The 84,424-nt window shown below is 53.9% G+C and carries 76 protein-coding genes, 1 tRNA gene, 1 other RNA gene and 2 pseudogenes; 50 read left to right on the top strand and 30 right to left on the bottom strand.

Annotated features, from left to right (window positions below):
• The first annotated feature begins 436 nt into the window (after window positions 1-436).
• The 6 genes from epd to ABLU78_RS15235 all read left to right on the top strand — a co-directional run bounded on the left by epd (window position 437) and on the right by ABLU78_RS15235 (window position 6,558).
• Window positions 437-1,456 carry an erythrose-4-phosphate dehydrogenase gene (gene epd / locus ABLU78_RS15260; protein WP_047057429.1) on the top strand — a complete coding sequence of 340 codons (1,020 nt, stop codon included), beginning with the start codon at window positions 437-439 and terminating at the stop codon, window positions 1,454-1,456.
• A 51-nt stretch (window positions 1,457-1,507) separates the two neighbouring features.
• Window positions 1,508-2,671 (top strand): phosphoglycerate kinase, encoded by a 1,164-nt coding sequence (pgk, locus tag ABLU78_RS15255; protein WP_015369762.1) that lies wholly within the window; start codon window positions 1,508-1,510, stop codon window positions 2,669-2,671.
• A gap of 110 nt (window positions 2,672-2,781) precedes the next feature.
• Entirely contained in the window at window positions 2,782-3,861 is a 1,080-nt protein-coding gene (fbaA, locus tag ABLU78_RS15250) for a class II fructose-bisphosphate aldolase (protein ID WP_004144748.1), read from the top strand.
• A gap of 190 nt (window positions 3,862-4,051) precedes the next feature.
• Window positions 4,052-4,909: a small-conductance mechanosensitive channel MscS gene (locus ABLU78_RS15245; protein WP_015369769.1), complete on the top strand. Its 858-nt coding sequence runs from the start codon at window positions 4,052-4,054 to the stop codon at window positions 4,907-4,909.
• Between the two features lie 154 nt (window positions 4,910-5,063).
• A complete protein-coding gene (gene argO / locus ABLU78_RS15240; RefSeq protein ID WP_015703435.1) occupies window positions 5,064-5,705 on the top strand; it encodes an arginine exporter ArgO in 642 nt (213 codons plus the stop codon).
• A gap of 85 nt (window positions 5,706-5,790) precedes the next feature.
• Window positions 5,791-6,558 (top strand): oxidative stress defense protein, encoded by a 768-nt coding sequence (locus tag ABLU78_RS15235; RefSeq protein WP_015369771.1) that lies wholly within the window; start codon window positions 5,791-5,793, stop codon window positions 6,556-6,558.
• 54 nt (window positions 6,559-6,612) lie between these two features.
• Here ABLU78_RS15235 and argP read toward each other — a convergent pair whose 3' ends face one another.
• On the bottom strand, window positions 6,613-7,506 hold the full coding sequence (gene argP, locus ABLU78_RS15230) for a DNA-binding transcriptional regulator ArgP (RefSeq protein ID WP_008806448.1): 894 nt from the start codon (window positions 7,504-7,506) through the stop codon (window positions 6,613-6,615).
• 167 nt (window positions 7,507-7,673) lie between these two features.
• On the opposite strand from argP, the gene rpiA reads away from it, so the two are divergent.
• Together rpiA and serA are read left to right on the top strand one after the other, a co-directional pair.
• Window positions 7,674-8,336: a ribose-5-phosphate isomerase RpiA gene (gene rpiA, locus ABLU78_RS15225; RefSeq protein WP_015369772.1), complete on the top strand. Its 663-nt coding sequence runs from the start codon at window positions 7,674-7,676 to the stop codon at window positions 8,334-8,336.
• Between the two features lie 268 nt (window positions 8,337-8,604).
• Entirely contained in the window at window positions 8,605-9,837 is a 1,233-nt protein-coding gene (gene serA, locus ABLU78_RS15220; protein ID WP_015703434.1) for a phosphoglycerate dehydrogenase, read from the top strand.
• An 87-nt stretch (window positions 9,838-9,924) separates the two neighbouring features.
• On the opposite strand, the gene ABLU78_RS15215 is transcribed toward serA, so the two are convergent.
• From ABLU78_RS15215 to zapA, 3 genes are all read right to left on the bottom strand, one after another.
• Entirely contained in the window at window positions 9,925-10,521 is a 597-nt protein-coding gene (locus tag ABLU78_RS15215) for a 5-formyltetrahydrofolate cyclo-ligase (protein ID WP_020077968.1), read from the bottom strand.
• A gap of 99 nt (window positions 10,522-10,620) precedes the next feature.
• Window positions 10,621-10,804: non-coding RNA, 6S RNA (gene ssrS, locus ABLU78_RS15210), on the bottom strand.
• Between the two features lie 41 nt (window positions 10,805-10,845).
• The gene (gene zapA, locus ABLU78_RS15205; RefSeq protein WP_004205298.1) at window positions 10,846-11,175 is read right to left on the bottom strand and encodes a cell division protein ZapA; all 330 of its coding nucleotides are present in this window, start codon (window positions 11,173-11,175) and stop codon (window positions 10,846-10,848) included.
• A 166-nt stretch (window positions 11,176-11,341) separates the two neighbouring features.
• Here zapA and ABLU78_RS15200 point away from each other — a divergent pair, with 166 nt between their 5' ends.
• From ABLU78_RS15200 to ABLU78_RS15165, 8 genes are all read left to right on the top strand, one after another.
• Entirely contained in the window at window positions 11,342-11,920 is a 579-nt protein-coding gene (locus ABLU78_RS15200) for a YecA family protein (RefSeq protein ID WP_015703432.1), read from the top strand.
• A 25-nt stretch (window positions 11,921-11,945) separates the two neighbouring features.
• Window positions 11,946-13,262, top strand: coding sequence for a Xaa-Pro aminopeptidase (gene pepP / locus ABLU78_RS15195; RefSeq protein ID WP_020077969.1), 1,317 nt, complete (start codon window positions 11,946-11,948; stop codon window positions 13,260-13,262).
• On the top strand, window positions 13,259-14,437 hold the full coding sequence (gene ubiH, locus ABLU78_RS15190) for a 2-octaprenyl-6-methoxyphenyl hydroxylase (RefSeq protein WP_015703430.1): 1,179 nt from the start codon (window positions 13,259-13,261) through the stop codon (window positions 14,435-14,437). The genes pepP and ubiH overlap by 4 nt, the downstream gene beginning before the upstream one ends.
• 10 nt (window positions 14,438-14,447) lie before the next feature.
• Window positions 14,448-15,650 carry an FAD-dependent 2-octaprenylphenol hydroxylase gene (gene ubiI / locus ABLU78_RS15185; RefSeq protein ID WP_046883084.1) on the top strand — a complete coding sequence of 401 codons (1,203 nt, stop codon included), beginning with the start codon at window positions 14,448-14,450 and terminating at the stop codon, window positions 15,648-15,650.
• Between the two features lie 422 nt (window positions 15,651-16,072).
• The gene (gene gcvT, locus ABLU78_RS15180; RefSeq protein WP_002916480.1) at window positions 16,073-17,167 is read left to right on the top strand and encodes a glycine cleavage system aminomethyltransferase GcvT; all 1,095 of its coding nucleotides are present in this window, start codon (window positions 16,073-16,075) and stop codon (window positions 17,165-17,167) included.
• A 24-nt stretch (window positions 17,168-17,191) separates the two neighbouring features.
• Window positions 17,192-17,581, top strand: coding sequence for a glycine cleavage system protein GcvH (gene gcvH / locus ABLU78_RS15175; protein ID WP_020077973.1), 390 nt, complete (start codon window positions 17,192-17,194; stop codon window positions 17,579-17,581).
• 130 nt (window positions 17,582-17,711) lie between these two features.
• On the top strand, window positions 17,712-20,585 hold the full coding sequence (gene gcvP / locus ABLU78_RS15170; RefSeq protein WP_048229449.1) for an aminomethyl-transferring glycine dehydrogenase: 2,874 nt from the start codon (window positions 17,712-17,714) through the stop codon (window positions 20,583-20,585).
• A gap of 61 nt (window positions 20,586-20,646) precedes the next feature.
• Complete coding sequence (locus ABLU78_RS15165) at window positions 20,647-21,390, top strand: SDR family oxidoreductase (protein WP_045359413.1); 744 nt, start codon at window positions 20,647-20,649, stop codon at window positions 21,388-21,390.
• A gap of 119 nt (window positions 21,391-21,509) precedes the next feature.
• On the opposite strand, the gene ABLU78_RS15160 is transcribed toward ABLU78_RS15165, so the two are convergent.
• The 6 genes from ABLU78_RS15160 to ABLU78_RS15135 form a co-directional block, all read right to left on the bottom strand.
• Window positions 21,510-22,013 (bottom strand): protein disulfide oxidoreductase, encoded by a 504-nt coding sequence (locus ABLU78_RS15160; RefSeq protein ID WP_020077976.1) that lies wholly within the window; start codon window positions 22,011-22,013, stop codon window positions 21,510-21,512.
• The gene (locus tag ABLU78_RS15155) at window positions 22,003-22,614 is read right to left on the bottom strand and encodes a DsbA family protein (protein ID WP_048229447.1); all 612 of its coding nucleotides are present in this window, start codon (window positions 22,612-22,614) and stop codon (window positions 22,003-22,005) included. Before ABLU78_RS15155 ends, ABLU78_RS15160 begins: the two co-directional genes overlap by 11 nt.
• Before the next feature lies 1 nt (window position 22,615).
• Window positions 22,616-24,625 (bottom strand): protein-disulfide reductase DsbD domain-containing protein, encoded by a 2,010-nt coding sequence (locus tag ABLU78_RS15150; protein WP_015369785.1) that lies wholly within the window; start codon window positions 24,623-24,625, stop codon window positions 22,616-22,618.
• A 49-nt stretch (window positions 24,626-24,674) separates the two neighbouring features.
• Window positions 24,675-25,034 (bottom strand): copper resistance protein, encoded by a 360-nt coding sequence (locus ABLU78_RS15145; protein WP_015369786.1) that lies wholly within the window; start codon window positions 25,032-25,034, stop codon window positions 24,675-24,677.
• 124 nt (window positions 25,035-25,158) lie between these two features.
• Window positions 25,159-26,592 (bottom strand): 6-phospho-beta-glucosidase BglA, encoded by a 1,434-nt coding sequence (gene bglA, locus ABLU78_RS15140; protein ID WP_032712496.1) that lies wholly within the window; start codon window positions 26,590-26,592, stop codon window positions 25,159-25,161.
• Window positions 26,593-26,711: 119 nt separating this feature from the next.
• Window positions 26,712-27,440: a MurR/RpiR family transcriptional regulator gene (locus ABLU78_RS15135; RefSeq protein ID WP_046883082.1), complete on the bottom strand. Its 729-nt coding sequence runs from the start codon at window positions 27,438-27,440 to the stop codon at window positions 26,712-26,714.
• A 50-nt stretch (window positions 27,441-27,490) separates the two neighbouring features.
• On the opposite strand from ABLU78_RS15135, the gene yqfB reads away from it, so the two are divergent.
• Both yqfB and ABLU78_RS15125 read left to right on the top strand, forming a co-directional pair.
• Window positions 27,491-27,802, top strand: a complete 312-nt coding sequence (gene yqfB, locus ABLU78_RS15130) for a N(4)-acetylcytidine aminohydrolase (RefSeq protein ID WP_015369789.1) — start codon at window positions 27,491-27,493, stop codon at window positions 27,800-27,802.
• A gap of 164 nt (window positions 27,803-27,966) precedes the next feature.
• A complete protein-coding gene (locus ABLU78_RS15125) occupies window positions 27,967-28,626 on the top strand; it encodes a hemolysin III family protein (protein ID WP_008806429.1) in 660 nt (219 codons plus the stop codon).
• 150 nt (window positions 28,627-28,776) lie between these two features.
• On the opposite strand, the gene ygfZ is transcribed toward ABLU78_RS15125, so the two are convergent.
• Window positions 28,777-29,760 (bottom strand): tRNA-modifying protein YgfZ, encoded by a 984-nt coding sequence (ygfZ, locus tag ABLU78_RS15120; protein WP_015369790.1) that lies wholly within the window; start codon window positions 29,758-29,760, stop codon window positions 28,777-28,779.
• Between the two features lie 223 nt (window positions 29,761-29,983).
• On the opposite strand from ygfZ, the gene sdhE reads away from it, so the two are divergent.
• Both sdhE and ABLU78_RS15110 read left to right on the top strand, forming a co-directional pair.
• Window positions 29,984-30,250, top strand: a complete 267-nt coding sequence (gene sdhE, locus ABLU78_RS15115; protein ID WP_015369791.1) for an FAD assembly factor SdhE — start codon at window positions 29,984-29,986, stop codon at window positions 30,248-30,250.
• Window positions 30,231-30,641, top strand: a complete 411-nt coding sequence (locus tag ABLU78_RS15110; protein ID WP_015369792.1) for a protein YgfX — start codon at window positions 30,231-30,233, stop codon at window positions 30,639-30,641. The genes sdhE and ABLU78_RS15110 overlap by 20 nt, the downstream gene beginning before the upstream one ends.
• 7 nt (window positions 30,642-30,648) lie before the next feature.
• Here ABLU78_RS15110 and fldB read toward each other — a convergent pair whose 3' ends face one another.
• A complete protein-coding gene (fldB, locus tag ABLU78_RS15105; RefSeq protein ID WP_015369793.1) occupies window positions 30,649-31,170 on the bottom strand; it encodes a flavodoxin FldB in 522 nt (173 codons plus the stop codon).
• Window positions 31,171-31,270: 100 nt separating this feature from the next.
• Here fldB and xerD point away from each other — a divergent pair, with 100 nt between their 5' ends.
• From xerD to lysS, 5 genes are all read left to right on the top strand, one after another.
• A complete protein-coding gene (gene xerD, locus ABLU78_RS15100; protein ID WP_015703420.1) occupies window positions 31,271-32,167 on the top strand; it encodes a site-specific tyrosine recombinase XerD in 897 nt (298 codons plus the stop codon).
• Window positions 32,168-32,189: 22 nt separating this feature from the next.
• A complete protein-coding gene (dsbC, locus tag ABLU78_RS15095; protein ID WP_015369795.1) occupies window positions 32,190-32,903 on the top strand; it encodes a bifunctional protein-disulfide isomerase/oxidoreductase DsbC in 714 nt (237 codons plus the stop codon).
• 5 nt (window positions 32,904-32,908) lie between these two features.
• Window positions 32,909-34,642, top strand: coding sequence for a single-stranded-DNA-specific exonuclease RecJ (gene recJ, locus ABLU78_RS15090; protein WP_015369796.1), 1,734 nt, complete (start codon window positions 32,909-32,911; stop codon window positions 34,640-34,642).
• A gap of 85 nt (window positions 34,643-34,727) precedes the next feature.
• Window positions 34,728-35,826, top strand: a protein-coding gene (gene prfB / locus ABLU78_RS15085; protein WP_096335406.1) for a peptide chain release factor 2 whose coding sequence is annotated in 2 segments (ribosomal slippage) — window positions 34,728-34,802 and window positions 34,804-35,826 — 1,098 coding nt in all. Because the reading frame shifts where the segments join, the coding sequence is not laid out codon by codon here.
• Between the two features lie 9 nt (window positions 35,827-35,835).
• Complete coding sequence (gene lysS / locus ABLU78_RS15080) at window positions 35,836-37,353, top strand: lysine--tRNA ligase (protein WP_015369798.1); 1,518 nt, start codon at window positions 35,836-35,838, stop codon at window positions 37,351-37,353.
• Between the two features lie 106 nt (window positions 37,354-37,459).
• Here lysS and idi read toward each other — a convergent pair whose 3' ends face one another.
• The 4 genes from idi to ABLU78_RS15060 are packed head-to-tail and all read right to left on the bottom strand — an operon-like array spanning window position 37,460 to window position 40,880.
• Entirely contained in the window at window positions 37,460-38,014 is a 555-nt protein-coding gene (idi, locus tag ABLU78_RS15075) for an isopentenyl-diphosphate Delta-isomerase (protein ID WP_047077638.1), read from the bottom strand.
• Window positions 38,015-38,067: 53 nt separating this feature from the next.
• Window positions 38,068-38,784, bottom strand: coding sequence for a DUF554 domain-containing protein (locus ABLU78_RS15070; protein ID WP_004144724.1), 717 nt, complete (start codon window positions 38,782-38,784; stop codon window positions 38,068-38,070).
• Window positions 38,785-38,796: 12 nt separating this feature from the next.
• A complete protein-coding gene (locus tag ABLU78_RS15065) occupies window positions 38,797-39,375 on the bottom strand; it encodes a UbiX family flavin prenyltransferase (protein ID WP_032709106.1) in 579 nt (192 codons plus the stop codon).
• 11 nt (window positions 39,376-39,386) lie between these two features.
• Window positions 39,387-40,880, bottom strand: coding sequence for a UbiD family decarboxylase (locus ABLU78_RS15060; protein WP_015369801.1), 1,494 nt, complete (start codon window positions 40,878-40,880; stop codon window positions 39,387-39,389).
• Window positions 40,881-41,091: 211 nt separating this feature from the next.
• Between ABLU78_RS15060 and ABLU78_RS15055 the strand changes: the two genes are divergently transcribed.
• The 8 genes and pseudogenes from ABLU78_RS15055 to ABLU78_RS15020 form a co-directional block, all read left to right on the top strand.
• The gene (locus tag ABLU78_RS15055) at window positions 41,092-42,006 is read left to right on the top strand and encodes a LysR family transcriptional regulator (protein ID WP_015369802.1); all 915 of its coding nucleotides are present in this window, start codon (window positions 41,092-41,094) and stop codon (window positions 42,004-42,006) included.
• 87 nt (window positions 42,007-42,093) lie between these two features.
• Window positions 42,094-42,813: an amidase activator ActS gene (actS, locus tag ABLU78_RS15050; protein ID WP_015369803.1), complete on the top strand. Its 720-nt coding sequence runs from the start codon at window positions 42,094-42,096 to the stop codon at window positions 42,811-42,813.
• Window positions 42,814-42,893: 80 nt separating this feature from the next.
• Window positions 42,894-42,967 (top strand) — tRNA-Gly (locus tag ABLU78_RS15045).
• Window positions 42,968-43,489: 522 nt separating this feature from the next.
• Complete coding sequence (locus tag ABLU78_RS15040; RefSeq protein WP_045359433.1) at window positions 43,490-44,026, top strand: DUF2778 domain-containing protein; 537 nt, start codon at window positions 43,490-43,492, stop codon at window positions 44,024-44,026.
• Between the two features lie 705 nt (window positions 44,027-44,731).
• Entirely contained in the window at window positions 44,732-45,910 is a 1,179-nt protein-coding gene (locus tag ABLU78_RS15035) for a nucleoside transporter C-terminal domain-containing protein (protein ID WP_032706453.1), read from the top strand.
• 110 nt (window positions 45,911-46,020) lie between these two features.
• The gene (locus ABLU78_RS15030) at window positions 46,021-47,367 is read left to right on the top strand and encodes an OprD family outer membrane porin (protein WP_225624808.1); all 1,347 of its coding nucleotides are present in this window, start codon (window positions 46,021-46,023) and stop codon (window positions 47,365-47,367) included.
• Window positions 47,368-47,410: 43 nt separating this feature from the next.
• Window positions 47,411-48,112, top strand: coding sequence for an acid phosphatase AphA (gene aphA, locus ABLU78_RS15025; protein ID WP_162866820.1), 702 nt, complete (start codon window positions 47,411-47,413; stop codon window positions 48,110-48,112).
• A gap of 124 nt (window positions 48,113-48,236) precedes the next feature.
• Window positions 48,237-48,506: pseudogene (locus ABLU78_RS15020) on the top strand (hypothetical protein); the annotation flags it as partial.
• 33 nt (window positions 48,507-48,539) lie between these two features.
• On the opposite strand, the gene ABLU78_RS15015 reads toward ABLU78_RS15020, so the two are convergent.
• Window positions 48,540-49,058, bottom strand: a complete 519-nt coding sequence (locus ABLU78_RS15015; protein WP_015703385.1) for a hypothetical protein — start codon at window positions 49,056-49,058, stop codon at window positions 48,540-48,542.
• A gap of 1 nt (window position 49,059) precedes the next feature.
• Complete coding sequence (locus tag ABLU78_RS15010) at window positions 49,060-49,848, bottom strand: winged helix-turn-helix domain-containing protein (protein WP_015369826.1); 789 nt, start codon at window positions 49,846-49,848, stop codon at window positions 49,060-49,062.
• 643 nt (window positions 49,849-50,491) lie between these two features.
• Between ABLU78_RS15010 and ABLU78_RS15005 the strand changes: the two genes are divergently transcribed.
• The 8 genes from ABLU78_RS15005 to ABLU78_RS14970 all read left to right on the top strand — a co-directional run bounded on the left by ABLU78_RS15005 (window position 50,492) and on the right by ABLU78_RS14970 (window position 58,869).
• The gene (locus tag ABLU78_RS15005) at window positions 50,492-51,040 is read left to right on the top strand and encodes a fimbrial protein (RefSeq protein ID WP_015369827.1); all 549 of its coding nucleotides are present in this window, start codon (window positions 50,492-50,494) and stop codon (window positions 51,038-51,040) included.
• Between the two features lie 69 nt (window positions 51,041-51,109).
• Window positions 51,110-51,658, top strand: coding sequence for a fimbrial protein (locus ABLU78_RS15000; protein WP_015703384.1), 549 nt, complete (start codon window positions 51,110-51,112; stop codon window positions 51,656-51,658).
• 40 nt (window positions 51,659-51,698) lie between these two features.
• Window positions 51,699-54,170: a fimbria/pilus outer membrane usher protein gene (locus ABLU78_RS14995; protein WP_048229441.1), complete on the top strand. Its 2,472-nt coding sequence runs from the start codon at window positions 51,699-51,701 to the stop codon at window positions 54,168-54,170.
• 26 nt (window positions 54,171-54,196) lie between these two features.
• Complete coding sequence (locus ABLU78_RS14990) at window positions 54,197-54,973, top strand: molecular chaperone (protein ID WP_032715778.1); 777 nt, start codon at window positions 54,197-54,199, stop codon at window positions 54,971-54,973.
• Between the two features lie 11 nt (window positions 54,974-54,984).
• The gene (locus ABLU78_RS14985) at window positions 54,985-55,590 is read left to right on the top strand and encodes a fimbrial protein (protein ID WP_015703381.1); all 606 of its coding nucleotides are present in this window, start codon (window positions 54,985-54,987) and stop codon (window positions 55,588-55,590) included.
• A complete protein-coding gene (locus ABLU78_RS14980; protein WP_046883065.1) occupies window positions 55,587-56,651 on the top strand; it encodes a fimbrial protein in 1,065 nt (354 codons plus the stop codon). Before ABLU78_RS14985 ends, ABLU78_RS14980 begins: the two co-directional genes overlap by 4 nt.
• 9 nt (window positions 56,652-56,660) lie before the next feature.
• Entirely contained in the window at window positions 56,661-57,200 is a 540-nt protein-coding gene (locus tag ABLU78_RS14975) for a fimbrial protein (protein ID WP_015369835.1), read from the top strand.
• Between the two features lies 1 nt (window position 57,201).
• Window positions 57,202-58,869, top strand: coding sequence for a Wzy polymerase domain-containing protein (locus tag ABLU78_RS14970; protein ID WP_348820605.1), 1,668 nt, complete (start codon window positions 57,202-57,204; stop codon window positions 58,867-58,869).
• Between the two features lie 32 nt (window positions 58,870-58,901).
• On the opposite strand, the gene ABLU78_RS14965 is transcribed toward ABLU78_RS14970, so the two are convergent.
• The 6 genes from ABLU78_RS14965 to ABLU78_RS14940 form a co-directional block, all read right to left on the bottom strand.
• The gene (locus ABLU78_RS14965; protein ID WP_226420096.1) at window positions 58,902-60,692 is read right to left on the bottom strand and encodes an ATP phosphoribosyltransferase regulatory subunit; all 1,791 of its coding nucleotides are present in this window, start codon (window positions 60,690-60,692) and stop codon (window positions 58,902-58,904) included.
• Window positions 60,693-60,837: 145 nt separating this feature from the next.
• A complete protein-coding gene (gene hisS / locus ABLU78_RS14960) occupies window positions 60,838-62,106 on the bottom strand; it encodes a histidine--tRNA ligase (protein WP_032715775.1) in 1,269 nt (422 codons plus the stop codon).
• A 116-nt stretch (window positions 62,107-62,222) separates the two neighbouring features.
• Window positions 62,223-63,359: a histidine decarboxylase gene (locus ABLU78_RS14955; RefSeq protein ID WP_046883062.1), complete on the bottom strand. Its 1,137-nt coding sequence runs from the start codon at window positions 63,357-63,359 to the stop codon at window positions 62,223-62,225.
• 34 nt (window positions 63,360-63,393) lie between these two features.
• Window positions 63,394-64,740: a histidine-histamine antiporter gene (gene hdcC, locus ABLU78_RS14950; protein WP_015703377.1), complete on the bottom strand. Its 1,347-nt coding sequence runs from the start codon at window positions 64,738-64,740 to the stop codon at window positions 63,394-63,396.
• 332 nt (window positions 64,741-65,072) lie between these two features.
• Window positions 65,073-65,657, bottom strand: coding sequence for a cytochrome b/b6 domain-containing protein (locus ABLU78_RS14945; RefSeq protein WP_032715772.1), 585 nt, complete (start codon window positions 65,655-65,657; stop codon window positions 65,073-65,075).
• Complete coding sequence (locus tag ABLU78_RS14940) at window positions 65,654-66,727, bottom strand: catalase family peroxidase (RefSeq protein WP_048229436.1); 1,074 nt, start codon at window positions 66,725-66,727, stop codon at window positions 65,654-65,656. Before ABLU78_RS14940 ends, ABLU78_RS14945 begins: the two co-directional genes overlap by 4 nt.
• Before the next feature lie 465 nt (window positions 66,728-67,192).
• Between ABLU78_RS14940 and ABLU78_RS14935 the strand changes: the two are divergent.
• A pseudogene (locus ABLU78_RS14935) lies at window positions 67,193-67,432 on the top strand (integrase core domain-containing protein); the annotation flags it as partial.
• Between the two features lie 23 nt (window positions 67,433-67,455).
• Here the strand turns inward: ABLU78_RS14935 and ABLU78_RS14930 are convergent.
• Window positions 67,456-68,373, bottom strand: coding sequence for a hypothetical protein (locus ABLU78_RS14930; RefSeq protein WP_048229434.1), 918 nt, complete (start codon window positions 68,371-68,373; stop codon window positions 67,456-67,458).
• A gap of 385 nt (window positions 68,374-68,758) precedes the next feature.
• Here ABLU78_RS14930 and ABLU78_RS14925 point away from each other — a divergent pair, with 385 nt between their 5' ends.
• From ABLU78_RS14925 to ABLU78_RS14900, 6 genes are all read left to right on the top strand, one after another.
• Window positions 68,759-69,715, top strand: coding sequence for a LacI family DNA-binding transcriptional regulator (locus tag ABLU78_RS14925; protein ID WP_162184320.1), 957 nt, complete (start codon window positions 68,759-68,761; stop codon window positions 69,713-69,715).
• A gap of 116 nt (window positions 69,716-69,831) precedes the next feature.
• Window positions 69,832-70,641, top strand: coding sequence for an inositol monophosphatase (locus tag ABLU78_RS14920; protein WP_045414393.1), 810 nt, complete (start codon window positions 69,832-69,834; stop codon window positions 70,639-70,641).
• 111 nt (window positions 70,642-70,752) lie between these two features.
• The gene (locus ABLU78_RS14915) at window positions 70,753-72,111 is read left to right on the top strand and encodes an MFS transporter (RefSeq protein ID WP_048229432.1); all 1,359 of its coding nucleotides are present in this window, start codon (window positions 70,753-70,755) and stop codon (window positions 72,109-72,111) included.
• Window positions 72,112-72,136: 25 nt separating this feature from the next.
• The gene (locus ABLU78_RS14910; protein ID WP_048229430.1) at window positions 72,137-73,402 is read left to right on the top strand and encodes a histidine-type phosphatase; all 1,266 of its coding nucleotides are present in this window, start codon (window positions 72,137-72,139) and stop codon (window positions 73,400-73,402) included.
• A gap of 465 nt (window positions 73,403-73,867) precedes the next feature.
• Window positions 73,868-74,836 (top strand): hypothetical protein, encoded by a 969-nt coding sequence (locus ABLU78_RS14905; RefSeq protein ID WP_072060206.1) that lies wholly within the window; start codon window positions 73,868-73,870, stop codon window positions 74,834-74,836.
• 15 nt (window positions 74,837-74,851) lie between these two features.
• Complete coding sequence (locus ABLU78_RS14900) at window positions 74,852-75,460, top strand: hypothetical protein (protein WP_020078000.1); 609 nt, start codon at window positions 74,852-74,854, stop codon at window positions 75,458-75,460.
• A 475-nt stretch (window positions 75,461-75,935) separates the two neighbouring features.
• Here ABLU78_RS14900 and ABLU78_RS14895 read toward each other — a convergent pair whose 3' ends face one another.
• On the bottom strand, window positions 75,936-76,592 hold the full coding sequence (locus tag ABLU78_RS14895; RefSeq protein ID WP_048229427.1) for an epoxyqueuosine reductase QueH: 657 nt from the start codon (window positions 76,590-76,592) through the stop codon (window positions 75,936-75,938).
• A 116-nt stretch (window positions 76,593-76,708) separates the two neighbouring features.
• Window positions 76,709-77,815 (bottom strand): nickel/cobalt efflux protein RcnA, encoded by a 1,107-nt coding sequence (locus ABLU78_RS14890; protein ID WP_348820604.1) that lies wholly within the window; start codon window positions 77,813-77,815, stop codon window positions 76,709-76,711.
• A gap of 118 nt (window positions 77,816-77,933) precedes the next feature.
• On the opposite strand from ABLU78_RS14890, the gene rcnR reads away from it, so the two are divergent.
• Complete coding sequence (rcnR, locus tag ABLU78_RS14885) at window positions 77,934-78,206, top strand: Ni(II)/Co(II)-binding transcriptional repressor RcnR (protein ID WP_015369853.1); 273 nt, start codon at window positions 77,934-77,936, stop codon at window positions 78,204-78,206.
• Window positions 78,207-78,254: 48 nt separating this feature from the next.
• On the opposite strand, the gene potE is transcribed toward rcnR, so the two are convergent.
• From potE to speFL, 3 genes are all read right to left on the bottom strand, one after another.
• The gene (gene potE / locus ABLU78_RS14880) at window positions 78,255-79,571 is read right to left on the bottom strand and encodes a putrescine-ornithine antiporter (protein ID WP_015369854.1); all 1,317 of its coding nucleotides are present in this window, start codon (window positions 79,569-79,571) and stop codon (window positions 78,255-78,257) included.
• On the bottom strand, window positions 79,568-81,766 hold the full coding sequence (speF, locus tag ABLU78_RS14875; RefSeq protein ID WP_015369855.1) for an ornithine decarboxylase SpeF: 2,199 nt from the start codon (window positions 81,764-81,766) through the stop codon (window positions 79,568-79,570). The genes potE and speF overlap by 4 nt, the downstream gene beginning before the upstream one ends.
• 263 nt (window positions 81,767-82,029) lie before the next feature.
• Window positions 82,030-82,134 carry a leader peptide SpeFL gene (speFL, locus tag ABLU78_RS14870; protein WP_006819052.1) on the bottom strand — a complete coding sequence of 35 codons (105 nt, stop codon included), beginning with the start codon at window positions 82,132-82,134 and terminating at the stop codon, window positions 82,030-82,032.
• Between the two features lie 549 nt (window positions 82,135-82,683).
• Between speFL and ABLU78_RS14865 the strand changes: the two genes are divergently transcribed.
• Window positions 82,684-84,234 (top strand): peptide MFS transporter, encoded by a 1,551-nt coding sequence (locus ABLU78_RS14865; protein ID WP_015369856.1) that lies wholly within the window; start codon window positions 82,684-82,686, stop codon window positions 84,232-84,234.
• Window positions 84,235-84,424 lie beyond the last annotated feature (190 nt).

The raw sequence follows: 84,424 nt of genomic DNA, 5'->3' as shown, positions 1-84,424 counted from the left end.
GTTCGGCTTCACCGTTGACAACGTTGTCGCCAAAGCGAAAGCACTGCTGTAATCGCTGGTACGGCGCGGGCTGATGCCCGCACCTCAACCCTCTCCTGTGGGAGAGGGTGCGAACACCAAAAACGGTAACCCCTGGGTTACCGTTTTGCTTTTATCTCGCCACCTGGCTTTTTGTAGGCGCTATTCCTCGAACATGTAACTATCCTGTAAATTATTCCAAAGAAAATGTGACGCAAGTCATATAGCTGGTTTATTGCTCTGGACAAACATTCCTTTTATTCCGACTTTGGCTTATTCTAGCTGAAGCGTTTCAGTCGTATAAATGTTCGACAATTAATCAATCAGTCGCAGTTTGCGACAGGTAAGGTTCCCCTAAAGGCGTTGCTGGATTACTCTGTCAGCCACCTCAAATCAGGGATAACCTTGCAGGAGACCTATGACCATACGCATCGCGATTAATGGCTTCGGTCGCATAGGACGCAACGTGGTTCGCGCTTTGTATGAATCCGGGCGTCGTGCGGAAATCACCGTGGTGTCGATCAATGAACTGGCGGATGCCGCAGGCATCGCGCATTTATTGAAGTACGACACCAGCCATGGCCGTTTTTCCTGGGATGTTCGCCAGGAGCGGGAACAGCTGTATGTCGGCGATGACGTCATTCGTCTACTGCATGAGCCTTCTATCGCCGCGCTGCCCTGGCAGGAGCTGGCGGTGGATGTGGTGCTGGACTGTACCGGCGTATACGGTAGCCGTGAACATGGCGAAGCCCATCTTCAGGCTGGCGCGAAGAAAGTGCTCTTTTCACATCCTGGCGGCAACGATCTCGACGCAACGGTAGTCTTCGGCGTCAACCATGATGAACTGCGCGCGGAGCACCGCATTGTCTCCAACGCCTCCTGCACTACCAACTGCATTATTCCGGTCATTAAACTGCTAGATGATGCCTACGGCATTGAGTCAGGAACGGTCACGACAATCCACTCCGCGATGCACGACCAGCAGGTGATCGATGCCTATCATCCGGATCTGCGGCGAACCCGTGCGGCCAGCCAGTCAATTATTCCGGTTGATACTAAACTTGCGGCGGGGATCACCCGTATTTTCCCGCAGTTTAACGACCGTTTTGAGGCGATCGCGGTACGTGTACCGACGATTAACGTCACCGCAATTGACCTGAGCGTGACGGTGAAAAAACCGGTAAAGGCCTGTGAAGTCAACCAGTTGCTGCAAAAAGCAGCACAGGGAGCATTTCATGGTATAGTTGACTATACGGAATTACCGTTGGTCTCGACAGATTTTAACCACGACCCGCACAGCGCCATCGTCGATGGCACGCAAACCAGGGTCAGTGGCGCGCATCTGATCAAAACGTTGGTCTGGTGCGATAACGAATGGGGCTTTGCTAACCGAATGCTCGACACGACGTTAGCGATGGCCGCGCAAGGTTTCAGGTAAGGCGCTGCGGCGCTTGCAAAACTTTATCAAGAATCAACGAGAGGATTCACCATGTCTGTAATTAAGATGACCGATTTGGATCTGGCTGGTAAACGCGTTTTCATCCGTGCTGATCTGAACGTACCGGTTAAAGATGGCAAAGTGACCAGCGACGCGCGTATCCGCGCCTCCCTGCCGACCATCGAACTGGCGCTGAAACAGGGTGCTAAAGTAATGGTTACTTCTCACCTGGGTCGTCCGACCGAAGGCGAGTACAACGAAGAATTCTCTCTGTTGCCGGTTGTTAATTACCTGAAAGACAAACTGTCTAACCCGGTTCGTCTGGTTAAAGATTACCTGGATGGCGTTGACGTTGCTGCCGGTGAACTGGTGGTTCTGGAAAACGTTCGCTTCAACAAAGGCGAGAAAAAAGACGACGAAGAACTGTCTAAGAAATACGCTGCGCTGTGTGACGTATTCGTCATGGACGCTTTCGGTACCGCGCACCGCGCGCAGGCTTCCACCCACGGTATCGGTAAATTCGCCGATGTCGCTTGTGCAGGCCCGCTGCTGGCCGCTGAACTCGACGCGCTGGGTAAAGCGCTGAAAGAGCCGGCTCGTCCGATGGTTGCTATCGTTGGCGGTTCTAAAGTTTCCACCAAACTGACCGTTCTCGACTCTCTGTCCAAAATCGCTGACCAGCTGATCGTAGGCGGCGGTATCGCTAACACCTTCGTTGCCGCTCAAGGCCACAACGTCGGTAAATCCCTGTACGAAGCGGACCTGGTTGACGAAGCTAAGCGCCTGCTGAGCACCTGCGATATCCCGGTTCCGACTGACGTTCGCGTCGCTACCGAGTTCTCTGAAACCGCCACTGCGACCCTGAAATCCGTTAACGACATCAAAGATGACGAGCAGATTCTGGACCTCGGCGACGTTTCCGCACAGAAACTGGCTGAAATCCTGAAAAACGCCAAAACCATTCTGTGGAATGGCCCGGTTGGCGTATTCGAATTCCCGAACTTCCGTAAAGGTACTGAAATCGTCGCTAATGCTATCGCAGACAGCGAAGGTTTCTCTATCGCAGGCGGCGGTGACACCCTGGCGGCGATCGACCTGTTCGGCATCGCTGACAAAATCTCCTACATCTCCACTGGCGGCGGCGCATTCCTCGAATTCGTGGAAGGCAAAGTTCTGCCGGCAGTAGCAATGCTCGAAGAGCGCGCTAAGCAGTAATTTAGTTCAGGCGGGGAAACCCGCCTGTTTTTCAGCGCGCTAACGTACAATTTTGTACAGCTCGCGAACCTTCTTCAACGGTCGAAGATACAGATACAGGACTAAGTAACATGTCTAAAATTTTTGATTTCGTAAAACCGGGCGTCATCACTGGCGACGACGTTCAGAAAGTGTTCCAGGTAGCTAAAGAAAACAACTTTGCTCTGCCAGCGGTAAACTGCGTGGGTACTGATTCCATCAACGCCGTTCTGGAAGCTGCTGCGAAAGTTCGTTCTCCAGTTATCGTACAGTTCTCTAACGGCGGCGCTGCGTTCATCGCGGGCAAAGGCGTGAAAACTGACGTTCCGCAGGGCGCTGCTATCCTCGGCGCTATCTCTGGCGCGCATCACGTTCACCAGATGGCTGAACACTACGGCGTGCCGGTTATCCTGCACACTGACCACTGCGCGAAGAAACTGCTGCCGTGGATCGACGGTCTGCTGGACGCGGGTGAAAAACACTTCGCTGCCACTGGCAAACCGCTGTTCTCTTCCCACATGATCGACCTGTCCGAAGAATCCCTGCACGAAAACATCGAGATCTGCTCTAAGTACCTGGCTCGCATGGCCAAAATGGGCATGACTCTGGAAATCGAACTGGGCTGCACCGGCGGTGAAGAAGACGGCGTGGACAACAGCCACATGGACGCTTCCGCACTGTACACCCAGCCGGAAGACGTTGATTACGCGTACACCGAGCTGAGCAAAATCAGCCCGCGCTTCACCATCGCCGCTTCCTTCGGTAACGTACACGGCGTTTACAAGCCGGGTAACGTGGTTCTGACCCCGACTATCCTGCGCGACTCTCAGGAATATGTTTCTAAGAAACACAACCTGCCGCACAACAGCCTGAACTTCGTCTTCCACGGCGGTTCCGGTTCTTCCGCTCAGGAAATCAAAGACTCCGTCAGCTACGGCGTTGTGAAAATGAACATCGATACCGACACCCAATGGGCGACCTGGGACGGTATCCTGCAGTACTACAAAGCGAACGAAGCTTACCTGCAGGGCCAGCTGGGCAACCCGAAAGGCGAAGACCAGCCGAACAAGAAATACTACGATCCGCGCGTATGGCTGCGTGCCGCTCAGACCTCTATGGTGACCCGTCTGGAGCAGGCATTCAAAGAGCTGAACGCGATCGACGTTCTGTAAGAAAATTCTCTTTCTTACCTGAAAGCCCGCATAATGCGGGCTTTTTTATTTATCTTCCCAGACTAAATCTCGTCAACAAACTGTGATCGGTTTGGCAAAATCCGCACTTATTGTTTACCCTATAACCTGATTGTCATTTTTCTGGTTTGGTTTTTTTATTACCCGTATGGGGATTCATAAGGAATGTTAAATGGAAGATTTGAACGTTGTCGATAGCATCAACCATGCCGGGACCTGGCTGGCGCGCAACCAGGAGTTGCTGCTGAGCTATGCCGTCAACATCGTTGCCGCTATCGTTATCCTGATCATCGGGATGATCGTGGCGCGCATCGTTTCTAACACCGTCAACCGCCTGATGCTGGCGCGTAAGATCGACGCGACTGTCGCCGATTTTCTCTCCGCGCTGGTGCGCTATGCGATTATCGCCTTTACGCTGATTGCTGCCCTGGGCCGCGTTGGCGTACAGACCGCCTCAGTGATCGCCGTGTTGGGCGCCGCCGGCTTGGCCGTGGGTCTGGCGCTGCAGGGGTCGTTGTCGAACCTTGCCGCAGGCGTGCTGCTGGTGATGTTCCGCCCGTTCCGCGCCGGTGAATATGTCGATCTCGGCGGTATCGCGGGCACCGTGCAGAACGTGCAGATTTTCTCCACTACTCTGCGTACCGTCGATGGCAAAATCGTGGTGGTGCCGAACGGCAAAATCATCGCTGGCAATATCATTAACTTCTCCCGTGAGCCGGCGCGCCGTAATGAGTTTATTATCGGCGTCTCCTACGATGCCGATATCGATAAGGTGAAACAACTGCTGACCGCGATTATTGAATCCGATGACCGCATTCTGCGCGATCGCGAAATGACCGTTCGCCTTAACGAACTGGGCGCCTCTTCGGTGAACTTCGTGGTTCGCGTATGGAGCAAAAGCAGCGACCTGCAAAACGTCTACTGGGACGTGCTGGAGCGCATTAAGCGTGATTTCGACGCCAACGGCATCAGCTTCCCGTATCCGCAGATGGACGTACACATGGTGAATCAGCAGGAAAAAGCGCAGTAATTTCTACCTGCAATGACACAAGACCGGCACCGCCGGTCTTTTTTTGTCTGTGGGTATTAGCTTTGCTTATTAATGATTAAAATTATCAATTTCCGCTAATGTTGGCGGCGCGCTATATTCTCCGGCATTAACGATGAAACCGGAAAATTAAACGATGCTATCTTATTACTTTCAAGGACTTGCGCTGGGAGCGGCGATGATCCTGCCGCTCGGGCCGCAAAACGCTTTCGTGATGAATCAGGGGATCCGCCGCCAGTATCATTTAATGATTGCGCTGTTGTGCGCGCTTAGCGATCTGGCGTTGATCTGCGCCGGTATTTTCGGCGGTAGCGCGCTGCTGATGCAGTCGCCGTGGCTGCTGGCGCTGGTCACCTGGGGCGGCGTCGCCTTCTTGTTATGGTACGGCTTCGGCGCGCTGAAGACGGCGATGAGCAATAATCTCGAGCTGGCCAGCGCCGAGGTGATGAAACAGGGACGCTGGAAAATCATCGTCACCATGCTGGCGGTGACCTGGCTTAACCCTCATGTGTATCTCGATACTTTCGTGGTGCTGGGCAGTCTTGGCGGCCAGCTGGCGGTCGAGCCCAAACGCTGGTTCGCACTGGGGACGATTAGCGCGTCATTCTTATGGTTCTTCGGCCTGGCGCTGCTGGCCGCGTGGCTGGCGCCGCGTTTACGTACCGCGCGGGCGCAGCGAATCATCAACGTGCTTGTCGGGCTGGTGATGTGGTTTATCGCCCTGCAGTTGGCAAAAGATGGCCTGCAACATATACAGATGCTCATCAACCAGGCTTAGTCCGATGGACTTTCCGCGCGTAAGCGCTAAGCTAGCTGGCATGCGTCCTTAAAATGGGCGACCTAAGCAAGATGGAGAAGCGACAGTGAAGTTAAAAGTCTTAGCCCTGGCGGCAGCACTCGGATTCAGCACTATGGCGGCGCAGGCAAGTGAATTGCCGGATGGCCCGCACATTGTGACTTCAGGCACAGCAAGCGTTGCAGCGGTTCCGGATATCGCCACTCTGGCGATTGAAGTTAACGTCGCGGCAAAAGATGCGGCATCGGCAAAAAAACAGGCTGACGATCGCGTTGCGCAATATCTCTCTTTCCTCGAAAAGAGCGGCATTGCCAAAAAGGATATCAGCTCGGCGAACCTGCGTACCCAACCTGATTACGACTATCAGAACGGCAAAAGCATCCTCAAGGGCTATCGCGCGGTGCGTACCGTCGAAGTTACCCTGCGTCAGCTCGATAAGCTGAATGGCCTGCTGGACGGCGCGCTGAAAGCGGGGCTGAACGAAATTCGTTCCGTATCGCTGGGCGTTGCGCAACCTGATGCCTATAAAGATAAAGCGCGTAAAGCGGCTATCGATGATGCGGTACATCAGGCGCAGGAACTGGCTGCTGGCTTCCACAGCAAGCTGGGTCCGGTCTATAGCGTGCGTTACCATGTTTCCAACTATCAGCCGAGCCCGATGGTTCGCATGATGAAGGCAGCTGACGCCGCGCCGGTCTCCGCGCAGGAAACCTACGAGCAGGCGACCATCCAGTTTGATGATCAGGTTGACGTGGTCTTTGAACTGCAGCCAGCACAGGCCGCCGCGCCTGCCGCGCCGGCGAAACCAGCTGAAGCGCCGAAACCGGCTCAGTAAGCCGCAGCGACAAAAAAGCCACTTCAGTGAAGTGGCTTTTTTTATGCCCGCCGTTTAATCCTGGCGCAACACCTTGTGGCCGTAATCAATAAGCGCATCGGTCACCCTGCGCATCATGCGGCTTTCTGGCGCAAAACGGTGCCAGTAAAGCATCCGGCGCTGGAACAGCCCCGGCGTCAGGTCGATAAGCTCGCCGCTCTTCAGCTCTTTCTCGATCTGTAGATGCGGGATCATACAGCAGGTGGTGCCCTGGCGCGCCAGCTGCACGAAGGCCTCCGACGAGTTGACGATATGGCAGGGCACGCTGCCCGGCGGCAGGTCGAAGTTTTGCTGCAGGAACGCCTGGTGCATATCGTCGAGATGATCGAAGGCGACCACCGGCGCTTTCAGCAGCGCAGAACGCGTTACCCCGTTAGGGAAATAGCGTTGCGCAAATTCCTTCGAGGCGACGAACAGGTAATCGAGCGCGCCGAGTTGATCGACCAGGCAGCTTGGCAGCGCCTGCGGCTGAATACTCACCGCGCCGACCACTTCCCCACGGCGCAAGCGCTCCTGGGTGCGGGTTTCATCTTCAACCTGCAGATTGAGGCGGATAGGGGAGTCGGATAACACGTTGGCCAGCGCCGGCAGCAGCCAGGTCGCCAGACTGTCGGCGTTGACCGCCAACGACAGCAGCAGCGGCGTGGAGCCGGTCTGCTCATCGCCAAGCCACTCTTCTTCCAGCAGCTCAACCTGGCGCAGCAGAGCCAACAGTTTTTGCCCCTGCTCGGTCGGGCGCGGCGGTACGGTACGCACCAGCAGCGGTTGGCCAAACATGTTTTCCAGCTGTTTGATACGCTGTGAGACGGCGGACTGTGTAATGCATAGCTTCTGCGCGGCGCGCTCAAACCCACGTTCCCTAATCACCGCATCCAGCGCTTGTAATGTTCTGTAGTCCGGTCGTTTCATTATTCTGGCGTACCCCCATAACTTTTCGTTAACCCGCACTATGACATAAATTTGTTTTTGATAAAGACGAAAATGGTCTGCTCAGATGTGTGATCGCCATCGCAGGGACATTTCATCCGCCGATGTTCTATAATGCGCGGTAAGTATTCACATCTCGGACGATAATCATGACGCAGGATGAACTGAAAAAAGCAGTCGGCTGGGCAGCGCTGCAATATGTACAACCGGGCACCATTGTCGGTGTCGGCACCGGCTCCACGGCGGCGCATTTTATTGATGCGCTGGGGACCATGAAAGGGCAGATCGAAGGCGCGGTCTCCAGCTCCGACGCCTCCACCGAGAAGCTGAAAAGCCTCGGTATCCCGGTATTCGACCTTAACTCCGTTGACCGCCTCGGCATCTACGTTGACGGCGCGGATGAAATTAACGGCCACATGCAGATGATCAAAGGCGGCGGCGCGGCGCTGACCCGCGAAAAGATCATCGCCTCGGTTGCCGATAAGTTTATCTGTATCGCCGACGCCTCTAAGCAGGTTGATATCCTCGGCAACTTCCCGCTGCCGGTGGAAGTGATCCCGATGGCGCGCAGCGCCGTCGCGCGTCAGCTGGTGAAGCTGGGCGGCCGCCCGGAATATCGTCAGGGCGTGGTGACGGATAACGGCAACGTGATCCTCGATGTACATGGCCTGGAAATCCTGGACGCTATCGCGCTGGAAAACGCCATTAACGGTATCCCGGGCGTGGTGACCGTCGGCTTGTTCGCCAACCGCGGTGCCGACGTGGCGCTGATCGGTACCGCCGACGGCGTGAAGACCATCGTCAACAAATAAGACGATCGGGGGGAAGTTTCGCGCTTCCCCCTAAATTTTTTTCTATGGCCTTAATTTGGTGACTTGTGTCACATTTACGTAACCTTTCTGAGTAACAATCTGCCATCTATTCTCTTTCTGGTGTTTTGTCCTGTCTTTTGCTTCAACGTGATATTTCTTCAGGTCGGCGAGGCAAACGTTCATATTGCCGCGATAGTTTTTTTTGATATGTTGCTGGAAGAGTTTTTGTTCAGCACGACATCAGTACCAATAAAAACAGGACGGGGAAATGGCTAAGGTATCACTGGAAAAAGACAAGATTAAATTTCTGCTCGTTGAAGGCGTGCATCAGAAAGCAATCGATAACCTTCGTGCGGCAGGTTACACCAACATCGAATTTCACAAAGGCGCGCTCGATACTGAAGAGCTGAAAGCGTCGATCCGTGATGCCCATTTTATCGGCCTGCGTTCCCGTACTCATCTGACTGAAGAGATCTTCGCCGCGGCGGAAAAACTGGTGGCGGTGGGCTGCTTCTGTATCGGCACCAATCAGGTCGATCTGGAGGCCGCCGCGAAGCGCGGTATCCCGGTATTTAACGCCCCGTTCTCGAACACCCGTTCGGTGGCTGAGCTGGTCATCGGCGAGCTGCTGCTGATGCTGCGCGGCGTGCCGGAAGCTAACGCCAAGGCGCATCGCGGCGTGTGGAATAAGCAGGCGGTAGGCAGCTTTGAAGCGCGCGGCAAAAAACTGGGGATTATCGGTTACGGCCATATCGGCACCCAGCTCGGCATTCTGGCGGAATCGCTGGGGATGCACGTCTATTTTTATGATATCGAAAACAAACTGCCGCTGGGCAACGCCACGCAGGTTCAGCATCTCTCCGACCTGCTGAACATGAGCGATGTCGTTAGTCTGCACGTGCCGGAAAACGCCTCCACCAAAAACATGATGGGGCCGGAAGAGCTGGCGCTGATGAAACCGGGCGCGCTGCTGATCAACGCCTCTCGCGGCACGGTGGTCGATATCCCGGCGCTGTGCGATGCGCTGTCGCGTAAACACCTGGCCGGCGCGGCCATCGACGTCTTCCCGACGGAGCCGGCGACCAACAGCGATCCGTTTAACTCTCCGCTATGTGAATTCGATAACGTGATTCTGACGCCGCATATCGGCGGTTCAACTCAGGAAGCGCAGGAAAACATTGGTCTGGAAGTGGCAGGCAAGCTGGCGAAGTATTCCGATAACGGTTCTACGCTGTCGGCGGTGAACTTCCCGGAGGTTTCTCTGCCGCTGCACGGCGGTCGCCGTCTGCTGCATATTCATGAAAACCGCCCGGGCATCCTGACGGCGCTTAACCAGATTTTCGCCGCGCAGAACATCAACATCGCCGCCCAGTATCTGCAAACGACTCCGCAGATGGGCTATGTGGTAATTGATATCGAAGCCGATGGCGACGTCGCGCAGCAGGCGCTGCTGGCGATGAAAGCGATCCCGGGCACCATCCGCGCCCGTCTGCTGTACTAATTTGTTGTTGCCTCACGGGCAGGTCGCATACCTGCCCGTATTTTTTTTAACGCCTTCCGGGCGCAATTCTCGAATCCGCATCACTTTCTACCAGCGCCAGGTTTTACCTGGCGTAATCACCGCCGGCAGCGGTATATCCCACTGTTCGCTCGGCAGCGTATCCACCTGCTGGCAGTCGTGAGCGTAGCCTACCGGCTGCAGGCGATACTGCCGCCAGTTCTGTAAAGTACGATCGTAGAAACCACCGCCCATCCCCAGGCGTTGACCGCTGGCATCGAAGGCGACCAGCGGGGTAATCAGCACATCGAGTTCGGCCAGCGGCAGGACATCGCGCACGTCGAGCCTGGGTTCGTAAATCTTCAGGCGATTAAAAATCAGCTGGCTTTGCGGATGGTAATGTAAAAACAGCAGATTGCCGGGGCTAAACGGATGCAGTACCGGCAGATAAACCCGCTTGCCCGCCCGCCACAATTGCTCGATCAGCGGTTGGGTATCCAGCTCGCCGTCGAAGGAGAGGAACAGCGCCACGGTATGAGCGAGAACGACGGGCGGATACGCCATCATTCGCTCAGCGGCCTGCAGGGCGAAGCGCTGCTGCTGTTCGGCGCTAAGCGCGCGTCTACGCTCGCGGATCTGCTGGCGAATTTGCTGTCTGGAGAGCGGGATATCGGGCTGTATAGTCATGCTGGTCTCATTACGAGCAGGCGAAACGATACGGGAAAGTGTAATAAAGGGCGGCACAGGCCGAAAACAACGTTGAGGGGAAAATGCGAACTTAAGAAGGGAATCTCCGAGATGCCGCCGCAGGCTGTAACCCTTGAACCCTTGGTTCAAGGTGAATGCGTCGTCACAGTTTTAAGGCTTCTCGGGCGAACCGAGCATGCTCACCAACCGTGGAGCGCCACATTCTTGTGGTATGAAATATCGGCTCAGGGGACTGGCCCGCTTGCAAACATCTCAGAGAAATTTTGTTCTTGCGATTACTCTAACACAGTTAACGACAAAGTGTTATTCAAACTTCGACCCCGGTCTTTCGCTTATGCGACCTTGCTCAAGCAATGCCTGTTCGATGGTCTGCTGAAGCATGCGAATGCGCTGTTCCATACTGGAGGCGTAGTCGCGGGTCTTCGCTTTTTCCTGAGTCAACTCATAGCTGATGTTCAACGCGGCGATGAAGACCAGCTGCTCAGTATTTGTGACTCTAGTGCGTTCTTTTAAATCTTGCAACCGCTGATTAAGGTCTTCAGCTGCCTGATTCAGGGCATCCCTTTGTTCAGGCGGGCAATTCACTCGCAGTGAACGGCCAAAAATTTGGAGATCTACGGGTTGTGCAGACATGCCACCTTCCTGCTGATTGACTGCGCTGCCTTCACGTCCGAGCCCGGCTCTGCGAAGGGGCGACACTATAGCTACCCTGGTGTGGGGATACAAGCCCTTTTCTGGTTCACCAGGGTCCAAAGTGGTAGCATATCATGAATATTCCTCCCAACGATGACGAATGCGCATGTCTATACAGAACGAAATGCCTGGTTACAACGATGTAGACCAGTTACTGAACCAACAAGGGGTGGGATTAACCCCGGCCGAAATGCACGGTTTGATAAGCGGCATCCTTTGCGGCGGCAACACCGACAGCAGCTGGCAGCCGCTGGTGCATGACCTGACCAACGAAGGCCTTGCCTTTGGTCATGAACTGGCCCAGGCGCTGCGTAGCATGCATTCCGCCACCAGCGATTCGCTGGAAGATGATGGTTTCCTGTTCCAGCTGTATATGCCGGAAGGCGACAACGTCAGCGTTTTCGACCGCGCCGACGCGCTGGCGGGTTGGGTAAACCATTTCCTGCTCGGCCTTGGCGTGACCCAGCCGAAGCTGGATAAAGTTAAGGATGAGACCGGCGAAGCCATCGATGATCTGCGTAACATTGCGCAACTCGGCTACGACGAAGATGAAGACCAGGAAGAGCTGGAAATGTCTCTCGAAGAGATTATTGAGTACGTACGCGTCGCCGCGTTACTGTGCCACGATACCTTCGCGCGCCAGCAGCCAACCGCACCGGAAGTACGCAAGCCAACGTTACACTAAATAAAAACGACATTCAGGGGGCGTCATGACACAGCAGGAGTTTCTTTCTCGTCGCCAGGCATTATTGGCGCAGATGCAGCCGGGCAGCGCGGCGCTGATTTTTGCCGCGCCGGAAGCGGTACGCAGCGCAGATTCGGAATATCCCTACCGGCAGAACAGCGATTTTTGGTACTTCACCGGCTTCAACGAACCGGAAGCGCTGCTGGTGCTGATCAAAAGCGATGAAACGCACAATCATAGCGTGCTGTTTAACCGCGTTCGCGATCTGACGGCGGAAATCTGGTTTGGCCGCCGTCTGGGCCAGGATGCCGCGCCGGGTAAACTCGGCGTCGATCGCGCGCTGGCGTTTAGCGAAATCAACCAGCAGCTGTATCAACTGCTCAACGGCCTGGACGCTATCTATTTTGCCCAGGGCGAATATGCCTATGCCGATGAAATTGTGTTTAACGCCCTCGAAAAACTGCGTAAAGGTTCACGTCAGAACCTGCAGGCGCCGAACTCCGTCATCGACTGGCGGCCTGTGGTGCATGAAATGCGCCTGTTCAAATCCGCGGAAGAGCTGGAAGTGATGCGCCGCGCCGGTGAAATTTCCGCCCTTGCCCATACCCGGGCGATGGAAAAATGCCGCCCGGGCATGTTCGAATATCAGCTGGAAGGCGAAATTCTCCACGAATTCAACCGCCACGGCGCGCGTTTCCCGTCTTATAACACCATCGTTGGCGGCGGCGAAAACGCCTGCATCCTGCACTACACCGAAAACGAATCCGAACTGCGTGATGGCGATTTAGTGCTGATTGACGCCGGCTGTGAATACCGCGGCTATGCGGGCGATATCACCCGCACCTTCCCGGTTAACGGTAAATTCACTAAACCGCAGCGTGAAATCTACGACATCGTGCTGGAATCGCTGGAAACCGCGCTGGAGCTGTATCGTCCGGGTACCTCCATTTATGAGGTTAATCAGGAAGTGGTGCGCATTATGATTACCGGCCTGGTGCGGCTGGGGATCCTGAAAGGCGAGATTGACGAGCTTATCGCCAACAACGCCCACCGTCCTTACTTCATGCATGGCCTGAGCCACTGGTTGGGTCTGGATGTGCACGATGTCGGCAATTACGATACCGACCGTTCGCGCGTGCTGGAACCGGGAATGGTGTTGACCGTCGAGCCGGGGCTGTATATCGCCACCGACGCCGACGTACCGGCCCAATATCGCGGCATCGGCATTCGTATTGAAGATGACATCGTGATTACCGAAGATGGCAACGAAAATCTCACCGCCAGCGTGGTGAAGAAGGCGGATGAGATCGAGGCGCTGATGGCGGCGGCGCGCCAGTCATGAGCGTGCTGATTGTCGGCGGCGGGATGACCGGCGCGACGCTCGCGCTGGCCATCTCCCGTTTGACCGGCGGTGCGCTGCCGGTTCATCTGATTGAAGCGCAGGATCCGGCGTCGTCACGCCACCCAGGTTTTGACGATCGGGCGATCGCCCTGGCTGCGGGCACCTGCCAGCAGCTGGCGCGCATCGGTATCTGGCAGAACCTTGCTAAACGAGCGACGCCTATCCAGCGGGTACACGTCAGCGACCGCGGCCATGCCGGGTTTGTAAACCTGGCGGCGGCCGATTACGGCCTGTCGGCGCTGGGGCAGGTGGTTGAACTCCACGATGTCGGCCAGCGGCTGTTTAGCCTGCTGCGCGAGGCGCCGGGCGTCACCCTGCACTGTCCGGCGAAAGTGGAAGCGGTCAACCGCAGCCAGGATAGCGTCAGCCTCACCCTTGATAGCGGCGAAACGATCAACGGTAAGCTGCTGGTGGCGGCAGATGGTTCGCGTTCGTCGCTGGGCGCCCGCTGCGGCATTAGCTGGCAGCAGCAGCCCTATGAGCAACTGGCGATTATCGCCAACGTTAGCACCGCGTTGCCGCACGAAGGCCGCGCCTTCGAGCGCTTTACCGAGCACGGTCCGCTGGCGATGCTGCCGATGTCGCAAGGGCGCTGTTCGCTGGTGTGGTGCCATCCGCAGTCGCGGCGCGACGAGGTGCTGAGCTGGTCTGACGAACGTTTTTGCCAACAATTACAGCAGGCGTTCGGCTGGCGGCTTGGGCGCATTACCCATGCCGGTAAGCGTAGTGTTTATCCGCTGGCGTTAACCACCGCTATCCGTTCGGTGTCGCACCGTCTGGCGCTGGTCGGCAACGCGGCGCAGACATTACACCCGATCGCCGGGCAGGGCTTTAATCTCGGTCTGCGCGACGTGATGAGCCTGGCTGAAATGCTTGCCGACGCCCATGCGCTCGGCGAGGATGTGGGCAATTATTCTCTGCTGTGCCGCTACCAGGCGCGGCGAGCGGATGATAAAGCCGCCACCATCGGCGTGACCGATGGGCTGGTGCATCTCTTTGCCAACCGTTGGGCGCCGCTGGTGGCGGGGCGCAACGTCGGTCTGATGGCGATGGAATTATTTACCCCGGCGCGCGATGCGCTGGCGCAGCGTACCCTCGGTTGGGTTCCCCGTTAAGGAGTAGAACGTGCAAAGTGTTGATGTTGCCATTGTTGGCGGCGGAATGGTGGGACTGGCGGTAGCCTGTGGTTTACAGGGCAGCGGCCTGCGCGTCGCGGTGCTGGAACAAGCGGCGCCGCAGCCTCTTGACGCCGATGCGCCGCCGGCGCTGCGCGTTTCGGCTATTAATGCCGCCAGCGAAAAGTTACTGGATAAGCTGGGCGTCTGGAGCGAAATCATCGCCCAGCGCGCCAGCTGCTATCACGGCATGGAAGTGTGGGACAAAGATAGCTTTGGCCGCATTAGCTTCGATGACCAGAGCATGGGCTTTAGCCATCTGGGCCATATTATTGAAAATGCCGTGGTGCATCACGCGCTGTGGCAGAAGGCGCAGCGCTGTGCTGACGTTACCCTGCTGGCGCCTGCGCAACTGCAGCAGGTAGCGTGGGGCGAAAACGAAGCCTTTCTGAGCCTGCAGGACGGCAGCATGCTGACCGCGCGGCTGGTGGTCGGCGCCGATGGCGCCAATTCGTGGCTGCGTAATAAAGCGGATATTCCGCTGACCTTCTGGGACTATCGCCATCATGCGCTGGTGGCGACGATACGAACCACCGAGCCGCATCAGGCCGTGGCGCGTCAGGCGTTCCACGGTGAAGGCATTCTAGCCTTCCTGCCGCTTAGCGATCCGCATCTGTGCTCGATCGTCTGGTCGCTGTCGCCGGAGGAGGCGCAGCGAATGCAGCAGGCCGATGCAGCCGCGTTTAACCAGGCGCTGAACATCGCTTTTGATAATCGCCTTGGCCTTTGCCAGCTTGAAAGCGAACGGCAGGTTTTCCCGCTGACCGGACGCTACGCGCGTCAGTTCGCCGCCCATCGTCTGGCGCTGGTTGGCGATGCCGCCCACACTATTCATCCGCTGGCCGGGCAGGGGGTGAATCTTGGCTTTATGGACGCCGCCGAGCTTATCGACGAGCTGAAGCGCCTGCACGCGCAGGGTAAAGATATCGGTCAGCATTTGTACCTGCGCCGCTATGAGCGCAGCCGCAAGCACAGTACCGCGCTGATGCTGGCGGGTATGCAGGGGTTCCGCGAAATGTTTTCCGGCAGCCATCCGGCGAAGAAACTCCTGCGCGATATGGGGCTCAAACTGGCCGATTCGCTGCCTGGCGTAAAACCACAGTTGATTCGCCAGGCGATGGGCCTCAACGATCTCCCCGCCTGGTTACGTTAACCCCGTCACACTTCTTTTACCCGGCCTGCGTGCCGGGTTTTCTCTCTCATTTGAAATATTCTAATTTCACCTCTTTTTTCGCATTAGTTTTATTAATGCGCTCTTTTTTTTGTTAAAGAAATTAGGCCCGTAAAATCGCATAAAACACCATCATCACCTGACTGGTTGGCTCATTATGTTAATTTTATGTGGCGTAAATCGCTTTTTTCCAGTCAATAACTCTGTAGGCTTTTCGGCGCGCTTTGGTCATAAGCTAATGTGATGTCCTGATTTACCTTATGGTTTAGCACCGGGTTCGGTGGTAAGTTCAGGCAAAAGAGAACGTTTGCGTCGGTGTCCGTAAGCGGTGCCGTCGCCGGATTTCGTGGCGCAAAATCGCCGACAATATCGTGGCTGGTTCCGTTTTATTCGATGAGGAAAAGATGGCTCAACAGACTCCGTTGTATGAACAACACACGCTGTGCGGCGCTCGCATGGTGGATTTCCATGGCTGGATGATGCCGCTGCATTACGGGTCCCAGATTGATGAGCACCACGCGGTGCGCGGCGATGCAGGGATGTTCGATGTGTCGCATATGACCATCGTCGATTTCCACGGCAGCCGGATCAGAGAGTTCTTGCGCTATTTGCTGGCAAACGATGTGGCGAAGCTTACCACCCCAGGCAAAGCACTCTACACCGGCATGCTAACCGCTTCCGCCGGCGTCATCGATGACCTGATTGTTTATTTCCTTTCTGAAGATTATTTCCGCCTCGTTGTTAACTCCGCCACTCGTGAAAAAGACCTCGCCTGGATTTCCGAACAAGCCGAACCTTACGGTCTTGAAATCACCGTTCGCGACGATCTGTCGCTGATCGCGGTGCAGGGTCCGCAGGCGAAAGCGAAGGCGGCGACGCTGTTCACCGACGCTCAGCGCCAGGCAGTGGAAGGCATGAAGCCGTTCTTCGGCGTACAGGCCGGCGACCTGTTTATCGCCACCACCGGTTATACCGGCGAAGCGGGTTATGAAATCGCTATGCCGAACGAGCAGGCTGCTGATTTCTGGCGCGGTCTGCTGGATGCCGGCGTTAAGCCTTGCGGTCTTGGCGCGCGCGACACCCTGCGCCTGGAAGCCGGGATGAACCTGTACGGCCAGGAGATGGACGAAGGCGTCTCGCCGCTGGCGGCGAACATGGGCTGGACTATCGCCTGGGAGCCCGCCGATCGTAACTTCATCGGCCGCGAAGCGCTGGAAATGCAGCGCGAAAAAGGCACCGAGCAGTTGGTGGGCCTGGTGATGACCGAGAAAGGTGTCCTGCGCGGCGGCCTGCCGGTACGTTTTACCGATAGCGACGGTAATCAAAAAGAAGGCATTATCACCAGCGGCACCTTCTCGCCGACGCTGGGCTACAGCATCGCGCTGGCTCGCGTACCGGCCGGGATTGGCGACACCGCGGTGGTGCAGATTCGTAACCGTGAAATGCCGGTAAAAGTGACTAAACCTGGTTTTGTACGCAATGGCAAAGCCATTGTGTGATTTCCCTTTTTTGGAGATGAATTGATGAGCAACGTACCAGCAGAACTGAAATACAGCAAAGAACACGAGTGGCTGCGTAAAGAAGCGGACGGCACCTATACCGTCGGGATCACCGAGCACGCGCAGGAGCTGCTTGGCGACATGGTTTTCGTTGACCTGCCGGAAGTGGGCGCCACCGTTGAAGCGGGCGCCGATTGCGCCGTTGCCGAATCCGTGAAAGCGGCTTCCGATATCTACGCGCCGATTAGCGGTGAAATCGTTGCCGTCAACGAAGAGCTGAACGACTCTCCGGAACTGGTCAACAGCGACCCGTATAGCGACGGTTGGATCTTCAAAATCAAAGCCAGCGACGAAGCGCAGGTTGCCGCGCTGCTGGATGCGGCCGCCTATGAAGCTCTGTTAGAAGACGAATAAATGTGTGCCGGATGGCGCTGCGCTTATCCGGCCTACGAACTTTGTAGGCCCGGTAAGCGCTAGCGCCACCGGGCAATTCAGGTAAGTAGAGACAATCACGATTCACCGCACGTTTCAGGAACCATCGCTCATGACTCAGACTTTAAGTCAGCTTGAAAACCGCGACGCCTTTATTGAACGTCACATTGGCTCGGACGCTCAGCAGCAGCAAGAGATGCTGAAGACCGTCGGCGCGGATTCGCTTAACGCCCTGATTGGCCAGATTGTGCCGCAGGATATCCAGCTGGCGACCCCACCACAGGTGGGCGACGCGACTACCGAATTCGCCGCGCTGGCGGAGCTGAAGGCGATCGCCGGTCGCAACAAGCGCTTCAAGTCTTACATCGGCATGGGCTACACCGCCGTGCAACTGCCGCCGGTCATTCAGCGCAACATGCTGGAAAACCCGGGCTGGTACACCGCCTATACCCCTTACCAACCGGAAGTATCCCAGGGCCGTCTGGAATCGCTGCTCAACTTCCAGCAGGTCACTCTGGATCTGACCGGGTTGGATATCGCTTCCGCTTCGCTGCTTGATGAAGCCACCGCCGCCGCCGAAGCGATGGCGATGGCCAAACGCGTGAGCAAACTGAAGAACGCCAACCGCTTCTTCGTTGCCGCTGACGTTCATCCACAAACCCTGGATGTGGTTCGCACCCGTGCGGAAACCTTTGGCTTCGACGTGATTGTCGATGACGCCGACAAAGTGCTAGATCACCAGGATGTTTTTGGCGTGCTGCTGCAGCAGGTTGGCACCACCGGTGAAATCCACGATTACAGTAAACTGATCGCCGAGCTGAAAGCGCGCAAAGTGATTGTCAGCGTCGCCGCCGACTTTATGGCGCTGGTGCTGCTGACGGCGCCGGGCAAGCAGGGCGCCGATATTGTCTTCGGTTCCGCTCAACGTTTCGGCGTGCCGATGGGCTATGGCGGCCCGCACGCGGCCTTCTTCGCGGCGAAAGATGAATTCAAACGCTCCATGCCGGGCCGTATTATCGGCGTATCGAAAGATGCGGCGGGTAATACCGCGCTGCGCATGGCGATGCAGACTCGCGAGCAGCATATCCGCCGCGAGAAAGCGAACTCCAACATTTGTACCTCGCAGGTTCTGCTGGCCAACATCGCCAGCCTGTACGCGGTATTCCACGGCCCGGCGGGCCTGAAACGTATCGCTGGCCGCATTCATCGCCTGACCGACATTCTGGCCGACGGCCTGCAGAAGAAAGGGCTGAAGTTGCGCCATGCGCACTACTTCGACACCCTTTGCGTCGAAGTGGCGGATAAAGCCGCGGTGCTGGCGCGTGCCGAAGCGCTGCAGATTAACCTGCGTAGCGATATTCACGGCGCGGTTGGCATTACGCTCGATGAAGCGACCACCCGCGAAGATGTGCTGAACCTGTTCCGCGCCATCGTTGGCGACGATCACGGTCTGGATATCGATACCCTGGATAAAGACGTGGCGCTGGATAGCCGTTCGATCCCGGCGGCGATGCTGCGCGACGATGCGATCCTCACCCATCCGGTGTTTAACCGCTACCATAGCGAAACCGAGATGATGCGCTATATGCACGCGCTGGAGCGTAAAGATCTGGCGCTGAACCAGGCGATGATCCCGCTGGGCTCCTGCACCATGAAACTGAACGCCGCAGCGGAGATGATCCCGATCACCTGGCCGGAATTTGCCGAGCTGCACCCGTTCTGCCCGGTCGAGCAGGCGGAAGGTTATCATCAGATGATCGCCCAGCTTTCAGACTGGCTGGTGAAACTAACCGGCTATGACGCCGTCTGTATGCAGCCGAACTCCGGCGCGCAGGGCGAGTATGCTGGCCTGCTGGCGATTCGCCACTATCACGAAAGCCGCAACGAAGGCCATCGCGATATCTGCCTGATCCCAAGCTCCGCGCACGGCACCAACCCGGCTTCCGCGCAGATGGCGGGTATGCAGGTGGTGGTGGTTGCCTGCGACAAAAACGGCAACATCGATCTTGCCGATCTGCGTGAAAAAGCAGAGCAGGCGGGGGCGAATCTTTCCTGCATCATGGTCACCTACCCGTCGACCCACGGCGTGTATGAAGAGACCATCCGTGAAGTGTGCGAGATAGTGCATCAATTCGGCGGCCAGGTTTATCTCGATGGCGCCAACATGAACGCCCAGGTCGGGATCACTTCTCCGGGCTTTATCGGCGCTGACGTTTCGCACCTCAACCTGCATAAAACCTTCTGCATTCCGCACGGCGGCGGCGGTCCGGGTATGGGCCCTATCGGCGTGAAAGCGCACCTGGCGCCGTTTGTACCGGGCCACAGCGTGGTACAAATTGAAGGCATGCTGACCCGCCAGGGCGCGGTTTCCGCCGCGCCGTTCGGCAGCGCTTCCATTCTGCCGATCAGCTGGATGTATATCCGCATGATGGGCGCGGAAGGGCTGAAACAGGCGAGCCAGAACGCGATTCTCAACGCCAACTACATCGCTACCCGGCTGAAAGATGCTTACCCGGTGCTCTATACCGGTCGCGATGGTCGCGTGGCGCACGAATGTATTCTTGATATTCGTCCGCTGAAAGAAGAGACCGGCATTAGCGAGCTGGATATTGCTAAACGCCTGATCGACTTTGGTTTCCATGCGCCGACCATGTCCTTCCCGGTCGCCGGGACGCTGATGGTTGAGCCGACGGAATCGGAAAGCAAGGTAGAGCTGGACCGCTTTATTGACGCCCTGCTGGCGATTCGCGCGGAAATCGATCGCGTGAAAGCCGGTGAATGGCCGCTGGAAGATAACCCGCTGGTGAACGCGCCGCACACCCAGGGCGAGCTGGTGAGCGAGTGGAACCATCCGTACAGCCGCGAGCTGGCGGTATTCCCGGCTGGGTTGCACAACAAGTACTGGCCAACGGTGAAACGCCTGGATGACGTGTATGGCGATCGTAACCTGTTCTGCTCCTGTGTGCCGATGAGCGAATACCAGTAAGTGGCGAATTAGCTAAACTTTTAAAGGCGCTGCGGCGCCTTTATTTTTTTGGAGAGAAGGTATGGCGATAGCTCTGATTAGCGGCGCGAGCCGCGGCATAGGCCGGGCGACGGCGCTGCTGTTGGCGCAGGAAGGGTATACCGTCGCGGTCAATTACCATCACAACATTAAAGCCGCAACCGAAGTGGTCAATACCATTGTTGAATCTGGCGGCAAAGCCACGGCGCTGCGGGCGGATATCAGCGATGAAGCGCAGGTGATGGCGATGTTTGAGGCGATTGACCGTATGGGCGAACCGCTGATGGCGTTGGTCAACAACGCCGGGATCCTGTTTACCCAATGTACGGTGGAGAGCCTGAGCGCCGAGCGTATTAACCGCGTGCTGGCCACCAACGTCACCGGCTACTTCCTCTGCTGTCGCGAGGCGGTAAAACGGATGTCGCATCGGCATGGCGGCAAGGGCGGGGCGATAGTTAACGTTTCGTCGGCGGCCTCGCGCCTTGGCGCGCCGGGAGAGTATGTTGACTATGCCGCGTCGAAAGGGGCGGTAGATACCCTGACCACCGGGCTGGCGCTGGAGGTGGCGGCGCAGGGGATTCGGGTAAACGGCGTGCGTCCGGGGCTGATTTATACCGAGATGCACGCCTCCGGCGGCGAACCGGGACGCGTGGATCGGGTAAAAAATTCGCTACCGATGCAGCGCGGCGGCCAGCCGGAAGAGGTCGCTCAGGCCATTGCCTGGCTGCTGAGCGACAAAGCGTCGTATGTGACGGGTAGCTTCCTCGAACTGGCGGGCGGGAAATAACCCCTAGATGTCTATTGCCCGGCGGCGCTGCGCTTGCCGGGGCTACGGGGTCAAGGCCGAACGGTAGGCCGGGTAAGGCGTAGCCGCCACCCGGCATAAAGACCGGTAAAGCGGCTGGTCTACCAGGAGGCCAGCCACAGCCTCAGGCGCATTCCCCAACTGCTGGTCCAGCCGGTGGTAACCGACTTCACCTCACCTTGAGAAATGACCACCAGCGTTGGCGTTACCTGGATATCCCACTGCCGCGCCAGCTGGCCGCTCGGATCATTTACCGTCGGCAGCGCCATTTTCTTCCTGGTCAGCCACTTCTCAAGCGTGGCGTTATCGCCGGAACGCAGGGCTACCGTCAGCACATTGCCGCCGTCGGCGGCAAGCGATGCCACCGACGGCGTGGTATAGCGACAGACTCCGCACCAGGTCGCCCAGACGTACAGCAGCAGCGGCTTTTGCTGACTCATAGCGTTCAGATCCAGCGTCCTGCCGTCGAGTGTCTGCAGCGATGTGGCGCTGAAGTTTTGCGGCAGCGCGGGCTGGCGAAAATAATCCACCGCCAGGCTCACCGCCGCGCCAATCAGCAGCCACACCGCCAGCTCGCGTAGCCAGCGTCTGATTTTACTGGCCACGGGCTTTCGCCAGCTGCTCTTTCACCAGCCCCTCCAGGTCTTCAGCAGGGATCGCGCCGGCCACCATCTGAGCGCCGATGATGGTCGCCGGGGTGCCCTGAATATTCAGCACCTGCGACAAAATCAGGTTCATTTTCAGCGAATCCATGGTCTTGTCATCGATATTCACGCTATCGGTGGCGGTTTTCTTCTGCACGGCGGCGATGCTGGCGTCATCGTGATAGCCTTTTTTCGCCATCAGCCGCTGATGCAGCGCCCAGAACTTATCGGGCTGCTGACGCCAGGTGGAGAGCGCGGCTTTAGCGGCATTCACCGAACTCTGCCCTTTAAACGGCAGCAGCTTAACGATGAGCTGAATATCCGGATTATCGTGGACGATTTTTTCCAGCATCGGATCAAACTGTTTGCAGTAAGGACAGTTGTAATCGGTAAACGAGACGATTGTGAGTTTTGGCTCTTTCGCGCCGGTACGCGGGCTGTTCGGATCGTTAAACAGCAGCTGGGCTAACTGGTCATTACCGTTCGATTGTGGTTCTTCCGCCGGTGCGGCGAAGCTGAAGGCCGATACGCACAGCAGTAATAAGGCGGTGATAGCTCTCATGTTATTTTCCTTTAGCGGCGGAGAGGGTGGCGAGAAGTTGTTCGCGGTCTAACAGCGCAGGCAGAATTTGTCCCTGCGGCAATCCCGGTCCGTAAATCTGGTTAAACGGCACCGCGGCGCTGCCGCGTGCGGTTAAAAACTGACTAATGTCAGCGGAGGGGCGGCTCCAGTCTCCGCGTAAGGCGATCACATCTGGCGCTGATAGCGCCTGCTGGACGTCATCCCGCAGCAGCACGTTGTATTTATTGGCTTTACAGGTCACGCACCAGTCGGCGGTGACATCAATAAATACCCGTTTATGCTCCGCAAGGGCGTTAGCGATAGCCTGCTCGCTGAGCGGCTGCCAGTTAACCCGGTCTCGGCGCGGGCCCTGGCCGTCCTGTTGTGCGACAAAGGCGACGGCGCCCGCCACCACGATGGCCAGAGCGCCCGCGCGCAGCGCCGTACGCCAGCGGTAGCGCCAGGCGGTGGCCAGGAGCAGGAAGATGGCCAGAATCACCAGCAGGGTAAGCACCGGCGTACGGCCGATGTGGATCGTCAGCAGGCTAACCAGCCATAGCGCTGAACCAAGCATCATTAGCCCCAACACCACGCGCAGATGATTCATCCAGCGGCCTGGACGTGGAAGTCGTTGCGCCAGACCCGGCCAGGCGACGATAAGCAGCCACGGCAGGCTCATACCGATCCCCATGGCGAAGAAAATCCCCCACAGCAGCGGCAGCGGCGCCACCAGCGCTACCGAAACGGCGGTACCGAGGAACGGCGCGGTACAAGGCGTCGCCAGCAGGGTGGCGAAGGCGCCCTGCCAGAAATGGCCCATTAAGCCGTTGCCGCCGCGGGTGGCGAGGAAGGTACTGGCGTTGGAGGAGAGACGGATTTCGAACAGCCCTAATAAACTGGCGCTGAACAGCACCATCACCAGCGCCATCGCGCCGATAAACCACGGGTTCTGGAACTGGATCCCCCAGCCGAGCGCCTGATTACCTAAACGTAGCGCGGTCATCATCAGCGCCAGCGCCAGGAAGGAGACGACGATTCCGCATACCGAGGCGAGGAACTGCCGCCGCACCGCGCCGCGTTCACGACGTTCGGTTTGCACCAATGAGCCGAGTTTCATCGCCAGCACCGGCAGCACGCAAGGCATGACGTTGAGGATAAGCCCGCCGGCCAGCGCCATCAGCAGCACCCAGCCTAACGCCAGCCCCGGCGCGGCACTGCCGGCGGTGATGGCGATATGGCTTTCCTGCGCCTGGCCGTTATCGGCCAGCACCAGCGACAGCGTTTTGCCGCTCAGATCCGGCGCCGCTTCGCCCCAGCTATCGGTGACCGGTACGGTGGCAGTCAACGTATCGCCGTGGCTGGTAAAGCTCGGCTTGCCGAAATCGACATCCTCCATGCTGTCGATAAACAGCGCTGGCTGCTGCCAGCCGGCATCGCGGCGGGCGGTTACCGTCAGCTTTCCGCTGACGTAGCTGGCGCTAAGCGCCGAGGTGAGACCGTCGCGCAGGGGCAGCGTGCCCATCGCGCGGGTGAAATCGTAATTAAATTGCTCCCCCGCCGGAGCCGTCATATCCAGCGAAAAGGGGTAGTCAGTGAGAATGCAGACATTGCTGCAGGTAGAGAGCGTCAGTACGCCGCTTAGCGTCGGCGGTATTTTCCCGCGCAGGGTCATCGGGAAGCTGACGTCGCCGTGATACCCCTGAGTGGAAATGCCCGCGACGTCAAAGCGTTGCGGCGTCGGCCAGCGCCAGTTAACCTCCAGCGGCGTGTGCCAGGCGATAGCTGGCGCGATGCCGCCTTCGCCCGGCGAACGCCAGTAGGTTTTCCAGCCCTTTTCCAGCGCTACGTCTAAAAGCAGGCGGGTGTCGCCATTGCTTTCGCTTTGCGCCCGCAGGCGCACGCTGGCGTGTTGATTGTCGGCGGCGCGCAGCCAGCCGCTATCGGCGGCCTGGCTGACGGGCAGCCATAGCCAAAGCAGGCAGACCAGCAGTCGCCTGAATACCATAAACATAAATTTTCTCCGTAAGTAATAAATTAACCTGAGCTGTCAGGAGAATTAATCACTCACGGAAGACGCATAATCGTAGATGCACCCGCAATCGGGGAGGAGAAATGACGCGGGGAGGCCAGATTCGCTCGATGCGCGGCGGGATGGCCGCCAGCACCGCCAGCAGCAGGGCGATCGCTAATAGCGCCCCTTCAAACAGCATCGGCGGAACGGCCATCAGCGACTTGGCGCTGAGTTCGCAGGGGGAGACCGGCGCCTCGGCATTATCCGGGCCCGGTTGGGCGGATTGGCTGGCGGCCGTGACGTTCATCACCAACGCATGCATCCCCGCCATTCTCTGGGCGGTGCAGATCAGCACCACCAGGCAGGCAAGAAGTACAAGAAGAATGGCTTTGCGTTGTCGCTTAATCATGGTCGCCTCAAATATTCACGAGGCCTATCTTATCGGGCGAACGCGTTTTAGCAATGGTAAAGCTGTAAAGAAGTGTCTGGCGGATAAGTGATTTGCCCCCTCCCGGCCGGGAGAGGGCGGTTAATTACAGATTCTCGCCGTTGCTGGCAATGACTTCTTTGTACCAGTTAAAGCTCTTCTTGCGCGAGCGGGACATGTCGCCGGTGCCGTCGTCGTGTTTATTGACGTAGATGAAGCCGTAGCGTTTGCTGTACTGGCCTGTGGTGAAGGAGACGCAGTCGATGCAGCCCCATGGGGTATAACCCATCAGATCAACGCCGTCATAAGTCACCGCTTTAATCATCTCTTCGACGTGGGCGCGCAGATAATCGATGCGGTAGTCATCGTTGATGCTGCCGTCGGCTTCTACTTTGTCGTAGGCGCCAAAGCCGTTTTCCACGATAAACAGCGGCTTCTGGTAGCGCTCATACAGTTCGCACAGGGCGTAGCGCAGGCCAACCGGGTCAATCTGCCAGCCCCAGTCGGAGGCTTTCACGTGCGGGTTCGGCACGCTGCCTTCGAAGCCGGAAATGGCATCGCCGGTGCCGCCTTCGGCTTTCACCGCGTTGGTCATGTAGTAGCTGAAGCCGAGATAGGCGCAGGTGCCTTCACGCAGGATCTGCGCGTCGCCGTCTTCCATCTTGATGTTGAAGCCGCGGCGTTCCCATTCATTCAACACATAGCTCGGGTAGTAACCGCGCAGCTGGACATCGGTAAAGACATAGCGTTCGCGCATCGACTCCTGGGCAAACATGACATCTTCTGGTTTGCAGGAGTAAGGGTAGAGGGCGACCATCGCCAGCATGCAGCCGACCTGCATTTCCGGGTTGATACGACGCGCCGCTTTCACCGCCAGCGCGCTGGCGACGAACTGGTGATGTAGCACCTGGTACATGGTCTCTTCCGGGTTTTCATGCTCGGTATAGACCACGCCGGAACAGCAGTAGCCGAACAGCGGCGCGCGCCAGTTACGCTGGTTATTGATCTCGTTAAAGGTCATCCAGTATTTCACTTTGTGCTTATAGCGCTCAAAGACAACTTCGGCGAAGCGCACAAAGAAATCGACCACTTTACGGTTGGTCCAACCGCCATACTGCTGTACCAGATGCAGCGGCATTTCAAAGTGGGAAAGGGTGATCACCGGCTCGATGTTGTACTTCAGCAGTTCATCAAACATGTCATCGTAGAATTTCAGCCCTTCTTCATTTGGCTGGGTTTCGTCGCCCTGCGGGAAGATGCGGGTCCAGGCAATAGAGGTGCGGAAGCATTTGAAACCCATCTCGGCGAACAGTTTGATGTCTTCTTTGTAGTGGCCGTAAAAATCAACCGCTTCATGGTTAGGGTAATACTTACCCGCCTCGACCTGTTGGGTGATTTCGCGCGGCACGCCGTGCGCCCCGCCGGTTAAAACGTCGCAGATGCTGGGGCCTTTGCCGCCTTTATTCCAGCCGCCTTCAACCTGATGCGCAGCGACCGCGCCGCCCCACAAAAAGTCTTTTGGAAGAGTCAATTTTTTCATCTTTACTAATCTCTATGAATCACTATTGCGATTGAGTCTAGCAAAGCGAAATTGAATGTCACGATATAACAAATCCCGCTAAAGGTAATATGTTACATCGAAAAAACAGGCTGTTATTTTTAGCCGATTTTGCGCGATAATTTACGCCCCAGGGATTCGAGAATATATATCACCGGAATCTGCGTTGTAATATCGTAAACGCCGCCGATGCGCGTTTGCGGCACGTGCCAGGAGAGATTGAAATCAGCCAGTTTTGCCAGCCGCGAATGCTCATGGCTGGTAATCGACATCACTTTACAGTGATGCAGGCTGAACTGGCTGGCAAAGCGCAGGATCTCTTCGGTTTCACCGGAGACGGAAAGCACAATCGCCAGCGCGTTGCGGGCCATATCATTGGTGACCGGGAAATAAGGATCGTCAATATGGTTGCTGAATTTCCCGACGTTGGAAAAGAAGCGCGCGCCATATTTCGCCAGCGCGCCGGAGGTGCCGGCGCCGACGAAAATAATACGCTCGGAGGAGAGAATAATATCGACGGCCTGTTCGAGCAATTCATCGAACTCGTCATTATTGACGCTTTTAAAAAAGCTCATTATTTCGCTGGCGCCGATATTTGCCTGTTGAGGCTCATTCTGCTCAAGATATAATTTAAAGCGTACGCGAAATTCAGAGTAGCCCTCGCACTGCAGTTTGCGACAGAAGCGCAACACGGTAGTGGTGGATACCCCGGCGGCCTCGGCCAGTTCGCGAATAGTCATGTACATCACTTTGTCACGATTCTTAATGACGTAGTGGTAGACCATCATCTCAAGATTATTGAGACTAGCGACAGCGGCGTGGGAGAACATACTCACAGTGGCGAACTCACAATTCATAAAGACCAGGACGGAATTATATCATGCAGGCTAATGACATTACCTTTTTTCAGCGTTTTCAGGACGACATCCTCGCCGGGCGCAAAACGATCACCATTCGCGATGCGGCGGAGTCGCACTTTAAGCCCGGTGATGTGCTGCGCGTCGGACGTTATGAAGATGACGGCTACTTTTGCACTATCGCTGTTACCGCGACCTCGACGGTGACCCTCGACACGCTAACTGAACAGCATGCTCAACAGGAGAATATGACCCTCGAACAACTGCGGCAGGTCATCAGTGAAATCTATCCTGCGGAAGATCGGTTTTATGTTATTGAATTCAAACGTCTTTAAATAAAACCAGCACAACTGTTAGTTGAAATATTGTTGTAACACTATGATTTTAATGTGTTTACAAATATACATCGTTTTATTTTAGCTAACAGGTGTTCACTGGAATCATTCTCAGTTAACCTAAGTGGGCAATGAAAGCGTTCTTGTTTTCACGGAGTCAAAATATGGTTCGCAAACCATTAATCACTCAGGGATATTCTCTGGCAGAGGAAGTTGCCAACAGCATCAGTCACGGGATCGGGCTGGTGTTCGGTATTGTCGGCCTTGTGTTGCTGCTGGTGCAGGCGGTAGACACGAACGCCAGCGCGACGGCGATCACCAGCTACAGCCTGTACGGCGGCAGTATGATTATGCTGTTCCTCGCTTCCACGCTCTATCACGCTATCCCGCATCAGCGGGCGAAACAGTGGCTCAAGAAATTCGACCACTGCGCCATCTACTTGCTGATTGCCGGAACCTACACGCCATTTTTGCTGGTGGGATTGAATTCGCCGCTGGCAAAGGGGTTGATGATTGTCATCTGGAGCCTGGCGCTACTGGGGATCCTGTTTAAGCTGACTATCGCGCACCGCTTTAAAATTTTGTCGCTGGTGACCTATCTGACGATGGGCTGGCTGTCGCTTATCGTGGTCTATCAACTGGCGGTGAAGCTGGCGGTAGGCGGGGTAACGCTGCTGGCGGTTGGCGGGGTGGTGTACTCGCTGGGGGTCATCTTCTACGTCTGCAAACGTATTCCTTATAACCACGCTATCTGGCACGGCTTCGTGCTCGGCGGCAGCGTGTGTCACTTCCTGGCGATTTATCTTTACGTCGGCCAGTCCTGATCAAACGTCCACGGCGGCGCTACGCTTACCGTGGCTACGATATTCTGCGGCCTGGAAATTCCACGATGGCGCTGCGCTTGCCGCGGTCACGATATTCTGCAGGCTGGTAGCCCGGCTAAGGCGCAAGCGCCGTAAGCCGGGAACTGTTCCTTAATCTTCTTCCAGCGAATACGGCAATGGCTTGATGCTCAGGCTGCCGGCATCATCACGCACGCGGAACACGCTGTCCGGTTCCATATCGTTATTCATCACCACCTGGACCATCAGGCTTCCGTCATCCAACTGTACGGCTGCCAGCACCGTACCAGTGCGGCGCCAGTTGTCGCCCATTTTCAGCTCCAGATCTTCCCCGGCTTCCGGCACCCGGCTGGCGGTACCCGCCAGCGTCCACAGCGCGCGTTTATTGGCGCCGCGGAATTTCGCCCGGGCGACCATTTCCTGGCCGGTGTAGCAGCCTTTCTTGAAGCTGATACCGCCCAACGCCTGCAGGTTGGTCGCCTGCGGAATGAACTGCGCGCTGTTTACGCTGTCGATAACCGGCAGACCGGCCTCGATGTTCAGCGCCAGCCACTGCTGGCTGTTGTTAAGCTGCGCTTCGCCGCGCAGCGCGTCTGTCACCCGGTTGGCGGTGTCGGCATCGGTCACCAGCAGGAAGCGTTCGGCAGGATGTTCAAACCACAGCAGGCTGGTCACGCCTTCGGTGACCACCGGTTTACCAGCGTCCGGCAGCGCGGCGAACAATGGAGCCAGCGCGGCGCGCGCCTGGAAACCGGCAACGCCCAGCAGGACCAGATCGTCGTTTGCGGCGATGGTGACTTTGGAGAAGACGGCATATTTTTTCAGTTCGGTCAGCTGCGCTTCGCGCAGGCTGCGGCGCTCAATCCACGCGAAACCGCCGTCGCGGTGGAAGACGCGCAGGTTGCTCCACATTTTGCCTTTGGCATCACAGTGCGCGGCAAGCAGATGCTGATCGGCGGTTAAATGGCTGACATCGGCGGTGATCTGCCCCTGCAGATACTTCTCGCCATCCGGACCGGTAATCGTCGCCAGCGCCCAATCATCCAGCGTCATCAGCGTTAACGGCAGACGAGCGGAAGAAGAGGGCTGACGCGGAGGAAAAGGTGTAAAAGCCATAGTCATATCCTGAATAGCTTAACGCAGAGTGAATGACTAATGGTAAAAGAGCTATGGTGCAATGCAAGCGCTTTCGGCAAGCCATTTGTGCCCTCAGGATGCGGTGAATAGCCAACCGGATTTTGGGCTTTTATGGAATGCTGCTCGCACAAGGCGATATTACTGTAAAGTAAGTGCCTAAAAAGGGTTAAACTAAGCTATATCTTGATGCTGGAAGGACAACATGGACATTAACAACAAAGCTCGCATCCACTGGGCATGCCGCCGCGGTATGCGCGAACTCGATATCTCCATCATGCCGTTTTTCGAGTATGAGTACGACACGCTCAGCGATGACGACAAGCGCCTGTTCATCCGTTTGCTGGAGAACGATGATCCGGATCTGTTTAACTGGCTGATGAATCACGGCAAGCCGGCAGATGCGCAACTTCAACGGATGATTAATTTAATCCAGACTCGGAATCGGGAACGTGGTCCTGTGGCAATCTGATTTACGTATTTCCTGGCGTTCGCAGTGGTTCTCGCTGCTGCTGCACGGGGTGGTGGCGGCGATAGTGCTGCTCATGCCCTGGCCGTTAAGCTACACCCCGATTTGGCTCCTGTTGCTATCGCTGGTGGTGTTTGACTGCGTGCGCAGCCAGCGGCGGATCCACGCCTGCCAGGGAGAAATTAAGCTGTTGATCGATTCCCGTTTACGGTGGCAAAAAACGGAATGGGATATCGTCGGGACGCCATGGGTTATCAGCAGCGGGATGCTGCTGCGCCTGAAGCATGCGGAAACCGGCCGTAGCCAGCATTTGTGGGTGGCGGCGGATAGTATGGATGCGGGGGAATGGCGGGATTTGCGCCGGCTGGTGCTGCAAAAACCGGCGCACGACTAACTCAGGATCAGGCGAAGTGCTCCGCCATTTCGCCGAGGATCTGCTCGCACCAGTTCTGGATGCGCTCATCGCTCAGGTCGTACTGATTGGTTTCATCCAGCGCCAGGCCGACAAACAGTTGGCCATCGGCGATAACCGGTTTCGGGCTGGTGAACTCATAGCCCTCGGTTGGCCAGTAGCCGACAAACTTCACGCCTTTGGTCGCCAGCTTATCGTGCAGCATCCCCAGCGCGTCAAGGAACCATTCGCCGTAACCAAGCTGATCGCCCATGCCGTACAGCGCGACGATTTTGCCATTCAGATCTAAGGCGTCGAGCTGTTCCCAGACCGCTTCCCAGTCTTCCTGAATTTCGCCGAAATCCCAGGTCGGGATGCCGAGAATCAGCACGTCGTACTGGCTCATCAGCGCGGGGGAGTCATCTTTCAGATTATGCAGCGTCACCAGCTCGGGGCCGATGATATCGCGGATTTTTTCCGCGGCCATTTCGGTATAGCAGGTACTGGAGCCGTAAAAAAGACCTATATTCATCGCGTAAACGTCTCAATTCTTGCCGTGAATTGCGCCCAGTGTACCAGAAAGGCGGCCTCTTAAGGCATAATGAGGGCGTATAACGAACAAAGAGGCCGATGTGAAACAGGATCTGGCACAAATTGAACAGTTTCTCGATGCCCTTTGGCTGGAGCGTAATCTGGCGGAGAACACGCTCAGCGCCTATCGCCGCGATTTGACGATGTTAGTAGAGTGGCTGCATCATCGCGGGCTGTCGCTGGCGAGCGTCGGCAGCGACGATCTACAGGCGCTGCTGGCCGAGCGGCAAACCGGCGGCTACAAAGCGACCAGTACCGCACGGCTGCTTAGCGCCGTGCGCCGCTTCTTCCAGCATTTGTACCGGGAGAAAGTCCGCCCGGACGATCCCAGCGCGCTGCTGGCTTCGCCGAAGCTGCCGCAGCGGCTGCCGAAAGATCTCAGCGAGGCGCAGGTTGAGCGTCTGCTGCAGGCGCCGCTGGTGGAGCAGCCGCTGGAGTTGCGCGATAAGGCGATGCTGGAAGTGCTGTATGCCACCGGCCTGCGCGTCTCCGAACTGGTTGGCCTGACGATGAGCGATATCAGTCTGCGACAGGGCGTACTGCGGGTCATTGGTAAAGGCAACAAAGAGCGGCTGGTGCCGCTGGGCGAAGAGGCGGTGTCATGGGTAGAAAATTACCTTGAATACGGCCGCCCGTGGCTGCTGAACGGCGTGGCTTCGGACGTGCTTTTCCCCAGCCAGCGCGCGCAGCAGATGACGCGCCAGACATTCTGGCACCGCATTAAACACTATGCCGTACTGGCGGGGATCGACAGCGCGAAGCTCTCCCCGCACGTGTTGCGTCATGCGTTTGCCACGCATTTGCTCAATCACGGCGCCGATTTACGCGTGGTACAGATGCTGTTAGGACACAGCGATCTCTCCACCACGCAGATCTACACCCACGTGGCGACCGAACGGTTACGACAACTTCATCAACAGCATCACCCGCGGGCGTGAGTGCTGAATAAAAGGACTGAGTATGAAAAAAGGTTTATTGATGTTCACCCTGCTGGCGGCTTCACTCTCCGGCGCGGCGCATGCCGATAGCGCGGCGATCAAACAGTCGCTGGCGAAACTGGGTGTGCAGAGCACCGATATCCAACCGTCGCCGGTTTCCGGGATGAGCACGGTGCTCACCGACAGCGGCGTGCTGTACGTCACTGACGATGGCAAACACATTATTCAGGGACCGATGTATGACGTTAGCGGCGCGCAGCCGGTTAACGTCACCAACCAGTTGCTGGTCGGCAAGCTGAACGCCTTAACCAAAGAGATGATTGTCTATAAAGCGCCGAAGGAGCAGCATGTCATTACCGTCTTTACCGACATCACCTGCGGCTACTGCCACAAACTGCACGAGCAGATGAGCGACTATAACGCGCTGGGGATCACCGTGCGTTATCTGGCCTTCCCGCGCCAGGGGCTGCAAAGCCAGGCCGAGCAGGATATGAAAGCGATCTGGTGTGCGAAAGATCGTAATAAAGCGCTGGATGACGCCATGAATGGTAAAGGCGTGCAGCCGGCGAGCTGCAGCGTAGATATCGCCAAACATTATACCCTCGGGGTGCAAATGGGCGTCAACGGCACCCCGGCGATGGTTCTCAGCAACGGCATGGTGCTGCCGGGCTATCAGGGGCCGAAAGAGCTTAAAGCTTTCCTCGACGAGCATCAAAAACAGACAAGCGGTAACTGATTCGCGTGAAACAACAGATACAACTACGCCGCCGCGAGGCGGTTGATGGCGTCGACCTCCCCGCCGACCTGCCGCCGCTACTGCAGCGGTTGTATGCCAGCCGCGGCGTGCGCAGCGCGCAGGAGCTGGAACGCGGCGTCAAAGGCATGTTGCCATGGACGCAACTCACCGGCGTTGAAAAAGCCGTTGAAATGCTGCATGACGCTTTCCAGAAAGGGTTACATATTGTGGTGGTCGGCGATTTTGACGCCGATGGCGCCACCAGTACCGCGCTCAGCGTGCTCGCCTTGCGCGCGCTGGGCTACGGTAACGTTTCCTATCTGGTGCCGAACCGTTTTGAAGACGGCTATGGTTTAAGCCCGGAAGTGGTCGAGCAGGCGCACGCGCGCGGCGCGCAGATGATCATGACCGTCGATAACGGCATTTCATCACATGCCGGCGTCGATCACGCCCATAAGCTCGGTATCCCGGTGCTGGTGACCGATCACCACCTGCCGGGCGATACGCTGCCGGCGGCGGAGGCCATCGTTAACCCTAACCTGCGCGATTGCGACTTCCCGTCAAAATCACTGGCCGGGGTCGGGGTGGCGTTTTATCTGATGCTGGCGCTGCGCACCTTCCTGCGCGATAACGGCTGGTTCGAGGCCCGCGGTATCGCCGCGCCAAACCTTGCCGAGCTGCTGGATTTAGTGGCGCTGGGCACCGTTGCGGACGTGGTGCCGTTAGATGCCAACAACCGCATCCTGACCTGGCAGGGGTTAAGCCGCATTCGCGCCGGAAAATGTCGGCCAGGCATTAAAGCGCTGCTGGAAATTTCCAACCGCGATCCGCAAAAGCTTGCCGCCAGCGATCTCGGTTTCGCCCTCGGGCCGCGCCTGAATGCTGCGGGGCGGCTGGATGATATGTCCGTCGGCGTTGCACTGCTGCTGTGCGATAACATCGGCGAAGCGCGGGTGCTGGCCAATGAGCTCGATGCGCTTAACCAGACGCGTAAAGAGATTGAACAGGGGATGCAGGCCGAAGCGCTGACTCTGTGTCAGCAGCTGGAACGCAGTAGCGACACCCTGCCCGGCGGGCTGGCGATGTACCATCCGCAATGGCATCAGGGGGTAGTCGGCATCCTGGCATCACGGATTAAAGAGCGCTTCCATCGCCCGGTTATCGCTTTTGCGCCTACCGGCGACGGCACGCTCAAAGGTTCTGGCCGCTCCATTCAGGGGCTGCACATGCGCGATGCGCTGGAGCGCCTTGATACGCTTTATCCTGGGCTAATCCTCAAATTCGGCGGCCACGCGATGGCGGCGGGCTTATCGCTGGAAGAGGCGCGTTTTGAAGAGTTTCAACAGCGCTTCGGCGAGCTGGTGACCGAGTGGCTGGATCCCGCATTATTGCAGGGTGAGGTGGTTTCCGACGGCCCGCTGGCGGCGGCGGAGATGAGCATGGAAGTGGCGCAGATGCTGCGCGATGCCGGGCCATGGGGGCAGATGTTCCCGGAACCGCTGTTTGATGGCCGTTTCCGCCTGCTGCAGCAGCGGCTGGTGGGCGAGCGTCATCTGAAAGTGATGGTCGAGCCGGTTGACGGCGGGCCGCTGCTGGACGGTATTGCCTTCAACATCGATACTTCCATTTGGCCGGATAACGGCGTGCGTGAAGTACAGTTAGCCTACAAGCTCGACATCAACGAGTTCCGCGGCAACCGTAGCCTGCAGCTGATCATCGATCACCTCTGGCCAAATTGACAACAGTGTATTAATAAGGGCGCGAATCCGGTAGAATTCCGCTCTTATCACCGCATTTTGACAAATCCATTAAAAGAAACCGACCATGTTTGAAATAAATCCGGTAAAAAACCGCATTCAGGACCTCACGGAGCGCTCCGACGTTCTTAGGGGGTATCTTTGACTACGATGCGAAGAAAGAGCGTCTCGAAGAAGTAAACGCCGAGCTGGAACAGCCGGACGTCTGGAACGAACCTGAGCGCGCACAGGCGCTGGGCAAAGAACGTTCTTCCCTGGAAGCTATCGTCGAAACGCTGGATCAGATGACCCAGGGTCTGGAAGATGTCGCCGGACTGCTGGAGCTGGCGGTAGAAGCCGAAGACGAAGAGACCTTCAACGAAGCGGTTGCCGAGCTGGACGGGCTGGAAGAGAAGCTGGCGCAGCTTGAGTTCCGCCGCATGTTCTCCGGCGAATATGACAGCGCCGACTGCTATCTCGATATTCAGGCCGGTTCCGGCGGCACCGAAGCCCAGGACTGGGCCAGCATGCTGATGCGCATGTACCTGCGTTGGGCGGAAGCGCGCGGCTTTAAGACCGAAATTATCGAAGAATCGGAAGGTGAAGTCGCGGGCATTAAATCCGTGACCATCAAAATCATTGGCGATTACGCCTACGGCTGGCTGCGTACTGAAACTGGCGTTCACCGCCTGGTGCGTAAGAGCCCGTTCGATTCCGGCGGCCGCCGTCATACCTCCTTTAGCTCGGCGTTCGTATATCCGGAAGTTGATGACGATATCGATATCGAAATTAACCCAGCCGACCTGCGCATTGACGTATACCGCGCGTCCGGCGCCGGTGGTCAGCACGTTAACCGTACGGAATCCGCGGTGCGTATTACCCATATCCCGACCGGATTGGTGACGCAGTGCCAGAACGACCGTTCGCAGCACAAGAACAAAGACCAGGCCATGAAGCAGATGAAAGCGAAGCTTTATGAGCTGGAAATGCAGAAGAAAAATGCCGAGAAGCAGGTGATGGAAGATAACAAATCCGACATCGGCTGGGGCAGCCAGATCCGCTCTTACGTGCTGGACGACTCGCGTATTAAAGATCTGCGCACCGGGGTGGAAACCCGCAACACTCAGGCGGTGCTCGACGGCAGCCTGGACCAATTTATCGAAGCAAGTTTGAAAGCAGGGTTATGAGGAACCAACATGTCTGAACAACAAGCACAGGGCGCTGACGCGGCAATTGACCTTAATAATGAACTGAAAACCCGTCGTGAGAAGCTGGCTGCGCTGCGTGAGCAGGGCGTCGCATTCCCGAACGATTTCCGTCGTGACCATACCTCTGACCAACTGCACGCTGACTTCGATGCCAAAGAAAACGAAGAGCTGGAAGCGCTGAATGTCGAAGTGGCCGTTGCTGGGCGCATGATGACCCGTCGTATCATGGGTAAAGCGTCTTTCGTTACCCTGCAGGACGTCGGCGGCCGCATTCAGCTGTACGTCGCGCGCGATGACCTGGCGGAAGGCGTCTACAACGATCAGTTCAAAAAATGGGATCTCGGCGACATCATCGCCGCCCGCGGTAAGCTGTTCAAAACCAAAACCGGCGAGCTGTCCATCCACTGCACCGAGCTGCGTCTGCTGACCAAAGCCCTGCGCCCGCTGCCGGACAAATTCCACGGCCTGCAGGATCAGGAAGCGCGCTACCGTCAGCGTTACCTCGATCTGATCTCCAACGACGAATCCCGTAACACTTTCAAAGTACGTTCGCAGATCCTGGCTGGCATCCGTCAGTTCATGGTTGGCCGCGGCTTTATGGAAGTGGAAACCCCGATGATGCAGGTGATCCCAGGCGGCGCTTCCGCGCGTCCGTTCATCACCCATCATAACGCGCTGGATCTGGACATGTACCTGCGTATCGCGCCGGAACTGTACCTCAAGCGTCTGGTGGTTGGCGGCTTCGAACGCGTCTTCGAAATCAACCGTAACTTCCGTAACGAAGGGATCTCCGTTCGCCACAACCCAGAGTTCACCATGATGGAACTCTATATGGCCTATGCGGATTATAAAGATCTGATTGAGCTGACCGAATCCCTGTTCCGCACCCTGGCGCAGGACATCCTCGGTAATACCGCGGTGCCTTATGGCGATCAGACTTTCGATTTCGGCAAGCCGTTTGAAAAACTGACTATGCGTGAAGCTATCAAGAAATACCGTCCGGAAACCGAGATGGCGGATCTGGATAACTTCGATTCCGCGAAAGCGATCGCTGAGTCTATCGGCATCAAAGTTGAAAAGAGCTGGGGTCTGGGCCGTATCGTGACCGAGATCTTCGAAGAAGTGGCGGAAGCGCATCTGATCCAGCCGACCTTCATCACCGAATACCCGGCAGAAGTCTCTCCGCTGGCCCGTCGTAACGACGTGAACCCGGAAATCACCGACCGCTTTGAATTCTTCATCGGCGGCCGCGAAATCGGTAACGGCTTTAGCGAGCTGAACGATGCCGAAGACCAGGCGCAGCGCTTCCAGGATCAGGTTGATGCGAAAGCCGCCGGCGACGACGAAGCGATGTTCTACGACGAAGACTACGTCACCGCGCTGGAACACGGCCTGCCGCCGACCGCCGGTCTGGGCATCGGTATCGACCGTATGGTGATGCTGTTCACTAACAGCCACACCATCCGCGACGTTATTCTGTTCCCGGCGATGCGTCCGCAGAAATAATCGCTTTTCGCGAAAAGCAAAAAACCCGGCTTGCCGGGTTTTTTTATATTTGATGTCAAGGTTCGTCGCTGGCGTAGCCCGGGTCGTTAATGCTTGTCAGTCGCAGTTACGCGCGTAAACGCGCGACAAAGTCTATCAACGCCTGACGCGCGTTTTTGTTTTTGGCTTCCAGCACCATCCACGGGCTAAAGGCCCACGGGGTAGTGGCCAGCGCGCTTAACATTTCCGGCAGCTCAACCCACTGATAATCCATGACTTCATCATCATTCGGTTGCAGCTCGCTGACCACGCGTGCGGCAAAAACCGGGCAGACTTCGTTTTCGACGATGCCATTCGGTGCGACGGCGCGGTAGCGGAAGGCCGGGTGGACGGGGGCAATATCAGCGATCTCGACGCCCAGTTCGAAGTGGCAGCGCCGGGTGACGGCCTGCTCGAAGGTCTCGCCCTGTTGCGGATGTCCGCACACTGAGTTAGTCCACACGCCGGGCCAGGCTTTTTTGCTAAGCGAGCGGCGCGTGACCAGGAACTGGCCTTGCTCATTGAACAACCAGCAGGAAAACGCGAGATGCAAAGGGGTATCGAGCGTGTGGGCGGCATACTTCTCCAGCATACCTGTGGGTTTATCTTGCTCATCCAGCAAAATGACGTGTTCCCCGGCCATGACGACTCCTGAAAAAAATAAATGACCCGGCACAAACCCGCCGGGTCATGTACTCAGGCCACTAGGGTAGCCCATAAATGGGAGAAAGGCATTACCAAAACAAGCCCTGGTAGCATGTTGGCGACCGGGAAAAGCTTGATGTTACAGATACGCAACCCGGTCGCTACCATCAGCAATCCACCGGCGCAGGAGAAATCCGCCATCATTGACGGGGTGATCATCGGCAGAATAAACACCGCCAGCATCGCCAGCGCCACCTGAATGACGATCTGCGGGATAGCGATGGTCATCACCGCGTAACCCAGCAGAGTTGCGAATATCCCGGCGGTGAACAGGTCGAGGATCGTTTTAATGTACAGGATCGACGGATCGCCGCTCATACCTTCGGTCATAGCGCCGAAAATACCGGTACCGCTGGCGCAAAACAGCACCAGGATAGCGACGAATTTTTCGGTGAACTCCTCATGTCCTAACCCCTGAACAGGCGGCAGAACTTTATTAATCAAGCCGCGCGTTGAACCCGCCGCGCTACCGATGCGTTTTTCCAGATGCAGCAGTTCGCCGAGGAAAGCGCCGAGTACCATTGCCAGCACTACCGCCGGCATATATTTCACCTTCAGTACCAGGGTGATGCCCAGGCCGACGGAACAGAGACCAAAGGTCATCGGTAGCGCGGTTTTGACGCGTTCCGGAAGTTTGCCTCCGGCCATGGCGCCGATCAATCCGCCGATGATCACGGCGGAACCATTTACATATGGACCAATTAACATTGCGAGTTCCTGTTACGCGTAATGCAGCGCGCCTTCACCCCAGCGTGGGATGTTATTGACCTCAAGGTCAAAGAGGTCGAGCGCGCGGTTCACGCTATGGGTAATAATGTCATCTGCGCTTTGCGGGCGTTGATAGAGCGCCGGAACCGGTGGAAAGATGATGCCGCCCATCTCGGTAACCGCCGCCATATTGCGTATATGGCCGAGGTTGAGCGGGGTCTCGCGCGCTAACAGCACCAGCCGACGGCGTTCCTTCAGCACCACGTCCGCCGCGCGGGTGAGCAGATTATCGGTGAGACAGTGGGCGATAGCGCCCAATGACCGCATTGAGCAGGGGGCGACTAACATCCCCAGCGTTTTAAACGATCCGCTGGAGATAGATGCGCCCAGATGGTTGATAGGGTGTACCACGTCAGCCAGCGCCATCACTTCGTCTAAGCGGTAGTCCGTTTCCAGCTCGCAGGTCTTTTCCGCGCCTTTGGAGACCACAAGGTGCACTTCTACCGCCTGCGGCTGCAGAAGCTCCAGCGCTTTGACGCCGTACTGGAATCCGGAAGCGCCGCTAATGCCAATGATGATGCGTGGTGTCATGGTATTTGCCCTTATTCGAAATCCGGCAGGAAACGTTTTACATCAACCGCTTTGAACTTAGAGCGCTCAAAGTTGTGCTTCAGATGGAACGGTACGGTGCAGTCGAAAATGGTTTTACACGACATTCCCTGCTGCAGAATGCTGGGGCTGTATTCCGGCACCTGCGACGGGTCGAGCGGATGGCAACGTACGCCAGGGATCACCACGGTATCGACATCGCCTTGGTAACGGGTTTGCATCGCCCATAGCACGTCGTCGCTATCGAAAATATCAACATCTTCATCTACCAGAATAACGTGTTTGAGTTCCGGGAAGGCGGAGAACGCCAGTAGCGCAGCCTGGCGCTGGCGGCCTTCATCGGCTGGGGACGACTTTTTGAATTGCAGCACCGCGAGCAGCTTGCCGCCGCCCGCCGAGTGGGCGAAGACGTTGAGCAATTTGCCCGGCATGGCGCGTTCTACCATATCGAGAATACTGGCTTCGGTCGGAATCCCGGCCATGTTGACATGTTCTTCGCCTGGCCCGACGGTGGTGCGCCAGATGGGGTTGATACGATGGGTAACCGCTTTAACTTTAATGACCGGAATCGCCTCTTTGGCTTCGCCGGTATAGCCAGGGAACTCCGGCATGGCGCGGCCGGTATTGGTGTTTTGATCTTCACGCACGCGTACGTTCGGCAGCAGTTCGCCTTCGATAACGATTTCAGCGTGGGCGATGGCTTTTTCATTAATGGTTTTACACTGCACCATCTCCACCGGATGGCCGCGCAGCGCGCCGGCGATACTTAGCTCATCAAAGCCCAGCGGGGTGGTCGGCGGTTCAAAGCAGGCGGCGATTTCGATAGCCGGGTCCACGCCGATACTAATCGAGATCGGCAGCGGCTGTCCCGCCGCTTCCGCCTTCATGCGGAAGGCATCGATATGGCGGCCCGGCGTCAGCCACATTGAGAGTTCATCGCGGCTCTGTACGCACAGACGATGAATGGTGATATCGGATTCACCGGTTTGCGGGTCGGAGGCATAGCACAGGCCCATGGTGATATACGGGCCAGCGTCTTCTTCGGTGTTGGTTGGCGCAGGCAGCAGTTTGCGCAGATCGAAATCATCATCGCTGGCGAGGTGCACCACTTCCTGGCATACCGCCGCGCCCTGCACCATGGTCGGGGCAATGGCATTTTCAACGGAGTCTTTCAACAGGTGACCCAGTTTCGCCGGTTCGCACTGCAGGAACTGGCTGACGCGCTGGCGTGAACCGTTCAAACCGATGGCTACGCTAATGTCATTGAAGCCCTTAATATTGTTAAATACCATCACCGGGCCGTTCTTACGCGTCGGACGCTGGCAGGTACCGCCGGCGCCCACGTAGCGATAAACGCCGGAGAGCTCGGCGTGGGGATCGACTTCGGTATCGGTTTCAACATATTCGCCCGGTAGCGTTTTTAATAGCGCCAGCGCAGAGCGTAAATCATGCACCGATGACGGCGCTTTTTTATCTGAGTGTGCCATGAGTGTTCCTTTGGGAAAGCAATTTTGCTAACCGCACAATATTTTTGTTCGAATAATTAAACAAATACCGTTTACCGGATGGTCAGTAGATCAAAAAGGTTTAATTTAAAAAGCTGTTAAGAAATGATTAATTAAAATGGATAAATTGGCGCGGCTTTTTATTTGATTCCATTAGTGCAATACTGACCTCCAGATAAAGAGGGGTTAGATAATGGATCTGAAGCGCTTACGCTATTTTTGCCGGGTGGTCGAACATGGCTCGGTTAGCCAGGCGGCGAAATCGCTCAACATGGCGCAGCCGCCGCTCAGTAAGCGGATACAGGAGCTTGAAGAAGAGCTGCAGGTGTCGCTTTTTGAACGCCGCGGCAACCGTATTGAACCAACGGAAGCAGGCTATTTTCTTTATCGTAAGGGTTGTGAAATATTACGCCAGGTGGAAGATACCGCCAGGGAAACGGCCGATATTGCGCAAAAGACCCGTGCGGAAGTGCGCGTTGGCTTAACTCATCTTTATCAAAACTATTTTCAGCCTTTATTAATGGAGCTCTATCGGCGAAATCCAGAAACGGCAATAAATATCTCTGTGACCGATTCAAGTCATCTGGAAACGTTATTAAATGAAGGCGCTATCGACCTGGCCTTAATACAGCGACCCTACCGTAGTGAGGGTTTCGATTATGTCTCCTTTGACCCGATAAAATTGGTAGCCGTCATTAATAAAAAATGTCTGCCGCAGCCGCCGTCTAACCCCTTCGATTATAACGCGCTGGCGACGATGCCGCTGGTGCTGCTTCACCGGGCGAAAGATTCCGGCACCTATGAGATGCTGATGGATCTGTTTCGTAAATCCGGCGTCAGCGCGAAAGTGATTATGCATATTACCCAACCAGGAGTAATTCTCGACTGGCTGGAGGGCGGACTGGAAGCGGCGACGTTGTTGCCATCCTCGGAAGTGAATGCTGAAAAACTGCCTCATTGCTATGTGGTTGATGTCTTCCCCTCGCCACAGATATTTTATCCGGCGCTGGTGAAATTACCGTCGATGTCATATCTCCCCGCGTTGATGGATATTATCGCCGGAGGCTATCCATTTAACGCGCCGAAGGGAGTAGAGGTCGTAGAATAAGCGTAGAACATTGGGGATCGTCCATCGGGCTGGTATGATATTCGCCCATGATGCCGAGATGAGAAACCGTTGAGTGCAGGACGCCTGATGAAAACACGCTTTTATATCGCGATAATGCTGCTTGCTAGCCTGACTTTAGCCGGCTGTTCCAGTACTTCCGATTCTGGGTCCACCTATACCGTGAAACGCGGCGATACGCTGTATGCGATCTCCCGTAGCACCGGCACCAGCGTACGCGATCTGGCGCGCCTGAATAACATCTCTCCGCCATATACTATTGAAGTCGGGCAGAAGCTGAAACTTAACGGCGGTTCGAAAGCAAAAAGCAGCACCGCCGGGAAAAAATCCTCCAGCACCCGCACAGCCGCCGTGACGCCATCATCGGCGGTGCCGCAGTCCTCATGGCCGCCTGTGGGGCAGCGCTGCTGGCGCTGGCCGACCAGCGGTAAAGTGGTGATGCCGTACTCCACCCGCGATGGCGGCAATAAAGGTATCGATATTGCCGGTACCCGCGGCCAGCCGGTTTACGCCGCCGGCGCCGGTAAGGTGGTCTACGTCGGCAACCAGCTGCGCGGTTACGGCAACCTGATCATGATTAAGCATAACGAGGATTACATCACCGCGTATGCGCATAACGATAAGATGATGGTTAATAACGGCCAGAGCGTGAAGATTGGCCAGCAGATTGCAACCATGGGTAGTACGGACGCTGATTCCGTACGGCTGCATTTCCAGATTCGCTATCGCGCCACGGCCATCGACCCGCTGCGTTATCTGCCGCCGCAAGGCAGTAAGCCTAAGTGCTAAAAGGTTATTTTATCAGCAGTTAGCCCAATCCGGGCTTGCCACAGGGTGCGTAAGGTCTATAATGCTTTTCGCACCTCTTCGCGGGCGTAGTTCAATGGTAGAACGAGAGCTTCCCAAGCTCTATACGAGGGTTCGATTCCCTTCGCCCGCTCCATATCTCCTGAATAATCAATAAGTTAAATTATTCAGTCAGTTGCGTTGCCCTGCTTGACAGGTACAACTTAAACAACCCATTGTACTACGCCCGCACCTGTCGCGTGATTGGTCTGTGGTACAGGGGAGCATATCTTCACACTGGCAGTCGTTCCATCGTTCATACTGCGACAGTCCAACATGAACATAAAGCCGTCTACCCGGCATAATTCCCCAGGTTTTCAGTGAAGCGCATTTTTGCCGATGCTCCTACATGCCATACGTCGAGATGACGTTGCAGGGAATAAACAAGTTTATGGTGGTGTTCGTACCTGCACACGAAATGTAGGCTCTGCCAGCGGTTCGGCCTCTCTCCTTCGGGTACATGGTCATCCTGATAAACTTCACTGTCTAACATACCCTGATGTTGTCGCCTGGCGGCTCCGCACGTTGTCTTACCACCAGCGGGCTTTATGGCTGCTATTGTTTTGAGATTAGGTAACAACTACTATCAGGTAAAGTTACTGGATGGAGCCTCGAATAGATGCAAATTTGCAGAATGAACTATAACGACCTATCCCCGGATGGAAGAACGGTAAAACTACATTGCTATGGTGTCGGCTCGTTTGATGTGTTGTCTGGCATTGACCGCTATATCAATAATCCTAATTGTTCAGACCGAGAGAAAGCGGCAATTCCCCCGGGCACATATTGGATAGTTGATCGACCTGTTGGGAGCATAGTTAACCAAGTCCGGGCGGAAGTGATCGATATGGCACACCTTTACAAAAATCATCATTCGGAATGGTTCGGCTTGTTCAGTAACGACACCATGAGTGATCATATCTTCGTTAATGGCATGATGCGTGGTAGCTTCCGTCTCCATCCTCTGAATACTGACGGCAGCGGAGTTTCATGGGGCTGCATCACTCTCTATAAATCTGCTGAGTTTCAGATTCTCCGGCACTCACTGTTGAATCGTAAGAAAGTCCGGGTTCCCGGTGGACGTGGCCTTATGGCTTACGGGCGAATCGACGTTCAAGGTATTCCAGATTATAGCAAATGCGTGGTATCACGATGAGAAAGAGCTTATGTGTTTTTGCCTTTATCGTGCTGACAATCCTATTCGTGTGTATCCTTCCTGACGGTTTCATCTATCATTATGTAGAGAAAAACGTGGAGATTAGTGGTGACGGTGAGGCAGCGGTGGATAACTTTGAATCTGTTATTCTGCTAATCAAGTTGGGTGCATCCGCAGTGCTCTCCTTGCTCATAGTTTGGGTAGCTAACCGTCGATACAAATAGCCAAGAAAATCCCTAATCAGTACTAAACGTCTTCATACTCGGGCAGCGGTACCATTTTTGGACCTCTGCCTCTTCTGTCCTTTGACTGTCTGCATAGATACAGATTTTCCCATCACTGCTACCAGGCCTGCCTGGCCCTGCTGGAAAACAGCAGGAAACCGCCTCATGAAATCCTACCTAATCAGATGCCGGAATAGCATTGCCGTCGGCAGAAACGTTGAAAACTTCAAAAAGCCATGAAAATAAAACAGATGCGCTTACATTGAAAGACCCCTCACCTTTTGTGATGTTATCATTCAAACATGAAATGTGATGATAGTGACTTTTAAGACCGGTAATTTTGTGTTCTTGTGACATTTGTCACTTTAAAGATGTTCATCATTGTTATAGTTCTAACATTGATTATGCTGATGATTCAGATAAATCTTATTGACTCATTCTTTTGTTTGTCAGCTAAGGATGAAAATTGTTAGGGGAAAAGATGAAGTATCTTATTGGTATCATGAGTTTTTTAGTAATTTTCATTCTTGCAATCCTTGCCAGTAACAACCGGGGGGCTATCCGCTATCGACCATTGGTCGTGATGTTATTCTGTCAATTTACGTTTGCCGGTTTGTTGTTGAAAACAAGCGTGGGTAACCAGGTGATAGCCGTTATTGCTGGCGCGTTTGCCCATTTAATGGCCTATGCGAGTGAAGGGGTTAACTTTGTCTTTGGTGGTTTGCAAAACCATGGTGAGCTCTCTTTCTTTATTAGCGTCCTCTTGCCTATAGTTTTTGTGTCCGCTCTTATCGGTATTCTTCAACATCTGAAGATACTAGGCTTCCTTATCCGTTACATCGGATTGGGACTCAGTAAGATTAATGGTATGGGGCGGCTTGAGTCGTATAATGCGGTTGCTTCTGCAGTATTAGGTCAATCAGAAGTATTTATTTCAGTTAAGCAACAACTGGGACTTCTACCTCAACATCGTCTTTATACGCTGTGCACATCTGCGATGTCGACTGTGTCAATGGCCATAGTTGGTGCTTATATGGCGATGTTAGAACCGCGCTATGTAGTCACCGCTCTGGTGCTGAACCTGTTTGGCGGGTTTATAATTGCATCTCTACTTAATCCTTATCAGGTCGAACCACAAGAGGATATTCTTACCGTATCCGAGGGCCATCAAAGTTTCTTTGAAATGTTAAGTGAGTATATTTTAGATGGTTTTAAAGTTGCGCTCATTGTTGGGGCAATGTTGATTGGATTTATTGCGTTAATCACTATGATGAACGCCATATTTACCGCAATATTTGGCATCTCATTTCAGGCGCTTCTGGGATATTTGTTTGCTCCTATGGCCTACCTGGTTGGTGTTCCATGGCATGAAACGGTGGATGCAGGGAGTCTGATGGCCACCAAAATTGTAAGTAATGAATTTGTCGCGATGCTGAGCCTGAAAAGTATGGCTGCTGAATTCTCAGTACGTACTATGGCTGTACTTTCGGTATTCCTGGTATCGTTTGCTAACTTCTCATCTATTGGCATCATCGTAGGTGCTATTAAGGCGCTGAATAATGAACAGGGTAACAGCGCGGCTCGTTTTGGCTTGAAATTATTATATGGTGCTACGTTGGTAAGTTTCCTTAATGCGACCATTGTTGGCCTGTTTTTCTAAATTCACAAAGTAATAATCTAATAGTATGTAATCATTATGCCTCAACGTTTTTAAATGTTGGGCCCTTACTCAGCTTTAATAATAAAGAAGCAATATAAGGGATTATTGATATGTTAAATTGCTGTTTTTTTAATAAACCTCTGGCTACGATTTTATTAATGTCTGCATCAATGTCACCGATATATGCAGCTGAAGAATCGAGGAGTAGACCACCAAATGGTGTAACTAACTTTATCACAGACAGTAGCGCTGATATTTCCTTGAGAAACCAATTTAAAAACCTTAACTCCTCTGACTATGGTGAAAGGTCAGTGCAAACAGCCTGGGGGCAAGGGGTAACATTAGATTTCCGTTCGGGTTATATTGCCGATATTATTGGTTTTGACACATCGTATTATCAAGTTTTTAAGTTGGCCGCAAGTGATGATTTCGCTGGGCGCAGCGTCTTATACAATGATAATGGGAAAGCGAAGGGATTTCATAAATTTGGCCAGTTATATGCTAAATTGAAACTTGACGGTGAAGATAGTTATTTCAGACTGTATTCTGGTTGGCAGATTATCAATAAATGGGGAGCGTTGACGAATTCGAGTCGTGCGATACCAAGTACCTATCAAGGATGGAAGATGGATAGCGAGTTTGGCCGACTCGCTTTTCGCGGCGCATGGGTTGACCGATACAGCGATCGTGATTCTCCTGAGCAGGTTCATTTCCAGACTGCCGATCGTAAGAAAAATATAAGTTACCTGGCTACAGGAGAGCTCAGCTATAAACAAAAGGATTATAGTGTGCTTTATTTTTATGGCGAAAGTCATAACTATATGCAGCGGCATGGCGTGGAAGTCGGTTGGCAGCCTCAGTCTTTAGCTAAGAATCAGGGCCGAGTACTTACCATGTTATATATGAACCATGGTCTCAAAGATTTCAAAGCGATGAGTGCTGATTATCGTCCATTCAATAATGATGCATGGCATGCTGCATTTTACCTGGAATGGAAACAGCATAAGTGGAAAAATAAGTTTGGTGCATCCTGGACCAGGGCCAATTCTTCAGACGATCACCTTGGGTATTTTGAACGACACATGGCAAAGAATAGTCGCGGAAGATTCAATTCTATGGCGGATGCATGGGGTAATGACTACGTCGGTAATAATGAAAAATCGGTGACATGGACGACGGAATATAACTTAACGCCAGAAGTGAATATCGGGTTACAAAGCGCTATTGGATGGGGGATGAAATACCACTCCCAAACAATTGAGCGTGGTGAGACTATTTTGTTCTCAAGGTGGAAACCATCGTGGGAAAAGAATTTAAGTTTCCAGTTGTCCGGTGGCCCTTCCTGGAATTACCAAAGTAAAAAAAATCGACCAATTCTAACCGACGATGGTAGACCAAAGCGTGCAGTTAATCATTCTATCGAATTCCAGATTGATTATGCATTTAATCTATTCTAATTGCTAACCTGTTTAAGGATAAATATCCATGTATAAATATAAAATGATTCGTTCAGCGGCTTTCGTTAGCGCTCTTATTTTCAGTGTGCCAGCTTTTTGTGCCAATCCGGTGTCATCCGATACCGGTATCGGCGCAACATTGCAGCAGATTACCGAGCAATATCCTATTCATTTCATTTCTATAGAGCAAATTGTTAAAGAGTTAAAGAATAAGCCGCCGATGGATGTCGGTTTTGATATTGATGATACTATTTATTATTCTACTCCTGCATTTATCCATGGTCAGAGAGAATTGTCACCTAAAAGTAATGAATTCCTGAAGAAAAGTGAGTTTTGGGATCGACTTAGTAACGGTTGGGATAGTTTTTCCGTCCCCAAAAAATCTGCATCTGAATTGATTAAACTGCATCTGGAACGTGGAGATCGTATTTGGTTTGTCACCGGTCGACCAAAACCCACTAACGGAAAAGAGACGGTGACTGAACTGTTGGGGAGAGACTTTTCCATCCCGCATGAAAAACTTAATAAAGTTATTTTTGCCGGAGAAGATAAAGGGGCAAAAGTACAATATATCCGTGACCGAAATATCAAGTTATATTATGGAGATTCAGATGGCGACATTAAGGATGCTCGTGAAGCTGGCGCAGAACCTATTCGCGTGATGCGTGCACTGAACTCCTCTAATCAGCCTATGCCTCGCAACGGCGCGTTAGAAGAAAAAGTATTGGTTAACTCTGACTACTGATTGTTTCATTTTCGCCCCCACCAGCCTGGGTGGGGGTAGCGAAAACTGAGGAATACATGGCGCAGGGAGTTTGGGCATCTGATTAAAGGTAATATACTTACCTCAACACAAAGCAGGTGATTTCATGAACAACAAAACTAAGCATACTTTCCCCCTGGGTTCAGGCTGGAATGTGCATAGCTGATTGGTCTAAGAGTTACTCTTATCGACAGGCCACTGGGGCAATGAATGTCGGTCTTATCCCTTTCGAAACCTGGATTAGTCAGCTCAGACGGAAGCGGCAGGATATTTTCTTTGAGGTATAAATTAAGGTTTAACTTACAAAATGGTCCGTGCTACAACGGGGCATATCTTATCGGCCACATCCGTGCTACCGGACGAACAATACATCAGGTCATCCTTAACCCGACGCATATCCAGAAGGTGATTAATCTGCGAAGTGATTCATTACGCAGGCGAAGCGGGGTGAAAAGTTATCGCCAATAAGAACCGTTTCCTCATTCAGCCGCTTTAACATATACAGCTTGTCGGCATGTTCGTAAGCGTCGAAGAAGAGGTAATCGACAGCATCTGTTGCATTATCATCGGGGGATTTTTCGCGTCCCTCGGGGGTTAGCATGAAAACGCCGGCAGTATGTCCAAGCGGACGAGCATACCGAAAGAACAATTTTCGGTTTACAGCAAACTCGCCGTCATCGCTTTTGAGCTTTCCTTGCACTGATAATGAAAGGTGCCCGGAGTTGTAGCTGGTAATCAACATGATTCCGTGGAGTTCCTTTTTGGTATTCTGGATGTCGATTATCGACGTGAATTCCGAGGAGCAGGAAAAACTGATTTCTTGTTTTTTAGCATTCCCAGTGATAATCAAATAGGCGATAGCTGCCAGCCCAATAATGACGATTACGACTGACCAGAGTAAAAAAGAGTGATCGCTTTCCTGCTTCATATCATTCCTCATGATGGCGATACTGGCTGATGCAATGGTAATAGCCGAGGTTGAGGCCGCATTCAGCGGCAAACGACCACTCAACCAGGTTATGGTTGCTCGCCCAGGTATTAAGATACAGGTCTTTAGGGTGCGAGCAGTTGGGGCTAATCCCCACGGACTTGAAAATATCCAGCGCTTTCTTTTCGGTTATCGTGTCGGTGAGGGCATTTCCTAATATATGTACACGGCATTGCTCGTAGTCGATGGTTCGTAAGATAGCTGCGTCCGTCATGGCTATATGATTGGGTATCCATGTTAACCACGCTGTTGCCAGCACGGCGATGCTGGTAATTAACGCTGTGATAGCGACAGGCCACCGGTTTGGTTTCTTTCTCCTCGGCGTCGATGCAACATAGGCGACTCTGGCGGCCGTTTGCGCTTCTTCCTGTAGCTGAATATTGATATTGACGTCGCCCATCCGAAATCCAATACGAGGAATGGTAACGATGAGTTCTGCAGGATGACCTGTCGACGTAATGGCTTTGCGCAAAAATGAAATGTGCTGGTTAAGATTCGCATCCGTCGCTCTGGCGCCATTATGCTGGAAAACATTCAGCAGAATTTCATCGCGCGAGGATATCTCTTTACCATTTTGCAACAAATAGAGCAGTAATTGTGTAGCCACGTTATTCAATGTGGCTATTTCACCAGATGCCACGTCTTTTAGGGTATTTTTAAGTGGTCTGAAAACTAAACCATCACCAATAATTACGGATTTAATTTTGTTTATTGGTATATGAGAAATCACTGATGTCTCCTTTAAAGCAGGATATCTCGCATTCGAGTGGGGGAAGCAACAGCATAACATAATTCATTTATAAAAAGAGGTTGTGCCATAGATCGCTTTATTATCATTTACATAACAATATTTTAATATTTTTTATGTAATCATTCATTCTCCTTCCTTTCTTTCACTATCTTATTGTCAGCACTCACTTTTGGTATCCCTTTCAATTTTTAAAAATATTTTATAAATATATTTTGCCAGTTATCTGTTCTAAATTAAAAAATAGTTGATAGTTAAAAGCTCTATAAAAACTATAAATAATAGACATTAACACTGCCGGTTGCGTGTTTTTTGGCTAATTTTTAGGTAAATGATCGATCTGCAGGCGGGAAAGCAACACGATTTCCTGAGTTTGATTGATTCCGTATTTTGGCATTGTGTCAATTTTTCGTCGACTTAATATAAGCCCCGAAACAGAGTAAACGACTGTGGACGGTATTTCTGATGGAATACCAATGAAGTTCAAAATACGGTGCGGTTCGAGATGGATTGTTTGCAAGGATATGCGCTGCCGCCACCGCGAGATCGGGTTTTCCCGGACAGGAATTGTCTGCGGAAATAGATCGTCGGAATAACCAAAAACAGATATAAGGTTAAGAGTAATATGAAAATGAAAAACGTGGCTGTGGCCTGTGCGCTGATGGCGGGAATGACTTTTACTGCCTCTTCTGCTTTCGCTGCAAAAAATGTTGAACCGACTAACGGTAAAATCCACTTCACCGGCTCTCTCGTTAATTCTGCATGTGGTCTGGCGCCAGAATCCAGCCCGGTGCAGGTGAATTTTGGCGAGATCCCAACTTCTCAGTTAAAAGACAACCAACGTGCTGGCGTTAAACATGCCAAAATTGTTCTGCAGGGTTGCGATACGACTGTCGCAAAAACCGCTACCGTGACTTATACCCCGGCAACGATTGATGCAGACAACAACGCGCTAGCCGCCTTCACCTCTGGTACCGCCAAGGGCGCAGGCATCGGTATGGTTGACAGCGGCAACCAGGATGTTGAGTGGGGTAAAGCTGCCTCTCAGGTCAACATTACCGATGGTGAAACCGACATTGATTTCGTCGCTTACCTGCAGGCAAACAACGCATCTGCAGCGGTAACTCCGGGTGATTTCGAATCTACCGTTAATTTCCAGATCGATTATCAGTAACGATCTGCAGCGGGCGCATTATCGCGCCTGCTTAACCCTTCCTGCGAATAACTGAAAGGAAATGCGGTTATGCCTGGATGGCGTATTTTACTGCTTTTTATCTTCATATCGCCTGCATGGGTTTCGGCTGACACTTTCCGTCTTGTCAGTACGCCCGGAAAAATGCGTATGCGGGGAAATATTATTGAGGCTGCTTGTTATGTCGATCCGCGCGACCGGTCACTACTGGTTGAATTCGATGATCTCTCAGCCAGAGATATTTCTGGTAAACCTGAAAAAGTATCTGCGCATAATTTCAGCATTCATTTGCTGGGATGCTCACTAGGGGATTCTCAACACCCCGGTAATGTGTTTCAACGCGCCAATATTACTTTTTCCGGTGCCCCCGATAGGGACAATCCAGATTATCTGAGCGTGCAATCGGAAACTGAAAATTTAGCGATAGAAATATACGACAGCAAAGGACAGCAAATTCATCTGGGCGAACCATCACCGGACTATGTACTTAACCCAGGAAAAAATACGCTCAAATTTACGGCTTATTTGATCTCCCGCGACGGAAGAATGACATCTGGCGAATTTACTGCGGTCACGCATTTTGTTGTGAATTATCTCTGAGCTGCACTGCATTTCGGGTATCTGAAGGTTGCGAACGAAAATGATCACGCTGAAAACAGATAAAAAACGTCTGGCGCTATTTATTGTTCTGGTCTGCGCCGCTTCATGGGCTGAAGCGGATGAGGCTATTGAATTTAATACCGACGTACTGGATGCCAGCGACAGGCATAATGTCGATTTACAGCGTTTTTCCGAAGGCAACTTTGTGGCTCCCGGAGAATATCTGCTGGATGTTCGAATTAACAGCCAGGAGATTCCTCAGCAGACAATCCGTTATATCGCCGATCCGGCCAATTCACATAAATCTATAGCGTGCCTGACGGCGCAACAACTTGAGTTACTGGCGCTCAAAGAAGAGGCGCTGACCCATATTCATGCCATTAGCGCAACCTGCTATGACATTTCCCACCTGCCGGGTGTGGCGCTGAATAATAGCGCAGGCGTACTGGACATTACCGTGCCTCAGGCATGGATGAAATATACCGACCCAGACTGGACGCCGCCTGAGCGCTGGGATAACGGCGTCGCCGGGCTGATTTTTGACTACAGCATTTCAGGGCAGGCCACGCATTACGAACAGGGTGGCGATCACTATCGCTCTCTGTCCGGCTATGGGCAGACAGGTTTTAACCTCGGCGCATGGCGTTTTCGTGGCCAGTATCAGGCCAATTACACTTCAGATGATAATCATGGGCGTATCGACTGGGATCAGATCTATGCATATCGCCCGTTACCGATGCAGGCTGCAAAACTGACGGTCGGCGAAATCTATTTGAATTCTCAGGTTTTTGATTCGGTGCGCTTCACCGGGGTCAACCTCGCCAGCGATGAGCGTATGCTGCCGCCAAATTTGCAGGGCTACGCGCCTGAAGTGCACGGCATCGCCCGCAGTAATGCGAAGGTCACCGTCAGTCAGCAGGGCCGTGTTATCTATCAAACCACCGTCCCTGCGGGGCCGTTTAATATTCAGGATCTGCACGGTTCGGTACGCGGTACGTTGGATGTGCGCGTCGAAGAGCAGGATGGCAGCGTACAAACTTTCCAGGTCAATACGGCTGATATCCCTTATCTGACGCGTCCGGGTTATGTTCGCTACAACGCCGCGGTTGGTAAGCCGTCGCGTTATAACCACGACGTTCAGGGTCCTGCTTTTTATAGCGGCGATTTTTCCTGGGGGGTGAGCAATGCATGGTCACTGTACGGCGGTGCGTTGCTCACCGGCGAGCGCTACAACGCCTGGTCGATGGGGATAGGACGGGATTTAAACTGGCTGGGAGCGCTGTCGGCCGATGCGACGCAATCCGTGAGTCGGGTGAAGCACCAGGCTGAACAAAAAGGCATGTCCTTTAAGCTCAGCTACGCCAAAACCTTTGATGAGTACAACAGCGCGATTACCTTTGCCGGGTACCGCTTTTCACAGCGAACCTTTCGCACCTTCTCGCAGTTTCTCGACGAGCAGTATGAAAGTAACAACAGCGCCGGCAACGAAAAAGAGATGTACACCGTTACCGGCAACAAAACCTTTTTTGCTGACGATCCGCATTTAGCGACCACGTTATACCTTACCTATACCCACCAGAACTATTGGGATCGCGGTTCCCAGGATCGTTACGGATTATCGATGGGACACAGTTTTTCCTTCGCGGGAATCCAGGGGATCAGCACCAACCTCGCGGCTTATCGCTCTGAGTATCAGGGCAAACGGGACGACAGTCTTTCGCTTTCAATTTCAGTGCCATGGGGCGATGGCCGCTCCATGGATTATGAATTACAGAACAGCGGTAACCAGACCAGCCAAATGGTTTCGTATTCCGATAACCGCGATCGTAATAATCCGTGGCGTTTGCGCGCAGGGGTTTCCGGGGAAGGGCGTACGGCATTTGATGGTTATTACCAGCATCGCAGCATGATGGCGGAGCTGGAATCGAACGTCAGCTGGCAGCAATCACGCTATTTCTCCGTAGGCGGCACGGTACGCGGCGGCTTTACGGCGACGCGTCACGGCGCGGCGTTACATAACAGTCAGGCGTCAATGAATACCGCCAGAGTGATGGTTGATACCGATGGCGTTGCCAATGTGCCGCTTAACGGCGAACAGGCGCACTCAAACCGTTTCGGTATTGCCGTTGTACCGGACGTCGTCAGTTATCACAGCTTTGATACCCGTATCGATGTGGACGTCATGGACGAGGATATTTCCGCGACCAAAGCGATCGTGACTAACACCCTGACGGAAGGCGCCATTGGCTACCAGCGCTTTGCCGTCGCGCAGGGGCAAAAAATGATGGCGCTGCTGCGCCTGAAGGATGGCTCGGTGCCGCCGTTTGGCGCCGAAGTGTTTAACGCCAACGGCGTCAGCGTCGCCATGGTGATGGAAAACGGCATGGCCTGGATTGCGGGGGTGAATCCGTCCGAGCGTCTTTCCGTTGCCTGGGCTGGCCGTGCGCAGTGTCACTTACAGGTGCCACAACAAATCAACCCGGAAGGTAACGTGCTGTTGCCTTGTGAATAATTTCAATAACCTGAATGAATTTTGTCATGAATAATCAATCTCTTAAATTCGCGCGCCGTTGGCTTAAACCCGTCGCCTGTGGCCTGTTTTTTATTGCCCAGATCAATGCTTCGTGGGCGGGTATTGCGCTCGACCGTACACGCATGATTATCACCGGTGATGCTCGCTCGGTAAGTGCGAACTTAACCAACACCAGCCCGAGCATTCCATTTCTGGCCCAGTCGTGGGTAGAGGACGCCCACGGAACAAAAATTACCTCGCCATTAATGGTCTTACCGCCGCTGCAACGGATTAACGGTGGGCAGAAGGGAATCGCCCGCGTGACGAAAACCAGCGGAATTAACGCGTTGCCACAGGATCGCGAGAGTCTGTTCTACCTGAACGTGCGTGAAATTCCGCCAAAACCGGATAAGCCGAACGTGCTGCAGCTGGCGATGCAGTCGCGGATCAAATTGTTCTATCGGCCGACAGCTATCGTGCCGGAAACGCCGGGGGCGGTGTGGCAAAACCAACTGATCTTTCACAAGCAGGGTCAGCGCTGGACCGTGGATAACCCAACGCCATACTTCGTCACCTTAATTGGCTTAAGCCGCAAACCTGAAGCCCAGGGCGGCGGCAGACTGACTGATTTCCCGGGGATTATGATCCCGCCAAAATCCTCTCTCGATTTCAAGGTTTCGGACGCCAGCGTCAGCCAGTTCAGCATGATGTACGTGAACGATTTTGGCGGTCACCCTGAATTGAAATTCAGCTGCACAGGCAATGTGTGTAAAGCATTGCCGATGGAGCAACAGCCCCGGTAAAGGAGTCGTAAATGAAAAAGATGCTTTGCGCTCTGCTGATGGCAGGCATGGCCTGCTCGGTTCAGGCCACAAGCGGCCGCCATGATATGAGCAACGTTTCCGGCGAGTATGGCAACGTCCGCTTTCACGGTCGGGTATTCGTTTCGCCGTGCGTGCTGGATATGGCTTCACGCGATCAGACCATCGATCTCGGTGATATTTCCGCCAGCCGCTTTCGCCAGAGCGGCGATCGCAGCGATCCGGTATTGGTGACGCTGCACCTGAATGGCTGCTTAAAAGGCTCCGGGCACACGTTAAAGGACTTCCCTGGGCAGACCAGCGAGCTCCCTGAGCTGTCGCACAGTACGGTGGAGCGTGGCGTTTCGATGACACTGATGGCCGAAAGTGCGCCGGAAAACAGCGATCTTGGGCGGATTCGCGGCGATGTGCGCGGCGCGGGCATTCGGCTACTGACCGAACGCAACCAGTTGATCCACCTGAATCAACCGCAACGCATGTGGATCCTCAAGCCGGGCGATAACGCGATTCACTTTCTTGCCGCGCTGGAATCTTTTGGGCAGGAGGTGACCGCTGGCGAATTTAACGGTCTGGTCAGACTTAAGCTGGAGTATCTATGAGCATATTGCACAAAGCGCTGCTGTGGGTCGTCCTGGCTGGCTGTCCGCTGGCCGGGCAGGCATTTACTCTCGGTGAGGGAGAACCACAGGGCGGATCGCCGCATCAGTACGATATTGAACTGAACTCACTGGATGTCAGCAAAAACCACGAGGGCGGCAGAACGGATCCGTTCACCTGGAATTTGGGGAGTTGGTATGTCGTGGACTTTCATTGTGAGCAGGCCGACATCTCGCGCCAGCCGATTTACTACACCACCACGACCACCATGCCGCCCTCTAATCAGGGAGCGAACCGTTTTCGTCTGAATGATTACCTGGATGTGGAAGTGAAGGTATGGGTCGCCGGGCGGTATAACGACTACGTTCAGGCGCCGTTCACCAACTTTTCGAATCGCTACAACGACCATAACTGCAAAAAGCGCAAAGGCTACGAGCGAGCCACTAACATTGAAAGTGGCTCTAAAGGGAAAGTGACGTTTATTGTCACTAAACCCATTATTAACGGCATCAATATCACTTCTCAGTCGCTGGTGGAGGTTGCTGGACGTCTGGGCAGCGCTGGCCCTACGCCGACAACGCCAATTTCCCGTGTGGTCATTAAATCCGGGCTCATTACCGTGCCGGACAAATGCATCTTTAATCGCGGAGACAAAATCAGCATTGAATTTGGCGATCTGCCAGGCTCCGCCGCCCGGCTCAACGGCACCAACTACAGCAAGTCGATCCCCATTCATGTGGTCTGCGAGGGGGGGAGCTTCGATCAGGGCGCGTTGAACATTAATCTTGGCGTACAAACTACCACGGCGTCAGGCACGGCGGGATTTAACGATCATCTCCTCGGCACGCTAAGCGGCGGCCAAAAACGCGACGATCTCGGCATTGTGATTAAAGACGCGAGCGGCGGCACCGTCGTGCCCAATCAGTTCTACAACGTGAAGGGTTTTTACCAGAATCAGGGCGACTGGAATCTTACCGCCGCGCCGGTGGCCAAACCGGGCGTGGGAAGCGTCAAAGAAGGTGAGTTTGAAGCCTCCGCCACCGTTGTCGCGCAGTTTCAGTAGGGGGATGCCATGAGATTTACGCTGTTAATCGCCACCAGCGCGCTACTGCTTGGCGGCTTGGCGCAGGCCGACACTAAGCTGGTCGGCGGCGATATGTATTTTCACGGCACCATTCGAGCGCTGGCCTGCAGCCTTGCGCCAGGAGGCGACAAAATCGAGGTCGATTTCGGGCAAATCGCGACCCAGGACCTTTATCTCTCGGGGCGCAGTAAGCCGAAAAAATTCAGCATTGAGTTACGCGACTGCAACCCGGAGGTTTTTCGCGGGATCTCGGTCACTTTCAGCGGAAGTGAAGATGCGGAGCTGGCGGATCATCTGGCGCTGGATAGCAGTGAACAAGGCGCCTCCGGAATCGGCATCGGAATGAGCGAAGAGGATGGTACGGCAATTCGCCTTGATGAAAGCACGTCAGTCAAAGAGATTACTGAAGGCTCGATGACGCTGAACTTTTTGGCATGGGTCGCGGCGGAACCGTCGGCGTTAAAAAATCAGACTCTCGAATACGGCCCCTTCAGCGCCAGCGGGACCTGGACGCTGAACTACCAGTAGCATGATGAACGCATTGCATCGTATTGCGCCGCTGCCGGCGCAGAAATTATTGCTGGTTGTCAGTCTGTTTTTCTGGGGTGGGGCAATGCATCTCTACTGGCCGAATAACGGCGGTAGCGGTTTGTCGTTGCCGCTAAATATAACGGCATGGATTTATGCCGTTGTGCTGGCAGCTAGCGCATTGATGCTGGTACCTCGTCAACGTTGGCGGATAACTATACCCGCCGCGGGGTTTACGATGGGGGCGCTCATTCTGACGTTGCTTTGTCTGTTGACGCCTGAGGTTTGGCGGTCCGAGGCGCTGCTGGTCGCGGGGGCGTTGCTGGGAGGCGTGCTTGTCTATTTGGCGACGTTGCAAATTCCGCTTACGACAAACACGCTGACAGTACTGCTGGCTCTGCTCTGGGGCGCGTGCGTCCTCGAATGTCTGGCGTTTACCTATCAATACTGGCATTGGCCGGGGGGGAATTACTGGGAGTTTGCCTGGCGGCGCGGTACACGCCCCTACGGTATTTTTCAGCAGGTTAATCTGATGGCCAGCTTCACGGCGTGTGGCGTGCTGCTGTCAGCATTGCTTTTTTTACGGCTACGTGGCGGATATCGGATTATCATCGGGATTGCTCTGGTGATAATGGGATTTGTACTGCATGAGTCTCAGTCGCAAACCGGTTACCTGTCTGTGGCGGTAGGCGAGGTCTTGCTGCTGGCGGTTTTTCCTGCGCAGCGCCGTACGCTGCTGTTACTCCTGCTGCCGCTGGCGATAGGCATGATTGCGGGCGCACTTGCTCGCCATTTCTTGTCGGTGGTGACGATTAATCACCTGACGACCTCCCAGGTGCGCTGGACGGTGTTGAAAGCATCGCTGGCATTATTTGCCGAACGTCCGTGGACCGGATGGGGCGTGGGCAGTTTCGCCGCCGTGTTTCTTGAACGCGCGGGGCCGTTGGGGCTGAGCAGCATCTCGCATCCGCATAACGAACTGGCGCTGTGGCTGGTGGAGGGAGGGCTGGTTGGACTGCTGGGGGCGCTTTGCTTTATGGCGAGTGGTTTATGGCTCTGGCTGTACGGCAATCGCTGGCATCGCGCCTGCCTGGTGGCGGCGCTACCCGTGGTTATCCATATGCTGACGGAATACCCCGTCAGGCAGTCAACGCCACATTGGCTACTGCTGATTTTGTTGCTTCGTTGCGCAGACTGCCGGCGAAAAGCGGCCCGGCTGCCGCTCACCCTGGCGTCGCTGTTGCGCGCTGTGGCATTGATCGCGGTTGCTGTCATCACTCCATTGTTGTTTCTCACGCTGCATACGCAACAGCAACTGACGCTGGCGGAGCGACAATCAACACAGTGGCGTCTGGCCGAATCTCTCCCTGTGGGAGGCTGGCTGCTTGCCACTCGCTACCGGTTTGATGTCCAGATGGGGTATCTACAACAATATCAACGTACCCGTGATGAGCGTTGGCTGGCAGCCGTTCGCCGCTGGGCGCCTGACTATGTGCGTGTTCAACCGGACCCGAATGTCTCCTTCACGCAGATCTTGCTGGCGTTACAGCAGCGAGACCTGGCCGAGGCGCATCGTCTGGCGACACGCTTTTGTCTGTTATACCCGAATGATAGGCGTATTCCATGGCTGCAGGATGCGCGACGTCCTTTTAATCAAATAATGGAGTGAGATAAACATATCCTCTTATCGGCCTGCGTTCATCACTGAGACAGAACGACCTGCGCGAGCCGATCGGTGATGTTATCAAGCGTGCAAATCTTAATACGATGGTCCCGTGAATCAGAGAGGATAACCGTTTCTCCGTCGCCTTCGATTTCAAGAATAAATCTCGCCCCCAGGCGTCTGGAATTTTTATAGCGGGTGCTGATTCGTTGGGGGGAGCAGTCGTTGATGATGCTTAAATAGGGAAATTGCTGACGCAGGCTACGCCCGAGCAGCATTGCCTTAGCAGCCACGCGAGGCTGGCCTGCAATAATCACAATGTCGGTCGGCGGATGCGCTCTGGCGGGTTGGGGACGATAACCGAGCAGAGTGACAATCGGCTCCATCATGAATGCAAAACCGCAGGCGGAAACCGGTTTTTCAGCAATACGGCTGGCGCAGGCGTCGTATCGGCCGCCACGGCTGATGGTTAACTCGCGCTCCATGGCAATGCTGCGCCATTCAAAGACCAACTGACAATAGTCATTGGCGGGAAACAGCGCAGGATCGTATTGCCAGGCAATACCGGCTTGGGTCAGGGCGTGCTGAAGTCGCTGGAATCGATGACGGGAGTCAACGGTAATAAAATCCGCCAGGCAGGGCGCCGCAGGAGCAAGACGCTGAAGAAGGATATCCTCATGATGGATCAACCACTCCGGATGTTTCTCCAGCCAGTGCTGCTGCTCCGGGTTCAGCAAACGCGAGATGGGCTGGTAGTAATCGCGCAACGCCCGGCGGAAAGCCGCCAGCGAGGCCTCGTCACCCAGCATATTAATATGCAGTTCCGCCATTTCACCGAGGCCAATACGCCTGAAGAAAACCGCCTGCATAACCAGATGCTCAAGTTCGATATCAACCCCCGGCATGCCGAAGGCTTCGACGCCAATTTGATGATTTTGCCGGATATCTCCATCCAGGGAGCGTTGACGGAACATGGCGCCCGAATACCAAATCCGGCTCATTACTGCGGTATGAGGGTTATCGGCCATCAGGCGCAGACATCCGGTTGTCCCATCGCCACGTAATTTTCCCTTGTCGGCCATCACCGGGCCGCCTGGGGCGAATAGCGATGTATGTTCAAGTAAGGGTAACCTGATTTGTTGATAGCCATGCTGGCGCAGAAACTGTTCAGCCTGAAGTTCCAGCCAGGTCCACTGTTCTGATGGAGAGGATTCATATTTACGCGGGCGGCCGCAATGTCGTGCCCGCAGCGGCCTTTCCATCTGGGCTTCAAGTTGCTGGCTCAACGCTGGCGAGGCGAGCAGGCAATTTTGCGCCAGCGCATGGCGAATCCTGGTCACCAGCGCCCGATTTACCGGTTGCCGGCAGAATTCCTGGAAGTGGGCCTGTCGCTGTTGCTCATTCTCACCGAGCTTGAGCCAGACAGGATGGGGGACTATCAAACCTGAAGGCAGATTACCGTGACTATGGCACCCCGGGCTCCCGTCCTCGTCACATTCAATAAAGCGCTTCACGGCCAGAAAATAGGTTTCAGGTTCCAGGGGGCTGCATAAGTAGCGGCTGTCCCACAATGCGCCATGCCGTTGGTAACGACGATTGTAATAAGGCACATAGCTGCGTCCGATATGCTGAATAAAACGGCTCAGCGCCTGTTTATCCGGAGCGCTGACCAGCAGCAGGATACGTGGGACGGCAAGTGACCAACTATGAATAGACACGGCGTAACGTTGCGCCGCGTCTTGCATACACCGTTCGAAGGCCGAGTAATCCTCCTCGTGGCGGAATAACTCCTCGCCATTATGCCCGCGAAGCTGCGCCAGATGCGGCATCCCCGGAATAAATAATCTGTTTTTTCTCGGCATGTCCACGGTTCTCTGCTTAAGGATCTCGCTGTGTGTCAGGGTGAAATGCTGAAGGCGGGATTAGCGCCGGGACGAGTACCGTCCTGCTGCACGGTACCCAATCTGGACGTGTTTACTGGCAGTGCTGTTGCAGCCAGTCAATGAGCGCTTTCTCTTCGAGCGTCATTTGACGGGAGCTGGTGAGGTCCCACAGCCGTATCTCATTGTCGGTATTCAGCGTGATTATCGCGCGACACTGACTTTGCAGGGCGGTCTGATGCTGGCGTTTAAGTTTGTTGCCGCTGCAATCCACCATCACGCTTAACTTTTCAATACGTTGGCGCAGTAGCTCCGCCAGCATCTGGGCCCGCAGGCCATCATCCTGACATTCACTGGTAATGACCACGTCAGGGTGAAAATGCCACAACGGATTATCTTTCTGGCTGACGGTCTGAATGAGTAACAGCAGGCGTTCGATACCGATGGCAAAACCGCAGGCTGGCAACGCCTTCGGATTGAATAACTCCGCCAGGCCGTCGTAGCGGCCGCCGCCGCAGACAGTACCCTGCGAGCCCAGTTCATCAGTCACCCACTCAAACACGGTGCGGGTGTAGTAATCCAGCCCGCGCACCAGACGCGGATTGATGGTATAGGGGATGTCGGCCTTATCGAGCAGTTCGCAGAGCAGCGAAAAATGGTGACGGGAGTCTTCGGACAGGTAATCCAGCAATCGCGGCGCCTGTTCCAGCATAGGTTGCATGGTCGGATTTTTGCTGTCGAGGATGCGTAATGGGTTGGTTTCCAGCCGTTTGAGGCTATCTTCATCCAGTTGCTCACGATGAGCATTAAACCAGTCAACAAGGGCGGCTTTATGGGCCCGCCGTTCATCCGGCGTGCCCAGAGAATTAATTTCCAGCCTGACATGCGGGGTCAGGCCCAGCTCCTGGAACAAATCACGGACCATAAAAATCATTTCAGCATCGACGTCCGGCCCGGCCATGCCGAAGGCTTCAGCACCGAACTGCGTGAACTGACGCAGCCGTCCCTTCTGCGGGCGTTCATAGCGAAACATCGGGCCCTGATACCACAGGCGCTGGGTTTTGTTGTAACACAGATTATTTTCCAGTACCGCACGCATACAGCCGCTGGTCCCCTCGGGTCGCAGCGTAATCTGTTCGCCGCTTTTATCCGTAAAGTTGTACATTTCTTTGGCAACGATATCTGTGGCTTCGCCAACAGCACGTTCGAATAAGGCGACCGGTTCCAGCAGGGGTAAGCGGATCTCCTGGTAACCATAACGGTAGGTCAGACGCCGGAATTTATTTTCAAGCCACTGCCAGATTGGCGTTTCGGCGGGCAGTACGTCGCGCATACCACGTATGGCTTTTAACTTTGCACTCATCGTTTATGACTCCTGATGCGAAATTCCCATATACTGTGCAGGTCTGGCGGGTTCCGGTTGGCGCTGCAACCCACCAGATTGTCCAGCGGGCAGCGGCAGTTTGCCGCTGCTCACTCTTATGCCGCCCGTTGCGCCAGGTCGGCAATCACGTCATCGATCAGCGCATCAATCCGGGAACTGTCCAGGTGGTGAGCGGTGGTGATCAGATGGGCTACGTTGCCGGACGTTGCCAGGCAGTGTTTCTTCCATACCCATTCAGAAGGCTTCGGAAAGACCACCGTGATGGAGTTTTTGTGGCACAGCGCGTCAATACCTGCTGCTTTAAAGCGATCCACGGCGTATTTCGCCATGTTGAGGCTGTGACCAATGCGGCGATGCCATTCGGCATCGGTATGGCTGCGAACGGCGGCCCACATCATCAAAGGGGTATGACCGTTGCGTGACCCTGAAATCGTTTTATCGTGGGCGGAGATGTAATCGATCTCTACGCTGATACGGTTGACGTTGGCTTTCTTGGCTACCACAATGCCGCATGGAATCGGAGAGCCGATCATTTTGTGTCCGGAAACGCCAATCGAATCGATACCATCCGCGAAGGTAAACGGTTGTGGATCCTCCACGAAAGGCAAGATCATGCCGCTTAGCGCGGCATCCGCGTGTAGATAATAATCTTCACGTGGGATCCCCAGCGCAGCGATACGTTTCTGTATCTCAGCGATATTATCAACAGCGCCGCGTACCGTTGTGCCTATATTGGCGAAAATGATGGGATGGCGTTCGCCTGAGGTCCTGATTTTATTGATCAAATCGTCATAATCCATTTCTCCGTCTGGCTGAGATTCCACCAGTTGCGATTTGATACGCAGCAGTTTGACGATTTTGGCGACGGAATAGTGAGTATCTTTTGAATAGTAGAGCGTGCCTTCCGGGAACAGTTCTCTGCCCAGATAGCAACCAAACATATTACTTTCTGTGCCGCCGTTGGTGACATAGCCCCAGCTTTCCGCAAAGGGGATTTTGAATATGCCGGAGAAATACTCCATGACTTCTTTTTCAAAGTCGAAAGAGTTGAGTAAATAGTTACAGTACTCCCCCCAGTCACCACAGTTATTAATTGAGAAACGCAGAAAACGCTCCAGCATGGTGTAATCAAAATCAGCGGATTCAGGGTAGCCAATATTAAAGTAGCGATTTTTTACACAGTATGACCAAAATGCATCGAGTTTATTTTGATCGGCAATAGATAAAGACATATGAATCTCCATATTTATGTTGGTGAATAAGATATTATTTTTGAAGGTAAAGAATATCCTGGCCTTTTTTATTACGTCCGGCCGCGACAAAAGAAAACAGAGGAATGGTTACCATCATCATAATTGTGCCCCAGAAAATGGAATCGGTACCTGAACCGAGCAGGGCGAATATACTGTAAATCATACCGATGACAGTCAGGACGCAATAAAACATAAAACCACGTCCACGGTTGAGCTTTTTAGATACCATGATGATAGGTAGCGCGATAATGGCATACATATAAGGCAGCAGGGAGGCAAATACCGACATCAGAATCACCACCTGGAACTGTTTGGCGAGATCGGGGGAAGCCGTCAGTAACAGCACCAGACTCATCAGCACGCCAGAAATAATCAGACCTTTCATCGGGACATCATTTTTATTGGTCTCGGCGAAAATCTGCGGAAATAACCCCTGTTTCGCCCCGGCCCGCGGCCCTTCTGACTGTAGAATCAACCAGCCGGAAATGGAGCCAAAACAGGCGATAATACTCAGCGCGGAGGCGATGTTGCCGGCCATATCGCCAAACATATAACGTGCCGCATCGGCGAATGGGGCGGCAGATTTGACCAGTTCGGCGTGGGGAACCAGGCCCATGATAACGGTACAGCTACCGACGTAACATACGGAGGCAATCAGCAGACCATATACGGTTGCGCGAGGTACCGTGCGTTCAGGATTTTCCACCTGTCCGCTGGAGACCACGGCGGATTCCACCCCTAAGAAACCCCATAGCGCAATGGAGGCCGCGGAGACGATCGCTGAGCTGTCGCTGTTGCCCGTCCCGTTGTAGACTTCAGAGAACATTTTCGGGTCAAACCAGAACCAGCCGACAATGCCCACACCCAGCACGACGACCAGCATGCAGCTGGCGGTGAAGGACTGCGCGCGCCCGGCCGTTTTAGCCCCGAGGCTGCCTAAGGCAATAAATGCCCACAGAATAGCGATAGCGGTGATACAACCGTAAACCGGATTATGCAGCGCCGGGAAGAAGTAGCTCAGATAGCCGACCCCGGCGACGAGGAGCGCGACGTTGCCAATCCAGGCGCTAATCCAGTAGCAAATCGTCGTCTGAAAACCGATGAAAGGGCCAAACGCATCGCTGGCATAGGCCACGATCCCCCCCGCGCGAGGGGTAATGAGGCTGGTTTTAGCGAAAACCAACGCCAACGCAATTACGCCAATAATAGTAAACAACCATCCCCATAGTGAAATATATCCCACTCCGGCGAGATTGGTCGGCAACATAAAAACACCGGAACCCATCATATTTGATGCGGTCACAAGGGTTAGTGCCGTTAACCCCATTTTTTGCGCAGTACCCGCGCTGACGCTTCCCATATATATCCCCTCTGTATTAAGTAAATGCTTACTTGGTTATTAAACGCATTTTTTCACAGGGCAGGGGTGGGAATATGATCTACATCATTTTTTGAAAATGATGTGAGCTAATACATATTAATTTCGGTATATTTTTTAAACAGTGATTAGGTAATTCACTCCGTCCCCTTTTTTATTTAATCATCAAGGTTAGTGGTGATTGTGTAATAAATAACGGGAGGGCTAATTTTTATAGGCGAGCGCTACAGTGAGTGGCTGCTGATTTTTTTGGATGCAAAAAATAAGGGGCAAAAGCCCCTTATTTTTACTTCAACGAACCTAATTAGTAAGTTTCACCGCTCTACAGGTGGTTTACTGGACCGGCTGGTACTTTTCGCCATGCTGGCAAACACGCCGTCGCGGAATATCCATGCGTGCACTAATGCCGCAGAAAGATGTAGCAACACCACCGCAAAGAGCAGTTTAGCTAGCAGGCGATGGGCATCGTGAAACCAGGCAAAAAGCAGCGGGCTGGTCGGGGTAATGGCCGGAAGGTTAAGTCCTTCAAACATAACAATCGGAACGCCCGCTGCCGACAGTTGCGCCCAGCCAAGCAATGGCATTGCCAGCATCAGCGCGTATAGCGCCCAGTGTGACGCTTTTGCCGCTAGTACCTGCCAGCGTGAGAGCTCCGCAGGAAGAGGTGGCTGCCGGCTATAAAACCGGTTGGCCAGGCGGATGAGCGCCAGCAGCAAAATAGCGATCCCCAATGGCCGATGTACATCCACCAACCAAATGCGATGGTGTAATGAAGTCATCATAGCGGCGCCGATGAACAGCATGGTCAGGATCATGATTGCCATCAGCCAATGCAGATATCTCGCCAGAGGGTTGAAATGCTGCGGCGCGCGCGCTTGCTTGTGATGATTAGAGTTCATTTAACCTCCGTTTTTTGCACGGCTTCGGTTGCTTTGCCATAGCCAATTTCCCGTTCGCGACGGCTCCAGGAATGCGAATAGGCGCCAGAGCGCGCATTTAAGACGGGATCGTTAGAGACCTCTACTCCAGCAGGCACGATGGAGGGATCAAAGTTAACGTCACGGCAGGCGCCTTCGGCTTGGGCGACGAGTTGGGTGACTTTGAGCGTACCGGCGACGACCTGCTGGCGATCGTTTGGCCATGGCTGCGAAGGGTCATCCACCGCGTCGCCAGCTTGGGCGAGTTGCAATACCAAATCCCAGTAAATAGGATGCTGAGAAAGTCGCTGCTGTAATTGTTCGAACAGGAAGTTATGGTCGGCTTTCTGTCGCTGTTCATCAGCGATAGAGACAAATGGATCGTGTGGCCGCATCATCCAGCGTACGGGCTGGCGCTGGCTGTCGGCGTTCACGAGATAGAAAGCGTTAATACTATAAAATGTCGCCCCGGCAAAGCCGCCTGGCGCTGGCTTTTGCACCGCCCACTGTAAATATTTACCGGCTTCCGGGTAGTCCTGTAAAAATACCGCGAGACGCTGCGGATCGGGCTTACCGGTGGCCGGGTCGACGGCGGTGGCCTTCTTCATGGCAAGAAAGCCCTCCGGGTTCCGGGTGGCGAAGTAGGGCTCGTTGTTCATTGCCATGCGCCACTGCTGTTTATCGTCCGTTTTCAGTAGCAGCGCCATGCTCAGGGTTTTCGTTGAATTATCAGCCGCGTGTGGATTACCTGCGCCAATGGAGAATCGCCCGACAACGGGGGTTTCCGACTGTGAAAAGAGCCGCGCGGTGGAATAAGAAACGGCTGGAGCGGCTGGCTCGAACGTCCCGCTAAAACAGATCCCTTTGCCGTGTGCCCGGCGAAACCCGGCAGGAAACGGCTTGTCTGGATCGGGGACTAATGACTGGCTGGTGGTTCGCGAACCCAGCCAACCTGAGGTCCAGGCGAATGCCGCTGCCGTTGCCCCGACGATGACCGCGATCGACGCCAGCGCGCGCCAGGTATTTTTGGATCGGAAATCCAGTTTTGACATAGACGTTTCCATCGTTAAGTTTTATTTCACGTCACGCGTGATATATCGCACGCAACACGTTTAATATCGTGAGAATATAGGGGGGATGTGTCATTGTTAGGTTTATAATGAATTTGTTTTTATAGTAAATAAACCTACAAAGAGACATACAGTTCACTATAAATGGTGTTTGAAAAAAAGAAAAAATATCACGAAAAATTTATACTTTCGTTACGATATCGAGATTCTTAAAAAGAACTTATCCTCACCTGGCGACTGAGATTGGCGCTATGATTGAGAGGTGGGGGCGCTAAAATTACGTGTTGGGCAATCCATATTTCCAATGCTCACGATTTTCAGCACTGACTGAATATTGTTGGGAATGTTGCTACAGGCGCTCTTCCTGCTCAATCCCCCCGACATTTATTGAACGGGGGGATGCAGAACAGTTCAATCTCTTGATATAGATTGGTTCTTTACGGAGCGAATCGGCCGGGAAACTGCTGGGATAATAGTCCCATAGAACGCGTCTTCCGCAGTCTGAAAACAGAATGGGTACCGGTGAATGGATACGCAGGCAAGGACCAAGCCTGACAGCAAATTAATGGTTATATATTGAACTTCTACAACAGCGTCAGACCTCACTATTATAACGGTGGGTTGACACAGGAAGAGTCTGAGAACAGGTACCATTTTTACTGTAAAACCGTGGCCAATATTATTTGACCACTACATATCGAAACCCTGGCTTAGCGCGTAATTATCATCTGGCCGTTGATCAAAGAAAAATAAGGAGTAAAGCTCATAAGAAGTTCGCCGTCTTTATCTTTCAGACTCAAGGGGGAAATTCCGCGATCTTCATACTGCACAAGTCGACCATGGTTAAGAATTTTTAACTCATATTCATCCCAATTGATAGGAATAGCACCGTGGCTTTTCTCCATGTTTTTCTTGACTGCCAGAGATTGATACCATGTGCCGGGAGGCAAATCGTTTGCCAGATCCTGTTCCTGAGAAGCAATTTCGTATTTTTCCTTGATTTTTTGGCTCTCTTTATTATTCAGGAGATGCCACATTTCCGTATACGCCGCGCGCAGTTTCTTAATATTTTCCTCTGTGGCTTGAAATGGCGTGGCCTTTGTCCAGGTCCATTCCGGCAATCCCTTGACTATAAACTCGCGGCTGACCTGATACAGAATAGTATTGTTTAACGGTCCTTCAGAAACGGCGGAAATATCTGTGTTTCCCTGATACGCCACGGATAACTTGCCTGTGGGTTGCAGTTTGTCATCAACTGATGCAATTAACTCAGCGAGTTTAGTTTTATTGCGACGGTCATTGTTTTTGACCAGGGATACCGAACCCTGGCAACGAGCGTCGGCAGGAAAATTTTCATCCCCTGTTAACACAGTCAAGCTGGCGAAATAAAGTTTTAAAGTATTTTGTCCATTTTCAAGAAAAGGGGCGACATTGATGCTCGCCATAATCGGTTCTTTTTGATAATAGTTAGATAAGGCTTCAATATCATTGGCGTGAGCAATACATAATGCATTATTTGTATCAATGCGCAATGAGTATTCATTTATCGAATGATTGTTTTCTTTTTCCGTAGCCTGGGATGAAAATGCGGTGAGCAATAGTACGCCGGATAAGGCATAACGTTTCATTAAGCAGTCCTTTTGTGCTAGAGAATAATAACGGTATTAATCGATACGGCTATTTTAATGAGCGACACTCCAGAAAGAGTAAAACATGGAGTATTAAAAAGATCGAGTCCTCTTTGAAACGACGACGTGCAGGTATCTTTTGCATGGAAAAAATCATCTGAAATCAATTTCCCGGTCACGGCGGCTGGGGGAGTGCGACCAGGCGACAGAACGCGCATTGAAGTACCTCTACCCCAGTAGGTATGATGGAAGAATCAATGTTAACGTCCCTGCTAACATTCCTCAGCGTGACGAGAGTAATGAGTTGAACGATACATCGATAGGTTATTAATTTCACTGAAAAATCAAAGCGATGAACGATAAAAAATGGATTAAAGCAGAAGACGTGGCGAAACTTGCCGGCGTTTCCCGTTCAGCCGTCTCCCGCGCTTTCACGCCTGGGGCCTCGGTCTCGCCGAAAACCCGCGCCAAAGTGCAGGCCGCCGCGGAAGCTCTGGGCTACCAGGTCAATATCATCGCCCGTACGATGAACACCGGCAGCAGCAACTTTATCGGCATCATCACTTCAGGGTTCGATAACCCTTTTCGCAGTAAGCTGCTGGCGCCGCTGATCCACCAGCTGGCGCTGCATGGATTTATGCCATTGTTGATGAACGCCGATGATCCGCAGCAGTTAGCTCCTTCGCTAAAACATCTTCTCAGCTATCACGTCGCTGGCGTCATTATCACCTCCGGCGCGCCACCGCTGGAGCTGGCTGAGGAATATCTTGCGCGAAAAATTCCCGTTACGCTTATCAACCGTCATGCTGAACTTCCCGGCTGCGACCGCGTCAGCAGCGATAACGCGCTCGGCGGGAAACTGGCCGCTGAGCTGTTGCACGCAGGCCAGTGCCGGGACGTCGGTTTTATTGGCGAAAATCGTGACAATTTCAGCACCCGGCAGCGCTACGAGGGGTTTATTCACCATGTCAGCGGGCTGGCTGTCACGGCGCATTTCTGCGAAACGGGCGGTTATCAGTCCGGTTTTGCGGCCGCTCGCCGGCTCGCCGCGGAAAGGCCAGGATTGCAGGCGCTGTTTTGCGCCACCGATATGCTGGCGATTGGGGCGATGGATGGGCTACGAGCGGATAATCCAGCAGCCGTCCTGCCGGCAATTATTGGCTTCGACGATATTCCCCAGGCGGAGTGGCAGCCTTATCAACTTACCACTATCCAGCAGGACACCACGCTGTTGGCTTATCACGCGGTGGAGATGCTGGTTAGCCGGATCGCCAAATTCAATCAACCTTCACGTCACCGTGAAGTCGCTGTGAAATTAATAATTCGTAATAGCGCTAAATGAAAAATTCATTTTATGATGAATCGATCACAGAATTATCGCTAAAATCCATCCACACTCACTGCGCTCTTCGGGGCTTTTTTAAATAAAATTGCACACGTGTGCAAAAGGAGTAAATGATGACATCACTGGATTCCTCTGCGCTACAGACCCGCTATCGCCTGGCCTGCGAGCTGGCGAAAGCGGGTGCCGAGCTGGCTTTCGAATACTATCAGCAGCGCGAGGCGCTGGCGGTAGAGCATAAGGGCAATGACCTTCAGGACGTGGTGAGCGTGGCCGATAAACGCGTAGAAGCCTTTGTTAAGCAGCGCATTACTGATGCGTTTGCGGAGGATGGTTTTCTCGGCGAAGAGAGCGGTACGCAGATGCCGGACGCCAGGGTGCTATGGGTGGTTGATCCCATTGATGGCACCAGCTGTTTTTTGAATGGGCTGCATACCTGGTGCTTGTCGCTGGCGATCGTCGTTGACGGCGAGCCGGTGGTTGGCGTCGTCTACGATCCCAACCATCGTGAGCTGTTCCACGCGCTACGGGGCCATGGCGCCTGGCTCAATGAGACGCCAATTCGCCCACATCCCGCAGCAACGGTCAAAGAAGGGGTGATGGGCGTCGGAACGTCGCATCGGGTGACGCCGGCGCAATTCCTGCCTTTTCTTGACGCGCTGCTCAGCGATGGCGGCATGTTCATCCGCAATGGCTCCGGCGCGTTGATGAGCGCATGGGCGGCCGCCGGGCGCCTGATTGGCTACTACGAACCGCACATGAACCCGTGGGATGCCTTACCCGGTCTGGTGTTGATGCGCGAAGCGGGGGGCATCGCCAACGACTTTCTGGCGCAAGAGGGGATTCGCCATGGTAACCCCCTCCTGCTGGCCAGCCAAACGCTGTATCCCCAACTCAAAAATATGATTCTTCAACCATTACATTAACCCTTACAGGTTCGGGCTGTTTCTGATTATGTACCCTACACAGTAACGATAACGACCCTCACGGACGAAGCACATCAATCAGTCAAGCCTCCGACCGTCGGAGAAACTATTATGTCTGGAATTATTCATTTTTTCCGGGCGTCGCCGCCGCAAGCGGGCGCCGCGTTTGATGAAAAACGTTTTCGCCGGGTACGTTGGCAAACGTTTATTGCTATGACCCTGGCCTACGTGACGTTCTACGTCTGCCGCTTATCGTTCACCGTGGCGAAAAGCGCGTTGGTGGAATTAGGCATTACCCCAACGGAGCTGGGAATGATTGGCTCGACGCTATTCTTTAGCTACGCCATCGGCAAACTGGTCAACGGTTTTATCGCCGATCATGCCAACGTGGTGCGCTACATGAGCCTTGGGCTATTGCTCAGCGCCGGGATGAACCTGCTGATGGGCATGACCACCAACGCCATGCTGCTGGCTATCTTTTGGGGGATCAACGGCTGGGCGCAGTCGATGGGCGTCGGTCCTTGTGCGGTTTCGCTGGCGCGCTGGTACGGCTTTAAAGAGCGGGGAACGTTTTACGCCATCTGGTCGACGGCGCATAACATCGGCGAGGCCATGACCTACATGGTGATCGCCGCGGTGATCGCGGGTTTTGGCTGGCAAATGGGTTACCTCTCCACGGCTGCGCTCGGCGCCGCTGGCGTGGTGCTGTTGCTGCTGTTTATGCGCGATTCGCCACAGAGCAGCGGCTTTCCCTCCATTAACGTGATTCGTGATGAACCGCAGGAAGAGACTGAAGCGCGGGGATCGGTGTTCAAAAACCAACTGCTGGCATTGCGTAACCCGGCGCTGTGGACGCTGGCGCTGGCATCGGCATTTATGTATATCGACCGTTATGCGGTGAACTCGTGGGGGATCTTCTTTCTGGAGCAGGATAAAGCCTATTCCACCCTTGAGGCTTCAGGCATCATCGGCGTTAACGCGATCGCCGGTATCGCCGGGACCATCATCGCCGGCATGCTCTCTGACCGCTTTTTCCCGCGCAATCGCAGCGTCATGGCCGGGTTTATCAGCCTGCTGAACACCGCGGGTTTCGCCTTAATGCTCTGGTCGCCGCATAATTACTACACCGACATCCTGGCGATGATCGTCTTCGGCGCGACCATCGGCGCGTTAACCTGTTTCCTTGGAGGATTGATCGCCGTCGATATCTCTTCACGCAAAGCGGCGGGGGCAGCGCTGGGAACCATTGGTATTGCCAGCTATGCCGGGGCGGGGTTGGGCGAATTTCTGACCGGGATCATTATCGATAAAACCGCGATCCTCGAAAACGGGAATACGCTTTATGATTTCAGCACGCTGGCGTTGTTCTGGATAGGCACCGGATTGGGTTCCGCGTTACTCTGTTTTACCACCGCCGCCATTGTCGCCCGACGCCATGCCGTCGAACGGCAGACTTCATTCTCCTCATAACCGATTAATCGATAAGGAAGATTTTATGATGCCTGCAAGACATCAGGGCCTTTTGTGCCTGTTTATCGCCTGTGCGCTGCCGCTGCTGGCGATGCAATCCGCCGCCGCGGCGAACTGGCAACTGGAAAAAGTGGTGGAGTTAAGCCGCCACGGCATTCGTCCGCCAACGCCCGGCAATCGTGAAGCCATTGAAGCCGCGACCCAGCGTCCATGGACCGAATGGACCACCCACGATGGGGAGCTGACCGGACATGGCTACGCTGCGGTCGCCAATAAAGGGCGTGCGGAGGGGCAGCATTATCGCCAGCTTGGCCTGCTGCAGGGGCAATGTCCCAGCGCGGAAGATATTTATGTTCGCGCCAGCCCGCTACAGCGTACCCGGGCAACTGCTCAGGCGCTGGTGGATGGAGCATTTCCCGGCTGCGGCGTGGCGATTCATTATGTCAGCGGCGATGCCGACCCGCTGTTCCAGACCGACAAGTTTAGCGCGACGCAAACCGACCCCGTCCGCCAGTTGGCGGCAGTGAAGGCGAAAGCCGGCGATCTGGCTAAGCGTCGGCAGGCGCTGGCGCCGATGATCCAGTTATTAAAAGCCGCGGTTTGCCAACAGGATAAACCGTGCCCCATTTTTGATAAGCCATGGCAGGTGGAGCAAAACCAAAGCGGTAAAACCACCATAAGCGGGTTGAGCGTGATGGCCAATATGGTTGAAACGCTGCGTCTGGGCTGGAGTGAAAACCTGCCCTTAAGCCAATTGGCGTGGGGGAAGATTACCCGCGCCAGCCAGATCACAGCCATTCTGCCGCTGTTAACGGAAAACTACGATCTCAGCAATGACGTGCTGTACACCGCGCAAAAGCGCGGCTCGGTGCTGCTCAACGCGATGCTGGACGGAGTGAAAGCGGACGCCACGCCGAACGTACGCTGGCTGCTGCTGGTGGCTCATGACACCAATATCGCCATGGTGCGCACGCTGATGAATTTTAGTTGGCAACTGCCCGGTTACAGCCGGGGCAATATTCCGCCGGGCAGCAGTCTGGTGATAGAGCGCTGGCGCAACAGCAAAAATGGCGAACGTTATCTGCGCGTCTATTTCCAGGCGCAAAGCCTGGACGACCTGCGACGCCTGCAGATGCCGGATCAACAGCACCCGATGTTGCAACAGGAGTGGCGTCAGCCTGATTGCCAGCAGACCAGCGTGGGCACGTTATGCCCGTATCAGTCCGCGCTGGAGGCCTTAAGTAAACAGATCGATAAAAGCGCGGTACCGCCGGTGAATATGGTTCTTTAATCAGCGCAAACGCCATAATCCTTAGCGGAAATAGGACGGATTATGGCGTATTGCTTAAAAGTGTTAGTGATTCGAGTAATAATTCCAGAGATATTGGTTTAATGGACGCATGGCACTAATTTACTGAGAGGAAAAATAAGCAAGCCTCATCTGAGTTTTGTTACGTCTTTATGTAATATGCCTTGGTTTTTGGGAGTTTTTAGGAAAACATTTAGGTGCGCTAAGATTGTTCACAACTCAGGAGTTGGTTACCATTTAACTTCTCAAGATAGTGCTCTGTAATAGTATAGATATTTACTTTAAAGAGTGGGGGCTTTTTAATACTTCAATTAATAACATATTGAAGAGGTTGGTAATAGTCATGTTTATTGGTGGGCTAAATTTAGTAGGTGTGGTATTGGTTTTGTTGGATTTTATGCCACCATTTTCTTGGGGGTAAGTTAAAGCTAAAAAAGGATTTATGCAATGGTTGAATATTATTTTGGCCATGATGGCCTCCACAATATCTCTCCTTTTGATAGACCAGCAACATGGGGAGGGCCAGGTCCAGTTGATTTTAATTTTCATGATCTAGCAAAACAATTGGACTGTTCGCGGAATTTCAATCGAGTTGGTATTATTTATTCTAATGGTGTGAGCCAATGGTTGGTAAGACCTTCCCGGCGGATTGCCAATTCGGTCCAAAGCATAGCAAGTCATGTTATTGTCACAAAGGTTTGCGATATCTCACAAGAAAGTTCCACAAAAGCTATTGTTAAGACACTTCAGGCACCATCACTGGCCACCGAAATTACATCAACGGCACTTTCATGCGGAGCGGCTGCAATCACATTAGCCCTTGTGCTTACTGGAACGGCGATACTTCCCCTTACGGCAGGAGCATCGGTGCTGGTAGCCGGAGTTATTGCTGCCAGCGGCGTAGCTACCGTTGGGCAATGTTTTATCGGTGCGGGAAGGTTATGGACAATAAGCAGAGGTAGGGAAGAGCGTTTAGCATGGCTTGATTCGCAGGATTGGTATCTTACTACGACTACCATCCTTGATATCATTTCTCTTGCAGGTGCCGGGGCTGGGTTAGCGAAATCTATCGAAGTGTGGAAAACGATGAAAAAAATATCTTCAGCAGAAGCTTTATCATGGCTAAGAGGCCTAAGTAGGGTTGAGCGTAAGCGGCTTACTTATGAAATCATTCGTAATGAAAATCCGGGAATATCTAACTCTGGTATAAAAGCTGCTATAGAAATGGGGCATTATCCTAAACGATTTCCATCTGAAGTATTACAACGAACTCTACAAAGGGAGTTGATGCAAGTGATTGTTAATTCATCAGCATTTGCCGGGAGCGGCATTTCCGGAACTGTTAGAAATCCACACAATCTAAAAAAAACAGGACAATATGTGATAGGGATAATACAATCCTTTTCATTAACATAAAATCTGGTTGGCATAATGATTGAGCATATAAAAAACAGCCTTGTGTTAAATATTGATGTGGAAAAAAATCTTGCGTCAATGAGTCCCCGACAACTTGAGATGGTTAAGCAACGATTGACCGAATATGTAGGAGCAAGAGTCGGGGGACATACGCTCAGTATTCCAATGGTGGGCGGAATACTATTTGCTGTTTTTTGCTTTATTATGCCGCAAATTACCGTGTGGGAAATTATTTTCAGACTTAATGGATGGCCTGATTATGCTATACTGGCTGCAGTTTTCCCCACGGGGGGGTTATATAGCATATTGATTTGTATTCCGGCGTTTCTTACTGCACGAGGCCGATTGATAGGTCTGAAATCTCTTTTATGTGTCATTACTGGGACAGGAATCATTGCAATAGCATTTTTATTATTCACTGTTATTACTTTCATTATGGGGGGAGGTAATGATGCGGGCGATCTCATCGGTGCTATTTTAGCGGTGTTTTTTATCGCGATCGGCATCAAATGCCTCAATACGGTTATGTTTACTAAAACAATCGCATTTTACTTACTAAATCGGGTCTCCCGCCAGCAAACAAAATTGCAACACTCATCAGGTAAATATTTCGGGCGTCGATGATTGTTCATACTTCTGCGTTAGTTACTATTTGAGTATTCAATGCGTGACGATATCGTAGTCTGGATATTGACTTTAAGAGCGCGCTGTCATTATGTACAGCTATTAGATTAACTCGGTGCGGAAAGTGATTATATTACTAACCTTAATTGATCGCCAGGAAATGAAATGCGCATAAGATTTTTCTGTTTATTAACTTCTTTTTTCATCGTTCTCTTCCCGTTGGGTGGGCTGTTAGATTATTTATCCCGGACTAGCAACGATTTCTTGAACAGCACCGGTTTGGGTTTTGCCGATGGGGATGCCGACCCCTCTTTCTTGTGGGTTTTGCTGACGTTGATGATGATTGTGACCTTGGGGTTGAACTATCTCATCCGTAAGATTGTGCCAGGAAATAGAGTATGAAATTTATGTGAAGTTATTAAACAACGGACCTTTGCTGGCCCGTTATTTATCCACATCATTCCCTTTTCTTCAGCTATTCACCTTCATCGCCATAATAGAGCTTGCCGATCTTAATTAGCGGTCGGCCCTGGGATTTACGGTGCAGATTGCTATCGCGCAGCGAGTAGACGCAGCCGCAGTACTCCTGCTGGTAAAAGCGCTCGCGCTTGCTGATATCGATCATCCGCGAGGATCCGCCCTGTTTACGCCAGTTATAATCCCAGTAGACCATGCCTGGATAATGCCCGGCGGCGCGCTCGCCGCAGTTGTTGATTTGCTGCATGTTCTTCCAGCGTGAAATTCCCAGCGAACTGCTGATAACGCTAAAGCCGTGCTCGTAGGCATAGAGCGCGGTGCGTTCGAAGCGCATATCAAAGCACATCGTGCAGCGCACGCCGCGCTCGGGTTCCCATTCCATCCCCCTGGCACGCGCGAACCAGTTATCGGTGTCATAATCGGCATCGATAAACGGTACACCGTGTTTGTGCGCAAAACGAATATTCTCTTCCTTGCGGATTTCATACTCTTTCTGCGGATGAATGTTGGGGTTATAGAAGAAAATGGTGTAGTCGATACCGGAAGCCTGAATCGCCTCCATCACTTCCCCGGAGCAGGGGGCGCAGCAGGAGTGGAGCAGCAGTTTATCGGCTCCGTTGGGCAACGTCAGCTGTGGGCGCTGGAACTCGGACATCAAGTCATTCCTGAAGTAAATACATCCAGCGCCAACTGTAGCATGTTGAAGGGCTGCTAACCTTCCCCAGAAATGTCAGGCCGCGCATCCTCACGCGGCGCTGAATTCATCTCAAATTAACCTCTCACGCCGAGATAGCCGTGGATCGCCATATAGATCCCCACCGCCCCGATTAGCACGCTGGAAAAGTAGGGGGCCCGACGGGCGAGCGTGTTAAAACCACTCCAGCGTTTGGCCACCTGGCGAACGCTTACCGCCGCGCCAACGCCGACGGTGACCAGCGTCAGCGCCAGGCCGATGCTGAAAGAGAGGACCAGCGTCGCACCTAAGGTCAGGGCTTTGAGCTGGATGCAGATAAGCAGTACGGTGATCGCCGCCGGGCAGGGGATCAATCCGCCGGTCAGGCCGAACAGTAAGATCTGCCAGTTGGTGACCTCCCGGCCGTCGAAGCGACGTTGAATATCGTTCGCATGGGCCCGCTCGTGGGCGTCCTGATAGGCCTGACTTCCTTCCTCAAGGCCGTCCAGTTCATGATGTTGATGTTCATGAAACGCCAGATCATAATCGTGGGTATGGCGCTGGTGGCCGAGCGTCAGGCGTACGTTAAAGTCATGCGGTTCTGGGATGGTCTGCGCGGATTCTAAATAATCGCCTTTATCAACAAAAGAGAACATCTGCGCGAAGCTGCTCCCGCTGCGCCGTGTCGCCAGTGAGACATCGCCAGCGGCCCATCGGTTGCCACTTAGCGTGCGTATGCGCCAGCGCGGCGGTTCTCCTTCTTCGAAGATGGAAAGGGCGATTTGACCGTGGCCAGTGTCGACGATCTGGGTTTCATCATCATGATGATGCGCATCCCGATCCTGCATGGCCTGCAGCCAGTTACGTTCACCGCGCCAGGTGCGCCAGAACATCCATATTGCGGTACCGAGAATGATGAACGCGGAAACCAGCTGCAGCCAGGGTTCAGCCGCTTCGGCGGTAAATTTCTGGCTAAAATACATGCCGCCAAAGGCGATCAGCCAGACGATGGCGGTATGTGAAATCGTCGCGGCGAGGCCCAGCATCACCGCCTGACGTACCGTGCCTTTAATGGCGATGATGAACGCCGCCATCATGGTCTTTGAATGGCCCGGTTCCAGGCCATGTAGCGCGCCTAACAGAATGGCGCTGGGAATGAAAAACCAGGCATTGCCCTGCTGAAGTAAAGGTAAGAATTCGTTCATAAGAAGAGAGTTGGTTGTCGTTGGTGAACGGGATTCTACTCCCCCCCAGTATAAGATACTACCCCCCAGTAGATTACAAACCTATAATTGAGGCATTGAGTTCGCCAGTGAGGTTAACGTGTCGCATACGATTCGGGATAAAAAGAAGCTGCAGGCCAGAGCCAGCAAGATTGAGGGGCAGGTGAGCGCGCTGAAAAAGATGCTGGATGAGCCGCACGAATGCGCCGCCGTGCTGCAGCAAATTGCCGCTATTCGCGGAGCGGTAAACGGGCTAATGCGTGAAGTGATCAAGGGCCATCTGACGGAACATATCGTTCATGAAGGCGATGAAGTGAAACGTGAAGAGGATTTGGACGTGGTGCTGAAGGTGCTGGATTCCTATATCAAATAGCGGCCACGGATAGCGCCGGCGGCGACAGACGCGCCGCCGGCTTCAGCATTAGCTGTGTTTGTTTTTCATCTCAAAACGCGGTGATACCAGGCCGTACAGCGTCCAGCCCATAAAGGTCACGATCGCGCCGTAGAGCATCGCCTCTTCGCCGGAGGAGTACAGCGCATAGAAGCTGTATACCGCGCCGATAAAGGCAATCACGTTGGTGGATCGCGCTTTGCCCGGTTCCACATTGGCCATTTTCTGGATAATCGCCAGCGCCGCCATCGACAGAATGTACGGGATGATGTTAGTCACCACCGCCAGGTTAACCAGCACGTTGAACTGGTTGCTCAACGACGGGCTAATGGTCATCAGCGACAAGCCGGTTTGCAGGATAACGATGGTCAGCATCCCCTGAATCGGCGCGCCGGAAGCCGAGACGCGGGAGAAGATTTTCGGGAAGTAACCTTCGTCAGACGATGATTTAAAGACCTGCGCGATGGTGAACTGCCAGCCGAGCAGCGAACCGCAGCAGGACATCACCATCAGCCCCATAATCACTTTACCTACGCCAGGCGTGAACATCTGGGCAAACGCCAGGCCAAACGGCGCCGTGGAGTTAGCCAGGTCCATGTTCGGCACGATCCCGGCGATGACGTTGGTCGAAACGATATAGATAACCGCCGCGCCGAGGGTACCGCCGAGTACGGCGATCGGCACGTTACGTTCCGGGTTTTCGACCACATCGGTGTTGGCGCAAGCGGATTCCAGACCGAGGAAGGCCCACAGCGTCATGGCGATTGACGAACCAACGGCGCCGAAGAACGGTACGTGGTGAGGGTTCCAGGACTCGACGTACATCGTCGGGCTAAACCAGAACCAGCCGATGACGCACAGGCCGACAACCGGAATGATTACCCCCCATACGGTGATGCTACTGATCTGGCCGGTAATGCGCGCGCCGCCGAAGTTGGCTACGGTACAGATCCACAGCACCCCGATAGTCGCCAGGCCAATCTGCACCGGCGACAGGGTGGCGCCGAACAGCTCGGTGCCGTAACCCACCGCGGAGATAGCGATAGCGACGTTGGCGATCAGCAGCGAGACGCCGTAGGTATAGTTGGCCATAAAGTTGCCAGACTTGCCGAACGCGTACTCGGCGTAACCGCCCATCCCGCCTGATTTACGGCTAAACATCCCGCATTTGGCGAAGGCCCACGCCAGCGCCATCGATCCTACCGCCGTCACCAGCCAGGAGATGATGGAGATAGTCCCCACCTCCGCCAGCTTGGTGGGCAGCATGATGATGCCGGAGCCCATCATGTTGACCATGGTTAAGATGGTGAGCTGTACCACTCCCATCTTGTTACTGGATTTGCTCATACAGTTTCCCCTTTCAGCAGCGCGCTTTGTTTCTCGCTTTCCGCGATGACATAGCACCAGACCTGTTTACGGCCATCGTGCTCCTGGATATAAACCCCCTGCAGTTCCGGCGCGAAGCCCGGCAGCAGGTTGATCCCTTCTTCCAGTGCGGTGAAGTACTGCAGCACCGCGCCGCCCCAGACTTCGCCCGGAACTACACACAGCACTCCCGGCGGGTAAGGCAGGGCGCCTTCAGCGGCCACGCGGCCTTCGGCTTGCGGCAGCGGCACCAGATCGACCTGGCCGCGCAGATAGGCGTAGTTAGCCTCTTGCGGGTTCATCACCACGCGCGGGAAGTGATCTTTACGGAACATCTCTTTTTGCAGCTGTTTAACGTTGTGACGGGCATACAGATCATGCATTTCCTGACACAGCTGGCGCAGGGTATAACCGGCATAACGCTCTTTGTGCTGGCTGTAGATAGACGGCAGAACCTCCTGCAGCGGCGCATCGGCGTCGAGCAGCTTATCGAAGCGCGCCAGCAGGGCGACCAGCTGCTGCAGTTTGGCCATATCCTCCGCCGGGGTCAGCAGGAACAGAATGGAGTTAAGGTCGCATTTTTCCGGTACCACGCCGTTTTCACGCAGGAAGTTGGCGAGAATGGTGGCCGGTACGCCGAAGGCGTCATATTCGCCGCTGGCGGTATTGATCCCCGGGGTGGTCAGCAGAAGTTTGCACGGATCGACGAAGTACTGATGCTCGGCATAACCGTCAAAGGCGTGCCAGCGTTCTCCTGGGCCAAACTCGAAGAAGCGCAGGTCAACGGCGATTTGCGCGGTTTCATATGACTGCCATGGTTTACCATCGACCATTTTTGGCACAAACGGACGGATGTGCTTACAGCTTTCAAGGATCAGCTTACGCGCCTTGATGCCGTTCATTACGCAGTCCATCCACATGTTGCGGCCGCTCTCGCCTTCATGCATTTTGGCGTTGATATCCAGCGCGGCAAACAGCGGATAGAACGGGCTGGTGGAGGCGTGCATCATAAAGGCGTTATTCAGACGTTTATGCGGAACATAGCGCTGTTGCCCTTTGATATGGCTGTCTTTTTTATGGATTTGCGAGGTCTGGGAGAAACCGGCCTGCTGTTTGTGCACCGACTGGGTCACCAGAATGCCCGGATCGTTTTCGTTCAGCTCCAGCAGCAGTGGCGAACAATCAGCCATCATCGGAATGAACTGTTCATAGCCGACCCACGCGGAGTCAAACAGGATGTAATCGCACAGATGACCAATTTTATCGACTACCTGACGAGCGTTATAAATGGTGCCGTCGTAGGTACCTAACTGGATCACCGCCAGGCGGAACGGACGGGCATCCTGTTTCCGATTCGGCGCCACTTCCCCAACCAGCTCGCGCAGATAGCGTTCTTCGAAACAGTGGGCGTCGATACCGCCGATAAAACCGTACGGGTTACGCGCGGTTTCCAGATAGACCGGTGTCGCCCCGGCCTGCAGCAGCGCGCCGTGGTGGTTGGATTTATGGTTGTTACGGTCGAACAGTACCAGGTCGCCCGGGGTCAGCAGCGCGTTGAGCACCACTTTATTAGAAGAGGAGGTGCCGTTGAGCACGAAATAGGTCTTATCGGCATTAAAGACTTTTGCCGCATGCTGCTGGGCAATGCATGGCGCCCCTTCGTGGATCAGCAGGTCGCCCATGGCGACGTCGGCGTTGCACAGGTCGGAGCGGAACAGCGTCTCGCCGAAATACTCGACGAACTGATTACCGGCCGGGTGACGACGGAAGAATTCGCCGCCCTGATGCCCCGGACAGTCAAAAGCGCTGTTGCCCTGTTTGACGTAATCGACCAGCGCGCTAAAAAATGGCGGACGCAGCTCGGTTTCATATTTATGCGCAGCGGCTTCCAGCTGGCGGCCGTAGAAGTCGTTGCGGGTTTCGTCGTGTTCAAATACCCCCTGCACCGAAGCCATATATTCGGCCGGGACAACCTCTTCTTTATTAATAGCGATAAATACCGGGATGTTATAGCCGGTGGCCTTTAACTCATCGAGTTTACCGCATTCGATATCTTCCAGGGTTAATACTACCGCGGCCACATCAATAAAGTTGGTTTCGCTAGTATTGACAATATTACGCTGGGTAGAAAAACAGTTTGGACATGTACGGCTAACGGCAATTTTTAAATCAGTCATTGTTATCTCTTTATTTTCAGATAATAGCAGGCCCTCAATTTCTCGAATGAGAAATTGATTACGCCGGACAAAAGGTAATAGTCTGCCGCTGATATAATAAATATCAGTAGAGTACCTTTTGAGATGCAATAAACCCTACCAGTCCGGTGGCTGGTAAATAGCAGGATTTATTAGGGCGAGCGCGGTTAGCTACAGGCGAGTGCCTGTATTAACAACAAAAGATGCAGGAAGACCTGTATGCTGAAGCGCCCGTAGTCGGAAGACTACCGGGCATTAAAGAAATGAAAATCGAAGCTGTTACGGTGAGCAAACATCATAATATGCGTTGTCCGCCTTATGTGTGGCATCATCCTGTTATTGTTTTCCATGATATACACCTTTCAAATGATTGACTGAAGGTATGGCATATTCTATATCCGGCTTAGACTTAATCTGTGACGCCGATCACTAATAGCCTCTCATTATGATATCAATGGCTGGTATTTTGATCTTATCCAACATTATTCACTGGTTTGTTGCCTTTGTGTAAATATATTGTGTTGCAATGTGGTTAAAAAGAATAATGACCGGTTAATCATTGCGTTATTTCAGCCATATGACGGAATTATGTCGTATACTCGGGACTTTCTGACTTCTATCCTCTTAACATTATGTTTATTAAGGATTAAGAGGTTCCTGTAGTACGAAAAAAATGCTGTCAATCATTATCCCTTTGTTGCCAACATAAAATCTGGGAAAAGAGAGCCTGGTCGAGTTTTCATCTAAAAGATATCGCCCAGGGGCTAGACAAAACCACCATCTGGTTATCAAATGGTTAAATAAAATTAACGCCTGTGTGAACTATAGGCAGGTAGAAAAAATGGTCAATACGCTTTTCGGCATGACTAAGCGCTAAGATCGCCTTATTGGGAGAAGTTATGCATTCCTCTGTTAACAAAAATGAAAGCCGGACCTTCTTTGGTCACCCTTACCCTCTGGGATCGCTGTTCTTCACCGAAATGTGGGAGCGATTCTCGTTTTATGGCATTCGCCCGTTATTAATCCTGTTCATGGCGGCCACCGTCTATGACGGCGGTATGGGCTTAGCCCGTGAGAACGCGTCGGCCATCGTCGGCATCTTCGCGGGCGCCATGTACCTGGCTGCGCTGCCGGGCGGCTGGTTGGCGGACAACTGGCTTGGCCAGCAGAAAGCGGTGTGGTACGGCTCGATTCTGATCGCGCTGGGCCATCTGTCGATTGCGCTGTCAGCGTTTATGGGCAACAACCTGTTCTTTATCGGGCTGATGTTTATCGTGCTCGGTTCCGGCCTGTTTAAAACCTGCATCTCGGTGATGGTCGGTACGCTGTATAAGAAAGGCGATAGCCGTCGCGATGGCGGTTTCTCGCTGTTCTATATGGGTATCAATATGGGGTCGTTTATCGCGCCGCTGATTTCCGGCTGGCTGATTAAATCCCACGGCTGGCACTGGGGCTTCGGCATCGGTGGTATCGGTATGCTGGTGGCGCTGGTGATTTTCCGCCTTTTCGCGGTCCCGGCAATGAAACGCTACGACAGCGAAGTGGGTCTCGACTCTACCTGGAATAGTCCCGTCGCGAAGAAAAACGGCGTTGGCGCCTGGCTGCTGGCGCTGGCGGTCGGCGTGGCGGTGGTGATTACGCTGATTGCTCAGGGGGTGATAGTCATTAACCCGGTGGCGGTCGCCAGCATGCTGGTGTACGTGATTGCCGCGTCGGTGGTGCTCTATTTCATCTACCTGTTCGTTTTTGCGGGACTTAACCGTAAAGAGCGCGCGCGTCTGCTGGTCTGCTTTATTCTGCTGGTTTCCGCCGCCTTCTTCTGGTCAGCCTTCGAACAGAAACCGACCTCCTTTAACCTGTTTGCGAACGACTACACCAACCGCATGATTGGCGATTTCGAAATCCCGGCGGTGTGGTTCCAGTCGATTAACGCCCTGTTTATCATCCTGCTGGCGCCGGTATTTAGCTGGGCATGGCCGGCAATGGCGCGCAAAAACGTGCGCCCGAGCAGCATCACCAAGTTTGTTATCGGGATTCTGTGCGCGGCGGCGGGCTTCGGCCTGATGATGCTGGCGGCGCAGAACGTGCTGAGCAACGGCGGCGCCGGCGTATCGCCGCTGTGGCTGGTGGGCAGCATTCTGATGCTGACGCTGGGCGAACTGTGTCTGAGCCCGATAGGCCTGGCAACTATGACCCTACTGGCGCCGGAAAGAATGCGCGGCCAGATGATGGGGCTGTGGTTCTGCGCCAGCGCGCTGGGTAACCTGGCGGCGGGGCTGATTGGCGGCCACGTGAAGGCCGACCAGCTGGATATGCTGCCGGATCTGTTCGCCCGCTGCTCGACGGCGCTGCTGATCTGCGCTGCGGTGTTGTGCGTGCTGATTGTGCCGGTGCGCCGTATGCTGGAGAACAGTAAATCCGTCGAGCAAAAACCGGCGACCAATGCCTGATTGCGTAAGCGGTCAATGAAAAGCCGGCGCTGAGCGCCGGCTTTTTTATAGTAAGCAGAGTATGGAAACGGTAGCCCGGATAAGGCGTAAGCCGCTATCCGGGGATTTCCCTGCTCGCGCTGCGCTTAGCAGGGTTACGGTTCTGCGCAACCCACTGCCGGGGCTTCATCAGAACGGTAGCCCGGATAAG

Origin of the sequence: Klebsiella sp. JN_Kp122, assembly GCF_040062085.1 — a bacterium.
In the GTDB taxonomy this organism is placed as follows: Bacteria; Pseudomonadota; Gammaproteobacteria; order Enterobacterales; family Enterobacteriaceae; genus Klebsiella; species Klebsiella aerogenes.
This window is presented reverse-complemented; position numbering and strand designations above follow the sequence as displayed.

Bases quoted from the DNA above. Each gene is read 5' to 3' on its own strand.
- epd (WP_047057429.1), top strand. From the start codon at position 437: ATGACCATACGCATCGCGATTAATGGCTTCGGTCGCATAGGACGCAAC.
- pgk (WP_015369762.1), top strand. From the start codon at position 1,508: ATGTCTGTAATTAAGATGACCGATTTGGATCTGGCTGGTAAACGCGTT.
- fbaA (WP_004144748.1), top strand. From the start codon at position 2,782: ATGTCTAAAATTTTTGATTTCGTAAAACCGGGCGTCATCACTGGCGAC.
- ABLU78_RS15245 (WP_015369769.1), top strand. From the start codon at position 4,052: ATGGAAGATTTGAACGTTGTCGATAGCATCAACCATGCCGGGACCTGG.
- argO (WP_015703435.1), top strand. From the start codon at position 5,064: ATGCTATCTTATTACTTTCAAGGACTTGCGCTGGGAGCGGCGATGATC.
- argP (WP_008806448.1), bottom strand. From the start codon at position 7,506: ATGAAACGACCGGACTACAGAACATTACAAGCGCTGGATGCGGTGATT.
- rpiA (WP_015369772.1), top strand. From the start codon at position 7,674: ATGACGCAGGATGAACTGAAAAAAGCAGTCGGCTGGGCAGCGCTGCAA.
- serA (WP_015703434.1), top strand. From the start codon at position 8,605: ATGGCTAAGGTATCACTGGAAAAAGACAAGATTAAATTTCTGCTCGTT.
- ABLU78_RS15215 (WP_020077968.1), bottom strand. From the start codon at position 10,521: ATGACTATACAGCCCGATATCCCGCTCTCCAGACAGCAAATTCGCCAG.
- zapA (WP_004205298.1), bottom strand. From the start codon at position 11,175: ATGTCTGCACAACCCGTAGATCTCCAAATTTTTGGCCGTTCACTGCGA.
- ABLU78_RS15200 (WP_015703432.1), top strand. From the start codon at position 11,342: ATGTCTATACAGAACGAAATGCCTGGTTACAACGATGTAGACCAGTTA.
- pepP (WP_020077969.1), top strand. From the start codon at position 11,946: ATGACACAGCAGGAGTTTCTTTCTCGTCGCCAGGCATTATTGGCGCAG.
- ubiH (WP_015703430.1), top strand. From the start codon at position 13,259: ATGAGCGTGCTGATTGTCGGCGGCGGGATGACCGGCGCGACGCTCGCG.
- gcvT (WP_002916480.1), top strand. From the start codon at position 16,073: ATGGCTCAACAGACTCCGTTGTATGAACAACACACGCTGTGCGGCGCT.
- gcvH (WP_020077973.1), top strand. From the start codon at position 17,192: ATGAGCAACGTACCAGCAGAACTGAAATACAGCAAAGAACACGAGTGG.
- gcvP (WP_048229449.1), top strand. From the start codon at position 17,712: ATGACTCAGACTTTAAGTCAGCTTGAAAACCGCGACGCCTTTATTGAA.
- ABLU78_RS15165 (WP_045359413.1), top strand. From the start codon at position 20,647: ATGGCGATAGCTCTGATTAGCGGCGCGAGCCGCGGCATAGGCCGGGCG.
- ABLU78_RS15155 (WP_048229447.1), bottom strand. From the start codon at position 22,614: ATGAGAGCTATCACCGCCTTATTACTGCTGTGCGTATCGGCCTTCAGC.
- ABLU78_RS15150 (WP_015369785.1), bottom strand. From the start codon at position 24,625: ATGTTTATGGTATTCAGGCGACTGCTGGTCTGCCTGCTTTGGCTATGG.
- ABLU78_RS15145 (WP_015369786.1), bottom strand. From the start codon at position 25,034: ATGATTAAGCGACAACGCAAAGCCATTCTTCTTGTACTTCTTGCCTGC.
- bglA (WP_032712496.1), bottom strand. From the start codon at position 26,592: ATGAAAAAATTGACTCTTCCAAAAGACTTTTTGTGGGGCGGCGCGGTC.
- ABLU78_RS15135 (WP_046883082.1), bottom strand. From the start codon at position 27,440: ATGTTCTCCCACGCCGCTGTCGCTAGTCTCAATAATCTTGAGATGATG.
- yqfB (WP_015369789.1), top strand. From the start codon at position 27,491: ATGCAGGCTAATGACATTACCTTTTTTCAGCGTTTTCAGGACGACATC.
- ABLU78_RS15125 (WP_008806429.1), top strand. From the start codon at position 27,967: ATGGTTCGCAAACCATTAATCACTCAGGGATATTCTCTGGCAGAGGAA.
- ygfZ (WP_015369790.1), bottom strand. From the start codon at position 29,760: ATGGCTTTTACACCTTTTCCTCCGCGTCAGCCCTCTTCTTCCGCTCGT.
- sdhE (WP_015369791.1), top strand. From the start codon at position 29,984: ATGGACATTAACAACAAAGCTCGCATCCACTGGGCATGCCGCCGCGGT.
- fldB (WP_015369793.1), bottom strand. From the start codon at position 31,170: ATGAATATAGGTCTTTTTTACGGCTCCAGTACCTGCTATACCGAAATG.
- dsbC (WP_015369795.1), top strand. From the start codon at position 32,190: ATGAAAAAAGGTTTATTGATGTTCACCCTGCTGGCGGCTTCACTCTCC.
- lysS (WP_015369798.1), top strand. From the start codon at position 35,836: ATGTCTGAACAACAAGCACAGGGCGCTGACGCGGCAATTGACCTTAAT.
- idi (WP_047077638.1), bottom strand. From the start codon at position 38,014: ATGGCCGGGGAACACGTCATTTTGCTGGATGAGCAAGATAAACCCACA.
- ABLU78_RS15070 (WP_004144724.1), bottom strand. From the start codon at position 38,784: ATGTTAATTGGTCCATATGTAAATGGTTCCGCCGTGATCATCGGCGGA.
- ABLU78_RS15065 (WP_032709106.1), bottom strand. From the start codon at position 39,375: ATGACACCACGCATCATCATTGGCATTAGCGGCGCTTCCGGATTCCAG.
- ABLU78_RS15060 (WP_015369801.1), bottom strand. From the start codon at position 40,880: ATGGCACACTCAGATAAAAAAGCGCCGTCATCGGTGCATGATTTACGC.
- ABLU78_RS15055 (WP_015369802.1), top strand. From the start codon at position 41,092: ATGGATCTGAAGCGCTTACGCTATTTTTGCCGGGTGGTCGAACATGGC.
- actS (WP_015369803.1), top strand. From the start codon at position 42,094: ATGAAAACACGCTTTTATATCGCGATAATGCTGCTTGCTAGCCTGACT.
- ABLU78_RS15040 (WP_045359433.1), top strand. From the start codon at position 43,490: ATGCAAATTTGCAGAATGAACTATAACGACCTATCCCCGGATGGAAGA.
- ABLU78_RS15035 (WP_032706453.1), top strand. From the start codon at position 44,732: ATGAAGTATCTTATTGGTATCATGAGTTTTTTAGTAATTTTCATTCTT.
- ABLU78_RS15030 (WP_225624808.1), top strand. From the start codon at position 46,021: ATGTTAAATTGCTGTTTTTTTAATAAACCTCTGGCTACGATTTTATTA.
- aphA (WP_162866820.1), top strand. From the start codon at position 47,411: ATGATTCGTTCAGCGGCTTTCGTTAGCGCTCTTATTTTCAGTGTGCCA.
- ABLU78_RS15015 (WP_015703385.1), bottom strand. From the start codon at position 49,058: ATGAAGCAGGAAAGCGATCACTCTTTTTTACTCTGGTCAGTCGTAATC.
- ABLU78_RS15005 (WP_015369827.1), top strand. From the start codon at position 50,492: ATGAAAATGAAAAACGTGGCTGTGGCCTGTGCGCTGATGGCGGGAATG.
- ABLU78_RS15000 (WP_015703384.1), top strand. From the start codon at position 51,110: ATGCCTGGATGGCGTATTTTACTGCTTTTTATCTTCATATCGCCTGCA.
- ABLU78_RS14995 (WP_048229441.1), top strand. From the start codon at position 51,699: ATGATCACGCTGAAAACAGATAAAAAACGTCTGGCGCTATTTATTGTT.
- ABLU78_RS14990 (WP_032715778.1), top strand. From the start codon at position 54,197: ATGAATAATCAATCTCTTAAATTCGCGCGCCGTTGGCTTAAACCCGTC.
- ABLU78_RS14985 (WP_015703381.1), top strand. From the start codon at position 54,985: ATGAAAAAGATGCTTTGCGCTCTGCTGATGGCAGGCATGGCCTGCTCG.
- ABLU78_RS14980 (WP_046883065.1), top strand. From the start codon at position 55,587: ATGAGCATATTGCACAAAGCGCTGCTGTGGGTCGTCCTGGCTGGCTGT.
- ABLU78_RS14975 (WP_015369835.1), top strand. From the start codon at position 56,661: ATGAGATTTACGCTGTTAATCGCCACCAGCGCGCTACTGCTTGGCGGC.
- ABLU78_RS14970 (WP_348820605.1), top strand. From the start codon at position 57,202: ATGATGAACGCATTGCATCGTATTGCGCCGCTGCCGGCGCAGAAATTA.
- ABLU78_RS14965 (WP_226420096.1), bottom strand. From the start codon at position 60,692: ATGCCGCATCTGGCGCAGCTTCGCGGGCATAATGGCGAGGAGTTATTC.
- hisS (WP_032715775.1), bottom strand. From the start codon at position 62,106: ATGAGTGCAAAGTTAAAAGCCATACGTGGTATGCGCGACGTACTGCCC.
- ABLU78_RS14955 (WP_046883062.1), bottom strand. From the start codon at position 63,359: ATGTCTTTATCTATTGCCGATCAAAATAAACTCGATGCATTTTGGTCA.
- hdcC (WP_015703377.1), bottom strand. From the start codon at position 64,740: ATGGGAAGCGTCAGCGCGGGTACTGCGCAAAAAATGGGGTTAACGGCA.
- ABLU78_RS14945 (WP_032715772.1), bottom strand. From the start codon at position 65,657: ATGAACTCTAATCATCACAAGCAAGCGCGCGCGCCGCAGCATTTCAAC.
- ABLU78_RS14940 (WP_048229436.1), bottom strand. From the start codon at position 66,727: ATGTCAAAACTGGATTTCCGATCCAAAAATACCTGGCGCGCGCTGGCG.
- ABLU78_RS14930 (WP_048229434.1), bottom strand. From the start codon at position 68,373: ATGAAACGTTATGCCTTATCCGGCGTACTATTGCTCACCGCATTTTCA.
- ABLU78_RS14920 (WP_045414393.1), top strand. From the start codon at position 69,832: ATGACATCACTGGATTCCTCTGCGCTACAGACCCGCTATCGCCTGGCC.
- ABLU78_RS14915 (WP_048229432.1), top strand. From the start codon at position 70,753: ATGTCTGGAATTATTCATTTTTTCCGGGCGTCGCCGCCGCAAGCGGGC.
- ABLU78_RS14910 (WP_048229430.1), top strand. From the start codon at position 72,137: ATGATGCCTGCAAGACATCAGGGCCTTTTGTGCCTGTTTATCGCCTGT.
- ABLU78_RS14905 (WP_072060206.1), top strand. From the start codon at position 73,868: ATGGTTGAATATTATTTTGGCCATGATGGCCTCCACAATATCTCTCCT.
- ABLU78_RS14900 (WP_020078000.1), top strand. From the start codon at position 74,852: ATGATTGAGCATATAAAAAACAGCCTTGTGTTAAATATTGATGTGGAA.
- ABLU78_RS14895 (WP_048229427.1), bottom strand. From the start codon at position 76,592: ATGTCCGAGTTCCAGCGCCCACAGCTGACGTTGCCCAACGGAGCCGAT.
- ABLU78_RS14890 (WP_348820604.1), bottom strand. From the start codon at position 77,815: ATGAACGAATTCTTACCTTTACTTCAGCAGGGCAATGCCTGGTTTTTC.
- potE (WP_015369854.1), bottom strand. From the start codon at position 79,571: ATGAGCAAATCCAGTAACAAGATGGGAGTGGTACAGCTCACCATCTTA.
- speF (WP_015369855.1), bottom strand. From the start codon at position 81,766: ATGACTGATTTAAAAATTGCCGTTAGCCGTACATGTCCAAACTGTTTT.
- speFL (WP_006819052.1), bottom strand. From the start codon at position 82,134: ATGGAAAACAATAACAGGATGATGCCACACATAAGGCGGACAACGCAT.
- ABLU78_RS14865 (WP_015369856.1), top strand. From the start codon at position 82,684: ATGCATTCCTCTGTTAACAAAAATGAAAGCCGGACCTTCTTTGGTCAC.